Source organism: Hoyosella subflava DQS3-9A1 (genome assembly GCF_000214175.1).
Classification (GTDB): Bacteria; Actinomycetota; Actinomycetes; order Mycobacteriales; family Mycobacteriaceae; genus Hoyosella; species Hoyosella subflava.
This window is the reverse complement of sequence record NC_015564.1, coordinates 576,716-690,155: the sequence shown is the minus strand read 5'-3', so window position 1 is coordinate 690,155 and position 113,440 is coordinate 576,716. Positions and strand designations below refer to the sequence as shown.

Annotated in this window: 111 protein-coding genes, 3 rRNA genes, 2 pseudogenes and 1 riboswitch (2 of these 117 cut by a window edge); of the genes and pseudogenes, 52 read left to right on the top strand and 64 right to left on the bottom strand. The window is 62.1% G+C overall.

Annotated features, from left to right (window positions below; translation table 11 throughout):
- A protein-coding gene (otsB, locus tag AS9A_RS03195) for a trehalose-phosphatase (protein WP_013805459.1) crosses the window boundary here: on the top strand, positions 1-2,515 show its 3' portion. It extends 38 nt beyond the left edge of the window; 2,515 of the gene's 2,553 nt are visible here — the last part of the coding sequence; the start codon falls outside the window, past its left edge; it ends in the stop codon at positions 2,513-2,515.
- Here the strand turns inward: otsB and AS9A_RS03190 are convergent.
- Positions 2,504-3,595, bottom strand: coding sequence for a LacI family DNA-binding transcriptional regulator (locus tag AS9A_RS03190; RefSeq protein WP_041450825.1), 1,092 nt, complete (start codon positions 3,593-3,595; stop codon positions 2,504-2,506). The two genes, otsB and AS9A_RS03190, sit on opposite strands and share 12 nt — an antisense overlap.
- A gap of 127 nt (positions 3,596-3,722) precedes the next feature.
- Between AS9A_RS03190 and AS9A_RS03185 the strand changes: the two genes are divergently transcribed.
- The 6 genes from AS9A_RS03185 to AS9A_RS03160 are packed head-to-tail and all read left to right on the top strand — an operon-like array spanning position 3,723 to position 8,836.
- Complete coding sequence (locus AS9A_RS03185; RefSeq protein ID WP_013805457.1) at positions 3,723-4,829, top strand: metal ABC transporter solute-binding protein, Zn/Mn family; 1,107 nt, start codon at positions 3,723-3,725, stop codon at positions 4,827-4,829.
- Positions 4,826-5,707 carry a metal ABC transporter ATP-binding protein gene (locus AS9A_RS03180; protein WP_049793641.1) on the top strand — a complete coding sequence of 294 codons (882 nt, stop codon included), beginning with the start codon at positions 4,826-4,828 and terminating at the stop codon, positions 5,705-5,707. The genes AS9A_RS03185 and AS9A_RS03180 overlap by 4 nt, the downstream gene beginning before the upstream one ends.
- Positions 5,704-6,555, top strand: coding sequence for a metal ABC transporter permease (locus tag AS9A_RS03175; protein WP_013805455.1), 852 nt, complete (start codon positions 5,704-5,706; stop codon positions 6,553-6,555). The genes AS9A_RS03180 and AS9A_RS03175 overlap by 4 nt, the downstream gene beginning before the upstream one ends.
- Before the next feature lie 27 nt (positions 6,556-6,582).
- Positions 6,583-7,341, top strand: coding sequence for a LamB/YcsF family protein (locus AS9A_RS03170; RefSeq protein WP_013805454.1), 759 nt, complete (start codon positions 6,583-6,585; stop codon positions 7,339-7,341).
- Positions 7,342-7,352: 11 nt separating this feature from the next.
- The gene (gene pxpB / locus AS9A_RS03165) at positions 7,353-7,967 is read left to right on the top strand and encodes a 5-oxoprolinase subunit PxpB (protein WP_013805453.1); all 615 of its coding nucleotides are present in this window, start codon (positions 7,353-7,355) and stop codon (positions 7,965-7,967) included.
- Positions 7,964-8,836, top strand: a complete 873-nt coding sequence (locus AS9A_RS03160; protein ID WP_013805452.1) for a 5-oxoprolinase subunit C family protein — start codon at positions 7,964-7,966, stop codon at positions 8,834-8,836. Before pxpB ends, AS9A_RS03160 begins: the two co-directional genes overlap by 4 nt.
- A 47-nt stretch (positions 8,837-8,883) precedes the next feature.
- Here the strand turns inward: AS9A_RS03160 and AS9A_RS03155 are convergent, their stop codons facing one another.
- From AS9A_RS03155 to AS9A_RS03115, 9 genes are all read right to left on the bottom strand, one after another.
- Positions 8,884-9,126: a hypothetical protein gene (locus AS9A_RS03155; RefSeq protein ID WP_013805451.1), complete on the bottom strand. Its 243-nt coding sequence runs from the start codon at positions 9,124-9,126 to the stop codon at positions 8,884-8,886.
- Positions 9,126-9,587, bottom strand: a complete 462-nt coding sequence (locus AS9A_RS03150; RefSeq protein WP_013805450.1) for a hypothetical protein — start codon at positions 9,585-9,587, stop codon at positions 9,126-9,128. Before AS9A_RS03150 ends, AS9A_RS03155 begins: the two co-directional genes overlap by 1 nt.
- A complete protein-coding gene (locus tag AS9A_RS03145; RefSeq protein ID WP_013805449.1) occupies positions 9,584-9,994 on the bottom strand; it encodes a hypothetical protein in 411 nt (136 codons plus the stop codon). Before AS9A_RS03145 ends, AS9A_RS03150 begins: the two co-directional genes overlap by 4 nt.
- Complete coding sequence (locus AS9A_RS03140) at positions 9,981-10,613, bottom strand: hypothetical protein (RefSeq protein ID WP_013805448.1); 633 nt, start codon at positions 10,611-10,613, stop codon at positions 9,981-9,983. Before AS9A_RS03140 ends, AS9A_RS03145 begins: the two co-directional genes overlap by 14 nt.
- Positions 10,614-10,618: 5 nt before the next feature.
- On the bottom strand, positions 10,619-11,599 hold the full coding sequence (hemB, locus tag AS9A_RS03135; protein ID WP_013805447.1) for a porphobilinogen synthase: 981 nt from the start codon (positions 11,597-11,599) through the stop codon (positions 10,619-10,621).
- Between the two features lie 21 nt (positions 11,600-11,620).
- Entirely contained in the window at positions 11,621-13,180 is a 1,560-nt protein-coding gene (locus tag AS9A_RS03130) for a bifunctional uroporphyrinogen-III C-methyltransferase/uroporphyrinogen-III synthase (protein WP_013805446.1), read from the bottom strand.
- A 51-nt stretch (positions 13,181-13,231) separates the two neighbouring features.
- The gene (gene hemC, locus AS9A_RS03125; protein ID WP_041450824.1) at positions 13,232-14,200 is read right to left on the bottom strand and encodes a hydroxymethylbilane synthase; all 969 of its coding nucleotides are present in this window, start codon (positions 14,198-14,200) and stop codon (positions 13,232-13,234) included.
- The gene (locus tag AS9A_RS03120) at positions 14,193-15,581 is read right to left on the bottom strand and encodes a glutamyl-tRNA reductase (protein WP_049793640.1); all 1,389 of its coding nucleotides are present in this window, start codon (positions 15,579-15,581) and stop codon (positions 14,193-14,195) included. Before AS9A_RS03120 ends, hemC begins: the two co-directional genes overlap by 8 nt.
- 259 nt (positions 15,582-15,840) lie before the next feature.
- On the bottom strand, positions 15,841-16,134 hold the full coding sequence (locus AS9A_RS03115) for a glutaredoxin family protein (protein ID WP_083826438.1): 294 nt from the start codon (positions 16,132-16,134) through the stop codon (positions 15,841-15,843).
- 160 nt (positions 16,135-16,294) lie between these two features.
- On the opposite strand from AS9A_RS03115, the gene AS9A_RS03110 reads away from it, so the two are divergent.
- Entirely contained in the window at positions 16,295-17,218 is a 924-nt protein-coding gene (locus tag AS9A_RS03110; RefSeq protein WP_049793833.1) for an HAD family hydrolase, read from the top strand.
- Between the two features lie 9 nt (positions 17,219-17,227).
- Here AS9A_RS03110 and AS9A_RS03105 read toward each other — a convergent pair whose 3' ends face one another.
- The 7 genes from AS9A_RS03105 to AS9A_RS03080 form a co-directional block, all read right to left on the bottom strand.
- Positions 17,228-18,325 carry a lysophospholipid acyltransferase family protein gene (locus tag AS9A_RS03105; protein ID WP_041451452.1) on the bottom strand — a complete coding sequence of 366 codons (1,098 nt, stop codon included), beginning with the start codon at positions 18,323-18,325 and terminating at the stop codon, positions 17,228-17,230.
- A complete protein-coding gene (locus AS9A_RS03100; RefSeq protein ID WP_013805440.1) occupies positions 18,322-19,593 on the bottom strand; it encodes an NAD-dependent epimerase/dehydratase family protein in 1,272 nt (423 codons plus the stop codon). The genes AS9A_RS03105 and AS9A_RS03100 overlap by 4 nt, the downstream gene beginning before the upstream one ends.
- Positions 19,594-19,760: 167 nt before the next feature.
- Positions 19,761-19,862: a 30S ribosomal protein bS22 gene (locus tag AS9A_RS23100; protein ID WP_003402602.1), complete on the bottom strand. Its 102-nt coding sequence runs from the start codon at positions 19,860-19,862 to the stop codon at positions 19,761-19,763.
- Between the two features lie 234 nt (positions 19,863-20,096).
- A complete protein-coding gene (locus AS9A_RS03095) occupies positions 20,097-20,336 on the bottom strand; it encodes a helix-turn-helix domain-containing protein (RefSeq protein ID WP_013805437.1) in 240 nt (79 codons plus the stop codon).
- A gap of 158 nt (positions 20,337-20,494) precedes the next feature.
- The gene (gene proC / locus AS9A_RS03090; RefSeq protein ID WP_013805436.1) at positions 20,495-21,334 is read right to left on the bottom strand and encodes a pyrroline-5-carboxylate reductase; all 840 of its coding nucleotides are present in this window, start codon (positions 21,332-21,334) and stop codon (positions 20,495-20,497) included.
- A gap of 57 nt (positions 21,335-21,391) precedes the next feature.
- Positions 21,392-22,279, bottom strand: a complete 888-nt coding sequence (locus tag AS9A_RS03085; RefSeq protein WP_013805435.1) for a sugar phosphate isomerase/epimerase family protein — start codon at positions 22,277-22,279, stop codon at positions 21,392-21,394.
- 34 nt (positions 22,280-22,313) lie between these two features.
- Positions 22,314-23,261, bottom strand: coding sequence for a Ppx/GppA phosphatase family protein (locus tag AS9A_RS03080; RefSeq protein WP_013805434.1), 948 nt, complete (start codon positions 23,259-23,261; stop codon positions 22,314-22,316).
- 32 nt (positions 23,262-23,293) lie between these two features.
- On the opposite strand from AS9A_RS03080, the gene AS9A_RS03075 reads away from it, so the two are divergent.
- Positions 23,294-24,070 carry a hypothetical protein gene (locus AS9A_RS03075; protein ID WP_013805433.1) on the top strand — a complete coding sequence of 259 codons (777 nt, stop codon included), beginning with the start codon at positions 23,294-23,296 and terminating at the stop codon, positions 24,068-24,070.
- Between the two features lie 93 nt (positions 24,071-24,163).
- Here the strand turns inward: AS9A_RS03075 and AS9A_RS03070 are convergent, their stop codons facing one another.
- The 5 genes from AS9A_RS03070 to AS9A_RS03050 all read right to left on the bottom strand — a co-directional run bounded on the left by AS9A_RS03070 (position 24,164) and on the right by AS9A_RS03050 (position 29,323).
- On the bottom strand, positions 24,164-24,850 hold the full coding sequence (locus AS9A_RS03070; protein ID WP_013805432.1) for a response regulator transcription factor: 687 nt from the start codon (positions 24,848-24,850) through the stop codon (positions 24,164-24,166).
- A complete protein-coding gene (locus AS9A_RS03065) occupies positions 24,847-26,073 on the bottom strand; it encodes a sensor histidine kinase (protein WP_013805431.1) in 1,227 nt (408 codons plus the stop codon). Before AS9A_RS03065 ends, AS9A_RS03070 begins: the two co-directional genes overlap by 4 nt.
- Before the next feature lie 159 nt (positions 26,074-26,232).
- Entirely contained in the window at positions 26,233-26,979 is a 747-nt protein-coding gene (locus tag AS9A_RS03060; protein ID WP_013805430.1) for a phosphoglyceromutase, read from the bottom strand.
- An 80-nt stretch (positions 26,980-27,059) separates the two neighbouring features.
- Positions 27,060-28,649, bottom strand: a complete 1,590-nt coding sequence (locus AS9A_RS03055) for an AMP-binding protein (protein WP_013805429.1) — start codon at positions 28,647-28,649, stop codon at positions 27,060-27,062.
- Between the two features lie 98 nt (positions 28,650-28,747).
- Positions 28,748-29,323: a type III secretion system chaperone family protein gene (locus AS9A_RS03050; protein WP_013805428.1), complete on the bottom strand. Its 576-nt coding sequence runs from the start codon at positions 29,321-29,323 to the stop codon at positions 28,748-28,750.
- Between the two features lie 143 nt (positions 29,324-29,466).
- On the opposite strand from AS9A_RS03050, the pseudogene AS9A_RS03045 reads away from it, so the two are divergent.
- Positions 29,467-30,120 (top strand): annotated as a pseudogene (locus tag AS9A_RS03045) (Mesocentin); the annotation flags it as partial.
- 32 nt (positions 30,121-30,152) lie between these two features.
- On the opposite strand, the gene mshA reads toward AS9A_RS03045, so the two are convergent.
- Positions 30,153-31,499, bottom strand: a complete 1,347-nt coding sequence (mshA, locus tag AS9A_RS03040) for a D-inositol-3-phosphate glycosyltransferase (RefSeq protein ID WP_049793832.1) — start codon at positions 31,497-31,499, stop codon at positions 30,153-30,155.
- 74 nt (positions 31,500-31,573) lie between these two features.
- Positions 31,574-32,446, bottom strand: coding sequence for an alpha/beta fold hydrolase (locus AS9A_RS03035; protein ID WP_041451448.1), 873 nt, complete (start codon positions 32,444-32,446; stop codon positions 31,574-31,576).
- Between the two features lie 38 nt (positions 32,447-32,484).
- Here AS9A_RS03035 and AS9A_RS03030 point away from each other — a divergent pair, with 38 nt between their 5' ends.
- A complete protein-coding gene (locus AS9A_RS03030; RefSeq protein ID WP_041451447.1) occupies positions 32,485-33,240 on the top strand; it encodes an SDR family NAD(P)-dependent oxidoreductase in 756 nt (251 codons plus the stop codon).
- Here the strand turns inward: AS9A_RS03030 and AS9A_RS03025 are convergent.
- The gene (locus AS9A_RS03025; protein WP_013805423.1) at positions 33,231-34,340 is read right to left on the bottom strand and encodes a UDP-N-acetylmuramate dehydrogenase; all 1,110 of its coding nucleotides are present in this window, start codon (positions 34,338-34,340) and stop codon (positions 33,231-33,233) included. The two genes, AS9A_RS03030 and AS9A_RS03025, sit on opposite strands and share 10 nt — an antisense overlap.
- Before the next feature lie 23 nt (positions 34,341-34,363).
- Here AS9A_RS03025 and AS9A_RS03020 point away from each other — a divergent pair, with 23 nt between their 5' ends.
- The 3 genes from AS9A_RS03020 (at position 34,364) to AS9A_RS03010 (ending at position 36,525) form a co-directional block, all read left to right on the top strand.
- Positions 34,364-34,864, top strand: a complete 501-nt coding sequence (locus AS9A_RS03020) for a DUF2505 domain-containing protein (protein WP_013805422.1) — start codon at positions 34,364-34,366, stop codon at positions 34,862-34,864.
- Between the two features lie 86 nt (positions 34,865-34,950).
- Positions 34,951-35,721, top strand: a complete 771-nt coding sequence (locus AS9A_RS03015; RefSeq protein ID WP_013805421.1) for a hypothetical protein — start codon at positions 34,951-34,953, stop codon at positions 35,719-35,721.
- Positions 35,722-35,757: 36 nt separating this feature from the next.
- The gene (locus tag AS9A_RS03010; protein WP_013805420.1) at positions 35,758-36,525 is read left to right on the top strand and encodes an LmeA family phospholipid-binding protein; all 768 of its coding nucleotides are present in this window, start codon (positions 35,758-35,760) and stop codon (positions 36,523-36,525) included.
- 12 nt (positions 36,526-36,537) lie between these two features.
- Here AS9A_RS03010 and deoC read toward each other — a convergent pair whose 3' ends face one another.
- A complete protein-coding gene (gene deoC, locus AS9A_RS03005) occupies positions 36,538-37,206 on the bottom strand; it encodes a deoxyribose-phosphate aldolase (RefSeq protein ID WP_013805419.1) in 669 nt (222 codons plus the stop codon).
- A 27-nt stretch (positions 37,207-37,233) separates the two neighbouring features.
- Here deoC and purU point away from each other — a divergent pair, with 27 nt between their 5' ends.
- Positions 37,234-38,121 carry a formyltetrahydrofolate deformylase gene (purU, locus tag AS9A_RS03000; RefSeq protein ID WP_041450820.1) on the top strand — a complete coding sequence of 296 codons (888 nt, stop codon included), beginning with the start codon at positions 37,234-37,236 and terminating at the stop codon, positions 38,119-38,121.
- Here purU and AS9A_RS02995 read toward each other — a convergent pair whose 3' ends face one another.
- The 10 genes from AS9A_RS02995 to aceA form a co-directional block, all read right to left on the bottom strand.
- The gene (locus tag AS9A_RS02995; RefSeq protein ID WP_013805417.1) at positions 38,122-39,210 is read right to left on the bottom strand and encodes an alpha/beta fold hydrolase; all 1,089 of its coding nucleotides are present in this window, start codon (positions 39,208-39,210) and stop codon (positions 38,122-38,124) included.
- Between the two features lie 173 nt (positions 39,211-39,383).
- Positions 39,384-40,229: a MerR family transcriptional regulator gene (locus tag AS9A_RS02990; RefSeq protein ID WP_237707870.1), complete on the bottom strand. Its 846-nt coding sequence runs from the start codon at positions 40,227-40,229 to the stop codon at positions 39,384-39,386.
- Positions 40,230-40,277: 48 nt separating this feature from the next.
- On the bottom strand, positions 40,278-41,279 hold the full coding sequence (locus tag AS9A_RS02985) for an AurF N-oxygenase family protein (protein ID WP_013805415.1): 1,002 nt from the start codon (positions 41,277-41,279) through the stop codon (positions 40,278-40,280).
- 124 nt (positions 41,280-41,403) lie between these two features.
- Positions 41,404-41,685, bottom strand: coding sequence for a DUF2516 family protein (locus tag AS9A_RS02980; RefSeq protein ID WP_013805414.1), 282 nt, complete (start codon positions 41,683-41,685; stop codon positions 41,404-41,406).
- Positions 41,686-41,776: 91 nt separating this feature from the next.
- Positions 41,777-42,619, bottom strand: coding sequence for a hypothetical protein (locus AS9A_RS02975; protein ID WP_041450819.1), 843 nt, complete (start codon positions 42,617-42,619; stop codon positions 41,777-41,779).
- 98 nt (positions 42,620-42,717) lie between these two features.
- Complete coding sequence (locus AS9A_RS25040) at positions 42,718-43,233, bottom strand: helix-turn-helix domain-containing protein (RefSeq protein ID WP_148262546.1); 516 nt, start codon at positions 43,231-43,233, stop codon at positions 42,718-42,720.
- Positions 43,234-43,395: 162 nt separating this feature from the next.
- The gene (locus tag AS9A_RS02965) at positions 43,396-44,652 is read right to left on the bottom strand and encodes a DUF445 domain-containing protein (RefSeq protein ID WP_083826642.1); all 1,257 of its coding nucleotides are present in this window, start codon (positions 44,650-44,652) and stop codon (positions 43,396-43,398) included.
- Positions 44,653-44,735: 83 nt separating this feature from the next.
- The gene (gene metE, locus AS9A_RS02960) at positions 44,736-47,021 is read right to left on the bottom strand and encodes a 5-methyltetrahydropteroyltriglutamate--homocysteine S-methyltransferase (protein ID WP_041450818.1); all 2,286 of its coding nucleotides are present in this window, start codon (positions 47,019-47,021) and stop codon (positions 44,736-44,738) included.
- A gap of 180 nt (positions 47,022-47,201) precedes the next feature.
- Positions 47,202-48,128 carry a 3-hydroxybutyryl-CoA dehydrogenase gene (locus tag AS9A_RS02955; protein ID WP_013805409.1) on the bottom strand — a complete coding sequence of 309 codons (927 nt, stop codon included), beginning with the start codon at positions 48,126-48,128 and terminating at the stop codon, positions 47,202-47,204.
- A complete protein-coding gene (aceA, locus tag AS9A_RS02950) occupies positions 48,128-49,414 on the bottom strand; it encodes an isocitrate lyase (RefSeq protein ID WP_013805408.1) in 1,287 nt (428 codons plus the stop codon). Before aceA ends, AS9A_RS02955 begins: the two co-directional genes overlap by 1 nt.
- A 480-nt stretch (positions 49,415-49,894) precedes the next feature.
- Between aceA and ramB the strand changes: the two genes are divergently transcribed.
- The 11 genes from ramB to AS9A_RS02895 all read left to right on the top strand — a co-directional run bounded on the left by ramB (position 49,895) and on the right by AS9A_RS02895 (position 60,821).
- Positions 49,895-51,367 (top strand): acetate metabolism transcriptional regulator RamB, encoded by a 1,473-nt coding sequence (gene ramB / locus AS9A_RS02945; RefSeq protein ID WP_013805407.1) that lies wholly within the window; start codon positions 49,895-49,897, stop codon positions 51,365-51,367.
- 149 nt (positions 51,368-51,516) lie between these two features.
- Positions 51,517-51,663, top strand: a complete 147-nt coding sequence (locus tag AS9A_RS24025) for a hypothetical protein (protein ID WP_013805406.1) — start codon at positions 51,517-51,519, stop codon at positions 51,661-51,663.
- 150 nt (positions 51,664-51,813) lie between these two features.
- Positions 51,814-52,350, top strand: a complete 537-nt coding sequence (locus AS9A_RS02935; protein WP_041450816.1) for a DUF6764 family protein — start codon at positions 51,814-51,816, stop codon at positions 52,348-52,350.
- Between the two features lie 370 nt (positions 52,351-52,720).
- Positions 52,721-53,971, top strand: coding sequence for an urea ABC transporter substrate-binding protein (urtA, locus tag AS9A_RS02930; protein ID WP_083826434.1), 1,251 nt, complete (start codon positions 52,721-52,723; stop codon positions 53,969-53,971).
- A 96-nt stretch (positions 53,972-54,067) separates the two neighbouring features.
- Positions 54,068-54,952: an urea ABC transporter permease subunit UrtB gene (gene urtB, locus AS9A_RS02925; protein ID WP_013805403.1), complete on the top strand. Its 885-nt coding sequence runs from the start codon at positions 54,068-54,070 to the stop codon at positions 54,950-54,952.
- A 113-nt stretch (positions 54,953-55,065) separates the two neighbouring features.
- Positions 55,066-56,073: an urea ABC transporter permease subunit UrtC gene (gene urtC, locus AS9A_RS02920; protein ID WP_237707921.1), complete on the top strand. Its 1,008-nt coding sequence runs from the start codon at positions 55,066-55,068 to the stop codon at positions 56,071-56,073.
- A 41-nt stretch (positions 56,074-56,114) separates the two neighbouring features.
- Positions 56,115-56,885 (top strand): urea ABC transporter ATP-binding protein UrtD, encoded by a 771-nt coding sequence (urtD, locus tag AS9A_RS02915; protein WP_049793830.1) that lies wholly within the window; start codon positions 56,115-56,117, stop codon positions 56,883-56,885.
- The gene (urtE, locus tag AS9A_RS02910; RefSeq protein ID WP_013805400.1) at positions 56,878-57,570 is read left to right on the top strand and encodes an urea ABC transporter ATP-binding subunit UrtE; all 693 of its coding nucleotides are present in this window, start codon (positions 56,878-56,880) and stop codon (positions 57,568-57,570) included. The genes urtD and urtE overlap by 8 nt, the downstream gene beginning before the upstream one ends.
- A 99-nt stretch (positions 57,571-57,669) precedes the next feature.
- Positions 57,670-59,346, top strand: a complete 1,677-nt coding sequence (gene atzF / locus AS9A_RS02905) for an allophanate hydrolase (RefSeq protein ID WP_041450814.1) — start codon at positions 57,670-57,672, stop codon at positions 59,344-59,346.
- Positions 59,347-59,386: 40 nt separating this feature from the next.
- A complete protein-coding gene (locus AS9A_RS02900) occupies positions 59,387-60,238 on the top strand; it encodes an SDR family NAD(P)-dependent oxidoreductase (protein WP_013805398.1) in 852 nt (283 codons plus the stop codon).
- 13 nt (positions 60,239-60,251) lie between these two features.
- A complete protein-coding gene (locus AS9A_RS02895; RefSeq protein WP_013805397.1) occupies positions 60,252-60,821 on the top strand; it encodes a carboxymuconolactone decarboxylase family protein in 570 nt (189 codons plus the stop codon).
- Positions 60,822-60,886: 65 nt separating this feature from the next.
- Here AS9A_RS02895 and lpdA read toward each other — a convergent pair whose 3' ends face one another.
- Complete coding sequence (gene lpdA / locus AS9A_RS02890) at positions 60,887-62,290, bottom strand: dihydrolipoyl dehydrogenase (protein WP_013805396.1); 1,404 nt, start codon at positions 62,288-62,290, stop codon at positions 60,887-60,889.
- A gap of 174 nt (positions 62,291-62,464) precedes the next feature.
- Here lpdA and AS9A_RS02885 point away from each other — a divergent pair, with 174 nt between their 5' ends.
- Positions 62,465-63,934 (top strand): amidase, encoded by a 1,470-nt coding sequence (locus AS9A_RS02885; RefSeq protein ID WP_013805395.1) that lies wholly within the window; start codon positions 62,465-62,467, stop codon positions 63,932-63,934.
- A 107-nt stretch (positions 63,935-64,041) separates the two neighbouring features.
- Here AS9A_RS02885 and AS9A_RS24765 read toward each other — a convergent pair whose 3' ends face one another.
- The 5 genes from AS9A_RS24765 to AS9A_RS02865 all read right to left on the bottom strand — a co-directional run bounded on the left by AS9A_RS24765 (position 64,042) and on the right by AS9A_RS02865 (position 70,754).
- On the bottom strand, positions 64,042-64,164 hold the full coding sequence (locus tag AS9A_RS24765) for a hypothetical protein (RefSeq protein WP_260152438.1): 123 nt from the start codon (positions 64,162-64,164) through the stop codon (positions 64,042-64,044).
- 388 nt (positions 64,165-64,552) lie between these two features.
- The gene (locus AS9A_RS02880; RefSeq protein WP_041451437.1) at positions 64,553-65,365 is read right to left on the bottom strand and encodes an alpha/beta hydrolase family protein; all 813 of its coding nucleotides are present in this window, start codon (positions 65,363-65,365) and stop codon (positions 64,553-64,555) included.
- A gap of 182 nt (positions 65,366-65,547) precedes the next feature.
- Positions 65,548-65,665, bottom strand: a 5S ribosomal RNA gene (gene rrf / locus AS9A_RS02875).
- 91 nt (positions 65,666-65,756) lie between these two features.
- Positions 65,757-68,887 (bottom strand): 23S ribosomal RNA (locus AS9A_RS02870).
- 344 nt (positions 68,888-69,231) lie between these two features.
- Positions 69,232-70,754, bottom strand: a 16S ribosomal RNA gene (locus AS9A_RS02865).
- The 16S, 23S and 5S rRNA genes sit together here, the layout of an rRNA operon.
- 586 nt (positions 70,755-71,340) lie before the next feature.
- Here AS9A_RS02865 and AS9A_RS02860 point away from each other — a divergent pair.
- The 3 genes from AS9A_RS02860 to AS9A_RS02850 all read left to right on the top strand — a co-directional run bounded on the left by AS9A_RS02860 (position 71,341) and on the right by AS9A_RS02850 (position 73,914).
- The gene (locus AS9A_RS02860; RefSeq protein WP_013805392.1) at positions 71,341-72,033 is read left to right on the top strand and encodes a TetR/AcrR family transcriptional regulator; all 693 of its coding nucleotides are present in this window, start codon (positions 71,341-71,343) and stop codon (positions 72,031-72,033) included.
- A 145-nt stretch (positions 72,034-72,178) separates the two neighbouring features.
- Entirely contained in the window at positions 72,179-73,459 is a 1,281-nt protein-coding gene (locus AS9A_RS02855) for an acyl-CoA dehydrogenase family protein (protein ID WP_013805391.1), read from the top strand.
- The gene (locus AS9A_RS02850) at positions 73,456-73,914 is read left to right on the top strand and encodes a PaaI family thioesterase (RefSeq protein WP_013805390.1); all 459 of its coding nucleotides are present in this window, start codon (positions 73,456-73,458) and stop codon (positions 73,912-73,914) included. Before AS9A_RS02855 ends, AS9A_RS02850 begins: the two co-directional genes overlap by 4 nt.
- 7 nt (positions 73,915-73,921) lie before the next feature.
- Here the strand turns inward: AS9A_RS02850 and AS9A_RS02845 are convergent, their stop codons facing one another.
- The 8 genes from AS9A_RS02845 to gvpJ are packed head-to-tail and all read right to left on the bottom strand — an operon-like array spanning position 73,922 to position 77,470.
- Entirely contained in the window at positions 73,922-74,236 is a 315-nt protein-coding gene (locus tag AS9A_RS02845) for a gas vesicle protein K (protein ID WP_013805389.1), read from the bottom strand.
- A complete protein-coding gene (locus AS9A_RS02840) occupies positions 74,223-74,453 on the bottom strand; it encodes a gas vesicle protein (protein ID WP_013805388.1) in 231 nt (76 codons plus the stop codon). Before AS9A_RS02840 ends, AS9A_RS02845 begins: the two co-directional genes overlap by 14 nt.
- Positions 74,450-75,292, bottom strand: coding sequence for a GvpL/GvpF family gas vesicle protein (locus AS9A_RS02835; RefSeq protein WP_041450812.1), 843 nt, complete (start codon positions 75,290-75,292; stop codon positions 74,450-74,452). The genes AS9A_RS02840 and AS9A_RS02835 overlap by 4 nt, the downstream gene beginning before the upstream one ends.
- The gene (locus tag AS9A_RS02830) at positions 75,285-75,656 is read right to left on the bottom strand and encodes a gas vesicle protein (protein ID WP_013805386.1); all 372 of its coding nucleotides are present in this window, start codon (positions 75,654-75,656) and stop codon (positions 75,285-75,287) included. Before AS9A_RS02830 ends, AS9A_RS02835 begins: the two co-directional genes overlap by 8 nt.
- On the bottom strand, positions 75,653-75,949 hold the full coding sequence (gvpO, locus tag AS9A_RS02825; RefSeq protein ID WP_049793636.1) for a gas vesicle protein GvpO: 297 nt from the start codon (positions 75,947-75,949) through the stop codon (positions 75,653-75,655). The genes AS9A_RS02830 and gvpO overlap by 4 nt, the downstream gene beginning before the upstream one ends.
- Positions 75,939-76,214: a gas vesicle protein GvpG gene (locus AS9A_RS02820; RefSeq protein WP_013805384.1), complete on the bottom strand. Its 276-nt coding sequence runs from the start codon at positions 76,212-76,214 to the stop codon at positions 75,939-75,941. Before AS9A_RS02820 ends, gvpO begins: the two co-directional genes overlap by 11 nt.
- 3 nt (positions 76,215-76,217) lie before the next feature.
- The gene (locus tag AS9A_RS02815) at positions 76,218-77,030 is read right to left on the bottom strand and encodes a GvpL/GvpF family gas vesicle protein (RefSeq protein ID WP_237707869.1); all 813 of its coding nucleotides are present in this window, start codon (positions 77,028-77,030) and stop codon (positions 76,218-76,220) included.
- The gene (gene gvpJ, locus AS9A_RS02810) at positions 77,030-77,470 is read right to left on the bottom strand and encodes a gas vesicle protein GvpJ (protein ID WP_013805382.1); all 441 of its coding nucleotides are present in this window, start codon (positions 77,468-77,470) and stop codon (positions 77,030-77,032) included. Before gvpJ ends, AS9A_RS02815 begins: the two co-directional genes overlap by 1 nt.
- 231 nt (positions 77,471-77,701) lie before the next feature.
- Here gvpJ and AS9A_RS02805 point away from each other — a divergent pair, with 231 nt between their 5' ends.
- Genes AS9A_RS02805 through AS9A_RS02795 form a run of 3 tightly spaced genes read left to right on the top strand, consistent with a single transcriptional unit; the run spans position 77,702 to position 80,434 of the window.
- Positions 77,702-79,120 (top strand): Na/Pi symporter, encoded by a 1,419-nt coding sequence (locus tag AS9A_RS02805; RefSeq protein ID WP_237707868.1) that lies wholly within the window; start codon positions 77,702-77,704, stop codon positions 79,118-79,120.
- Positions 79,121-79,131: 11 nt separating this feature from the next.
- A complete protein-coding gene (locus AS9A_RS02800) occupies positions 79,132-79,446 on the top strand; it encodes a hypothetical protein (RefSeq protein ID WP_013805380.1) in 315 nt (104 codons plus the stop codon).
- On the top strand, positions 79,439-80,434 hold the full coding sequence (locus tag AS9A_RS02795; RefSeq protein WP_013805379.1) for a PstS family phosphate ABC transporter substrate-binding protein: 996 nt from the start codon (positions 79,439-79,441) through the stop codon (positions 80,432-80,434). The genes AS9A_RS02800 and AS9A_RS02795 overlap by 8 nt, the downstream gene beginning before the upstream one ends.
- A 69-nt stretch (positions 80,435-80,503) precedes the next feature.
- Here AS9A_RS02795 and groL read toward each other — a convergent pair whose 3' ends face one another.
- Complete coding sequence (gene groL, locus AS9A_RS02790; RefSeq protein ID WP_013805378.1) at positions 80,504-82,129, bottom strand: chaperonin GroEL; 1,626 nt, start codon at positions 82,127-82,129, stop codon at positions 80,504-80,506.
- Between the two features lie 250 nt (positions 82,130-82,379).
- Between groL and AS9A_RS24920 the strand changes: the two are divergent.
- Positions 82,380-83,295 (top strand): annotated as a pseudogene (locus AS9A_RS24920) (pseudouridine synthase).
- Here AS9A_RS24920 and AS9A_RS02780 read toward each other — a convergent pair.
- Both AS9A_RS02780 and AS9A_RS02775 read right to left on the bottom strand, forming a co-directional pair.
- On the bottom strand, positions 83,282-84,064 hold the full coding sequence (locus AS9A_RS02780) for an HAD-IIA family hydrolase (protein ID WP_013805375.1): 783 nt from the start codon (positions 84,062-84,064) through the stop codon (positions 83,282-83,284). The pseudogene AS9A_RS24920 and the gene AS9A_RS02780 overlap by 14 nt on opposite strands.
- A 51-nt stretch (positions 84,065-84,115) precedes the next feature.
- Positions 84,116-84,670, bottom strand: coding sequence for a TetR/AcrR family transcriptional regulator (locus AS9A_RS02775; protein WP_013805374.1), 555 nt, complete (start codon positions 84,668-84,670; stop codon positions 84,116-84,118).
- A gap of 86 nt (positions 84,671-84,756) precedes the next feature.
- On the opposite strand from AS9A_RS02775, the gene AS9A_RS02770 reads away from it, so the two are divergent.
- Complete coding sequence (locus AS9A_RS02770) at positions 84,757-85,701, top strand: NAD-dependent epimerase/dehydratase family protein (protein WP_013805373.1); 945 nt, start codon at positions 84,757-84,759, stop codon at positions 85,699-85,701.
- 30 nt (positions 85,702-85,731) lie between these two features.
- Here the strand turns inward: AS9A_RS02770 and AS9A_RS02765 are convergent, their stop codons facing one another.
- Entirely contained in the window at positions 85,732-86,250 is a 519-nt protein-coding gene (locus AS9A_RS02765) for a PadR family transcriptional regulator (protein WP_013805372.1), read from the bottom strand.
- Positions 86,251-86,340: 90 nt separating this feature from the next.
- Here AS9A_RS02765 and AS9A_RS02760 point away from each other — a divergent pair, with 90 nt between their 5' ends.
- The 12 genes from AS9A_RS02760 (at position 86,341) to mnhG (ending at position 99,982) form a co-directional block, all read left to right on the top strand.
- Entirely contained in the window at positions 86,341-86,868 is a 528-nt protein-coding gene (locus tag AS9A_RS02760; RefSeq protein WP_013805371.1) for a DUF1707 SHOCT-like domain-containing protein, read from the top strand.
- On the top strand, positions 86,810-88,012 hold the full coding sequence (gene moeA, locus AS9A_RS02755) for a molybdopterin molybdotransferase MoeA (RefSeq protein ID WP_041450811.1): 1,203 nt from the start codon (positions 86,810-86,812) through the stop codon (positions 88,010-88,012). The genes AS9A_RS02760 and moeA overlap by 59 nt, the downstream gene beginning before the upstream one ends.
- A gap of 108 nt (positions 88,013-88,120) precedes the next feature.
- Positions 88,121-88,834, top strand: coding sequence for a phosphatidylserine decarboxylase (locus AS9A_RS02750; protein ID WP_041450810.1), 714 nt, complete (start codon positions 88,121-88,123; stop codon positions 88,832-88,834).
- 40 nt (positions 88,835-88,874) lie between these two features.
- A complete protein-coding gene (locus AS9A_RS02745; RefSeq protein ID WP_013805368.1) occupies positions 88,875-89,777 on the top strand; it encodes a CDP-alcohol phosphatidyltransferase family protein in 903 nt (300 codons plus the stop codon).
- A 178-nt stretch (positions 89,778-89,955) separates the two neighbouring features.
- Complete coding sequence (locus tag AS9A_RS02740; protein ID WP_049793828.1) at positions 89,956-92,193, top strand: AAA family ATPase; 2,238 nt, start codon at positions 89,956-89,958, stop codon at positions 92,191-92,193.
- A gap of 26 nt (positions 92,194-92,219) precedes the next feature.
- The gene (locus AS9A_RS02735; RefSeq protein WP_013805366.1) at positions 92,220-93,632 is read left to right on the top strand and encodes a hypothetical protein; all 1,413 of its coding nucleotides are present in this window, start codon (positions 92,220-92,222) and stop codon (positions 93,630-93,632) included.
- Between the two features lie 70 nt (positions 93,633-93,702).
- A complete protein-coding gene (locus AS9A_RS02730) occupies positions 93,703-96,672 on the top strand; it encodes a Na+/H+ antiporter subunit A (RefSeq protein ID WP_013805365.1) in 2,970 nt (989 codons plus the stop codon).
- Complete coding sequence (locus AS9A_RS02725) at positions 96,669-97,181, top strand: Na(+)/H(+) antiporter subunit C (RefSeq protein ID WP_013805364.1); 513 nt, start codon at positions 96,669-96,671, stop codon at positions 97,179-97,181. The genes AS9A_RS02730 and AS9A_RS02725 overlap by 4 nt, the downstream gene beginning before the upstream one ends.
- Positions 97,181-98,830, top strand: a complete 1,650-nt coding sequence (locus AS9A_RS02720; RefSeq protein WP_013805363.1) for a Na+/H+ antiporter subunit D — start codon at positions 97,181-97,183, stop codon at positions 98,828-98,830. Before AS9A_RS02725 ends, AS9A_RS02720 begins: the two co-directional genes overlap by 1 nt.
- Positions 98,827-99,378, top strand: a complete 552-nt coding sequence (locus tag AS9A_RS02715; RefSeq protein ID WP_013805362.1) for a Na+/H+ antiporter subunit E — start codon at positions 98,827-98,829, stop codon at positions 99,376-99,378. The genes AS9A_RS02720 and AS9A_RS02715 overlap by 4 nt, the downstream gene beginning before the upstream one ends.
- Entirely contained in the window at positions 99,375-99,653 is a 279-nt protein-coding gene (locus tag AS9A_RS02710) for a monovalent cation/H+ antiporter complex subunit F (protein WP_041450809.1), read from the top strand. The genes AS9A_RS02715 and AS9A_RS02710 overlap by 4 nt, the downstream gene beginning before the upstream one ends.
- A complete protein-coding gene (mnhG, locus tag AS9A_RS02705; protein ID WP_013805360.1) occupies positions 99,650-99,982 on the top strand; it encodes a monovalent cation/H(+) antiporter subunit G in 333 nt (110 codons plus the stop codon). The genes AS9A_RS02710 and mnhG overlap by 4 nt, the downstream gene beginning before the upstream one ends.
- On the opposite strand, the gene AS9A_RS02700 is transcribed toward mnhG, so the two are convergent.
- The 4 genes from AS9A_RS02700 to AS9A_RS02685 all read right to left on the bottom strand — a co-directional run bounded on the left by AS9A_RS02700 (position 99,945) and on the right by AS9A_RS02685 (position 102,925).
- Positions 99,945-101,123, bottom strand: coding sequence for a glutamate--cysteine ligase (locus AS9A_RS02700; RefSeq protein WP_013805359.1), 1,179 nt, complete (start codon positions 101,121-101,123; stop codon positions 99,945-99,947). The two genes, mnhG and AS9A_RS02700, sit on opposite strands and share 38 nt — an antisense overlap.
- Positions 101,124-101,191: 68 nt before the next feature.
- On the bottom strand, positions 101,192-101,938 hold the full coding sequence (locus AS9A_RS02695) for a superoxide dismutase family protein (RefSeq protein WP_083826432.1): 747 nt from the start codon (positions 101,936-101,938) through the stop codon (positions 101,192-101,194).
- A 106-nt stretch (positions 101,939-102,044) separates the two neighbouring features.
- A complete protein-coding gene (locus AS9A_RS02690) occupies positions 102,045-102,563 on the bottom strand; it encodes a LytR C-terminal domain-containing protein (RefSeq protein WP_013805357.1) in 519 nt (172 codons plus the stop codon).
- Between the two features lie 14 nt (positions 102,564-102,577).
- Complete coding sequence (locus tag AS9A_RS02685; protein ID WP_013805356.1) at positions 102,578-102,925, bottom strand: DUF3263 domain-containing protein; 348 nt, start codon at positions 102,923-102,925, stop codon at positions 102,578-102,580.
- A 158-nt stretch (positions 102,926-103,083) separates the two neighbouring features.
- Between AS9A_RS02685 and AS9A_RS02680 the strand changes: the two genes are divergently transcribed.
- Together AS9A_RS02680 and AS9A_RS02675 are read left to right on the top strand one after the other, a co-directional pair.
- Entirely contained in the window at positions 103,084-103,674 is a 591-nt protein-coding gene (locus AS9A_RS02680) for a peptide deformylase (RefSeq protein ID WP_013805355.1), read from the top strand.
- Positions 103,674-104,456, top strand: coding sequence for an exodeoxyribonuclease III (locus AS9A_RS02675; RefSeq protein WP_013805354.1), 783 nt, complete (start codon positions 103,674-103,676; stop codon positions 104,454-104,456). The genes AS9A_RS02680 and AS9A_RS02675 overlap by 1 nt, the downstream gene beginning before the upstream one ends.
- Before the next feature lie 80 nt (positions 104,457-104,536).
- Here the strand turns inward: AS9A_RS02675 and AS9A_RS02670 are convergent, their stop codons facing one another.
- Positions 104,537-104,929 carry a GNAT family N-acetyltransferase gene (locus AS9A_RS02670; RefSeq protein ID WP_237707867.1) on the bottom strand — a complete coding sequence of 131 codons (393 nt, stop codon included), beginning with the start codon at positions 104,927-104,929 and terminating at the stop codon, positions 104,537-104,539.
- 81 nt (positions 104,930-105,010) lie between these two features.
- A riboswitch (TPP riboswitch) is annotated at positions 105,011-105,121 on the top strand.
- On the opposite strand from AS9A_RS02670, the gene thiC reads away from it, so the two are divergent.
- Together thiC and thiD are read left to right on the top strand one after the other, a co-directional pair.
- A complete protein-coding gene (thiC, locus tag AS9A_RS02665) occupies positions 105,112-106,782 on the top strand; it encodes a phosphomethylpyrimidine synthase ThiC (protein WP_013805352.1) in 1,671 nt (556 codons plus the stop codon). Its footprint overlaps the riboswitch before it by 10 nt.
- 10 nt (positions 106,783-106,792) lie before the next feature.
- Positions 106,793-107,656, top strand: a complete 864-nt coding sequence (thiD, locus tag AS9A_RS02660) for a bifunctional hydroxymethylpyrimidine kinase/phosphomethylpyrimidine kinase (RefSeq protein WP_013805351.1) — start codon at positions 106,793-106,795, stop codon at positions 107,654-107,656.
- Here the strand turns inward: thiD and AS9A_RS02655 are convergent.
- Positions 107,653-108,510 (bottom strand): adenylate/guanylate cyclase domain-containing protein, encoded by an 858-nt coding sequence (locus tag AS9A_RS02655; RefSeq protein WP_041450808.1) that lies wholly within the window; start codon positions 108,508-108,510, stop codon positions 107,653-107,655. The genes thiD and AS9A_RS02655 overlap by 4 nt on opposite strands.
- A gap of 120 nt (positions 108,511-108,630) precedes the next feature.
- Here AS9A_RS02655 and AS9A_RS02650 point away from each other — a divergent pair, with 120 nt between their 5' ends.
- A complete protein-coding gene (locus tag AS9A_RS02650; protein WP_158307339.1) occupies positions 108,631-109,677 on the top strand; it encodes an iron-siderophore ABC transporter substrate-binding protein in 1,047 nt (348 codons plus the stop codon).
- On the opposite strand, the gene AS9A_RS02645 is transcribed toward AS9A_RS02650, so the two are convergent.
- The 4 genes from AS9A_RS02645 to thiG all read right to left on the bottom strand — a co-directional run.
- Positions 109,670-111,190 carry a M28 family peptidase gene (locus AS9A_RS02645; protein ID WP_013805348.1) on the bottom strand — a complete coding sequence of 507 codons (1,521 nt, stop codon included), beginning with the start codon at positions 111,188-111,190 and terminating at the stop codon, positions 109,670-109,672. The genes AS9A_RS02650 and AS9A_RS02645 overlap by 8 nt on opposite strands.
- A gap of 177 nt (positions 111,191-111,367) precedes the next feature.
- The gene (locus tag AS9A_RS02640; protein WP_013805346.1) at positions 111,368-112,159 is read right to left on the bottom strand and encodes an ABC transporter permease; all 792 of its coding nucleotides are present in this window, start codon (positions 112,157-112,159) and stop codon (positions 111,368-111,370) included.
- Positions 112,159-113,103 carry an ABC transporter ATP-binding protein gene (locus tag AS9A_RS02635; RefSeq protein ID WP_013805345.1) on the bottom strand — a complete coding sequence of 315 codons (945 nt, stop codon included), beginning with the start codon at positions 113,101-113,103 and terminating at the stop codon, positions 112,159-112,161. The genes AS9A_RS02640 and AS9A_RS02635 overlap by 1 nt, the downstream gene beginning before the upstream one ends.
- Before the next feature lie 125 nt (positions 113,104-113,228).
- On the bottom strand, positions 113,229-113,440 hold the 3' end of the coding sequence (thiG, locus tag AS9A_RS02630; protein WP_041450807.1) for a thiazole synthase. 553 nt of this gene lie beyond the right edge of the window; only the last 212 of its 765 coding nucleotides appear in the window; its start codon lies off the right edge, out of view; the stop codon is at positions 113,229-113,231.

Below are 113,440 nucleotides of genomic sequence, written 5' to 3'. Positions count from 1 at the left end.
TCTGTCACAGATTGCCCGCACACCACGCCTTCTTGTCGCGTGCGATTACGACGGCACGATGGCCCCCATCGTCTCGGACCCAGACCGGGCCCACCCGAATATGGAAGCCGTACGCGCGCTGCGCACGCTCGCTTCGTTGCCGTCCACTACCGCCGCGGTGATTTCCGGCCGAGCCCTCCGCGACCTCGCAACACTGTCGCGCCTGCCAGCAGAAGTCCACCTCGTGGGCAGCCACGGCTCGGAATTCGAAGTCGGCTTCGTCCACGCGATAAGCGCAGATGCTCGGCGCTTGCTACAGCAAATTGAGAAAAAGCTCGTACAAATCGCCGACGCGCATCCTGGGGTCTCGATCGAGACAAAGCCAGCGAGTGTCGCTTTCCACGTCCGGAACGCGGAAGCATCGGTGGCCGAAGCCGCCCTTGAACAAGTGTGCACCGGGCCAGCCACGTGGGATGGCGTCCAGGTCACGGAAGGCAAGGCGGTCATCGAGCTTGCCGTCATCAGCACTGATAAGGGCCAGGCGCTCGACATCCTGCGGCACCAGGAAGGCGCGACCGCGGCGGTCTTCTTCGGTGACGATGTCACTGACGAGAAAGCATTCCGCCGGCTCCACGGGCCCGATGTGGGCGTAAAGATCGGCCCCGGGGAATCGCTGGCCGGGTACCGCATCGAGCAGCCCGAAGACGTTGCCGTCGCGCTCGCGCTACTTCTCGAAGAGCGCAAGACCTGGCTGCACGGTGACAGCGTGACCCCGATCGAGCGATTGACGATGCTGGCCAGCCCGAACAACGTCGCGCTTATCACTCCTGACGGTGCCCTGAGCTGGCTTTGCCACCCTGAGCCGGACTCCGGGGCAATCTTCGCGCACCTGCTCGGGGGCGAATCTGCGGGCCACTTCACTGTCGGGCCGCTGCGGCAAGGACTGCCGCTGAGCCAGCAGTATGTGGATGGCACGATGACGGTCGAAACGCGCTGGGCGAGCCTGCTCGTCACGGATTACCTCCCGCACGACGTCACGATTGGCCGTACAGACCTGACACGCGTCATCTCTGGCGACGCATCAGCGGTCGTGCGCTTCGCGCCCCGCCCAGAGTTCGGACAGGTCCCAGTCCGGATCATCAAGGTCGATGACGGGCTGCGCGTTGAAGGCACCAACGATCCGATGGTTCTCCGTTCCCCCGGCATCGAATGGGAAGTGACTTCGGATGGAATGCAGGAAACTGCCACCGCGACCGTTCACCCCGCGGACGGAGAGATCGTTCTTGAACTGCGCTGCGGAACGTCCGACATCCTCGAGATGAAGGTGCCGGAACCGGAAAGGCGCCAGCAAGCGGAGGATTACTGGCGGTTATGGGCCGAGAAGCTCGATCTGCCGCCCCTGAAGCCTGCACTGATGAAGCGGTCTGCGTTGACTTTGCGCGGCCTCGTGCACGCCGAGACTGGCGCCATTCTCGCTGCGGCCACCACGTCGCTGCCCGAGGAAATCGGCGGGGTCCGCAACTGGGACTACCGATTCTGCTGGCTCCGCGACGCAGCCATGACTGCGTCGGCGCTGGTGGCGTGTGGTTCACTCAGTGAAGCTGAGGACTACCTCGAATGGGTCCACCGCGTGCTCGACACCGTGCCCGGGCCGGAGCGCCTGCACCCGCTCTACACGCTGCAAGGCACCGCCTTACCACCCGAAGCCGTCATCGATTCGCTGCCCGGATATGCCGGTTCACGCCCGGTGCGAGTGAGCAACGCGGCCAACAATCAGGTGCAACTCGACGTCTTCGGCCCGATCGTCGAGCTCATCCATAATCTCTCCGAGGCCCGGATCGCCGCGGGCTACAGCGAGCCGGTTTCCGCCCGCGACTGGCAGCTAGTGCGCGCGATGGTCTCGGCGGTCGAACGACGATGGTCCGAGCCAGATCATGGGATCTGGGAGATCCGCGGCGCTCCCCGTCACCACGTGTACTCGAAGGTGATGTGCTGGGTCACCGTGGACCGCGCACTCAAGCTCGCCAACAAGTTCGGCTTCACCGTGCCGCTCGGGTGGAAGACGTTGCGTGATGTCATCGCCAAGCAGGTATGCGACAAGGGCTGGAACGAGGAAATCCGGTCTTTCACGGCGGCTTACGACGGCGTCGATCTCGACGCAGCAACGCTCCATATCGGACTTTCGGGGCTTGTCGATCCTTCAGACGAGCGGTTCGCCGCCACTGTCGTCGCCACCGAAGCAGAACTTCGCAGCGGCTCCACGGTGTACCGCTATCACCACGATGACGGGTTGCCCGGCGGCGAGGGCGGGTTCCATTTATGTGCGGCGTGGCTTGTTGAGGCATATCTGCTCACCGGCCAGCAGGCCCAAGCCGATGCGCTATTCGCTCAACTCGTCACCGCCGCGGGTCCGACCGGACTGCTAAGCGAGGAGTACGATCCCGTCGCCGAACGCGCGCTTGGCAATCACCCACAGGCGTACAGCCACATCGGTTTACTCCGCTGCGCGCAACTGTTGTCTGCGTCAGCCCACTGAGGAGGGCCCCACTGCGGGGCCCAGAGTGGCGCCGAGGAGCAACTCCGTAGGCACCATTTCCACGGCCAACCGGTCTGGGCTGTAAGCGAGGAGGAGTTCCCCTGCGCGCCTGCCCTTTAAGGCCGCGGGCTGGGCAACCGTTGTGAGGCCAGCTCGACGCGCTTCACGGATGCCGTCGAATCCAGTCACAGACAGTGTGCGGGGCACGCCGATCCCATCGTCAGCGGCGTACGCCAGCGCCCCCAGGGCGAGCACATCGGTGGTGCACATTACAGCGGTGATCGACGGAACCGCGCGACGGAGCTCATGGGCCGCCTGCTGACCTGCGTCGCGGGAATGCGCGGACCGCTCGGCGATTGTCACCTCAGCGCCAGCCATGTCGGCCGCGTCGAGAATCGCCCGTATGCGCGCGTTCTGAACAGGGAGGGGTGACGTCAGCGCGCGTTCGCGGCCTACAAACTCATCACGGTCGTCTGGCCCGAGCCGCATGCAAATGACTCCGATCCGGCGGTGCCCGGCTGCGAAGACGGCGTCGGCGAGTTCGCGCATCGCGCAGTAGTCGTCAATTCCGACCCGCGACGTTCCGGGAATGCCGACCGGCTGGTCGCACACCACCACTGGCAGCTGACGTTCCAGGGCCGCCGCGAGGTACGGATCGTCTACGGAGACCGAGTACACGACAAACCCGTCCACTCCCGCTCGCTGTACCGCGGCCGCAGCCTGGGAATCGTCGCGATCCGGCCCGGCGGGGACGATGAGCAGCGATTTTCCCGCCGAGTCACACGCGTCCGCGAGGCCAGCGACGAACTCCACGGCAGCCGGATCTCGAAAGGAATAGCTGAGTGGCTGATCGAGAAGCAGACCGACTGTGTCCGCCTTACGTGTGCGCAGCGAGCGTGCCACGGGATCGGGGCCCGGGTAGCCGATCTCTTTCGCCGCCGCGAGCACCCGCTCGCGAAGTTCAGGTGACAGCTGGTCAGGGCGGTTGTAGGCGTTGGACACGGTCGTGCGCGAGACCTTGAGTTCCGCCGCCAGCGACGCCAAAGTGGCGCGCCGACGGGGCCTGCTTGACCGAGGCATAGGTGGACCGTAACCGCACCGGGGCCAGACTTCCAGCACCGTCGCGCCCGACGCCGTTCAGAACTCCTCTGCGGAAACGCTAGACTGCGATGGAAACCGTTACCATTTCAATCTCTAGGGGTTACTTGTGCGTGCAGTAAAGACTGCTGGCGTCCTGGTCTCCGGACTCAGCCTCGCCGCATTCGGCCTGGCTGCGTGTGGCAGTGACGACGACGCTGCCACCGCCACCGGGACCGGCGCCGAGACCACCATCACCGTCGTTGCGAGTACGAACGTGTGGGCAGACATTGCGCGCCAGGTGGGCGGCGACGTGGTGTCTGTTGAGGCGCTCATCAGCGATCCCGCGGTTGACCCGCACCACTACGAGAGCACACCGCGCGATGTCGCCACTGTGCAAGACGCCGATCTGGTGGTCTTCAACGGCGGCGGGTACGACCAATTCGTTCAGGACATCATCGACTCCACCGACCCCGGCCCACGCTCGGTGAGCGCCTACGAGATCCTCGTGCACCACGATGACGTGCATACTGATGACGAGCATCACGACGGGGAGCATCACGACGGGGACGAGCATGGTCATGGCGAAGATGAGCACGGTCATGATTCGGAGCACGAGGGTGGCGGCGAAGCTGGCCATCACGATGATGAGAGTGACCACGACCATGCTGCGGGTGCGAACGACCACGATCACGACCACGGACACGGCTCAGCGAACGAGCACGTCTGGTACGACTTCCACATCGTGAGTGACGTCGCGCGCGCCATCGCGAATGAACTGAGCGAACTCGATCCTGATAACTCCGACACATTCTCCGCCAACGCTGAGGAGACGTCAGAGCGCATCGAAGAACTCGAAGACCGCGCTGACGAGATCCGCGCCACCACCGAGGGCATCGAGGTTGCGCAAACAGAACCACTCGCTGAATATCTGCTCGATGCTCTGGGCGTGGCCGACATCGCCCCGACCGAATTCACCCGTGCTGTCGAGCATGGAAATGATCCTTCAGCAGCCGTAACGGCGCAGTTCAGCGACCTGCTGGCCGACGGCGAAGCACAGGCGCTCGTTTACAACAGCCAGACCGAGTCGCCCACGACGCAGCGGATGCGGGAAATCGCTGAAGACAACGACGTTCCCATCATTGAGGTCTCAGAATCACTTCCGGCCGGAATGGATTACTTTGAGTGGATGCACTCCACTCTCGATGACTTCGAGCGCGCACTGACCGGGGCATGACGCCTAGCCCTTCCTCTTCACCAGGTTCAGCCCTGCAGGGAAACCCTGTGGTTTCTCTGCGGGGCGCTGGCCTGCGCTTCGGTGCACGATCCCTGTGGGATGGACTCGATCTCGACATCTCGCCTGGCGAGTTCGTCGCGGTGCTCGGACCCAACGGCTCCGGAAAGACGAGCCTGCTGAGGGTGCTGCTCGGCCTTCAGCCCCTCACAGCTGGCACGGTACGCACCTACGGCGGGGCCGTTCGCACCGGTGACAATCGGATCGGATACGTCCCTCAGCAAAAGACTCTTGACCGCGGGCTCACGCTGCGTGGCCGCGACCTCGTCGGCCTCGGTCTCAGTGGCCACCATTGGGGCCTCACCCTCTCAGCCGCGAAACGCCGTGAACGCACCGACCGGGTCCGCGAGGCACTCGACGCGGTCGGTGCAGCCGACTACGCGGACGCCCCGGTTGGCCGCCTCTCAGGCGGTGAACAGCAACGGCTGCGGGTGGCCCAGGCCCTCGTGTCCGACCCTGGCCTGCTCCTGTGTGACGAGCCGTTGCTGAGCCTCGACCTCGCAAGTCAGCGCAAGGTAGCTGAACTCATTGACGCGCGGCGCCATCTGGCTGACACCGCTGTCCTGTTCGTCACCCACGAAATCAACCCGATTCTGCCGATGGTCGACACCGTGCTCTACATCGTGGACGGCCGCTTCCGCATTGGCCCACCATCCGAGGTGATGACGTCACGCGTGCTGTCCGAGCTTTACCGGACCGAGGTAGACGTCCTTCGCGTCCGTGACCGCATAGTCGTCGTGGGGACTGGTGACAGCATTGATGTCCTCGGGAGGGCTGGGCAAGAGCACCACCCCCAGGAACAGTTTCCGGAGCCATCATGAATGACTTCTGGGTCCGGTTCCTTGACTTCAGCACTACCGCTGATCTTCTGAGCCGGTCTTTCGTTCAGCATGCGCTCATCGCGAGTGCAATCCTCGGCCTCCTCGCCGGCGTCATCGGCCCGCTGATCGTCAGCCGTCAGATGTCCTTCGCTGTGCACGGCACGAGCGAACTCTCCGTTATGGGTGCCGCTGGTGGTCTGCTCCTCGGCATCTCCGTCGGCGTCGGTGCCATCGCCGGATCCGTCGCCGCAGCGCTGCTCTTCGGCATTCTCGGAGCGAGATCCCGCGAGCGTGACGCGGTCATCGCCGTCATTCTGTCCTTTGGCCTCGGCCTTGCAGTGCTGTTTCTGTGGCTTAATCCCGACCGCACAGTCAACCAGTTTGCCCTGCTCGTCGGTCAGGTCGTGACTGTCAACACCGCAGGATTGCAGCTTTTGATTGTCACCGCGGCGATCGTCCTCGTCGCATTGGTCGTCGTCTACCGGCCGCTCTTGTTCGCGAGTACCGACCCCGAGGTTGCCGCCGCACGGGGTGTTCCCGTCCATTTCCTGACCGTCGTCTTCGCGGTACTGGTCGGCCTTGCCGTCTCCATAGGTGTTCAGATCGTCGGCGCCCTTCTCGTCCTGTCGCTACTGGTCACCCCAGCCGCGGCGGCGTCTCGGGTCACCGCCGATCCGCTCAAGATCACGCTGCTGGCGCTGCTGTTCGCGCAGACCGCAGCAATCGGAGGCATCATTCTGTCGCTCGCCCCGGGCGTACCAGTCTCCGTTTTCGTCACGAGCATTTCCTTCCTCATTTACATGGTGTGCCGACTCCTCGGCCGCCGTGGAACAGCAGTACCCGCGTAACGCCTGCGATGTGACAACGTAGTAGGTATGGCTGCCATCGACCTCAACTGCGATCTCGGGGAGAGCTTCGGTATCTGGGCCCTCGGTGATGACGCCGCGATGCTGCCGCTCGTCACCAGCGCCAACATCGCGTGCGGATTCCACGCCGGTGACGCGCGTACATTGCTGATTACATGCCAGCGCGCCGTCGATCACGGTGTCCGGATCGGCGCCCAGGTCAGCTACCGTGACCTTGCCGGATTCGGACGTCGATTCATTGAGGTCGCGCCCGACGAACTGACTGCGGACGTGCTGTACCAGATCGGCGCTCTTGACGGCCTTGCCCGGGTTGCTGGAGACCGCGTGCGGTATGTGAAGCCACATGGTGCGCTCTACAACGCGGCTGTACACCACGAGGAACAAGCAGCCGCGGTCGTCGACGCGGTCGCCCAATACGATCGTAATCTCCCGATCCTCGGTCTGCCCGGGTCTGCGCTCTTGCGCCTCGCTGCGGATGCCGGTCTGCGAACCGTCACCGAAGCCTTCGCGGATCGCGCCTACACGGCGCACGGTGCGCTGGTGCCGCGGCGCGAACCGGGTGCAGTGCTCAGCGATGCGACGGAGATCGCAGCCCGCGCCTACACCATGGTCACGACTCACCAGGTCGTCGCGGAAGATGAGACCGTGCTTGATCTGCACCCCGAGTCGCTCTGCGTACACGGTGACACTCCCGGCGCGGTGGAGATAGCGGCGATGATCCGGGAAAAGTTCGACGCTGCGGGCGTGGTCATCGCCCCGTTCACGTAAGGAGGGCGCACATGCAGACACACACTGCAGGCCCAGCTGCGGTTCTCGCGGAACTTGAGTCGCTGGAAGACGTCCTCAGCACTTTCGCATGTCTGAAAGAGTCCCCTCCCCCTGGCAGCCTGGATCTCATTCCCGCCGCACGCACGGTCCTCATCCGTTTCGACACTGAACGGACTTCCGCTGACGCTGTCATTGCACATCTCCGCGCGCTGCCTGCCCGCGACGCGACCACTGAAGCCGAGGGGACGATAATCACGATCGATGTCACCTATAACGGTCCGGACCTCGACGACGTCGCGGAACACACCGGTTTGAGCACAGAGGACGTCATCGAAGCTCACACCGGCAAGCCCTGGACTGTGGCCTTCGGCGGTTTCGCGCCGGGTTTCGCGTATCTCGTCGGCGGTGACGAGCGCCTTCACGTCCCCCGGCGGCGGGATCCCCGTAAGAAAGTCGAAGCTGGGAGTGTCGGGCTGGCCGGCGAGTTCAGTGGTGTCTACCCACGAAGCTCCCCCGGAGGCTGGCAGCTGATCGGCACCACCGACGCGACCTTGTGGGAACCGGAAAACGACCCGCCCGCCTTGCTGCGGCCGGGTATCCGCGTCCAATTCCGGGTGGCATCATGACGCAGGGGCTTGAGGTTCTACAGGCCGGCGCGCTGACCACCATTCAGGACCGCGGCCGCCCCGGTTATGGCGATCAAGGAGTCGGCTGGTCTGGTGCCGCGGATGTCCGAGCGCTCGACGCCGCGAACAGGCTCGTCGGGAACCGGCCCTCCGCGGCATGCCTGGAGCTAACGCTCGGAGGGTTCGTTGCTAAGGCGCAGACGGCGATGGTCTGCGCGGTGACGGGTGCACCAGCACCGATCTTCGTCGGAAACAAACAGGTCGCGCATCATGAGCAGATCATTGTTCCTGCTGGAGCGACGCTCAAAATCGGCATGCCGACTGCTGGTCTGCGAACTTACCTCGCCGTTCGGGGCGGCATAGCTGGCCCTGTCATACTCGGCAGCCGCAGCACCGACACCCTGTCTGGGCTCGGCCCACCTCCGATACGCCGGGGCGACGTTGTCGCTGTCGCGACGGACGAAGGAGAGTGGCCAGCCGTGGACGTGATTCCCCAAGGATTCACTGACCCGAGTACTGGACCGGCAACAATCAGGATCCAGATGGGTCCCCGCGCTGAATGGTTCGACGCCTCAGCCCCCCATCTGCTGACATCCCAGACTTATGAAGTCACAGCGGACTCGAATCGCGTCGGCGCACGCCTTGCCGGCCCGGAAAGACTGAAGCGTGCGCGTGATGACGAACTGTCGAGTGAAGGGATGGTGCCCGGCGCGCTGCAGGTTCCGCCGGAGGGTCAGCCTGTTCTGTTCCTCGCTGACCATCCCGTCACCGGCGGATATCCCGTCATCGCCGTCGCCCTCGATCTCAGTGCCGCCGCACAACTGCGGCCAGGAGACAAGGTGCGGTTCACCACCAGCACAATCTGGTAGCAAGAACCGCGCCACGCGCGGCTTTATTTACTGGATCGTTGCGCCGGTCACCGCTGTCGGTGGCGTCGTGACGCGAAACCGCGCACGCACCACACGAGCAGCACACCACCGGCAGCCGCCAGTACGGCAGCGACCGTCAGCCACGGACCGGAATACCACGTCACGGTCTGCGGGCTGAGCCCGAGGTCCGACAGGTCCTCAACACGTGATTCGACGCCCCGGAACCAGCTTGCGACAGACCCCACGATCAACACAAGGCCACAAATCAGCGCAGTCAGCGGCCTGCCCATCAGGACGCCACCAGCAGCCGCTGCAGGGCCGCGCGCAGCGTGTGATGGTCGCGAGCCCACGCCTGCACGATCGAGCCCGATTGCAGACGCAGTCCCACGCCGGTGCGGCGCCGCGGGACACCATGCAATTCACCGAGCGCACGTGCCATCTGCCAGTCGCCTGCGCCCCACCGATCGGTTCCTTCAGGCGGCAGCAGCTCAGCGATTTCCTCGAGTGCGAGTGTTTCTTCACCTTGGCGAAGATAGTGCGGGGTGAGTTCAACGCGAAGGTGCGTTCGTCCCGCATACACTTGCCACCCCACGACCGCAGTCAACAACGCCGCCGCGACCAGCCAGCCCACCCAGTGCACGGGCCCACCGAGGAAGATCTCGGAGACGATGCCCACCGTGCAAAAGACTGGACCGAAAAGGAGCGCCCGCCACTGGGCACCCGGTTCAAAGAACTCGAACTCGTCCGTCATCGCTCAAACCATGGTTGAGCAGTCGGCCGATAAACAAGGACACAGGCCGTGATTGCGGGCACGACAATCGCCACGGCGTAGAAGCCGGATACTGAGATTGTCGCTATCTGGAAGATCGCGAGCATTATGGAAAACGCCACGAGGGAGCGCCTGAATCGGGGATCACCTTTGCGGGCGAACCCACTGAGAACGCCAACGAAGAGCCCCGAAATCAGCGAAATGCCACCGTACATGCGCAGCAGGTTGACCTGGTCGCCGACTGTTCCTGCATCAGCCCCCTCCTCGAGCAAAATCTCCTCGGTGGCAAGCAGATACCCCATGCCCATGAGCACACACACCACCGCGGCCACGAACCACAGCCAGTAAGCCGCGGTCACCACTGTCGGACGGCGCTCAGCGATTTCCATCGTGCTTCTCCCGCGTGAAGTATTTGTTCGACTCGTCTCTATGCATCAGCACGATCGCCCCGGCCGCAAGCACCGCCTGCACAATGCCCAGGCCAGAATCGAAGAACGACAACATCCCGCCGTCGCCGCCACCGAACAGCGACGCCACAGCGAATACACCGAAGACAACCCCGATGGCCGTCAGCGCGACTCTCGCCCAAGGTTTGCCACGTCGCATCGCGAAAGCGACGGCCAGGAGCACGCTCAGCAGAAGAAGCAGCAGCACACCAGCAAAACCGGTGATCACGTACGCCCAGACCCGGGCCTGCTCGTAGGTGAGGTCCAACGCGGACTGCTGCTCAACTTGATCCATGAACAGGTCTGTCGTCTCGTCGATGTTCATCACCATCCCGACGAGACGCAGCGGGACGATCACCACACCGATCACGATGACACCGAGCCACAACTGGAACGCGGTGATCACATCGTGTGGCGGGACTCGCTCGGGGACCCCAGACCGGGACGGTTCGGTGCCTGGATGCTGGGAGCCAGCTTCGTCGCGCGGCTGAAGCTGTGCGCCGCTGTCTGGGGGCCGCGGGTAAAGAGGCGCGTCGCGATCGCCGTCGTGTTCAGAACTCATCACTTTCATCGGTCGAGCAAGCCAATCGCCACGTCCGCAAAGTATGACAGGATAAAATCCGCCCCCGCTCGTTTGATGCTGGTCAGTGATTCTGTGATCGCACGATCCCGGTCTATCCAGCCGCGTTCGGCAGCCGCGCTGATCATCGAGTACTCGCCGGACACTTGGTATGCGGCGACCGGGACATCAGAAAGCTCAGCAGCCTCGCGCACGACGTCGAGGTACAGCATGGCGGGCTTCACCATCACCATATCCGCGCCCTCTTCCAGATCGAGCGAGATCTCGCGGCGCGACTCACGCGCGTTGGAGCAATCCTGCTGATACGACGCCCGCGTACCGTGCAAGCTCGACCCGACGGCTTCGCGGAATGGCCCGTACAGAGCCGATGAATACTTCGCGGAGTACGCGAGAATGGCGGTGCTGTGCTTGCCGTGAGTGTCGAGTGCGGACCGGATCGCGGCAACTTGACCGTCCATCATGCCGCTCGGCGAAACCACGTGAGCTCCTGCCTCCGCCTGCACCACAGCCATCTGCTGGTACAAGTCGAGTGTCGCGTCGTTATCGACAGAGCCATCCTCGGCCACGACGCCACAGTGGCCGTGGTCCGTGAATTCATCGAGACACGTGTCCGCCATGATGATCGTGTCGTCACCCAAATCGCAACGAAGCGCGCGCAATGCCCGGTTGAGGACCCCCTCAGGGTCGATACCGGCCCGGCCCTGTGGATCCTTGTCATCCGGATCTGGCACGCCGAAGATCATGATGCCGCCCACTCCCGAAGCAACCGCGTCGGCGGCAGCGCGTCGCAGCGAATCGAGAGTATGTTGATACACCCCCGGCATCGAACTGATCGGCCGGGGCGAGCTGACTTCGTCTGCGACGAACATCGGCAGCACTAGGTCACGAGCATGCACCTGCACCTCCGCGGTGAGGCGTCGCATCGCCGGTGTTGTCCGCAATCGCCGCGGACGGTGAGCAGGAAACATCAGCCTTCCTCGGCGGGATAATCAGCGGCGGGCGCGTGAACGCTTACGCGGGGGCGGCAACAAGCCCTCTGCCCGCAGATGCGCCGCATGCGCCGCGAGCGCGTCCACGAGAGGCCCCACCTGTGCCACGTCTGGCTGCACATCAACGCGCAAGCCGAACTCGGCCGCAGTTTCCGCTGTTTTCGGTCCAATACAGGCCACGATCGTACGCTGATGCGGCTTGCCCGCGATACCGACAAGGTTCCGGACCGTCGACGACGAGGTGAAAAGCACCGCGTCGAAACCACCGGTCTTGATCATCTCGCGGATTTCCGCTGCTGGCGGGGAGGCACGGACTGTCCGGTACGCAGTGACGTCGTCAATCTCCCAGCCGCGTTCGCGGAGACCTTCGGACAGTGTCTCAGTCGCGATATCGGCCCGGGGCAGCAGGACGCGGTCAACTGGGTCGAGAATGTCGTCGTGCGGTGGGAAGTCAGCGAGCAGACCCTGACTTGACTGTTCTCCAGACGGTACGAGTTCGGGCGTGATGCCAAATGAGCGGACCTTTTCAGCGGTCGCCTCACCCACGCAAGCGATCTTCACGCCTGAGAACGCACGGGCGTCGAGGCCGAACTCTTCGAACTTTTCCCATACCGCCTTCACCGCGTTGGTGGAAGTGAAAACCACCCACTGGTACCGGCCGTCGACGAGGCCCTTGACCGCCCGCTCCATCTGTGCGGGGCTGCGCGGCGGTTCCACGGAAATTGTCGGCACCTCGATCGGGATAGCGCCGTAGCTGACGAGGCGGTCGCTCATTTCGCCTGCCTGCTGCTTGGTACGGGGCACCAGCACCGTCCAGCCGTAGAGGTCGCGGTTCTCCCACCACGACATCTTGCCGCGCGCCTCGACGACCTTACCGACCGTCACGACGAGCGAGCCCGTCAGTTCCGAACCGGAGGCGTTCAGCGTCGCGAGGGTGGCTTCGATGGTGCGCTGCCTACATGTCGTGCCGAACACCGTGATCGCGGCGGGAGTCTGCGGGGCCAGACCGTGCTCGACAAGCGCACTCGCCATCTCAGCAAGGTGACTCGAGGTGGCGTGCAGGACGAGTGGGCCGGGGGCTGCGGCGAGCGCTGCCCAGTCCACGTCACCGCGGACGTCGGCTTCGGTGTGTCCGGCGCCGAGCGGCATTCCCGCATACGCGGGGATCGCCGCCGCTGGGGCGAGGCCCGGCACAACTTCGAACTGAACTTGTGTACGTGCAACGGCAGTGATTTCGGCCAGCACCGAGTCCGTGGTCATCGGGTCACCCGACACGAGCCGAACTACATCGTGCCCCTTACGCGCCTCGGCTATCAGCGTCTTCGCGACCTCCGACGGCTCGCCGAGCGCAGGCCGCACCTCTGACGTCGCGTCACCCTCATCTTCGGAAATGCACGTGCCAACAAGCTTCGCCACCGCGTCACTCACGTCGGCATCTGTGAACGCGATCGACGTCGTCTCCAGCACCTGCTTAGCGCGCAGCGTCAGAAGAGCGGGGTCACCGGGCCCAGATCCGACGAAGAGGATCCGGCCAGGTGTGCTCTTGTGTGCTCGGCTCATCGGCGATTCTCCAGTCAGGTAGCAAAAACTTGTCACGGGGCTAGCTGAGGGTCACCCAGGCGGTCCGGAGTCTGAGGCCAGGTTCGCTGGCATCAGCTCACGTGCGCCTAAGTCAAGCAGTTCACGCGCGAGTTCTTGGCCGATTTCGACGGCTTTGTCCACTCTGCCCGTTCGCGACGCGCGAATAACACGCGACCCATCAAGCGCCGCGGCGCAAGCACGGAGGAACAGTTCCTCATGAATCACGCCGTCATCATCGAGTGATTCGACGACATCTGCAAGTGCACCGACCGGTGCGGTACAGCCAGCTTCAAGTTCCGCAAGCAGCGCCCGTTCCGCGTTCACCATCGCGCGTGCGTCAGGGTCGTCTTGCTTAGCGAGTATCGCGGCGAGCTCGGGCTCTTCCGCACGGCATTCTACGGCGAGCGCGCCTTGCGCAGGGGCGGGAAGCATCTGCACGGGGTCAAGCGACTCCGCGATCTCTTCGACACGGCCCACCCGCGCCAGGCCAGCCCGCGCGAGAACCACGGCATCGAGTTCGCCGGACGTCACTTTCCCGATTCGGGTATCAATGTTTCCACGCAAGGGCACGATTTCGAGCCCAAGGCCGAGCGCTCGGAGCTGCGCCACACGGCGCGGCGCGGACGTGCCTACAACGGACCCCGGTGCGAGTTCCCCCAGTACCTTGCTGTCCCGTGAAATCAGCGCATCTCGCGGATCTTCCCTCGGCGGAACAGCAGCGAGGATGAATCGCTCGTCAGGCGCTGTCGGCAGGTCCTTGTACGAGTGGACCGCGACATCGACTTCTTTCGCAGCGAGAGCGTCGCGTACGGCCGCAGTGAAAACACCGACACCGATTTTCTCGACAGGTTCCGCGCTCGCGTCTCCTGCAGTGCGGATGATCTTGAGTTCTGCGGGATATCCGGCTGCGATGATCGCGTCACGGACGGTGCCGGCCTGGGTCATCGCAAGCACACTCCCCCGCGTACCGATGCGCAGCGGTGATTGGCCTTCATGCATCCGGCTGGCCCTTGCGGGTTGTCACGATGTCGAGGCTGGCAGCGGTGTGATCATCTGCTAGCGCCCCCGGGGACGACTCCATGGCCGCGGAAACCGCTTCGGCTTTCGCCGGGCTGAGTTCGAATAGTTCACGGAGGGCCTCCGCGTAGGAGTCCCCTCCTGGTGCCGACGCGAGCTGTTTGACGCGGACAGTTGGTGCGTGCAGTAGCTTGTCGACAACGCGCCGTACCGTGTTCGCCACCTCGTCGCGATCACCGTTGCTGAGCGCCGGGAGCTTCGAGTCGAGCCGCATCAATTCCGCCTCGACAACTTCAGCTGCGCGGCGGCGCAATGCAGCCACCGTCGGTGTGATCTCGGCAAGCCGCTGCCCGTCCAGGTAAGCGGCCAGTTCCTCAGCAACGATGCTGCGTGCCGCGTCCGCGTCGGACGCCGCCGCACCTGCGCCCGGATCACGCTGCAGCGTCTCCATGTCCAGGACATGCACGCCGGGCAAGCCGGAGACAGCCGCATCAACATCGCGGGGAAGACCGAGGTCGCACACAACGAGCTCACGGCTCACACGACCAGAAATCGCATGGTGCACGTCAGCGAGGTGTACAACCGCACCGACCGAACCGGTACACGTGACCGCGACGTCGGCAGCGCCGAGCGCCTCAACCAGGCGGTCCCAGTGCATCGCGGAGGCGGTCGCACCGTTTTCGGTGGCGTTTCGCGCGAGGTTTTGCGCCTTCTCCAACGTGCGGTTGACGACAATAATCTCGCCCACGCCTGCGCGCGTCAGATGGGCGACCGCGAGGCCCGCCATCGCACCCGCACCGATAACTACTGCCGTGCGACCCCCAAGACCCGCGTGGATCCGGGCAGCACTGTCGAGCGCCACAGAGACCACGGAAGCGCCTGCAGCGTCGATGCCGGTCTCAGTGTGCACCCGTTTGCCGACGCGGAGCGCTTGCTGAGCGAGTTCGTGGAGCGTCCGGCCGACGGTGTTGTGCGCATCGGCCTCCGCGTATGAGCTGCGGATCTGGCCGAGGATCTGTTGTTCACCGACGACGATCGAATCGAGACCGCTGGCGACCGCAAAGAGATGCTCGGCTGCAGCTTCGCTGTAACGGACGTACATGTGGCGGGTCAGATCACCCAGCCCAAGCCCCGAATGGTCCGCCAGGATATTCGTAAGGTCGGCTAGTGCACCGTGGAATGCATCCACGACGGCGTACACCTCGACGCGGTTACATGTGGAGACCACCATCGCCTCTGACACATGCGCCGAGGTAAGAATTCTGTCGAGCATCTTCGGCCGGTCCGGGTCCGCAATCGCCACGCGCTCAAGAACCGGCACGGGCGCGCTCCGGTGGGAAACCCCCAACATCAAGACACTCACAGCAGCTTCACCGATCCGATCTCAGAACGAGGCAGGGGCTCGCGCCAACTCGCCCGCACGAGAGGTGTACGCTCACGCTCATACGGCAACGCCACTCGGGCAGATCGTGTTCCCTCACGTTGAGGCTCCTCGCCAGCCAGTGGATCACTGCTCATCACAGTAAACCCGACGCACTGTTCACTTAACCGTAACGGTTCGCTATGCCGTCTACCAACTTCGCCGATTCGTAAGATGAGCTGGCCGAACGATTAGGCAAACCTCACTTAGCCAGGTCGGCGCGCAACCTCGGTAGATCCACGTCGCCGTAACTGTGTTCTACGCCATGTAGGAGAACCACAGGAAGCCGGTCTCCGTACTCGGCCCGAAGGTCTGGATCCCTCTCCGCTTCCAGGTCGACATCAATGACAGTGAATTCGAACTCCGCACTGCGCCGGAGAACTTCGAGGTCGTTTCGCGCCACTTCACACGCTGCGCACCCGGCTCGGGTCAACAGAACCACGGGCGCCTGTGCGCCTTGATCATCACTCGTGTTCTGATTAGGGGAACTATCCACGTACAGCAGGATAATCGGCGATTGAGAGTGGATCAGACCACAGGCGGCAGCATTGCCGTGTGGCGATAGTGGCCGACGTCTAGTGTGGGGAAGAGTTGCGGCGACGCGGGAGGTGGACGTGCCAGAGCGTTCAGGGTTTCTGAGCACAAGTTCAGAGTGGATGCGCAGCAGGTGGGAATCGCGCAGACCCTTCGGGATGAGCGTTGCAGAGAAACTCGCGAACATCGCGGGCGAGGCAAGCGCTGAGTTCGCGCACGCGCTGCACGAAGCGGAATTCGAGGCGTCGGAAGAGCCCTCGGTCCCGCGGGACCTGACAGCAGCCGCGTTCTTCGACGTCGACAACACGATGGTCTCCGGCGCGTCGTCGATCCACTTCGCTCGTGGGCTCGCCGCACGCAAATACATCGCGGTATCCGACATGGCGAAGTTCGGCTGGCAGCAGCTCAAGTTCCGGATAACCGGCCGTGAGAGCAGCAAAGATGTCGCCAGCGGCAAGGAAAAGGCGCTCGCATTCATCGCGGGCCGGTCTACCGCCGAGTTCATGGAACTCGGGGAAGAGATATTCGACGACCTCATTGCGGACAAGGTCTGGCCGGGAACCCGCGCACTGGCACAAATGCACCTCGATGCCGGGCAGCAAGTCTGGCTTGTCACTGCGACGCCCCTCGAACTCGCCCAGGTGATCGCGAAGCGGCTTGGCCTCACCGGCGCGCTCGGCACCGTCCTTGAAAGCAAGAATGGCTTGTTCACGGGCCGACTGGTCGGTGACCTGCTGCACGGGCGAGGCAAAGCACACGCGGTCCGCGCATTAGCCGCCCGTGAGGGTCTGAACCTGCGCCGCTGCACCGCATATTCTGACAGCTTTAATGACATGCCGATGCTGACCACTGTTGGGACAGCGGTCGCGATCAACCCAGATTCAGATCTGCGCGAGGTCGCGAAGGCGCGTGGGTGGGAAATCAGGGACTTCCGCACCGGCCGTAAGGCTGCCAAGATCGGCATCCCGACTGCGCTCGCACTCGGTGCCCTAGGCGGCACCGCGGCGGCAATCCTGAGCCGCCGCGCGGAGGCGAACAGAGCCTGAGGCGGTCTCTTACCCCAGGAAGATATTCCGGCGATTCGCTAGGACCCTGTAAAGCGTCTGCTGAATAGTTTCACGCACTTGGTCGGTCAGGTCGAAAACGACCATCGGGTCCTCTGCGGAGGCGCTGCCGTATTCACGAGTGTCGATGGGTTCCCCGAACACGATATGCCACTTGGTTGGTAGCGGAATCGCCCCGAGCGGTCCCAGGAGCGGGAAGAGCGGCGTGATCGGGAAGTACGGCAGTCCGAGTAGTCGGGCGAGCAGTTTGAAGTCTGCAACCTTCGGATAGATCTCCTCCGAACCGACAATCGAGCACGGGATAATCGGCGCACCGGTCCGCAACGCCGCCGACACGAAACCGCCCCGGCCGAACCGCTGCAGCTTGTAGCGATCCGCGTACGGCTTACCGATTCCCTTGAAGCCCTCGGGGAAGACCGCGGTGAGTTCTCCGTTGCGCAGCAGGCGCTCCGCATCCGGGTTGCAGGCCAGGGTGTGGCCAGCTTTACGCGCGAGCATTGAGATGACAGGCGTCTCGAAGACCAGGTCTGCGGCAAGCATCCGCATGGGGCGGTGGTTGGGGGTGCGATCATGCACCGCGACCGACGTCATCAAACCGTCAATCGGAATGACGCCCGCATGGTTCGCGACTACAAGCGCTGCACCGCGATCGGGGAGATTCTCAATCCCCGAGACGTCGATGCGGAACCACTTCTCATACAGAGGCCGCAGGATCGGCAGAAGCACCCCATCGTTGAGGTGCTCGTCATACCCGAACTCGTCGACCTCGTAGTCCCCGGTGACGCGGCGTCGCAAGAACGCCGCCGTTTCCGCGACCTGCCCGGCAAGTTTGTGCCGCACACCGCCGAGCGGAATCGGGATGGGGAGCGCGAAATTACCGGATCCCCTGTCCTCCTGCTCTGGCGCGTCCGCTTCCGTCGACTCGTCTGATTCCGCGCCGAGATCGTTGGGTGCGTCCGCATCGACCGACGGATGGTGAGGATCGACGAACTCCTCTTCGCTCTGCTGCGCCCCTCGGCCCCGGCGGCCATATCCATCGCCATGCAGCGGAATAACTTTCGCCACGTCCGTTGTCTCCCTCGGATTCATGCCCACCGCGCTGCCGCGGCGACTACCTTCGATTCAAGCCTGCGTACTGTGTCCGGATCAATAACCGATGTTGATCTGCGACTCCGGAGAAGATCATCGAACGCCTCGAGCGTCGTCCAACGCGGCCGAAAACCTAGCCTGGTCTGCATTCGCGTCGTGTCCATACCGCAACCGAACACGAGGTAATCGAACTGATCGCTGCTGTAGTCATGCATGCCGAGACGTTTCTGCAAGCCTGAAAGCATCGCGAATGCGGCAGGGAACATCGGGGCCTGCACTCCACCGGCCCGCCTGATCGCTTGAGAAAGGGCGACGACTCCATCTGCAGCGATATTGAACGTGCCAGATGCCTGCGAGATTGCGGAACGCTCGAGCGCGGCAAGCGCGTCCTCCTCATGCAGTAGCTGCATGCGAGGATCCCGGCCCATGATCGTTGGCACGAGCGGCTGCAGGAGAAATCGGCTGAGTTCGGTTTCCAGACGGGGACCGATAATTGGCGCGAGCCGCAAGATTGTTGTCGCGATGTCAGGCCTGCGCCGGCCCAGTGCGCGCGTGTACCCCTCGACGTCGAGGCAGTCCCTGGCGTAGCCGCTTTTCGGTGGCCGCCGCGCACTCATCTCCTCGGTGAACATCGCGGGGTCCTTGGAACTCGATCCGTAGATCGTGGACGACGATTTCAGGACTACGCGCTTGACGGAGGAGGATTTCTGGCACGCGGCGAGCAGTTGCATTGCACCGATGACATTCATCTCTTTCGTGGCCGCGCGCCCCCCGGCACGCGACGGATGCGATGACATCGAAAGGTGTACGACAGTGTCGACCTCCGCATTGCGCACCACCTTGGCAATCAGCGGATTGCGAATATCGGCGCGGACGAAGTCGGCTCGCCCCATTCGTCGCCGCATGTCTTTCGACGGCGGAACGGCATCAACCGCGATGACGCGCTCAATATCGGGATTCTGCGCAAGACGAGCTGTCAGGAAGCCGCCGAGAAAGCGGCTTGCACCCGTGACTAGAACGACGCGTGGGCGATTATCCCGAGCAGGACGCGCGGAATCACCCTCATCCTCGCCGCTCACGGCGGCGGTGGACGAGCCAGTCGCTGACGTATCCGTCGCCGCAGCGTCAGATGTATCCGACGACTCATCGCGCATGGACACAACGCCACTGTCGGCACTATCCACCACTGTGCTGGCCCCCGCTGAGTAACTGGCGTCCCCAGGAACCTCCACACCGGAAGTCCCAGGCCCCTCCACCATCGTTTTCACCACCCCTACCCTAATCCGATACGGGGAGGTGAGACAACGGTCAACACGACATCCACCCGCGCCTAGCGCGGTAATAACACACCAGCCCGCCACCTATCGGGTGACGGGCAGGGATGCAATGCATCAACGCGTCGGGCAGACCCTATACGGGCCCTGCCCCGCGCGGATCACTTACCGAGTTTACGACGCTGCACCCGCGTACGACGCAGAAGCTTGCGGTGCTTCTTCTTCGACATACGCTTGCGTCGCTTCTTGATTACTGAACCCATTGTGGGTGCACCTCGTTCTGCTCAACGTCATCTGCTTCACACGCGTTTCCGCGCATAGTGGAACCTGCCGGCCAGCCGAGTTGCGCCAAAGAGATCCCTAAGAAACCTCTGATCAACACTGGCCGGGCCAGCGCCCGGCGTCCCAGGCGTTGACTATAAGCCAGTCGGCTAGCGCGCCGAGGATCGATGTTACCGGCGATCGCGCTCAACCTGTTAACCGAGGGCCCAGAAACGCTATCCCGCGTCGAAATACGACTTCCGCAAATAGTCATCAACGGCTTGTGCCTGAACCCGGAATGACCTGCCGACGCGAACCGCGGGCAGGTCACCGCCGTGTACAAGCCGATACACGGTCATTTTCGAAACCCGCATCATCGAAGCCACTTCAGCAACCGTCAGAAACTTGGTCGCGCCAAAAACCGATTGGGTGACGTTATCCGCCGACCCTGCCGTGGGCGATTCATCCGCCGCCATGTTGTTCTCACCTCCAGCACGACTCGCGCCGTCGGCTTCCCCTCCGACGGTGTCGACACGTGCGTGCTCTATCGAGCTTAGCGGGACAACTGGGCACAATGCGACGGGTGTGCCTAATTGGCACAAGATCGATTGTGTGGTATTAGCTACCGCAACTATCAGTCGAGTTGTTTACCGAGCTCGACCGAGCGATCCCGAGCCGCCTCCAGCGCCTCAAAGATACTCGTGCGCAACCCGTTCCGTTCGAGTTCAGCGAGGCCGGCAGCGGTCGTTCCGCCCGGCGACGTCACCGCGTAGCGCAATTCGTTCGCCGCAGTAAGCACCGCGGGGCCACCCTCATCGAGGGTTCGCTGGAGCATTGCTGCAGAACCAGTCATTGTTTGAACAACTAATTCCATGGCGGCGTCCCGCGTAAGCCCAAGCTTCACCGCGGCGTCCGCCATCGCTTCGACCACCAAGAAGAAGTACGCGGGACCGGAACCGGAAACCGCGGTGATCACGTCCATCATCTGCTCTCGCACCGTCATCACACGCCCGACCGGACGCAGCATCTCTTCGACCAGCGCGACGTGTTCTTCAGCGGCGTAGCGGCCCGGCGCGACAACACACATACCTTGGTTGACCAGCATCGGAGTGTTCGGCATTACCCGCACGACGGGTGTGCCCGCGGGTAACTTGGCCTCGTACCAGCCCGCGGTGAGACCGGCGACGAGAGAAACGACAGTTTTCTCGCGATCCGAATCATCAAGCACCTGGACGAGGTGGTCGACAACGCTGCCCACGTCGCCCGGTTTAGTCGCAATTACCACCACATCAGCGCTTTCGGACGCATCGCGAAGTGACAGCGTCCGGATACCGAACTTCCGGCACAGCTCAGACGCGCGGCTCACCACCCTTTCAGAAACGACAACGTCACGCGGTTCGCGACCTGAAGCGAGCAGTCCGGAAATCAGGGCTTCGCCGATGCGTCCGCCACCAATAACAGCAATTGTGGTCATGGCGAGTACGTTGCCATGACCTGGGCGGCGATCGCTAGCCGCCGCACCGTGCGTGCGTCAGGGCTGCGACGCATCGCCAGCACTGACACCAAGGTGACTCCTGGCGAACTGCAAGGCCTCTCCGAGCATCATGGAACGCTCACCAGTCGTGCGGGCATGCTTCGTGCTGATCTCGAGTACAACCTGGCCCTCGAAGTTCTGCTCGGCCAGTCGCTGACAGATCTCGGCGCACGGCTGCGTTCCGTGCCCCGGGAGCAAATGCTCATCGACCGATGCGCCGCGTCCATCCGCGAGGTGCACGTGAACTAGCCGCTCCCCCATCCGCTCCGCGAGCTCAATCGCGTCCATACCAGCAGTGGCGGTGTGTGAAAGGTCGAGTGTGAAATGCGGGTGATCGACATCTGTCGGGTCATATGACGGCGCGAAGGCGGAGACCGCACGTCCGGGGCCGCCCCGCACACGCATGCGCTCCGCAGACTTCGTTCGCTTCCCGAACAACCGGTCGGCGCGCATGGGAAACATATTCTCGACCGCGATATTCACGCCGGTACTCGCTTCAAGACCCATCACCTGATCCGCGAAGCCATCCACGTACTTGCGCTGCCATCTGAACGGCGGATGCACGACCACCGTATCCGCGCCCAAGTCCGCGGCCATCTGAGCAGACCGGTCCAGCTTCGTCGCGGGGTCGGAACCCCACACACGCTGTGAGATCAGCAAGCACGGCGCATGGATCGACAGGATCGGAACACCGTACCGCTTCGACAGCTCCGCAATCATTCCGGTGTCCTGGCTAATCTGCTCAGCCCAGACCATGACTTCAACACCGTCATAACCGAGTTCCGCGGCGTACTGAAACGCTGCCTCGGTGTTTTGCGGATAGACCGAGGCAGTGGACAGGCCCACCCTGATGTTGCGCGGCGTCCCCCGCGTTCCGTACGTCACTGCACTGCACTCACTGTGTCTCGCTCCCAGCCGATCATTCGCCCGTTTCCCCGTTGCCGAACCCGGTGTCGAGCTTGCGGAGAATTAGACCCTCTCGCAGTGCCCAGGGGCAAATATCCACCGTATCGATCCTCAGCGCACGCATGGCCGCCTCCGCGACAAGAGCGCCCGCGACGATCTGTGGAGCACGATCCGAACTCACCCCTTCGAGTTCCGCGCGATCGGAGGCTGTCATCCGCGAGATGAAGGCGATGATCTGACGCAGCCCTGCCTCTGTCAGGGTCCGTTTCACCCGCGGGCCGGCAGAGGAGGGCGCGGCACCCGTCAACCGCGCCAGAGACCGGAAAGTCTTGGAGGTAGCGACGACTAAATCCGGTCTCCCCGTTTCCGTGATCTGCTTCGCCACGTCGGAGAGTTCAGCATCAAGCCAGTCGCGCAGCACAGCGATACGGCGCCGATCAGGAGGGTCCTCCGGCAGCCAGTCCCGGGTGAGGCGGCCAGCACCCAGCGGAAGGGACATCGCCGCATCAGGATCTTCGTCGATACCCGTGCTGATTTCGAGTGATCCACCGCCAATATCGAGGTTCAGGATTCGCCCAGCGCTCCACCCGTACCAGCGACGCACAGCAAGAAAGGTAAGGCGGGCTTCCTCCACGCCCGGGAGCACCTCGAGAGCCACCCCTGCTTCTTCCTTGACGCGCGCCAGCACAGCCTCAGAATTCTTCGCGTCGCGGACCGCGGACGTTGCGAATGCCATCAGTTCCTCACAGCCGGACGACTGCGCGATACCCGAGAACTCGGCAACCGTTGTGACAAGGCTGTCAGCGCACTTCTTCGTTAGATCACCATTCTTATCCATCTGCTCGGCAAGCCGCAGCGCTGCTTTCGTCGAACTCATCGGGGTGGGATGACCACCACGATGAGCGTCTACCATCAACAGATGGACCGTATTACTGCCCACATCGAGGACCCCAAGGCGCACATGTCCAACTTAGACCGCTACCGTCGGACCCTGTGACCCCGCCTCGCCCAAGTGTCCCCGAAGTCGCGCCTGACTTTCCACGTGAATGGGTCGAGTTCCTTGACCCATCGGATTCAGATCACCTGATCAGCGCCGACCTGACCTGGCTGCTCTCGCGCTGGACATGCGTCTTCGGCACGCCGAAATGCCATGGCATTGTGCCGGGCCGGGCTTCCGACGGCTGCTGTTCCCACGGCGCCTTCCTCGCCGACGACGAAGACCGGGATCGTGTATCGCGGGCAGCGGAGGAACTAACCCAGGACGACTGGCAGTTTTATGGCGAGCCCGAGATCTTCGAGACTGACGAACTGGAGGGCGAAGATGCCCTTCGGACCCGGCAGCACGACGGCGCATGCGTCTTCCTGAATCGGCCTGGATTCGCGGGCGGGCCGGGGTGTTCGCTACACGGCCTCGCGTTGCGAACGGGAAGGCATCCGCTCGAACTCAAGCCGGATGTGTGCTGGCAATTGCCCATTCGCCGCTCACAGGAATGGATAACACGTGCCGACGGCGAGCAGGTCCTGAAGACCACCCTGACCGAGTTCGACCGGCGCGGCTGGGGATCGGGTGGCGCCGATCTCACTTGGTGGTGCACCTCCTCACCCGAAGCGCACATCGGGGCCGAACCTGTCTGGAAGTCCTACGGTCCCGAGTTGCGCGCGCTGATCGGTGAGGACGCGTACAAGAAGCTCGCGAAAATCTGCAAGCGCCGCGGAGATCACGGGAATCACAGGCTCATCGCGATCCACCCGGCGACCAAGCAAGCCTGACCCCACTGGGGCTAAGCGGCCGCGGTAGCAATGAGTCAGCCGCGTTAGTTGCTTCTAGCGCGGCTGTTCAGAACCAGTGCGGATGACCTGAAATCACGGCTCGAGCTTGTATCCGAGCCCTCGCACAGTCACAAGATGCCGGGGCTTGGCCGGGTCCAGCTCGATCTTCGAACGCAGCCGCTTCACATGGACGTCAAGTGTCTTGGTGTCACCGACGTAATCGGCGCCCCAGACCCGATCGATCAGTTGGCCACGAGTAAGCACCCGTCCACTGTTGCGCAGCAAATACTCCAGCAGGTCAAATTCCTTCAATGGCAGCGTGACAGATGCGCCACTGACCTGCACGATGTGCCGGTCGACATCCATACGGACCGGCCCCGCTTCAAGAACCGTGTCACCGGACGGTTCTGCCTCGGGCTCCACACCTCGGCGCAGGACCGCGCGGATACGCGCAATCAACTCTCGCGACGAATAGGGTTTCGTGACATAGTCGTCCGCGCCGATTTCGAGCCCGACCACTTTGTCGATTTCGCTGTCCCGGGCCGTCACCATGATCACGGGCACCGTGGAACGTGCCCGCAGTTGCTTGCACACTTCGGTACCGCTCATACCGGGAAGCATGATGTCGAGCAGAACAATGTCCGCGCCTGCGTTGTCGAATGAATCCAGAGCTGCAGGACCGTCGGCAGCGATGGTGACCTCGAACCCCTCTTTGCGGAGCAGGAATGCTAGCGGGTCGGCCAGGGATTCCTCGTCTTCGACGATCAGCACACTTGTCACCGGCGTACTTCCTCTCTGTTTTTCGCTCTGAGTTCCACTCTGGGTTCCCCTGGACCCCGGCCAAGGGGAGTTTCCTCGGCTGCGTCATCTGCCTCCACGTACACGGGCAGTACCAGGGTGAAGGTCGATCCAGTTCCCGGGCGGCTCCACATGCGAATCGAACCATTGTGGTTTGCCGCAACATGCTTCACAATCGCAAGCCCTAAGCCGGTCCCGCCGGTTGCGCGTGAGCGCGCCTTGTCCACCCGGAAGAATCGTTCAAAAACTCGTTCATGGTATTCCGGGGCAATGCCGATTCCTCGATCTGTCACGCTGATCTCGACATTGGTGTCCCGCAAATTCCGGCTGATTGTGACCGGGGTCTTGGGGGGCGAATACGAGATCGCATTCGACAGCAAGTTGGTGAGGGCGGTGACGAGCAACGTTCGATCCCCGAGTACCTCGAGACCACTGGGGAAATCAGTCGTAATGGTGATTTCCGCGGCTTCAGCGGAGACCGAAGAGCGTTCCATCGCTTCGGATACCACCGAATCGACGTCAACAACATCGAGATCAGGAAGCTTCTCAGCACCCTGAAGCCGTGACAGCGCGATGAGTTCGCTGACCATATTCCCAAGCCGATTGGACTCGTGGAGCATCTTCTCCCCGAAGTGGCGCACCGAATCAGGATCGTCGACTGACTCGAGCAGCGCCTCTGTGAGCAGGCTGACCGCACCCACCGGAGTTTTCAATTCATGGCTGACGTTGGCAACGAAATCGCGTCGTGTCGCCTCCATGCGCACCTGCTCAGAATCATCCTCCGCGTAAATCACGGCAATTCGTGGGTCGGCAGAATGGAGCAGGTGTGCGTGGCCGCGTACCGCGACAGCCCCCCGCACGAAGGGCTGCATTTTTTCCGACACGTCAAAATCAACACTCTCGCCATTGGCGAACACCTTTTGACTGGCAACCCATGCACGGTCATCGAGCAAGTGGTTACGCACCACCCCAAGCTCTTCCACACGAAGATTGGACATCAGCACGTGCTGGTGCTCGTCGACAACTGCGATCCCAATTGGTGAAGACGAGACGACAAGGTCGAGGACCTGCGACACTGTCAGACCCTCACGTGCATCTTCCCGCGCCTTGGCGCGAGCCTGCAGTCGCGAATTGATTGCCGAGCCGGCAATCGCACCTATGGCCGCTGCAAGCACCGCCAGCAGTACAGCCTGAACGATCGTCACAGTGTAAATCGTACGGAAAAAGGAACAGACACCCTAATTTCGGGTGCACTTTTCAATGCACGTCACAGTTTCCACTATCCGCGTTTCCCTATTGTTCACTAAACGGATAGATCCGCGCCGGATTCACTTCATGATCGTTATTTTCGCGGTTCGTGAGCCTTACTTGCCCTGGGCTGCGACCGCTGCGGCACCTGCCGCGGCTGCCGCTGGGTCGAGGTAGGTCCCACCGGGATTCGCTGGCTTGAGATCGTCGCCACTGAATTCGTACACGAGTGGGATACCCGTCGGGATGTTCATCCCAGCGATGTCCTCGTCCGAGATCTCGTCAAGATGCTTGACGAGGGCGCGCAGCGAGTTCCCGTGTGCCGCAACCAGGACGGTCTTCCCGGCACGCAAGTCACGCGCGATGGTCTCTTCCCAGTACGGAATCAGCCTTGTGACGACGTCAGACAGGCACTCGGTCAGCGGTCCGCCGTCGATATCCGCATAGCGCTCGTCCGCGTCTTGGCTGTACTCGCTGCCACGCTCAATCGGGGGTGGCGGCGTGCTGTAACTGCGCCGCCACAGCATGAACTGGTCGTCACCAAATTCGGCGAGCACCTGCGCCTTGTTCTTACCCTGCAGCGCGCCATAGTGGCGCTCGTTCAGGCGCCAATCGCGCACTACCGGAATCCAGAGCCGGTCCGCGGCGTCGAGGGCGACATGCGCGGTGCTGATCGCGCGGCGAAGCAGAGACGTGTAAAGGATGTCGGGAAGGACCTCGTTCTCGACGAGAAGCTCACCGGCTCGTTTTCCTTCGCCGACGCCTTTTTCCGTGAGATGCACGTCCACCCAGCCTGTGAAGAGGTTGAGGGCGTTCCATTCACTTTCACCATGACGAAGCAAAACAAGGGTTCCGATACTCATACCTTCATACTCGCATGAGCACCGGACCCTTGTGTGCTGTCAGTGGGTACGCGCCTCAGCATCTGAGACGCACCTGGCCCTCAGGCTGACGCCGCCTCCCGTGCCCGGAGGTCCTTGCGCAGGATCTTTCCGGCCGCGGACTTAGGCACCGCCTCGAGGAACTCCACCGCACGGACCTTCTTGTGCGGCGAGACCTTCTCCGCGACGAAGTCGATGACCTCCTGCTCAGTCAGCCCGGATTCGGCCTGGCGAACGACAAATGCCTTCGGCACTTCCTCACCCTCGCTGTCAGTTACGCCGATGACGGCCGCATCCGCGATTTGCGGGTGCGTCAGCAACAGCGCCTCTAGTTCCGCGGGCGGGACCTGGTACCCCTTGTACTTGATGAGTTCTTTCAGACGGTCGACGATCGACACGACGCCATCCGACGAGACGGTTGCGATATCACCGGTGCGCAGGTACCCATCTTCCACGAGCGTCTCAGCGGTTGCCTCAGCGTTGCCGAGGTAGCCACGCATGATGTTGGGGCCCTTACACCACAGTTCGCCGGGCTCACTGACACCAGACTCGGGAACCTGGATCTCCTCGCCAGTCCCCGGGTCAACGAGTTTGCACTCCATGTTGGGAACGGTGAAACCAACCGAGTCGAGCGCGACATCATCTCTGTTCACTGGGATCAGGTGGCTTACCGGGCTCATCTCACTCATCCCGTATCCCTGGCGTACCTGGCAGTTGAGGCGCTGAGCGACAGCCTGGCCAAGATTCGCATCAAGCGGCGCCGCCCCCGAGAAAACGAGTTCGACGCTGGACAGATCGAACTGGTCCACAGCGGGATGCTTTGCCAGCGCCACGGCGATCGGCGGCGCGATGAAGACCTGAGTGCACTTGTGTTCAGATGTGATCCGCAGGAACTCCATGAGATCGAACCGCGGCATCGTCACTAGTGTGGACCTGTTGCGAAGCGCGATGTTCAGGAGCACCGTCATGCCGTAGATGTGGAAGAACGGCAGTACGGAAAGAATCCGGTGCTGACCGCCTCCGAGCCCGTCACTGGCCTGACACACGTTCGCAACGAGATTGCGGTGTGTCAGCATCACACCCTTCGGTCGCCCAGTCGTACCCGAGGAGTACGGCAAGACGGCCAGGTGCTCCTCGGGGTCGATGCTCACACGCGGGGTGGGCGCAAGCTCCGTCAGCAGATCACGCAACGAGGCATACCCCTCGGAACCGTCAAGGACAACGATCCTGTCAGCTGCCAAGCCTGCTTGCTCCGCACCGGCCTTCGCCTGCGGAAGCAGCGGCGACACCGTGAAGAGGAACTTGGCGTTGGAATCCTCAAGCTGCTTGGCGATGTCGTCGGCGGTGTACAGCGCATTGATCGTCGTTGCCGTCGCACCCGCGCGGAGGATGCCGTGGAAGACCGAACCGAACGCAGGCACGTTCGGTGAATGCAACGCGACGACGTCGCCTGGCTCGATCCCGCGCGCGGCAAGTGCCCCCGCGACACCATTGATGTGGGCGATCAATTCGCCGTAGGTAGTCACCGCCCCGGATGGCCCGTCAATGAAAGCGGGGAGTTCTAGTTCGGCATCCGTGAGCGAGCCGAATAAGAACTCGTAGATGCTCGTAGCCGGGATCTCGACATCGGGAAAAGGACTGTGGAAGCTCATCTCGCTCCTCGCTGAGGGGAATTCGCGGTGTGATTTTGCCCACCGTAGCACCGCGCCCGAAGCGATTTCTCACAGCCCTTCCGCGCAACCCGGTTCCGTCAGTCCCGCGCGCCCTGCCCGCCGCCCGGCTTTGCGCCCGCACCTTCCTCGGTATCAGAAGCCTTGCTGCCGTTGCCATCTCCAGTTTTTATGAGATGTTCGAAGGCCTTCAGATTGTCGAGCGGCTCACCCCGAGAGGTTCGCCATGCCCACTCCCGGCGAATGGACGAGATGAAACCGATCTCCAGAAGAACGTTGAAATCGCCGTCTGCCGCCTCCAGGACCTGCCCCAAAAGCCGGTCCAGTTCGTCGGCGGTCACCGCGTGATGAGCCATACGCCCCACGAGATAGATGTCACCGCTGCGATCGATCGTGTACGCAACCCCGTACAACTTGCGATTTCGCTGCAGCAAATACTGATGCACTGCCGGTTCGTTCTCGTCCGGATGGCGGCACACGAATGCCTCGATGCGCACACCGTGCACACTCACGGTGAGCAAACAGGTGGTTTTCAGTTTGCGGACGCCGGGCAGTTGCACAATGACGTGTTCGTCACCGCGGCGATCGAACTCAAGTTCCCGTTCTGTCAGCGTTTCCTCGATTGTGCCGAATGATCGTGCGACCTCGTCAGCCATGATTTCCGCGTCTCCTTCCGGGGGCTTACCTCTCCAGAGTGCCACGTCCGGCAGCGTCTATTTCGGCCCCCGTATCGGCCACTTGGGGTTTAATACGCGTACGAACGCATCAAGATCGGCTTCTGCCTGGAAAGGACTGAGAAATGAAGAACGCGTACGCGCGCCTCGCCGCGATCTGCGCACTGCCATTAGTGTTCGCCGCCTGTGGCGACAGCACACCTGCCGAGACGGACTCGGCTTCAGGCCCCACCCCAGCGACAACGCAACACGAAGGACATTGGGACAGCTCCGGCCAGCCCGTTAGCGGCGGCCCCACCGGCGCTGATGGTTCGGCAGGAAACGATCTTTCCCACGACTACTGCGCCCACAACCAGGATCCCGCGTGCCCGGTCGGCAGTTACGTCGGACCACACGTAACGGTCAACGACAACCACGGTCACTGGGACGCCAGCGGACAGCCATCGAACGGCGGGCCGACCGGCGCTGATGGTTCGACGGGGAACGATCTGACACAGGAGTATTGCGCGCAGAATCAGGATCCGGGCTGCCCCATGGGCAGCTACGTCGGGCCTGACGCCATCCCCGACCCTGACGGCAGTCCGCACTACGTTCAGTGCGAGGGCACGGTCTGCACCAACCCAAATCACGGCGCGGACACTGGCGGCTATTGGGACGCGAGCGGTGGAGCAGTCCTCGGCGGCCCCACGGGCGCTGACGGCTCAACCGGCAACGATCTTTCCCAGGACTACTGTGCCGAGAATGAAGATCCTGCCTGCCCCATGGGTAGCTACCAAGGCTAGGCCTGCGCAGATGGTAAGCGCGTTGCGCCTCAACGTTGCGCCGCTGCGCGCTCGACCGTTCTATTATTGCGCTGGCGACGCAGCGCAAGATCTGTCACGCGGCTCCGTAACCGGTCAGCGCCCGCAAGCACAGGGCTCAGTGCGGTTCGGCTGAGCGCGCGGTCGTAACTGCGCAGCAATCCATCAGCCGTATGGGACCAAGAAAAGTTGGAGGCGTGGTCCGGCGCCGCGGCGGCGTAGCGCGCACGACGGTCGTGATCATGGATCAATTCGCTGATCGTTTGTGCCCACAGACCTGGGGCGTGGCCGTTGACGAGGGTCCCCGTAACCCCATCGTTGACTGCCACACCCAGTCCGCCGACATCTGCGGCGATAACAGGTGTTCCGCATGCCTGCGCCTCCACAGCGACCAGCCCGAACGACTCGGAGTAGCTGGGCACCGCCACCAGATCGGAGGCTCGGTACACGTCGGCGAGTTGCGCCGACGGCTGCGGCGGCAGGAACGTCACACGATCGGCAATGCCTGCCTGGTGAGCGAGCCTAACCAGCGAGTAGGACTGCTCTGCGGTGCCCGAGTGCCCGCCGACAATGACGAGGCGCAACGACAGCCCGGGCTCCCTGCGTAGAATCTCCGCTACCGCCCGGACCAGCACATCGGGCGCCTTAAGCGGCTGGATGCGCCCCACAAACGTCACGACTGTCTCGTTCGCGCCAAACCCCAGCGCCGCCCGCGCCGCGTGCTTGCTCGCAGGGTGGTACACCGCCAGGTCAGCGCCGGGAGCAACTACGTCGATCTTCGCGGGATCCGCGCCGTAGTAGTGCTGGAGCGCTGTCCGCTCATCCGCGGTGTTCACCACCAGGCGGTCAGCTTCATCGGCCACTTGCTGCTCCCCCGCCCGACGTGCGAGCGGCTCTGGAGTGTCCCCGTCGGCGAGTGACGCGTTTTTCACCGCCGCGAGGGTGTGCGCCGTATGGACGAGCGGAACTGACCACCGGTCGCGCGCTAGCCAGCCGACCTGGCCGGAAAGCCAATAATGGGAGTGGACGAGATCGTAGTAGCCGGGTGCGTGGTTTGCTTCTTCGCGGAGCACTGCCGCGGTGAACGGGCACATTTGGCTGGGCAAGTCGGTTTTTCCGAGGCCCTCGAAGGGGCCCGCGACGATGTTGCGGACAACCACACCCTCGGCCGCGGTGACGGACGCGGGATCTGCCGATGAGGTAGCCCGTGTGAAGATCTCGACCTCGACGCCCCGCGCGGCGAGTTCCTTCGCCGTTTGCAGCACATACACGTTCATGCCGCCCGCATCCCCTGTTCCCGGTTGGGCCAGCGGCGACGTGTGGACGGTGATGACAGCGATCCGGCGCAGCGACGGCATGCTAAGCGCAGCCCCGCGGGTGGCCCGGCGGTAGGTGTCCGGTGTGGTCACTGGGGATATCCTGCCCTATCTGTTCAGCGCTCCTGCGCGCCGGGTCGGCGACTGAAAGCATCTCTCCTAAGTGAACCCACAAAGTTCGAGATCTCTTCCACGAATCGACCAGGATTTTCAACGAAGGGCGCGTGGCCGGAATCAGCCCAGAAGGAAGTGTGCGCATTGAGCAGCATTCCCGCGCTGTGTTTCGCGGTCTCGATTGTCACGACCTGATCCTCGGTGCCGTGCATAACCAGCGTGGGTAGCTTCAGGCCTCCGAGCATCTCGTCATGGTCCACGCTTCGCCGGAACAGCGCCTCACGCACACGCGGGGGCGTGGCCAGACTTGCACCGAAGAGCGCCTGCTGGACGGCGCCGAGTTCTCCACTCAGACGCTCCGGAACAAGCGCCGTCCCAAAACCACCGAGCGCACGGATCGCGTCTCTCGGCACTTCAGAGAATGCACCCGGAATGGCGCGCTTCATCGCGTCACCGGTGACTGCCCCAGGATGATCGCGACCGAGGCTTGTTATCGCACCGACTAGGACGAGACCCGCCACAGCTTGCACGCCGTGCACGGCGAGGTAATCGCATGCCACAAGTCCGCCGTACGACCAGCCAACGAGCACCGGGTCACGAGCAGCGTCACGCAGGAGCACGGCCGCGACATCGTCCGCCCAGCGCTGGGAGTCGTCATATCCCGCGGCTGGCGCATCCGAGTAGCCGTGGCCGCGTAGATCAAGCGCAAGCACACGGTACGACTCCGCGAGCGAATCGATTACGCCGTCACCCCAGCAGGCCGAGGATTGGGCCCAGCCGTGCAGCAGGACAAGTGCCTGATTCTCACGGTTGCCCGCAGTTCGGTAAACGATGCGAGTTCCGTCTGCGCTGATTGTCTGGTGGATCGCGAACATGACGACCACGCTATATGGCCGCTACTACCATCAGCATCATGGATATCGCTGAAAACACTCGCGTCGCGGTCGTGACCGGAGCTAGTTCTGGAATTGGTGAAGCCACCGCGCGGACACTCGCCGACTCGGGCTTCCACGTCATTGTTGGGGCGCGGCGCGTCGACCGGATTGAGGCGCTGGCGCAGGAAATCAGTGGAACCGCCTTGCCACTCGATGTCACCGACGACGAGTCCGTCCATGCATTCACGACGGCTATTCCCCGCGTCAGCGTGCTGGTGAACAATGCGGGCGGAGCCAAGGGACTGGAAACCGTCATGGAGGCTGACCTGGACAATTGGCGGTGGATGTGGGAAACGAATGTCCTGGGAACCTTGCGGATGACGAAAGCGCTGCTGCCGAAACTGATCGACTCTGGTGACGGCCTGATCGTGACAGTCACGTCGATCGCAGCGCTCGAAATTTACAGCGGGGGGTCCGGCTATACGTCAGCGAAGCATGCTCAGGGCGTTCTGCACCGCACCCTGCGCGACGAGTTGCACGGCAAGCCCGTACGCCTGACGGAAGTTGCTCCCGGTGCGGTCGAGACGGAGTTCTCCAAGGTCCGGTTTGAGGGTGATGACGAGCGCGCAGCGAAAGTCTACGAAGGCTTCACTCCCCTGTCCGCCGATGACATCGCCGAGGTGATTGGTTTCGTCGCGACGCGTCCCTCTCACGTCAACATCGACCAGGTGATGATCAAACCACGAGCGCAGGCGGGACCCGGAAAGTTCCACCGAGAGCCAGCTCAGAGCTGAGCGCCCACAAACACTGGTTCAGGGTGCAGGTTCACGCCGAAAGCGTCACGCACCCCGTCTCGCACCGTTCGGGCTAGGCCGACCAGGTCGGCGGTGGTCGCATCGCCGCGGTTCGTCAGCGCGAGCGTGTGCTTCGTCGACAGCCGTGCGCGAGCGTCTTCGCCGGGAAAGCCACGGCTGAACCCAGCCCTCTCAATGAGCCATCCGGCTGAGAGTTTCACGCCGCCGTCAGCGCTCGCGAACTGTGGCACGGCAGTCTCTTCACCCAGGCGCTCACGGATGGCCGCGAGCACGCGCGGAAGGTCTTCGCGGGACACGATCGGGTTGGTGAAGAACGAGCCCGCACTCCAGGTGTCGTGATCCTGAGAGTTGAGCACCATCCCCTTGCTGCCGCGCAGTTTCAGCACAGCGTCACGCACCTGCGCGGCCGCCACCCGGTCTCCTTCTGCCGCGCCCAGATTGCGCGCCAGCTCGCCGTAGCGGACTGGCGCGCTGAGACCGTCGTCAAGCAAACCCATCTCGACAGACAGCACGACCGCCGTGTCGGTGTTCTTCAGAATGCTATGCCGATACGACAGGTGCAGGTCGGCGGGATCCGCCCAGTGCACGTTGCCGCTCGCACGTTCGAGCAGTTTCACACGGCGGAGAACCGACGAGATCTCCACTCCGTAGGCACCCACGTTCTGGACGGGCGTCGCCCCCGTCGAACCGGGAATTCCGGACAGGCACTCCAGTCCGCCGAGGCCCGCAACAACGCTCGCGGCAACCACGGTGTCCCAGTTCGTCCCTGCTTCCGCATGGACAACAGCGCCGTCTATGGAGTACGACGTTGCCGCCACCCGCACGACCACTGCGTCCACACCCTCGTCAGCGATCACAAGATTCGAACCACCAGCCAGAATCAGGACGGGAACCTGTTCCTGATCGAGCCTGCGGACCACTCCGGCGAGCATGTCCGTCGTCGTGCAGGTCACTATCGCCGCTGCCGGGCCGCCCAGCCGCAGCGTGGTGTGCGCAGCGAGCGGTGTGCCGAAGGAGACCGCAGCGCCGAACTCGTCAGCGAGCCGCGCCACAACGTCAGTTGAGTGGATGGCAGACACAAGAGAACGGTAACCTGCCCGTTATGGCTCGCCGCACTGAGTACCGCAAAGAATTTCCGTTTCCTGCTGAGAAAGTTTTCACAGCGATCGCCACCAAGCAGTACTGGGAGGACCGCCTCGCTGCTGTGGGCGGCACCAATGCCCGCGTCACTTCGTTCAACGCGGACGACTCCGGCATCACAGTCGAACTCGAGCAGTTCATTCCGCGCTCCAAACTCCCGTCAGTCGCTCAGACCGTCATCAAGAACGACATGGTGATCGAACGCAAGGAAAGCTGGACGACCTTCGACGGCACCTCGACAGGTGAACTCTTTGCGACGATGAAGGGCGGGCCGGGTGACGTCAAAGGCACCCGCACACTCAAGTCGGACGGGGACCGATCCGTCGTTGACGCAACGGTTGAAGGTCGCGTGAGTGTTCCCATCGTGGGCGGCAAACTCGAGAAGCTCGTACTGCAGAGTCTCGTCGATCTGTACGAGAAAGAGGACAAGTTCACCGCAGACTGGATCGAAAAGAACCTGTAACCGTGCCGGGGGCTCGTTCCTCACGCGGAGCCCCCACTGGAGCTCGCAGCCGAGCGTTAGGACGGGTTACGCGTGGCACCACCGGCGTGAACCGCCTGCGCCGCGGTGACCGGTGGCTCGTACACCATCCAGATGTGCGGCGCGTCCTCCAAAGTACGCCCGAACCGCTCGTCGCCGACGTGGGTTACGGCTCGACGCCGGTGACAACCTTCGAGCTCGCAGCCCGGCTTCGCGCCGTCGCGCCCCACACCCGGGTTGTCGGGCTCGAGATCGACCCCGCGCGCGTTGTCACGGGCGGAGACGGGGTTGATTTCGCGTACGGAGGATTCGAGCTCGCAGGGCTTCATCCCGTCCTGGTGCGCGCATTCAACGTTCTGCGTCAGTACGACGAGGCTGATGTGCCAGCGGCGTGGGCAGCGATGCAGGCGGGCCTGGCACCGGATGGGCTCATCATGGACGGCACTTGCGACGAGCTCGGACGGCGCTGTGCGTGGATCCTCCTCGACAAGTACCGTCCGCTGAGTCTCACTCTCGCGTGGGATCCGCATTCTGTCACCACCCCGTCGGATGTGGCTGAGCGGCTTCCGAAGGCCCTGATCCACCGAAACGTCCCCGGAGAACGAATCTTTGATCTGCTGAACCTTGCCGACGAATGCTGGGCGCGCGCGGCGGGCTATGCGCCCTACGGCCCGCGGCAGCGCTGGCGCGCGGCACTTCTCGCGATGCGAGATCGGGGCATCCCCGTTCAACTTTCCCGGCGCAGGTTGCGCGACTGCATCCTCACCGTCGACTGGGCCCAGGTGGCCCCCGAACGTCACAGTGTGAAAGACCTTAGGGAAAACACAGTGTTCTCGTAGCGCTGACTGAAGAACCCTCGGGCAGAATGGCAGTCGATGATGACAAGTAACCGTAACTATCCGCCACCGCCCAAGCGGAAGCGCCGTGGCCGCCGCATCGCCCTGATTGTGGTTGCCGTGCTTGTTGTTGGCATTGCCGCCGTCGGTGTCGGCAGCGAACTGTACCTGCGCAACCGAGTGTCGGACTGCATGGCACAGTCGATGAGCGAATCGATCGGGTCTGACGTTGAAGTCACGATGAGCCGCAAGCCGATGCTCATGCAGATGGTCGATGGCAAGACGCCATGGGTCGAGGTTTCCACCACCGGCAACCGTCTCGGTGATGCGGACGGCATGCATATGGATCTGCGGCTCAACGGTGTGCAGACGTTCAACGACGGCGACATCGCGACGACGGTCGAGAGTTCGGCGGCTGACATCAGGTGGTCGTCACAAGGCATCCTCGCCACGCTGCAACAGCAGGGCATCCTCGCGGTTGTCACCTCGGTCGAGCCGAGGCCCGCAGATCAGACGCTGGCGATTCAGATCGTGGGTGCGATTCTTGGTGTTACAGTCGCGCCGACAATCCAGAATGAAGCGATCTCACTCGAGGTCACCGAGGCTAACTTGCTGGGAATCGGCATTCCTCGTGAACTGCCCCAGTCGATAATTCAGACGATCGGCGACGGTCTTGCCGATTTCCCGCTCGGTATGAAGCCCACTGACATGACCGTCACCAGCGAGGGCATCGAAGTCCGGCTCGAAGGCGACCGCGCGGAACTCGAGCGAGCTGAAGGCGAAGAAGTGACGTGCGACCTGTTCTAACGACGCTCTTCGTCAGTCAGCGAAGCCATCAAGCACACCTCGCGAGCTGGACAGACCCAGCCGTGTCGCACCCGCTGCAATCATTGCCTGTGCGGCCTCGGCTGTCCGGATGCCGCCGCTCGCCTTAATACCCAGCTGGCCGCCCACAGTCTGCGCCATCAACTCGATGGCGTGAACCGTGGCCCCGCCAGCCGGGTGAAACCCAGTCGAGGTCTTCACAAAATCCGCACCGGCAGTCCGGGCGACCTCGCATACACGCACAACGGCTTCGTCGGGCAGGGCGGCTGATTCGATGATCACCTTCAGCACCGTCTTCATGCCGACGGCTTCACGCACGATGAGGATGTCCTGGAGTACGGCATCGAAATCACCCGCGAGCGCCCGGCCGACGTCGATCACCATGTCGACCTCAACCGCACCGGCCTCCACAGCCATACGCGCCTCGACGCCTTTAACGAGTGACTGATGCTTCCCGGAAGGGAACCCAGCTACCGTCGCAACGACGAGGCCCTCAGCCTTCACCGGAAGCATCGACGGCGACACACAGATGGCGAGGACGCCGAGTTCCTGGGCCTCCGAGATGAGGGCGTCAACATCATTCGTCGTGGCCTCGGGCTTCAGCAAGGTGTGGTCAATCATGCTGGCGACACGCGAACGGGTGAGACTGCGGAGCGGATCCATTCTGGTGAGCTTGTCATACTTACCGGCATGGTATTGAACCCGGTCTCTGACGAACGCCGTTTCGTGTTGTCCCTTGGCTGTCCCGACGCGCTGGGTATTGTGGCGCGCCTGTCCGGGTTCCTCGCTGGGGCCGGTGCCTGGATTGTGGAAGCGGCGTACCACGCTGACCCTGATACCGGCTGGTTCTTCACGCGGCAGGCTGTCACTGCTTCATCGGTGCGGATGAGTCTTGAAGAGTTCCGGGAACGTTTTGCGGAAATCGCCGCTACGTTCGGCAAGGAAGCCGAGTGGTCCGTGCATGACACCGGAGAGCCGAAGCGGATCGTGCTCCTGGTCAGCAAGGAAGGGCACTGCCTGCACGACCTGCTCGGCCGCGCCGCGACGGGTGAACTTCCCGCAGAGATCTGCGCTGTCATCGGAAACCATACGAGCCTGGAACCGGTCGCGCGGGCACACGGCCTCCCATTCCAGCATGTTCCGTTCCCGGCCGATCCGGAACAGCGCTCCGCAGCGTTTGAACAGGTGCGCACACTCGTTGACGCACATGATCCGCACGCTGTCGTCCTGGCGCGATTCATGCAGGTGCTGCCACCTGAGTTGTGTGCGCACTGGAAGCGCAAGGCGATCAACATCCACCACAGCTTCTTGCCGTCGTTCGTTGGTGCCCGGCCCTACCATCAAGCCCACGAGCGGGGCGTGAAGATCATCGGCGCAACCTGCCACTACGTCACCGCGGAACTCGACGCAGGCCCGATCATCGAACAGGACGTGGTGCGAATCGACCACTCCTACTCGATCGCCGACATGGTGCGCCACGGGCGCGACATCGAGAAGATCGTCCTGTCACGTGGGCTGCGGTGGCACCTGGAGGACAGGGTGCAGGTGCACGGCAGGAAAACGGTGATCTTCAGCTAGTCAGCCAACGCGACGATGCGATGCGGGGATACCGGCGAGGCGACGGATCTCGGAGACCACCATCTCTGGCGCCTCCACGGGGCTCATGTGTCCGATACCCGCGATCTCACTGAATGACTCCAGGTTGCCGGACATCTCCAGCCGATCCTTGATCCGGTAGGAATGCACCGGTGGCGTCAGACGATCCGCGCTTCCGACGAGGACACTCGTCGGAACAACCAGATTGTCCAGAGCGTTCGCGATATCCAGTCGGCCCAAAACCGTGCCCCACATGCCGCGGACCCGGCGTGGACAGGCATTCACGATCGTGCGGCAGAATTCGCGCTGCTCCGGAGTTGAAGCGGTACCCATCGTTGCGTAGCGCAGGATCTCAGACGGCAAGAGCCCCGTGGGCACTGGCGCTGATATGAGGGCGTGAACCAGTACCGGACGGCCCGGCACATTCCGCAGCATGGGAGGGATGACCAGTTCCTCGGCAGTCAGTCGGTCTGAGGCGGTGCTGAGCAGCAGAGCCGACGAGGCGTAGCGCGCCACTTCCGCCCGGTGCTTATCGGCCCACGACATGATGGTCATACCGCCCATGCTGTGGCCGACCAGCACCGCGCGTTCGCCGGGCGCCAGCGTCCCGGAAAGAACACTCGAAAAGTCGTCTGCCAGCAGTTCAGGGCTGAGCCTCGCACGGCCAAGTTCGCTGCGACCATGCCCGCGCTGATCGTATGTGATGACACGGAACTCGTCCGCAAGCGCATTGATCTGTGGACGCCAGAATTCAGTGGAACAGGTCCAGCCGTGCGAAAGCACAAGGGGCTGTGCCCCGGGACGGCCGAACACGCGGACGTGCAGCCTGGTTCCGTCTTTCGAGACGATCGTTTGGTCCGCGACGGGAGCGGTGATCTCGGAGAAAAGTGTGGGGTTCGGCAGTGGGGCCGACGCTGGCAACTGGACGGAGCCAGTGTCGCCGGGCGCCAAGAGCTTGCGGGCCGAAGCCGGGACTGTTCCCAATAACGCCTGACGCGCCAGCCCAATGGACGCGAATGGCAGCGTAACTGGGACCGCACCCACCACTGGGCCAATCACCGGGAATCTCACCAGATTCACCTCATCGTGTTCGTGGCTCCGGCAGCATTGCCGGTAAGCGCGTCGTTGCGCTTAAGACGTAATCTTTTTACAAAGTAGCCCAGTTTGCAAGCCCCCACGTGGAGTTTTGCAAAAGAACCGGTCTGCAGTGCGGTCAATGAATTTGCTTGTCGAGCATCCGCAGGTCAGCGAGTTTCCTGGCCGGGCTGGCCTTCTTCAGGCGATCCGTTGAGTGCCGTGGCAGCACGATTGATTGCCCTGCTGACTTCAATTTCCATTACCTCAGTAAAAAGCACATCCACGACGCGGTTCGCGAGCGGGCGGAGTTTTTTGGACAGCTCTGCAAGCTCCGCAATCCGTTTTTCATCGAGGTGAATTCCTTCCGCTGAGCCAAGCCCTTCGGGCAGGAACGTCTCCGTGATGGTAGAAACGAAGACGCGCGCGACATCCCGCAAATCATCGCGCACGATCTCCCCCTTCTCGAGAACCTTCTCAAGCGGGACTCCGGAATCCACGAGCGTTTGTGCGATCTCGAGCAACTTTGGGTTTACGGCGGACAACTCATCGACCGGTCCGGCCAGAGCACCCTGAACTTTGATTCGCTCTGCAGGCGCTGGCGCGGCTGGGTCGCCAAAGATCTTTCGGAACTCCCCCAGCGTGACCTTCGCTTTTGATCGGAAGAACCCTAGGGGGCCTCGTATATCGTCAGTTTCAAGTATGTCCTCAACACTCATTCCCTGCTGGGAGGCGAGGAGCAATTCGCTGATCGTCGCAAATGTGTAACCGCGTTCAAGCATGCGGATGATCAGACGCAGGCGCGAGAGATGAGACTCGTTGTACCACCCTGTCCGGCCCTCTTTACGAGGCGGCGGCAGTAATCCACGGTCCTGGTAAACACGCACGTTTCGGACACTGATCCCTGCCGCGCGTGCCAGATCGTCGATCCGGTATTCCTTCATCTCCCGCTTTCGCTCACCTCCGCGCTGAACGGAGGGGTTTTGACTATGCCGATCGCTCGGCGCAGTGAGCACCTGCGTGGAGTATACCGCGACCATCTCTTCCTACCGTTTCAACGGACCTCAGATTATGTTGGCCCGGCGCAGCAGGAACTTCGATGGCCCACCGATTAACCCAACGCTGTCAAGAAACTCGATTGATTTGCGTGATCCTTCACGAACCTTGCGCTGGTAGTGCGGATTCTCTCGGGCAGCCTTCTTTGCTTCTTTCGGATTGAGGCCCGCAGCCTTGTACGCCCCCGGATTAATCAGCTCGGTCACAATGAAGTACGCGGTAATACCGAGGATCAAACGCGCGCCTTCGCGCTGGACCCAGTTGACTTCACGCATCCGGCGGATCGTCTCTTCGCGAGCAAATCGAATATGTCGCGCCTCTTCAAGCACGTGGATCTGACTGACAGCCCGAGTGACGGGCTGCACGCGTTCATCACGCATAAAGTCGCGCTGCATCATGTCGAGGATTTCCTCGGCGAATAGTGTGCCACCGTACGCCAATGCGCCGGTAGCAACCGACTTAAACGCGTTGGCAAGGTGCATGACAGCTTTGCCAGGCTTATATGACGGAACACCCATCTTGGTGGCAGCGCGCGCAAACATCGTTGAGTGACGGCACTCGTCCGCAATTTCGGTAAGCCCGAATTGTACATGCGACGTTGCTGCGTCTCGCCAGTAAATGTCACGCAAGAGCATCTGCATGAGAATCATCTCGAACCAGATGCCGGTGCCGCTGATACTCGCAGCCTCGTGATTGGTGAGCGTGATCCGCTGCTCGGGAGTCATTCGCTCCCACAGTTCAGTGCCGTACAAGCTAGACCATTCAGGGGTCATGCCGTAAAGCGAAGGATCGAGAGGGGCTTCCCAATCGATCTCCGTAGCTGGGTCGAGCGACTTCCGAGCTGCAGAGTCAAGCAGGCGACGGCCGGTTTCTTCGGCGCTAGACTCCGTTGTCTGCACCTGAAGAAAGGCAACACTTTCGACATCCGCGGCGTTGCGGATGCGAGTTGAACCTTCAGTACGCGCCCCCTCTGCAGGGGCAGTTCGCCTCATGTCGTGGACGATCGACATTGATCACTCCTCAAGGCACCACCGGCGCAAACCGGCCAAGCCTCCTCGTTGGGGCTCGCTAGTACCGTACCATTGAGACAATGACCGTTGTCAAGGTTTAAGGTAAAACTTTCTTACGTGTCGACTACCAGCGAGGGCCGCGCTGAACCTCATCCACACGAGGGCGAACATCCGCGAGATACACCCCGATAGCAATCACAGCAACGAAACCCAGCAGGCTCGGCAGATTGAAGACAAACAGCACAAATGTCGAGACGCCGAGGATGGCGAGCCACACTGGCTTGGTCAGCTTATCCACTGCCGGAAACGCATCTGGACGCTGCCGCACCGCATGAACGACCGCGAACGCGCCAGCGCCGATCGCGGCAAGGGTCAGGAGCAGCGAAACAAAGGCCTGTATTTGCACACCTACCACTCTAGTGGTGGCTGATTGACCGTTCTACACAGCTTGGGACGCACCACTGCGGCGCGGCCCAAGCTCGTGCAGGATGTGCGACCTACTGCTCGGCGGCGGACTTGGACGGGCTGCTCTTCCGGCGCGGCGACGCGGCGCGCTTCGTCGCAGTGCGACGCGTCGGCGCCTTCTTCACCGTCGCTGCTGTTTCGGCGACTTCTTCCTTCGCCTTCTCGGCGGCATCCGTCGCGGCATCCGTCGCATCCTTCGAAGTGTCGTCCGCCGACTCAGCCGCCCCGGCCAAGGTCTCCCGGGTTTCGTCGGCAAGATCTGCGACGCGCTCCGCAGCGGCGTCGCGAACCTCGGCAGCTTCCGTCACTACTGTGTCCTTGACATCGGCCACAGCCTCGACTGCACGTGAGGCGGCTTCAGATGCGGCGCCCGCAACCTGCGCGGCTTGCTCGCTCGCCGCATCGACTGCCTTCTCGGAACGGGCTGCGATGCGCCCGACAGCGCGGGTTGCGAAATCACGAACGAATCGTGAGCGTCGCGTAAGTTCCTCAATTGCCTCTTCGGTGGCCCCAGCCGCCTCGGTCAGACGGGCCTCCAATACAGGCTGGCGGCGGATCGACTCGATACGGCCCTCCCCGCGCTGCGCCAGTTCCCCGTATGCCCCAGCAGCGTTCTGCAGGTACGACTCCGCCTGCTTTCGGAAGTCTTCCCCATTGATCCGCGCACGCAACTCGCTCAAGTCACTCGGGACCTGCGATGGCAGCGACGAGATGATCTCCCGGGTGCGCTGTGCCCTTGCCTGTGTGTCCGTAGCTGCAGTGGCGGCGCGACCACGGAGATCTTTCACGAACCCCCCGACGGCCTCTACTGCCAAGTCCCCCGCGCCGACAGCCGCGAAAAGCGGTGTCTTCACAGATTCGATTGTCCTAGCCATATGTTGCTCCCCATCAATGTCGACGTATGTGTGCGCCAAGACAGCACCCCCTATGAGCACTTACCCCGGGGCGGAGCAAGCAGCGAAGGACAGGTGGCCTACTCCTGGCTGGCCTCGTTCTCGTGACAGAACGAGTTGTAGATTTCGAGGATGACCTGCTTCTGGCGCTCATTGAGCGTTGCGTCGGCAAGTACCGCGTCACGCACGGGACTTGACTGCCGCTGTTCGAGAATTCCAGCACGCACATAGAGCGCCTCAGCAGATACCCTCAGCCCCTTAGCAATTTGGCCGAGTACCTCAGCGGACGGTTTGCGTAGCCCACGTTCGATCTGACTCAGATAAGGGTTACTGACGCCGGCACGCTCGGCGAGCTGTCGGAGCGACACTTGAGCCAGCTCACGCTGCGCACGTATGAAGCTTCCGATGTCCTGCGCCGCGTTGCTGACAACGCGGACCGCCGCAGGTCCCCCAGCCTGGCGCGAGGCGTCAGAGTCCTTCTCTAGATCGGACGCATCCCCGACCTCATTGTCGGTTTCCGCGGAGCGTTCAGGCGAGTCTTGCTCATCGACGGCGCCAGCGGCGTCGTCCCGTTCACTGCCGCTCGCTCCGGCAATCAACTCGGGATCATCTTTGGCGCCGTCAAACTCGCCGTCAGCCTGGGCCATCAACTCCACCTTCTGCTCCGGCTACGTGCGTGAGGGTACTCACGTGTGCTAACTGCTGCAAGCACTCACGATAGCTGTGTCGAACATGCAGTGTGATGGTTTTCACACTAGCTAGGCAAACAGCAAATGGGTAATGGAGTGGATGGACAAACCAGCCAGGGCTCCGACGACTGTCCCGTTGATGCGGATGAACTGAAGATCCCGTCCTACCTGCAGCTCGATCTTGTCGCTCGCCTCATCGGCGTCCCATTTCGCGACGGTGTCGCTGATGATGCTCGTGATCTCGTGCGCGTAGTTATCGATGACGTATCCCGCGCCGTCGGTCATCCAGCGCTCAACCTTGGTACGCAACGCCGCATCGTCCTTCAGCCGTTCGCCAAAACTGATCACGGAGTCGCGGATCTTGAGCCGCAATGTGCTCTTGGGGTCATCCACCGATTCGAGGATCATCTTTTTCACTAGTGACCATGCCGCGCTTGCGAGACCGGTGACTTCCCTCCGGTTCATCAGTTCTGTTTTGATGCGCTCGGCCTTCGCAATGGTGGTCTCGTCATTCTGGAGATCGTCGGCGAAGTCGAAGAGGAACTGGTTGGCCGCGACGCGAACCTCGTGCTCGGGATCAGATCGGACTTTCCATGCGAACTCCACGAGCTCCCGATGGATCTTCTCGCCGACGAGCAGATCGACCATCTTGGGGGACCAGGTCGGCGAGTCCCTCGTGACTATCCGGTCTATCGTTTCCTGCGACCCGAGCGCCCACTGGTAGGCACGGTCACAGAGCAACTCGATCACCGGCTGCTGCCTGTTCTCCTTCAGCAGTTCGCTGAGGATCTTCCCGAGTGGCGGCCCCCACTTCGGTTCCGCAATGCGCTTGACCAGCGTGTTGTCGATGACCTGCTGCACGTCCTCGTCGCGCAGCACCATCACGAAGGCACGCAGCATCGCAGCTGCCTCGGTCGCGATCCGGTCGGCGTGCGCCGGGTCAGCCAGCCACTCCCCGGCCTTTTTGGGCAGTTCTGCAGACTGCAGGCGCTGCGTCACTACGTCACGCGACAGAAAGTTCGACCCGACGAAAGTGCCAAGGTTTTCGCCAAGCTGGTCCTTCTTCTTCTTGATCAGAGCCGTATGCGGAATTGGAAGTCCCATGGGGCGCTTGAACAGCGCCGTGACGGCGAACCAGTCCGCGAGTCCGCCAACCACACCAGCTTCTGACGCCGCGCGCAGGAAGCTCACCCAGCCGGCGGGGTCTTCTTGCGATTCCAGGTACCGGCAGTACAGGTAAATCGAAGCGGCCACTGCCAGGAAGGCCAGCGAAAACATCTTCATCTTGCGAAGATCGCGGCGCTTGGCTTCGTCATTGAGGTCCATCAGCTGCACAGGACCATTGTGACCCAATATGAGCAGGCAAGCTCAGGCAGGACGCCTAACTGCAGCGCGCCGTCGGGCACAACCTAGCTCGCGCGCCTCCTGATGCGCCGGGCAGCTGCCACAAGATTGCGCAGCGATGGCTCGAGCTGCCACCAGTGCCGGGTTTTGAGCCCACCATCGGGATTGGCCCACAAACGTTCAGGTTCAACTGCCTGGACGGCCTTGGTGAGCAATTCATCAATCTCATCGATGTCGGGAATACGTGCCGAGTGACTCTCGTAGACCCCTGGCCCGACGCCACGGGTGAGCCCGGCGTCCTGCAGCGCGTCGAGCACCCAGTACAAGGTCCGAGTCGCGGTAACAAGATAGGTGACGTCAGCGTCGAGGTCTTCGATCGCTTCCACCACTGCGGCGACACCGGAGAGGCCCATATGCGTGTGGATCTGCGTCTCTGGTTTCACACCCGCGGTCGCGAGCCGGAATGCGTCGACCGCCCACTTCAAGTACTCCTCGCGGCCCTCTAGGCGGCGTGGCAGGAGCGTCCGAATCGCAGGTTCGTCGACCTGAATGACCTTGATGCCCGCGGCTTCGAGGTCCGCTACCTCGTCGCGAACAGCGAGCGCGAGTTGCATGACCGTTTCCTGAAGTGGCTGGTCTTCTCGGACGAACGAGAAAGCGAGCATCGTTACTGGGCCCGTCAAGATCGCCTTGACTGGCTTATCCGTAAGTGATTGCGCGTAGCCGATCCAGTCGACCGTCATTGGCTTCGGACGCGACACGTCTCCGTAGAGGACTGGCGGCCGGACGCAGCGCGAACCGTAGACCTGCACCCAGCCGTTCCGTGTCACCAGATAGCCCTCAAGCAATTCGGCGAAGTACTGGATCATGTCGTTTCGCTCGACTTCACCGTGGACCAGAACGTCGAGCCCGATGTCTTCCTGCAGCCGGACGACTGTCTCGATTTCGCTCTTCACCACCCCCACGTACTCGTCATACGTGAGCCGGTCTTGGCCAAGGTCGTATCGGGCCTGTCTGAGCGCAGCGGACTGGGGATACGAGCCGAGAGTCGTCGTGGGCACGATAGGAAGAGGCAGCGCCTCTTGCTGTGCAACCTTGCGCTGCGCGTACGGGACGCGCTCACGGTCAGCGTCGGTCACCGCGGCGACGCGCCTGCGCACAGCATCGTCTGGCGCAGCGATGGGCTCAACACTCGGTGACTCCCAGCGCGCTGGTGCGCCATCTTTCAGGGCACGGGCCAGCGCAACCACTTCCCCGACTTTTTGCTTGGCGAACGCGAGACGGTCTGCAACGCTCCCGAGCAAATCGAATTCAGAGAGAACGTCCACCGGAACGTGCAACAGTGTGCACGAGGTGGACACGACGATGTCCGGCACAACTTCCTGAAGTTCGCGGAGATAGTCGAGCGCGGCTAGTTTGTCGGTTTTCCACACATTCCGCCCGCTGACGACACCCGCATAGATACGTTTGCGCCGGAGCCCTGGAATCTCGGCTAGCTCGGCAGGAGTCTTTCGCGCAGCCACCAGATCAAGCGCGATGGCCTCGACCTTCGTTGCCGCGAGAATAGGGAGTGCAGGGCCGAGATCACCATACTGACCGGTCACGAGCAGTCGCGGGCGCAGTGGTGAATGGCCGAGTGTGTCGTACGCGCGCTTGAAAGCTTCGAGTTCGGCATCGGTGCGTTCGAGCGTGAAGTACGGTTCATCAAGCTGAACGCAGGTCGTGCCTGCACGCGCCAGTCGCTCGAAAAGATCCTCGTATTTCGTGAGGAGACGATCGAGCAGATCGAGGGTCTGAAAGCCCTCGGGCGCCCGCGCGGACGCCCTGCTCATCAGGAGAAGCGTGACGGGACCCATGATGACCGGGCGGAGCTCGATACCAGCCTCGTTGCCGCGCTGGATCTCATCAATAATGTGATCAGCGTTCAGCCCGAACTCCATGTCCGGATCCAATTCCGGCTGGCGATAGTAATAGTTGCTGCTAATGAATTTCACGAGCTCGAGCGGCGGAAAGTCGGGACGGCCGCGAGCCATCGTGAAGTACAAGTCGAGCGGGTTCAATTCTTCTTGTAGCGCTTTGAATCGTTGCGGAATCGCGCCGAACAGAAACGCTGTGTCAAGGACATGATCGTAGTACGAGAAGGTGTTCCCCGGTACCTGGGAAAGACCGGTGGCAGCGAGTTCGCTCCAGGTCTGCTCCTGCAGTTCCCTTCCTGCAGCAACCAGTTCCTCTTGCGAAATTCCACCGCGCCAATACGACTCGAGAGCACGCTTGAGTTCACGGCGCGGACCGATCCGCGGATAGCCCAGGATGCTCGAGCGGTACTCACTCATGTGGGGGGAACTGGTCATTCCTGCCTTCACCTTTCCTGCGCCGCAGCCCGGCCCCGTGCCGAGTGCTGGCGGCCAGTATTTGTGCTCGATGCAACCCTACTGCGCTAAAGGCCGTAAACGACAAGAAGGGGCGCGGTCGTTCGCTGTGGAATAACCGCACCCCTTGCTGTTTGAGCGTCCGCTCGGCTGGCTAGCCGATCACTTCGCGGACGGACGGCCAGACGCTGGGTACTGGTAGAACCCGTGCCCAGCCTTCTTGCCCAGCCTGCTCGCCTCAACCATGCGCAGCAGCAGCGGCGGCGGCGAGTAGAGAGGCTCCTTGAACTCCTCGTACATCGAGTCCGCGATGGCCTTGATGGTGTCGAGCCCAACCAGGTCGCTCAGCGCGAGCGGTCCCATTGGGTGCGCAAGACCGAGCACGATCGCCTTGTCGATGTCCTCCACCGTCGCGAATCCAGATTCGACCATACGAATCGCGGAAAGCAGGTACGGGACAAGGAGGGCGTTGACCACGAAGCCGGAACGGTCCGCGGACCGCACTACCTGCTTGCCGAGCACATCGCGAGCGAACGCTTCCGCGCGCTCGGACACGTCGGAGCTGGTCATCAATGTGGTCACCAACTCAACCAGAGGAAGGACCGGCACCGGGTTGAAAAAGTGCATGCCCACTACACGGCTGGAATTCTTGGTGGCCATCCCCAGCTTCATGATCGGGATGGACGAGGTGTTGGAGGCCAGTACTGCCTTTGGGTCGGTGACGATCTGGTCAAGTTCGCGGAAGATTTCCGTCTTGACCTTCTCCTCCTCGACAACAGCCTCAACGACAAGCTGACGATCAGCGAAATCACCGAGATCGGAGGTGAAGCGGAGGCGCCATGCGGCCTGCTCCCGCTCACGCTCGGTGATCTTCCCACTGCTCACACCACGGTCAAGCGACCGGAGAATTCGCGCCCGGCCTGCTGCGGCGAGTTCACGGGTCTGCTCGAACACCAGCACGTCGACGTGTGCGCGAGCGCACACCTCCGCGATACCAGCACCCATCTGCCCGGCGCCGATAACACCAACTCGCGAGATCTTTTCTCCGGCGCCCGGCTTGGCGGCGGGAGTGTCAGCTTGCCCGGTCATCAGTGGAACTGGCCTTCTTCAGTCGACCCCTTGAGGGCTGCGGTGGAGGTGTTTGGATCCACCGTGGTAGCGATGCGGTCGAAGTAGCCAGCACCGACCTCGCGCTGGTGCTTGGTGGCGGTGTAGCCGCGAGCCTCTGACGCGAACTCGCGCTCCTGCAGGTCAACGTAGGCGGTCATGCCTTCACGGGCATAGCCGTAAGCCAGGTCGAACATGCTGTAGTTGAGAGCGTGGAAGCCCGCGAGCGTGATGAACTGGAACTTGAAGCCCATCGCGCCGAGTTCCTTCTGGAACTTCGCAATCGTCGAGTCGTCGAGGTGCGCCCGCCAGTTGAAGGACGGTGAGCAGTTGTACGACAGCAGCTGGTCTGGGAAGTCAGCCTTCACAGCCTCGGCGAACTTCTTCGCGACCTCGAGGTCCGGAACACCGGTCTCCATCCAGATCATGTCCGCGTACGGTGCGTAAGCCTTCGCGCGGGCGATGCAGGGCTCGATGCCATTCTTGATGTTGTAGAAGCCCTCAGCGGTGCGCTCGCCGGTGATGAACGGGCGGTCACGCTCGTCGACATCAGACGTGATGAGTGTCGCGGCCTCAGCGTCGGTACGAGCGATGACGACGGTTTCTGTGTTGGAAACGTCCGCTGCGAGGCGGGCCGAGGTAAGCGTGCGGATGTGCTGCTGGGTGGGGATCAGCACCTTGCCACCGAGGTGGCCGCACTTCTTCTCCGACGCGAGCTGGTCTTCCCAGTGGGTACCAGCTGCGCCCGCGGCGATCATGGCCTTCTGCAGCTCGTAGACGTTCAGCGCGCCACCGAAGCCAGCTTCACCGTCAGCGACGATCGGCACCAGCCAGTTGTCAACCGCCGTGTCACCCTCGACGCGCGCGATCTCGTCGGCACGGAGCAGCGCGTTGTTGATGCGGCGAACAACAGCTGGAACTGAGTTTGCCGGGTAGAGGCTCTGGTCAGGGTAGGTGTGACCGGAAAGGTTCGCGTCACCGGCGACCTGCCAGCCGGACAGGTAGATGGCCTTCAGGCCCGCGCGGACCTGCTGAACGGCCATGTTGCCGGTCAGTGCACCAAGAGCGTTGATGTAATCGTCGCTATTGACGCCTTCCCACAGGATTTCCGCACCGCGACGAGCCAGCGTGTGCTCTTCTACGACGCTGCCCTGCAGTTCGGCGACCTGCTCAGCGCTGTAGTCGCGGTTGATTCCCTTCCAGCGAGGGTTGGTGTCCCAGTCCTGCTGAATTTCAGCGGCGGTACGTGGCTTACCGACGTTAGACATCGATTCTCCAGTTTCTGTGAGTCTGACCCTTACGAGGCGTGAAGCGGCCCGTGTAAACGGCTCGTTACCGAGTGCTCACACATGTGACCGGCTTCGCATCTTTGTACCTCGGTGGTTCGGTTACTTAACCGACGATGCCACACCATAAAGACGCTGGTCTACCCCTTGCAAGTGCCAATTGTGGCTAGGTTTACGAGGGGTCTTGCAAATTTTGCGAAGAAGAGTCGTGAAGGCTGCCAGAAAAACAGTACGGGCGTTACGTTAGCGCAGGTGAGCGCACGGGCCCTCCCACACCACCTCCGCGCACCGCCCGCAACCCCTCTACGCCAGCCGATGCCCGGCATTGCAGCAATGTGAGCACATTCACATTCGACTAGACGGCCGGATTGTGCGCTTGTCTCGCGCTCCGCTGTGAATATTGCGAACCTGGTCATGGGAATCGGCTAGCAGTCCCGCCAGGCTGCGCATAGCCTGGAAGTCGTGGCAAAGACGTTTGTCGGTGCACGCTTGCGGCAACTGAGAGCCGAGCGGGGCCTGAGTCAGGTCGAGCTTGCGAAGATGCTCGACATCTCGGCGAGCTACCTGAACCAGATTGAACATGACGTGCGGCCGCTGACCGTCCCCGTTTTGCTGCGGATCACCGAGCTATTCGGAGTCGATGCGACGTTCTTCGCTTCTCAGGACACCACCCGTCTCATCGCCGAAATGAGGGAGGTTCTCCTCGATTCCGAAGTCGGCGTGGATGCCGACGCGCAAGAGGTTGCCAGCCTGGTGCAAACACACCCCGCAATTGCCCGGGCGGTCGTCAACCTGCACCGCCGCTACCGCAACACGACCTCCCAGCTGGCAGCCGCCACGGAAGACCGGTACAACGACGGCAGCGGATCCGGCGCGATCACAATGCCGCACGAGGAAGTCCGTGACTACGTCTACCAGCGTCAGAACTACTTCCACGAACTCGACACCGCCGCCGAGCAGCTGACCGTGCAGATGCGCATGCACCACGCCGACGTGCGGAGAGAAATCGCCCGGCGGCTCGAGCGGGTGCACGGCGTGCAGATCATCAAGCGCATCGACCTTGGGGATTCCGTACTGCACCGCTACCACCCCGAAACTCGGGTGATGGAGATCTCGACACGTCTCTCTCCAGGTCAGCAAGTCTTCAAGTTCGCCACTGAGCTCGCGTATCTCGAGTGCGGCGACCTCCTTGATGAGCTTGTGGACGAAGGCAACTTCAGCTCCGACGCCGCGCGCCGACTCGCCCGGGTCAGCCTCGCCAAGTACTTCGCTGCCGCAACGATGCTGCCCTACCGGCAGTTCCACGAGGTGGCTGAGGACTTTCGGTACGACGTCGAGCGGATGTCCGCCTTCTACGCGGTCAGCTACGAATCAATCTGTCACCGACTGTCGACGCTGCAGCGGCCGAACCTCCGGGGAGTGCCGTTCTCCTTCGTGCGGGTAGACCGCGCAGGCAACATGTCGAAACGACAATCTGCAACGGGGTTTCACTTCTCGTCGACTGGCGGCACATGTCCGCTGTGGAATGTCTACGAGACTTTCGCTTATCCCGGCAAGATCATGCGGCAGATCGCCGAAATGCCCGATGGCCGCCGCTACCTGTGGATCGCCAGAACAGTCGAGCGGCGGGCCTCCCGGTACGGGGAGCCTGGAAAGACTTTCGCGATCGGCCTGGGGTGCGAACTGCGCCACGCGGGACGCACCGTTTACGCCGACGGACTCGATATCTCAGATTCCGGCACAGCAACGCCCATTGGAGTGGGCTGCCGGATCTGCGAACGGGACACCTGTCCGCAGCGGGCCTTTCCTGCTATCGGGAAGGACATCGACCTCAACGAACACCGCAGCACCATTTCCCCGTACCTCGTGCGGGAGGATTCGCGGGATCGCGTGCGAGAGCGGATACCGGACGAGGAGTTCGCTCCGCACCTGTGACGGTTCGGGGGCGCGGCGCGCGGATTGTGAGCGTATCGTCATTCGGCCGAGCCTGATCGGTGACCGGATTCGGGACTGCCCCAACATACCGTTACAGCAGGCGCGGAATGCCTGCGCTGAAAGCAGTTTACTGTGAAGGGGTTACGCACATGTTCGGTTCGATTCTCGATATGATCGCGGCGTTCGCGCTATGGATCAGAGACAACGACGGCACTGGCGACTTCAGCAACTTCGAGATGGTCTTCGACATGTTCGGCGACCTCGCTGGCTCCGTCGATGGTTTCCTCGGCTCCTAAGGGCAGCGTGTGCAAGTTGGCGCGGGTTCCGGCTTCCGGACCCGCGCTAACTCGTTTCTCAAGAATTTTCACTCTGACCCAATCCGCCTGAACTCATGCTCCGAAGACTGTGTGTAGGGCAGTTCACACCTTCACCCCGATGGAGATGGCATGTCTCAGACGGCAGTATCAACACACCATCGCGTTACACGCCGCCTCGCTCTCGCTGCGAGCGGTGCCCTGATAGCTGGCTCGGTGTCACTACTGGGTGCGACGACAGCAGCAGCCGCGCCCGTGGAGTGTCCGGCGGTTCCGGGAACTGGCCCGGCAGCAACCTCGGCCACATCATCATGTTCTGCGACCGCAGACGATTCGAGCGCAGCAGCAGCGTTTGGCTTTGACGGCAACGCCGCAGCGGCCGGAGAAATGTTCGGACTTTCCCTGGCGATTGCGGCGGATGGTGGTACCGCGACGAGCGCGGCGACCAACTTCTCAGGCCCCGCTGCCATTGCCATCGGCGATGGTGCGACCGTCGAAACGTGGGGCCTCAACCCGGGGCTTTCAATCGGAATCGCAGGACCGGGTGCCACTGTCATGGTTTCCGGGACCTCGGCGCCCCAGTGCATGGGCGGGCCTGCGTTCGCGGGTGATTTCCAGACAGGTAAAGGCTGCTTTTCCGACGGGATGAACACCGTCCCTCTGGGCTGACCCAGTCTTCGGGTGCCGCCCCACTGCCCGCCCCACCGGGTGACGGCACTCGATGGTCGTCGTGCGACCCCAGGTCCAGCCCCAGTGAGCCGCCCCCGCACACCGCCATCCATTGCGGGGGTTGCGGGCTGCGGCCCAGTGGGTTCACGACGATAGTGGCGGGCGCTGTGTGCTTCACCCAGCGCCCGCCACACTTCCTTTTCGCCCACTTTGAGACTGTTTACCACCCGGTAACAGTGATTCACCTCACCGTGACAACTGGTCACTTGACCGAAACAGGCACTCAATACCGTTCCCGAGGACTGGCTTCAGCGTGGCGCCCTCACGGCGTCACCGAAAGCTCCCGACGAATGGAACGAAAGGTGTGCCGATGAGGTTGTCCAGGCGCATGGTCGCTGCCCCCACCGCACTGGTAGCGATCGGTCTACTTCTCACGGCGTGCGGCAGCCGTGCTGGCGATGAGGCCGCCGCCAGCGCGGAATCGTGCGTCGATACAAGTGGTGACACGATCAAAGTTGGATCCCTGAACTCGCTGTCAGGCACGATGGCGATCAGCGAGGTCACCGTGCGCGACTCGATCCGCCTCGCGGTGGAAGAAATCAACGCCGACGGTGGCGTCCTCGGCAAGCAGATTCAGGTCGTCGGTGAAGATGGGGCATCCGACCCCGCCACATTCGCCGAGAAGGCGGAAAAACTGATCCGGCAGGACTGTGTGGCAGCAGTCTTCGGCGGCTGGACCTCGGCGAGCCGTAAGGCGATGCTGCCGGTCTTCGAGGACAACAACTCCCTGCTCTACTACCCCGTCCAGTATGAGGGTCTCGAAGCGTCACCGAACATCTTCTACTCCGGTGCGACCACGAACCAGCAGATCGTCCCCGCCCTCGACTACTTGAAAGAGCAGGGCACAGAATCCCTGTACCTCGTGGGCAGCGACTACGTGTTCCCGCGCACGGCGAACTCTGTGATCAAGGCGTATGCGGAAGCGAATGACATCGAGATCCTCGGTGAGGACTACACCCCGCTGGGTTCAACGGACTTCTCGACCATCGTTAACAAAGTCCGTACCGCTGGAGCAGATGCGGTCTTCAATACCCTGAATGGTGACTCCAACGTCGCCTTCTTCCGCGAGTACTCCAACGCGGGCCTGACCGCCGAAGCAATGCCAGTCGTCTCAGTGTCCATTGCGGAGGAAGAAGTTGGCGGCATCGGTGTGCAGAACATCGAGGGCCAGCTGACCGCGTGGAACTACTACCAGACCGTCGACACTCCGGAGAACCAGGCATTCGTCGCGGCCTACAAGGAGCGCTACGGCGACAACAAGCCGACCTCAGATCCGATGGAGGCCGCGTACACCTCGGTCTATCTCTGGAAAGAAACGGTCGAGCAAGCTGAATCATTCGACGTCGCCGACGTACAGGCGGCTGCAGGTGGAGTGTCTTTCGCCGCGCCCGAAGGCACCGTGACGATCAACGGCGACAACAACCACATCACCAAGACGTCCCGCATCGGCGTGATCAACGGTGACGGTCTCATCGACACCGTGTGGGAGTCCGACGGTCCGATCGATCCGGACCCCTACCTCGAGTCGTACGACTGGGCTGACGGCCTGTCCGGCAACTGATGCTCTAACTGATTTAGGGCCCTGGGGCCCGTGCCTGGCAGGTGCGGGCCCCAGCGTGCGGACACAAGTCAGTTCTCACACGAAAGGTTGGTGTCGATGGACGTTTTAGCCAGCCAGCTCTTTACTGGGCTCAGCATCGGTTCGATCTTGCTTCTGATCGCACTGGGCCTCTCCCTCACGTTCGGCCAGATGGGCGTCATCAACATGGCGCACGGGGAGTTCATCATGGCCGGGTCGTACACCGCATTCGTTGTACAGCAGGTTATTTCAAGTGCCGGGGTGTCGCTGTTCGTGTCGCTGATTGTCGGTTTCTGCGTCGGCGGCGTCATGGGCGTAGTCCTCGAAGCGACCCTGCTCAAACGCATGTATCACCGGCCGCTGGACACATTGCTCGTCACGTTCGGCGTCGGTTTGATCCTGCAGCAAGTCGCGCGGGACATCTTCGGCGCTCCCGCCGTCAACGTCGCGACGCCCGAGTTTCTGCGCGGCAACATCGAGGTACTCGGTGTCGTTCTGACGAAATCACGACTGTTCATCCTGATTCTCGCCATTGTGTGCGTCGCCATTCTCGCCGCAGCGCTGAAGTACACCTCGATGGGGCGCCGGATCCGCGCGGTCGTTCAGAACCGTGATCTCGCTGAAGTAAGCGGAATCTCAAGCCGGCGCACCGACATCACGACGTTCTTCATTGGCTCTGGTCTCGCTGGAGTCGCTGGAGTCGCACTGACACTGATCGGGTCAACGAGCCCGACGATCGGCCAGAGCTACATCGTCGACGCGTTCCTGGTCGTCATCGCTGGTGGTCTTGGTCAGATTCGCGGGGCCGTGATCGCTGCCTTCGCGCTGGGAGTGCTGCACGCGGTAATCGAATACTCCACCACAGCGAGCATCGCCAAAGTCTTGGTGTTCGTTGCGATCATCATCTTCCTGCAAGTTCGGCCGCAGGGCCTCGTCAGCGTCAAGACTAGGAGCCTCGCATGATCAGCACCTTGGTCAAGGAATCCCCCGACGCCGCGAAGCGGAAGATTCCGAAAGCTGACCGGTCCTGGTTCGAGCGCTACGGCGTCGTCCTCGGTTTCGCAGTCGGCGCTCTAATGTTGTTCGTCGTCGCACCTGCCGTGCTCAGCGACTTCCGGCTCAATCTGCTTGGAAAGTTCTTGTGCTTCGCCATCGTCGCTGTCGGCATCGGCCTGGCGTGGGGCCGCGGCGGAATGCTCACCCTCGGGCAGGGCGTGTTCTTCGGACTCGGCGCCTACATGATGGCCATGCACATGAAGCTCGCTGACGCGGAAATCCGCAGTGGTGCGGGGGCACTGCCTGATTTCATGCAGCTCGGCGGGCAGCGTGACCTTCCCGGCTTCTGGCTCCCATTCACCAGCCCATTCGCGACGTTGCTGATGATCATGACCATCCCGCCATTGCTGGCCTTGCTGCTCGGTATGGGCATATTCAAGCGACGAGTGAAAGGCGCGTATTTCGCAATACTCAGCCAGGCCCTCGCGGCGGCATTTGCGATATTGCTCATCAGTCAGCAGAACACGCTGGGCGGCTCGAATGGCATCAGTTACTTCCGCACCTGGTTCGGCTTCACGCTGAATGATCCAGTCAACAAGCAGATGCTCTACTTCATCGCCGCGGGCACTCTGCTGGTGGTCATGCTCATCACCCGGCAGCTGATGAACAGCCGGTACGGCGAACTGCTCGTTGCCGTGCGGGACCAGGAGGAGCGAGTCCGCTTCCTCGGCTACGACCCCGCGAACATCAAGCTGGTCGCTTACGTCGTCGCAGCCTTGTGGGCATCGATCGCCGGGGCGCTGTTCGTCCCGATCGTCGGGATCATTACCCCGCAAGACGTCGGAGTACTCGCCTCGATCGCCTTCATCATCGGTGTCGCGATCGGTGGCCGTACCACTCTGCTCGGACCGGTGCTAGGTGCAATCGCCGTCGCCTGGGCCCAGACGACGTTGTCGGAGCAGTTCCCGTCTGCGTGGACGTACGCCCAGGGCGCATTGTTCGTACTTGTCGTCGGGTTCTTGCCTGGCGGGATCGCGTCCTTGTTCCTGCTCCGTCGGCGCAAGAAGCAGAAGGAGGGCATTTCGTGACAACTGCCACACATGAACCCGCCTACGGCGGCAACGTCGGTATGGGGTCCGAGTACCTGGAGATCTCGGATTTGACTGTCGACTTCGACGGTTTCAAAGCGGTATCCGGCGTGAACATGACTCTGCTGCAGGGGGATCTGCGCTTCCTGATAGGCCCCAACGGCGCCGGCAAGACAACGCTGGTAGATGCCATTACTGGACTTGTTTCCGCTACTGGTTCGGTCCAGAAGTCTGGTGTTGAGCTGATCGGCAAGCGGGCGCACAAGATTGCCCGCCTCGGCGTCGGCCGCACGTTCCAGACCGCCAGTGTTTTTGAAAACCTGACGGTCCTGCAGAATCTCGATATCGCTGCGGGAGCCCAGCGTTCAGCGCTCGCGCTGCTCCGTACCCGGAGGGGCGTGGAGGCGAAGATCGACGAGGCACTCGACATCATCGGTCTCGGCGGGTTGCGGGACAAACCCGCGGGGGTTCTCGCTCACGGGCAGAAGCAGTGGCTAGAAATTGGCATGCTGCTCGTCCAGAATTCGACCGTTCTGCTGCTCGACGAACCTGTGGCTGGCATGAGCCATGAGGAGCGAGAGGAAACCGGAAACCTGCTTCGCCGCATCGGGGGCGAGCGGACGGTCGTCGTAGTTGAGCACGACATGGACTTCATGCGGCAGTTCGCCACTTCGGTGACGGTGCTGCACGGCGGAAAAGTGCTGAGTGAAGGCACCGTGGCCGAGGTGCAGGCAGACCCCAAGGTCCAGCAGGTTTACCTCGGAACGGCCGCTGCGGCAGGCACCGAGCTTGAGGAGGGTGACGATGCTTGAACTGAAGGGCGTCCACACCGGCTACGGCAAGACCACCGTCATATACGACGTGTCGATCGAGGTGCCGACGGACGGGGTTGTGGCGATCATGGGCCACAATGGGGCCGGAAAGACGACTCTGCTTCGCACCGCCGTCGGGCTACTGAAAGCCAGCAAGGGCAGTGTCCATTTCGACGGCGAGGACGTCACGCTCATGCGGCCGAGCGCCCGAGTCACGCGCGGACTTGCATATGTTCCGCAAGGCCAGCAGTCGTTCGGCCAGTTGACGACGATGGAGAATCTTCAGGTCGTCGCGGACGGGCGGGCCCGCGGCAAGGAGCTCATCGACGAATCACTGGACATGTTTCCTGCGCTGAAGGAGCTTCTCACGAGGCGGGCTGGACTGCTTTCCGGTGGTCAGCGGCAGCAGCTCGCGATCGCGAGGGCATTGATCACGGAGCCGCGGATGCTGATCCTCGACGAACCCACAGAGGGCATCCAGCCTTCGGTTGTCCAGGAGATCGAAGAAAAGATCCTCGCGCTCACCCAGCGGGGCGGGCTGGGTGTGCTGCTGGTGGAGCAGCACATCGGTTTTGCGTTGCGCGCCGCGAGCAGGTACTACGTCCTCGAAGCCGGCCGCGTCACCGCATCTGGCCCGGGAGGTACGGCAGCGGCTCACGAGGTTCGGGCAGCCATGACGATCTGATTAGCGCCAGTGCTGCGCCCAGGTGCCCTGCCGAGGTGTCATCTGGGCGCACATTTCGGTATGTGATTTCTATCGACCGACAGATAAGGAGTGAGCGCCATGCCATCGACACCCCACGATCGCGTCCTCCGAGCCTACGAACGCATCGCGGAGACGGATCGCCCGGAGGTCTGGATACACTTGCGCCCCATCGGGGACGTGCTTGCGGAGGCCGCGGCAGTGGACCCCGCACTCCCCCTCGCAGGAACGGTGTTCGCCGTCAAAGACAACATCGACGTAGCCGGACTGCCCACTACAGCTGCGTGCCCAGAGTTCGCTTACACTCCGGAGCGCTCTGCGACTGGAGTTCAGCGGCTGGTCGATGCTGGGGCGATCGTGCTCGGCAAAGCGAACCTCGACCAATTCGCTACCGGCCTTGTCGGGACGCGAAGCCCCTACGGTGCGTGCCGGAATGCGCACCATCCTGAGCGAATCGCAGGAGGTTCGAGTTCAGGCTCCGCGGTTGCGGTGGCACTTGGGATTGCGGACTTCGCGCTGGGCACAGACACGGCAGGCTCGGGACGCGTACCAGCAGCTCTGAACGGAATCGTCGGTATCAAGGCCACGCTGGGCCTGATCCCGACAGATGGGGTTGTCCCGGCATGCCCCTCATACGACTGCCTGACCGCGTTCGCGCCGGCTCTCGCAGACGCGGTGCGCGTCATGCGGACCATGGCGGGCCCCTCACCCAGGGACCCGGCATCACGACCATGGCCCACTGATGCCCGTCTCGCCGCACCAGTGACGCCGCACGTTGCAATACCGTCCCAGAAGGATCTGACGCTGCTCTCTCACGAGGCACGTGAATGTTTCGCGGCGGCGGTGATGCAACTCGAAGCTGCCGGCGCGAGAGTGTCGACTATCGAGATTTCCCCGTTCCTTAGTGCCGCAAGACTTCTCTACGATGGCGCGCTCGTCGCTGAACGCTATGCGTCATTCGGTGAGTTCGTGACCGGCGGAGGCGTGACCGCCGACGCGTCAGTCCAGCGGATTGCTGCCGATGCGAAGCACGTCACGGGCGCGCAACTGGCGCGGGACCAACAGCAACTGCGCGCAGTAAAACTCCAGACGCAGGCACTGCTCGACGGATTCGATGCGATGCTCCTGCCCACAGCGCCCACTCACCCCACCCTCGCCGAAGTTGCCGCTGACCCGCTCGGCGTCAACGCCATGATGGGGACCTATACCAACTTCCTGAACTTGCTCGACATGGCTGCGGTCGCCGTGCCGGCAGGTGAGGCGGACGGCGGACTCTTCGGTGTCAGCGTCGTAACGCGAGCTTTCGACGATCAAGCCGCAATCGATATCGCGTCTGCGATCACCGGCACCGTGCCAGGGATCTTTACCGAAACCGGCGCCGAGGTGGCTGTATTTGGCGCACACATGCGCGGCTTCCCATTGAATCGTGAGCTCCTGGACGCTGGGGCACGGTTCGTCAGCGAAGTACGAACCGCCGCCGCTTATCGGATGCTCGCCCTGCCTGGACCTATCGCCAAGCCCGCAGTAATCCGGTCAGCCGGTGGTGTGAGCCTTAGGGGCGAACTATGGCGGCTCCCGCACGCAGGTCTCGGGCAATTCCTTGCGGCTCTCCCCCGCCCAATGACGCTGGGCAAGACTGAACTCGAGGACGGCAGGTGGGTAGTGGGATTCGGGTGCAGCGAACCTGACGGTAATGACATTTCGGGATACGGGGGCTGGGCGGCGTATCAAACCGCATCCGCGCGTGCGCACAGATGAACTGCATCGCGCGCACGCTCCCGGCACGTATGGTGGGGGCGTGACGGGGAAACTCGATAAAAAGCTAAGTGGCCGCCGCATACTCATCACCGGCGCGGCACGGGGGATCGGCGCGGCGCTTGCTCAGCGCCTCACTGATCGGGGCGCGCATGTCGGCCTGATCGGCCTTGAACCCGAGCTGCTTGAAGGCGTCGCCACGCAATGCGGGGGCGCACCGTGGCACGAGTGCGATGTCGCGAAGCTAGAGAGCGTTCACGCCGCTGTCGATTCGGTCCGTGCACGCCTGGACGGCATCGATGTGGTCGTCGCGAACGCCGGCATCGCAGCACAGCTACCGCTGATCGAGGGTGACCCCGAAATCTTCCGCCGCACCATCGAAGTCAACCTCACTGGTGCCTACAACACGATCTACGCCGCAGCGCCTCACATCGCACGCACGCGCGGTTACTTTCTGCTCGTTTCCTCCCTCGCTGCTGTCATCAACCTGCCCCTCGTCGGCGCGTACAGCGCTTCCAAGGCGGGCGTAGAAGCGCTCGGCAACACCCTGCGGACTGAACTCCAGCCGACCGGCGCACGCGTGGGGGTAGCGTATTTCGGCAGGATCGACACCGACATGACAAGCCGCGGATTCGGCACTGACGCGGCGCACGCGCTGACGAAATCGTCACACCTCCCCGGAGTGGCACCCCTCGAATCGGCAATCACAGCGCTGGAGAGAGGAATCGCGAGCCGCGCACGGGTCATCGCAGCGCCGTCCCATGCCAAGCCACTACGCTACGTACGGCCAATCGCCCAGCGCGTGGTCGACCTTACGGTGCGGCGTAACGTTGCCGCCGCCCTCGAAGTAGCCCGGACTGAGCGGGCGCCGCTCACGACCCCGCAACCTGAGTAGGAGAACTGTGACGATGAAGCCCCGGATTTCGCCTGGTTCCCTTGCCGAACTCGGCCCAGCGAACTGGGGGTTCAGCCGTCTTGCGTCACAGGTGATGCGCGTCGATGACGTGCACCTCTTCAGCACGCTTGGCCAGGCGCGCGGACTCTTCCGCGCGTGGCTGATGTTCTCGGCACGGCTAATGCCTTTCGGCTCAATTCCCCGGTACGAGGTGGAAATGGCGATTCTGCGAATCGCCTATTTGCGCGGCTGCGACTACGAATATGACCATCACGAACGACTCGGAAAGCGTGCAGGGCTCAGCCCCGCAATCATCGATCGCATCGAGCGCGGGCCGTCTGCACCCGGCTGGTCAGTTCGTCACGCCGCCCTGCTGACAGCAGTCGACCAGGTCATCCAAACCAAAGACATCGATGATGAGACTTGGGAACGGCTGAGCCGGTTCTACAAGACCCGCGAACTGATCGAAATTGTGATGCTCATCGGTCAATATGACGCCTTAGCAACGACAATCCGCGTGCTGCGGATCGAGCGTGACCACAGGCGCGGCGCGCTAGCACCGAGTAGCCCAACACTGGAGTAGCCCAGACCATGTGGAGGGGTGCGCTACCCCACTCGTGAGCGGCGCACCCCTCCACTGTCGGTTGCCTAAAAGTTGATCATGTGTCCCGCGAGGCCGTGGATCGCCTCCTGGAGCGCTTCGCTGAGAGTCGGGTGCGTGTGCACGTTCCGTGCCAGTTCGTTCACTGTCAGGTCCCACTTCTGCGCGAGCGTCAGCTCGGGAAGAAGTTCGGACACGTCCGGACCGATCAGGTGCCCGCCGAGGAGTTCACCGTACTTCTTGTCAGCGATGAGCTTCACGAAGCCGGTCGTATCCCCCAAGCCATGCGCCTTGCCGTTAGCCATGAACGGGAAAGTCGCGACCTTGATGTCGTAACCCTCATCCTTGGCCTGCTGCTCGGTGAGGCCAAAGCTCGCAACCTGAGGCTGGCAGAAGGTAGCGCGCGGCATCATCCGGTAGTCACCGAGCTCGAGCGTCTCGGCATCACCGATAGTTTCCGCGGCCACGACGCCCTGCGCCTCAGCAACGTGTGCGAGCATCAATTTGGCGGTGACGTCGCCGATCGCATAGATGTGCGGCACGTTCGTACGCATGCGCGCGTCGATTTCGATCGCACCACGATCGGTGAGCTCAACACCCGTGTTTTCGAGCCCGAAACCCTTGACGCGCGGACCGAATCCAACTGCCTGAAGCACCTTGTCGACCGTAACGGTTTCAGTCTTCTCGGTCTTGTTGTCCTTGATCTTCACCGTGACGGACGAACCGTCGTCCTCGATGCTCTGCACCGACGCGCCTGTCTTGACCTTGACGCCGAGCTTCTTGTACGTCTTCTCGATTTCCTTCGAGACATCCGCGTCCTCATTTGGCAGCGCACGGTCGAGGAACTCAACGATGGTGACGTCGACACCATAGTTGGCGAGCACGTAGCCGAACTCCATACCGATCGCGCCAGCACCGACAATGACGATCGATCCCGGCAGGTCCCGAGTCATGATCTGTTCTTCGTAAGTCACAACGTTCTCGCTGAGCTCCGTGCCCGGCAGCAACTTGGTTTCGGTACCAGTCGCGATGATCGCGTTGTCGAACGTGACCTCTTCAGTCCCGCCTTTGGACAACTCGACAGAAATCGTGTGATCATCCGTGAAGGAGCCGCGCCCTTCATATTCGGTGATCTTGTTTTTCTTCATGAGGAAGTGGACACCCTTGACCCGGCCGTCAGCGACCTTACGGCTCCGGTCGTAGGCAGCTCCGAAATCGAGCTTCACCTCTCCCTCGATGCCAAAGACCTTGGCTTCTTTAGTAATGAGGTGGGCGAGTTCGGCGTTGCGCAGCAGCGCCTTCGAGGGGATACAGCCCACGTTGAGGCAGACCCCACCCCAGTACTTCTCTTCCACAATCGCAGTTTTAAGTCCTAGTTGCGCACAGCGGATCGCCGCTACGTACCCACCAGGTCCAGCTCCGAGAACAACAACGTCATAATGTGCAGCCACGCTACAAAAGGGTAGTCGTGTGCCCAGTCGCTGTCCTGAGTTGGGTCGGATTTACTGGTGTGGGATCGCGCATACGGTCACAATCGAGACAATCGTCAGCGACCCAATTCTCAGTGGTCCATACTGACCTCAGTCTCAACACACGCACCAGTACTCAACGGTGAGGGGCTGGTTATGACGGAACTAGCGGAGCCACAACACATCGGCGCTGGGCGGAAGGAACGCCTGACCGAGTGGTCGGCGCGCGAACTCGCCCACGCGATCGCTTCGCGGCAACTCACATCACGCGAAGTCGTGCAAGAGCACATTTCGATGCTCGAGCGGAACAAGAATCTCGGCGCGATCGCGCGCGGCCGCTTCGCTGAAGCGCTTGCCGACGCCGACCGTGCGGACGACTTTCTCGCAAGCGCGCATCGAGACACACCCCTACCACCGCTCTGCGGGGTCCCATTTACGGTCAAGGAGTTCATCGCTGTCCGGGGACTGCCCAATTCCGCGGGCTTCCCGCACCGGCGCAACGTCATCCCCGAGGAAGACGCCCCTGCTATTGCCCGCTTGCGCGCGGCCGGCGGAATTGTCCTCGGTGTAACCAATTCAGCTGGCCCCGTCTTCTGGATGGAGACGTATAACCCGCTCTACGGTCGGGTCAACAACCCATACGATCTGTCACGCACCGCTGGCGGCTCCTCGGGAGGCGATGGGGCCGCAGTTGCCTGCGGCGGTTCCCCCGTCTCGATTGGGTCGGACCTCGGCGGGTCATTGCGCATCCCTGCGTTCTTCAACGGCGTTTTCGCGCATCTGCCCTCGGTTGGCCTCGTCCCCACTACTGGTCATTTCCCGATGGCGAACGGTGACGCCCGCAAGACGCTCTTTCTGGGCCCAGTAACCAGACGTGCGGAGGACCTCCACCTCGTGTTGCAGGTCATCGGCGGGCCTCATGGTAGTGATCCCGTCTCCGCCCTGATGCCTCTCGGTGACCCAGAAAACGTGAGGCTATCCGGGCTCCGTGTTGTGCTGGCCACAGGCGCGACGCTCACCAAGCCACGAGCGGACCTCGAAACGGCGCGGTTCTTGGCAGGGCGGATGCTCGAGGCTCAAGGGGCTCAGGTCACTGAGGTTTCGCTTCCTGCGCTGCGCTGGACAATCGCCCAGGCACTCGCGGCACTTTCCTCGAGTCTTGACTTCGCGAGCATCGTGGCCGAAATCGTCGGCGCCTCGAACACCGCGAACATGTCGGCTCTTCGGAGCCTCGCCACTGCGCCTGTCGCGCTGCTACGTCTCGCTGAAGCTGCACCCGCGCGGCGCTTACGCACCCGTGCAGCACGCCGTCTCGTCGACGGTGCCCAAAAGGCCGCCGACCACCTCACTGAACTACTCGGAGACGGCGCGCTCCTGTTTCCGCCGTTTCCGCGGCTGGCGCCCCGCCACTTCACCACCTACGGGCAACCATGGCTCGCCAGCAACACGATCGTGTTCAATATCCTGGGCTTACCAGTCACTCAAGTACCAACGGGGCTCAATAGTTCCGGATTGCCCCTTGGCCTCCAAGTCGCGGCAGCACCCGGCAACGATCACGTCGCACTTCGGGTGGCGATGGCACTCGAGGCTGGCTTCGGAGGCTGGAGCCCTCCCAGGCGGGGGTGACGAGCGCGGCGCTCGCAAACCGCACAACGCACACGGCGCCCGGACTTCCAGTCCGCGCGCCGTGTGGGCTTCAATTAGTGGAGACCGATGGAGATCGGTCTACCGCATCAGCTGAGGAAGGTGAAGCCCCCGTCGCCGCCTGCTTCGCCTCCGCCGCCGAAGAAGTCGAAGAAGTTAAAAAACGCATCAAACATCGCGCCGAAGTCAGCGAATGCTTCCAGGCTTCCCATGTTCACTCCTGTGTGATCGAATCGAATTTCCTTCAGGATCCAAAGCGGCATCCTGAATCATTGGAACATCTAATGGCACATTTGGGAAGTATATCCGCCATTTTTACGCGTACCTTTTCATCACGCCCAGATCACAACAGGTATTAATTAAACATAACAGTCCGTCATTTAGCCGGTCGTCAAACACCCTTAGTTCGGCTAATCAAGAAACGTACGTGTTATCACTCTTCTCCGCTCCTGCAGCCCACAGCCCGCTACACACTGACAGGAAAGCTCTATTGTTGAGGACCACCAGACAGGGTCAACCAGAACAGCAAGATCGATAACGCGCATGAAAGTACCGCCTACGAATAACGGACGAATAACGAACGAATGGGTTGGTATGTGACTAAGCCAAATCGTCCAGCCAGCTCTTTATACGCGTGACGGTTGACTTGGGTTCACGGATCCAGCCGACATGACCAAGCGGCTGCGAATTACGCCACGAGGTGACCTTGGCGCTCGCCAGCTTGCTAACAAGGTTCTTGACGGATTGCCCAGGCGCAAGATCATCTCGTGCAACGGAGATCGCCAGCACAGGCAGGTCGATTTCAGCGATTCGTGCTTCGTAGTCGATATCTGCTCCAGTAGGCGCCATGCGGCCCGTACGGGCAAACCTCGACCAGTCGGTGATTAGTGTTTTGGATTGGGGACCGAACCCCGCGAAGTTCACTTTATCCCCCGGCCAGTAACCAGCGATGTTAGCGGTGAGCGACATCGCTTGCGCACCGACGAGCGGACCGAACACCCGCGCTCCCGGGAAGCCCTTGAAATACGGGGACCCTGCCGCCACGAGAATCAGCCCACCCAGGTTGTGCCCGACCCGCGCCGCGAACATGACAGCCAACTGGCCACCAACGGAGTGACCGAGCAGGTAAGGCGTACTTGCAGGGAACTGTTCGCGCGCTACTTCGAGTACTGCAGGGAAGTCGACGGTCAGCATTTCCTGGTATCCGAAGGAACTTTCCCGGCTAGGACTGGGTTCGCTGGCCCCTTGGCCGCGCAATTCTGCAACGACGACGTTGACGCCGTGCTCAGTGAGCGCTGAGGCGAACGGATCGTAGTAGCTCGCGGAAAGTCCGAATCCTGGCCACACCACTATTGCCGGCGCACCGTCGGCTCCTTCAAAAACCCGGACGGGCGTGACAGTCGAGTCAGGCATCTGTACCGGGATCGTGATCACCGTGCACCCCTACCGATCATGCTTTCCACAGTAGGCGATTGGATCTTGAGATGCTTCTGGTGCGCGTAACGAGGTGTATCCAGCGGCGGGTCCAGGACCCGATAATTGGTCCAGAAATGGGTCAGAGGGGGACCCTGGTGGGTCCCCCTCTGGTTGTTGATGTCCGGCGGTGTCCTACTCTCCCGCACTCTCGCGTGTGCAGTACCATCGGCGCTGGAGGGCTTAGCTTCCGGGTTCGGGATGGGTCCGGGCGTTTCCCGCTCCGCTATGGCCGCCGTGACAAGTTTTTTGTTGTGTTGTTTGTTTTGGGGTGGTGTGTTGTTTCAGATGCTGGGTAGTGGTGTGCGCGTGTTTTGTGTTGTGTTGGGTTGTGTGTAAGTCCTCGGCCGGTTAGTACCAGTCACCTGCACACGTTGCCGTGCTTCCAGTTCTGGCCTATCAACCCCATGGTCTGTGGGGGGCCTTACCCAATCGTGTTGGTGAGAAACCTCATCTTGGAACGGGCTTCCCGCTTAGATGCTTTCAGCGGTTATCCCTTCCGGACGTGGCTAACCAGCCGTGCCCCTGGTGGGACAACTGGCATACCAGAGGTCCGTCCGTCCCGGTCCTCTCGTACTAGGGACAGGTTTCCTCAAGTTTCTTAACGCGCGCGGCGGATAGAGACCGAACTGTCTCACGACGTTCTAAACCCAGCTCGCGTGCCGCTTTAATGGGCGAACAGCCCAACCCTTGGGACCTACTCCAGCCCCAGGATGCGACGAGCCGACATCGAGGTGCCAAACCATCCCGTCGATATGGACTCTTGGGGAAGATCAGCCTGTTATCCCCGGGGTACCTTTTATCCGTTGAGCGACACCCCTTCCACTCGGGGGTGCCGGATCACTAGTCCCGACTTTCGTCCCTGCTCGACATGTACGTCTCACAGTCAAGCTCCCTTGTGCACTTGCACTCAGCACCTGATTGCCAACCAGGCTGAGGGAACCTTTGGGCGCCTCCGTTACTTTTTAGGAGGCAACCGCCCCAGTTAAACTACCCACCAGGCACTGTCCCTGAACCCGTTCAGGGTCCGAGGTTAGATGCCCAATCCGGTCAGAGTGGTATTTCAACAATGACTCCGCCCCCACTGGCGTGAGGGTTTCACAGTCTCCCACCTATCCTACACAAACCGAACCAGACACCAATACCAAGCTGCAGTAAAGGTCCCGGGGTCTTTTCGTCCTGCCGCGCGTAACGAGCATCTTTACTCGTAATGCAATTTCACCGAGCCTGTGGTTGAGACAGCAGAGAAGTCGTTACGCCATTCGTGCAGGTCGGAACTTACCCGACAAGGAATTTCGCTACCTTAGGATGGTTATAGTTACCACCGCCGTTTACTGGGGCTTAAATTCTCAGCTTCGCCCTTACGGGCTAACCGGTCCTCTTAACCTTCCAGCACCGGGCAGGCGTCAGTCCGTATACCTCGCCTTGCGGCTTCGCACGGACCTGTGTTTTTAGTAAACAGTCGCTTCTCTCTGGTCTCTGCGACCACCCCCAGCTCCCCACGCAATGGTGGCTCACCGGGCGTGGTCCCCCTTCTCCCGAAGTTACGGGGGCATTTTGCCGAGTTCCTTAACCACAGTTAACTCGAGCGCCTTAGTATTCTCTACCTGACCACCTGTGTCGGTTTGGGGTACGGGCCATGCGGGAACTCGCTAGAGGCTTTTCTCGGCAGCATAGGATCATGGAATCCCCCTCAACGGGGTCGCATCACCTCTCACCCTTCAATGGCAGACGGATTTACCTATCCACCGGGCTACAGGCTTACACCAGTATTACCACTGACTGGCCCCACTACCTTCCTGCGTCACCCCATCGCTTGGCTACTACCGGATCAGGTCCCACGCATCCACCCTCACACCCGCCGAAGCGGGACAGAGGGCTTCTGGGTGGTTAGTCTCACCGATTCACCACGGACGCGCCCACACGGGTACGGGAATATCAACCCGTTATCCATCGACTACGCCTGTCGGCCTCGCCTTAGGTCCCGACTCACCCTGGGCGGATTAACCTGCCCCAGGAACCCTTGGTCATCCGGCGGCAGAGTTTCTCACTCTGCTTTCGCTACTCATGCCTGCATTCTCACTCCCACACCCTCCACAACTCGTTCACACGGCTGCTTCCCTGGATGCAGGACGCTCCCCTACCCACCCCAGCCACTGCACACACCCCCAAGGGGGTGTGCGGATGTCATGCTGGAGTGCCGCGGCTTCGGCGGTGTGCTTGAGCCCCGCTACATTATCGGCGCAGGACCACTAGACCAGTGAGCTATTACGCACTCTTTCAAGGGTGGCTGCTTCTAAGCCAACCTCCTGGCTGTCTGAGCGGTCCCACATCCTTTTCCACTTAGCACACGCTTAGGGGCCTTAGCCGGCGATCTGGGCTGTTTCCCTCTCGACCAGCGAACCTTATCGCCCGCAGTCTCACTGCCACGCTCTCACTTACCGGCATTCGGAGTTTGGCTGACGTCAGTAACCTGGTGAGGCCCATCGGCCATCCAGTAGCTCTACCTCCGGCAAGAAACACGTGACGCTGCACCTAAATGCATTTCGGGGAGAACCAGCTATCACGGAGTTTGATTGGCCTTTCACCCCTACCCACAACTCATCCCCTCAGTTTTCAACCTAAGTGGGTTCGGGCCTCCACGACGTCTTACCGACGCTTCACCCTGGCCATGGGTAGATCACTCCGCTTCGGGCCTAGAACATGCCACTGCGACGCCCTATTCAGACTCGCTTTCGCTACGGCTGCCCCTCACGGGTTAACCTCGCGACATGCCACTAACTCGCAGGCTCATTCTTCAAAAGGCACGCCATCACCCCACCCCGAAGGGAAGGCTCTGACGGATTGTAAGCGCATGGTTTCAGGTACTATTTCACTCCCCTCCCGGGGTACTTTTCACCATTCCCTCACGGTACTTATCCACTATCGGTCATCAGGGAGTATTCAGGCTTACCGGGTGGTCCCGGCAGATTCACAGCAGATTTCACGGGCCCGCTGCTACTCGGGTACAACGTCACAGACCAGGCATACATTTTCGCGTACGGGACTCTCACCCTCTCCGGCACACCATCCCAAGCGGCTTCCGCTAACACACACACTGGATCTGACTGTCACGGCGGTAACAGAACAACACTGCCCCACAACCCCTCATACGCAACCCCCGCCGGGTATCACACGCACAAGGTTTAGCCACCATCCGCTTTCGCTCGCCACTACTCACGGAATCACTCAATTGTTTTCTCTTCCTGCAGGTACTGAGATGTTTCACTTCCCCGCGTTCCCTCCACACCGTCTATACATTCAACGGCGGGTAACACGACATCACTCGTGCTGGGTTTCCCCATTCGGACACCCTCGGATCACAGCTCGGCTGACAGCTCCCCGAGGCCTATCGCGGCCTCCCACGTCCTTCATCGGCTCCTGATGCCAAGGCATCCACCATGCGCCCTTAAACACTTACAACACAAAAAATCAATCACAAGCAATAAACACTCGTCACACCACTATCCAGCTCTCAAACAACACACACCACCAGCACCCACCAGCCACAGACCCCACACACAGTGTGAACATCCACTCCAGCCAGCGATCCCAGCGACGCCCCTGAACACACCACACCCACACAAACCCCTCCCACAACAGGAGAGACCAGGCGTGCTGCCTCAGAACCCCAACAGTGTTCCAGCACCCCGCACACAGCGGAGAAATTGTTTGATGATGTCCACCCGGCACGGCCCACAGCCCGTGACACGAACGGTCACGCAAGCCAGGCCGCAATAATAATCTCTAAGAGCAAAGCTCCTTAGAAAGGAGGTGATCCAGCCGCACCTTCCGGTACGGCTACCTTGTTACGACTTCGTCCCAATCGCCGATCCCACCTTCGACCACTCCCTCCCACAAAGGGGTTGGGCCATGGGCTTCGGGTGTTACCGACTTTCATGACGTGACGGGCGGTGTGTACAAGGCCCGGGAACGTATTCACCGCAGCGTTGCTGATCTGCGATTACTAGCGACTCCGACTTCACGGGGCCGAGTTGCAGACCCCGATCCGAACTGAGACCGGCTTTAAGGGATTCGCTCCACCTCACGGCATCGCAGCCCTCTGTACCAGCCATTGTAGCATGTGTGAAGCCCTGGACATAAGGGGCATGATGACTTGACGTCATCCCCACCTTCCTCCGAGTTGACCCCGGCAGTCTCTCACGAGTCCCCACCATTACGTGCTGGCAACATGAGACAAGGGTTGCGCTCGTTGCGGGACTTAACCCAACATCTCACGACACGAGCTGACGACAGCCATGCACCACCTGCACACCAGCCACAAGGGAACGCCCATCTCTGGACGCGTCTAGTGCATGTCAAACCCAGGTAAGGTTCTTCGCGTTGCATCGAATTAATCCACATGCTCCGCCGCTTGTGCGGGCCCCCGTCAATTCCTTTGAGTTTTAGCCTTGCGGCCGTACTCCCCAGGCGGGGTACTTAATGCGTTAGCTACGGCACGGATCCCGTGGAAGGAACCCACACCTAGTACCCACCGTTTACGGCGTGGACTACCAGGGTATCTAATCCTGTTCGCTCCCCACGCTTTCGCTCCTCAGCGTCAGTTACTGCCCAGAGACCCGCCTTCGCCACCGGTGTTCCTCCTGATATCTGCGCATTTCACCGCTACACCAGGAATTCCAGTCTCCCCTGCAGTACTCCAGCCTGCCCGTATCGCCTGCACGCCCACTGTTAAGCAGTAGGTTTTCACAGACAACGCGACAAACCACCTACGAGCTCTTTACGCCCAGTAATTCCGGACAACGCTCGCACCCTACGTATTACCGCGGCTGCTGGCACGTAGTTGGCCGGTGCTTCTTCTGCGCCTACCGTCACTCTCGCTTCGTCGGCGCTGAAAGAGGTTTACAACCCGAAGGCCGTCATCCCCCACGCGGCGTCGCTGCATCAGGCTTGCGCCCATTGTGCAATATTCCCCACTGCTGCCTCCCGTAGGAGTCTGGGCCGTGTCTCAGTCCCAGTGTGGCCGGTCGCCCTCTCAGGCCGGCTACCCGTCACCGCCTTGGTAGGCCATTACCCCACCAACAAGCTGATAGGCCGCGGGCCCACCTCACACCGCTACATAACGCTTTCCACCCACCCCCATGCAGGAGCAGGTCCTATCCGGTATTAGACCCAGTTTCCCAGGCTTATCCCAGAGTGCAAGACAGATCACCCACGTGTTACTCACCCGTTCGCCACTCGTGTACCCCGAAAGGCCTTACCGTTCGACTTGCATGTGTTAAGCACGCCGCCAGCGTTCGTCCTGAGCCAGGATCAAACTCTCCGTTAAAAACCAAACACACCCCAACACCCCAAAAAAAGGCACCAGGACACGATCAGAAAAACAGAGCCAAAAACTGGCAAAAAAAAACAAAAACAGACACCCAACCCCGACTAGGGATCTGAATCAGGCATCCAAACAACAGCACCAAAGGACTGTCATCAATCCCGGCACCATCAAACAAAAACCAAAACACTGTTGAGTTCTCAAACAACACACCCCAAGACCCAAACCAAACAGTCCAGACCCCCTCAGGGCACGATCGTCCATCTTAGCAGCGCTGATTCGCTCCCGCAAGCTCCGTGAAGGACCTTGTTTGAGTGAGTCGGTTTGCTTTGAGGGACTGCCCTCGGCTGGGAAAGTTTCTCTCCGCATCCGCTGGCTCCAAGAAAGTTACACACATGCAAACGGAAAAACAAATGCGCTGGTAGGGGGCTTGCCTGCCTCACGTTCGGGTACCACCTTCACGGCGCGGCTGGCGCGCGCTGCGCGCGCACCCCTTGCAGTTTCGTTCCCGTGAGCAAAGCCGAGGGCAGGTGTGGAAACCCGCTCTCGCCCTAGAATGTCTTCACGCAGGCACATCGGAGAGGTGTAAATGGCTGCCCCGGACGATTCACCCAAAGGACCAGAGCGAAGGGTTTGGGCTGGCACCACACTGGAGGAACGACGGGCCGAGCGCAGGCGGAATCTGGTGGACACCGCGCTCTCTCTGATTGGAGGCGAGGGCTGCACAGCGGTCACGGTCCGGTCTGTCTGCCGCAAAGCCGGCCTGACGGACCGATACTTCTACGAGAACTTCGATGGTCGCGACGATCTTGTCGTTACAACCTTCAACGAAGTGGTCGGAGAAGCTCTCGCTCTTCTTCGCGACTCCATCTCCCGCCTGCCCGATGATTCGCTGGAAACGCGTGCGCGCACGATCGTCAATGCTTTCCTTTCATTCGCCATCGATGATCCCCGCAAGGGCAGGCTTCTACTCGTAGAGCCACTCGCTGAGAAAGCACTGACCGGCGTCGGTGTCACGTTCGGTCCCATAATCACTAAGTTGATGCGCGCGCAGTTTCCCGCCGGACCCGATCGACCGAGCCGCACCTCCCGCGCGATGACCGCCCTTGGACTCACCGGATCTCTCGGTGCCCTCTTCTCTGCGTGGCTCGGCGGCACATTGCACGTCACCCGCGACGAACTCACCGATCACTGCGTCATCCTCATCCTCAATTCCTACGCACCGCGACGCCCGGCTTCTCCACTCCTGATTGACGGTCCTATACGATCACCAATAGATTGATGACAGCCGTCCTCACTTCAATGGGGGGCTCGATGGTGCCTCGGACCCTGCACTTCTTATTAGGACTTTTGACGGACAGGGACCTGGGCTTATCGGTGACGTCGCGCATTCACCCAGTGAACGCGCCGATTCAACGGAGAATCACATGATTGAGTGGTCCGAAACCGATCTCATGATGCGCGATGCGATCCGCGAGTTCATCAACAAAGAGGTCCGCCCGCACATCGACGAACTCGAGCACGGCGACATGCCGCCGTACGACCTGCTGCGAAAGCTCTTCACGTCGTTCGGCATCGACGTGATGGCTCGTGAAACCGTGACAAAGATGCTCGACAAACAGCGGGCACGAGAGGCGGCTGTCGCAGCGGGCGAAGCCCCACCCGCCAAGGACGCCACCAAGAAGTCCGGCGAACGGCGAACTTCGGGCGGCTTTGGCGGAGGACAAGAATCGCTCGGCGCGATTCTGTGCAGCGAGCTTTGCGGCGTAAGCATGGGGATGTTCGCCGCCATGGGCGTCAGCCTTGGTTTGGGAGCCGCAACTATCCAGGCACGGGGCACACTCGCGCAGAAGGAACGCTGGCTCCCCCCACTCGTCACCATGGAGAAGGTAGCCGCCTGGGCTCTCACCGAGCCCGATTCTGGTTCCGATGCGTTCGGTGGCATGAAAACCAGCGTCAAACGCGACGGCGACGACTACCTGCTCAACGGCCAGAAAACCTTCATCACGAACGGACCCTATGCAGACACCGTGATCGTCTACGCGAAGCTAGACGAGAAAGACGGCACACCGCCGCGCGACCGCAAGGTACTGACATTCGTGCTCGACAAAGGTATGGAGGGTTTCACCCAATCCCGGCCAATGCGCAAAATGGGTCTCCACTCCTCCCCCACCGGTGAACTGTTCTTCGACAACGTCCGCCTCGGCCGCGACCGCCTTCTCGGCGAAACCGAGGACCACGAAGGCGGAGACGGCCGCCAAAGCGCCAAAGAAGGCTTCGTCGTAGAGCGGATGGGCGTAGCTGCAATGGCCCTCGGCGTCATCAATGAGTGTCGGCGCCTGTGCATCGAGTATGCGAAGGACAGAAAACTTTGGGGCACACCTATAGCCGATCTGCAGCTGATTCAGCTCAAACTCGCGAAGATGGAGGTGGCGCGCGTCAACGTCCAGAACATGGTGTTCCAGGGCATCGAAATGGGACGCGCAGGCAAGATGCCCTCCTTGGCGGAAGCATCGGCGATGAAGTGGTACGCCTCTGAAGCTGCCACTGAGGTGGCTATGGACGCCGTACAACTCTTCGGTGGCAACGGATACATGTCGGAGTACCGAGTCGAACAGCTTGCGCGCGACGCTAAGTCGCTGATGATCTACGCGGGCAGCAACGAAGTCCAGATCACCCACGTCGCGAAGGGATTGCTAGGAAAATGAGTGACGAACCTCCCTACCTCATGATGGCCAACGCCGGGATCGAGCACATGCTGCCGCCAGCGCACCGCATGGGCGTCAAGATTGTCGAGCTCGAGAAAGGCCGTGTCGTCGGTGAGGTACCCGTGGACGGCAACACGAACCATATCGGGACCGTTTACGCGGGAGTGCTGTTCACCGTCGCTGAGGTGCTCGGCGGTGCAATCTGTTTGCCGACATTCGACAGCGCGAAGTTCTACCCCATCGTGAAGGATGTGCAAATCCGTTTTCGTCGTCCGGCCACCACGACGATTCGTGCGACAGCCGTGCTCCCATCTGACATCGTGGAGGCAGTTGCTGAAGCGGCGGAAGCGAATGGCAAAGCAGACTTCGAACTAGAGGCCGAACTCGCCGACACTAGTGGGCAGGTAGTCGCTTCCACCCACGGGATCTATCAGTTGCGCAAGCACGGAACGTAAGCGGACCTCAGTCTGGCCCCAGCAGTGGCCCCAGCGGCCCGAGGTCGATGTTGAGGTCTGCGGGGGTCAGATCGAAGTGCTCTAGCAGTTCTTGCATTTTCTCGTCGAGCAGCATAAGTGTCTGGCCGATGTTTTCGATCTGGTCCTCGCTGAGATCACCCACTTCGACTCTTCGCAATGCTTGTCTCTCCATAAGCTGACGCAACAACTCCACGATAGTGAGCACAAGACTAGCGAGGCCCCGTTCAACGGATTCAGGGCTCGCGTCGATCCGGCGAGTCAGTTCGTGCTCGTTTCCCCCCGGCCCCTCATCCACTGGCACCGTCGTCCTCCCACCTGAGGGCTGGTTCAAGCGCGCTGACGGACGAGATCAGCGTGCGCAGGGAAATCCGGACAAGGTCTACGTCTGCGATCGATAGCGTGATATCTCCTGTGATCACGACACCACCCGCTAATACGCGGTCGAGAAGGTCGACCAACGCGATCCGGCGTTCCGGCTCGTCAGCGGAGGGCGACAAGTGCGCAGGGGTCGCCGTCATCGACTCTGCTCCCCACCGCCACGTGTCGTCGGAACAGTCGCCTGCGCAGCCGCTGTAAACGAATAAGGAGGCCACGGCCCGGTGAGCACGAGCCGCAGCGCTGGACTCGTGGCTTGCATTTCCTCCACCGCGGCGAGGAAATCGCCTGTCCGGGCTTGGTCAACGAGGTACGTACCGTTCAACAGCACGGGTTCAGCTGTTCCCGTGAGTTGCTGGCTCGGAGGGGGTTGCCGCCGTGCGCCCACCGCATACTTACAGAGTTCTTGATGTACGGCGTTCACGGCCTCGGCTGCGGCGCGTTCCGCTTCTTGCCGGGCAGTGAGCTGGGTGCGGCGCCGCTGGAGGTACGCCGCGCCTGCACCGCGCTGGACGGTGCCAGAAGACCGCTTCGCTTGTCCCGTCGAACCTGCCGTGGTTCCCGATGTATCGTCCGCTCGGCGCAAATGCGCGCGGAGGCCCCACTCTGAGCGGCCTTCGATGAGCCGGAGTGCTTTGGAAAACTCCGCTGACCGCTCCTTTAGTATCGCGCGTACACGATCGTCATCAAGGCACACCGTCGCTAGCCGCAAGGGAACAGCGGATACGTCCTTCGTCACTGCTGCTATGACGGCGTCGTGGGCCCTCGCGACCTTCTCCAGCCAGCTCAGGTTCTCCAGGTTGTGATGCAACGCTTCCTCACCGAACTCTGTGAGCGGCACTGCCTCGACCACTGCTACGAGGCCCGCCGCTTCGACGGCGCGCGGCTCCCCTCCACCCACGCCTTCGAGACCATTCAGATGCTCCAACTCGAGGCCTCCAGGAGTGACGGCGTACATCCAGAGTCCCGTGGGCTCACCCATCACGCTTCTTTTTCTTTTCGCGCACCGGGCGCGTGCTCGATGTCTTCTGCTCCAGCTCGGCAAGCCTCGTACGGAGTTCTTCGTTTTGCTCCTCAAGCTCAGCCATTCTGCTGCGCCCTGTGAGCCATGGGTCGTGCTCCCACCAGTCGATGCCGACTTCTTTGGCAGTTTCGAGTGAGGCCACAACTAGCCGTAGCTTGATCGTAAGCAGCTCGATGTCCAGCAAGTTGACCTGAATATCACCGGCAATGACCAGTCCTTTATCCAGGACGCGTTCGAGGATGTCCGCGAGGTTCGCGGAGGAGCCCCCGCCTGAGCGATAGCTTGTGGGGAGCTGATTTCCCCCACCTTGCGCGATTGTCATTGCGCCTCATCTCCCCGGCCACGCGGGTAACGCCTGGTCCGCCGCCACGAGAGGAGATTCCCCTCCTGGTCGATCTGAATCTCGTAGAGAGACAAGATGTCGGCTGAGGATGGAACCCTATGATCTTCGACGACTTCCACCTCCACTTCCCAGCCCTCGTCGGCTGGTGCCAGCGAGGTAACTCCCTGCGGTTCCTTACCGGTCAGTTCCGCTAGGAGCCGGGCGGCCACCTGCGCAGCCTCCATCGGTGCTAGCGTGCCCTCTTTGCTGGTGTCGCTACTCTCACTCGCCATTTTCCTGTGCACCGCCTTCTGCCTTGCCAGGTGGTTCCCCTCGCGGCTTACTCATCCGGTCGAGGATTTGTTGCTGGCCCTCGGTCTCCTCCGCTGCAGAGATTTCTCCTGCTTCGCGTTGTCCCGCGAGAGTTTCGAGATCACGGCGCACAGCACCTGGCGAATGCATCTCCTGATCGACTTGATCACGGATGACCTCGGCTACCGCCACTACCCCTCGCACGGGCAGCAGCGGAAGGCCGAGGATTCCGGTGATAAGTCCCATCCGTCAGGCCTCCGATGCTTGCGTGACGACGAAGTCGTACGCGGCGATCGGCCCGAACAGGGTGATGTCGACACGGCCGTCCCAGTTCTTGGCGAGCTCACCGACCGCTTGCTCGATGTCTTTCTGCTGGCTGCGGGGCGCGAGCACTGCGATCGCGGCAGCGTCAAGTTCGTTGGTCGCTTCGCGCACGTTCGTCACCGATGCGAAAGGTTCGAGCATCTGTGCCACTAACTGTGTGTCTGCTTGGCGTTTCGCTTCAATCGCCTGGTTTACTACCTCGCCGAGCGCTATGCGCGCGTCTCGGGTGACATCTTCCAGTTGCCCGGCGATCTGATCTCGCAACTTCCCGGCGTCGGGGTTTTCCGCCAGCACTTCACGCAGCACGGCCTCTTCGATGTAGCGGCCCTTCACGAGAAACTCAGCCTGCCCGTCCAACGCCTTCAGGGCAGACAAGAATTGATCCTCGTTGGGGCCAATCAACTCGTCTTTCACCGCCTGCTCGTCTGTGACGACAGCGCCGAACTTGAAAGGCAACACCGACGCCTTTGCCGCTACCTGATCCACGATACGCGCGTGGGCCATCAAGTCTTCAGGCTTCCCGAGGGGATGATCAGGGGAGAGTTCGCTCACGAGGGCGGCTAGCTTCCCGCGCCGGACCTGTCTGACAGCCTGCTCACCGCCGCCAACCACTGGCCCCGCCTCTGGCAGTGATTCGGCTCCCTCATTCCCGTCGCTCGCCAGGACAATTCCGTAAACGTAAATGGCGGTACCTTCCGGCCCTGATGATTCAACGGCGGTACTGGTTTGTTCAGTCATCACGCCTTCGCCTTCCTCGATCGCCCTTTCGTCTCTACCTTTTCCTTCTCGTCCTCTTTCTCGGCTTCTTTCTCATCGCCGTTGCCGAGAAGATCTCCAACCTTTTCACCAGCCGCTTCCAGCATTCCCTTGGTCTTGGACTTCGCACCGCCTGAAGTGATGCTCTCAGTCAGATCGCTCAGATCCTTCGGTTCCTCGGTCCCTAGTTCGAGACGATTGACTGCCTCGGCGAATCGCAAGTAAGTGTCAACACTCGCGACCACGATCCGCGCGTCGATGGTCAACAGCTCGATCCCTACAAGGGAGACGCGCACGAACGCGTCGATGACGAGTCCTTTGTCAAGAATGGTGTCAACGACATCAGCGAGGCTCGAGGAATTCGGTCTGGCGACGGTCCCGGCGCCAGAGTTCTGCTGCGCTGGCTGAATTGCAGTTGTCATAGTCAAAATCCTTTGCTCTAGTAGTCGGGCCCAGTGCCCGCAAAGCTTGGACCACAGGTCCACGGGACGCACCGTCTGGCGCGTATATGCCGCTACCCACCTGGAGTACTGGTGAAATCCGGCCCACCGTCTTGTGCGGCGATTGATAGGGAGTACCCCGCGTTGGCATAGCAAACCGCGAATTGCAGAAAGAAAAGAAGAAATTTCGACACTCTGTTCTGATTGTCTGAAATGCGTACATCACCAGCCGATAGGCACACCCTGGATGCCAGGTGGCTACGCCGACCTACGGGCAATCTCGTGCTGTACGTCAACCGTTCACCTCTGCGTTACCTTCCCGTGGGATTCCGCACGGCTTCCGATGGTCCGCTTGTGGCGTTGTCCGACCATAAGCACATCCGGATTGGAGCACAGATGTCCAACCTGCCAGCGGGGGGCGCGTCTGCGACCGTTGACATTGAGGCTCCCCGCCCGCCGTCACTCCTACGCGGTCCACTGGATTTTCTGCCGCTCAGCGGCCAGGCGCAGAAGTACGCCAACTGGCTCGGCGTCGTCGCTGGCGTCTACGTACTGATCACCGCAGTGAGTCTGATCGGGGCAGGCTTCAAGGCAGCCACGGGCGATCAGGCTGGCCAGCTGTTCCAGTTCGCGTCCAATCCCTTTATCGCCCTGATGATCGGCGTACTGGCAACCGCAGCCACCCAATCCTCCTCGACCACCACCTCGATAACTGTCGGTCTGGTCGCCGGCGGCCTGCCCCTGGAAATCGCGATTCCGGTACTGATGGGCGCCAATATCGGTACAACACTGACGAACACACTGGTCAGCCTGGGCATGGTGCGCGACAAAGAAGGCTTCAAACGCGCTTTCGCCGCGGCCACCATCCACGACTTCTTCAACCTGATTGCGGTGGCGATCTTTCTGCCGCTCGAGTTGATGTTCGGTATCCTTGCACGGTCTTCCGCCTGGCTGGCAGGCCAGACCTCCGGGACCGACGGTGGTATTTTCGCGACAGTCTTCGGCGGTCTCGGCGAGTTCGTCAAAGCGGTAACCACACCCGGCGCAGATGCCGTGAAGTGGGCTGCTGGCCCGCTCCCCGACCCGTGGTACGGCATTTCGCTGATCTTCATCGGCATCGCCCTGATCCTGTTTGTCATCAGCTTCATCGGAAAGCTGCTGAAGGTCCTGATGGTGGGCAAAGCCGCTGATGTACTGCATACCGCCATCGGCCGCGGTCCTCTCACCGGCATCACGTCTGGGGCGGTGGTAACGGTGATGGTGCAGTCCTCCTCAACGACCACCAGCCTGGCAGTACCCTTGGCCGGCTCTGGACAGTTCTCACTACGCCAGATCTATCCCTTCACAATCGGCGCGAACATCGGCACAACGGTGACCGCACTCATTGCTGCTTTCGGGTTCACCGGGATCGAGGCCTCCCTCGCACTACAAGCCGCGTACGTGCACCTGCTGTTCAACCTTTTCGCGACAGTGCTGATCTTCGGACTTCCATTCCTGCGCGTCCTTCCGCTGCGGGGCGCAAGCTGGCTCGCTGGAATGGCCACAGAGAACAAGCTCTACGCGGCCGCCTGGGTGCTCGGCGTATTTGTCGCGATACCACTCGCCCTCATCGCCCTCACCGTCCTCTTCTGACCGGAGAAACAATGACTGACAACCAGGAATTCACCAGCGGGCGCAGCGGGGCAGATCTTGACCGTGAGCTCGAGCAACTACTCGAAGAGGCGGAAGCGACCGTCGTCCGGCTGCGCCGTGAACTCCACAGCCGTCGTGAGTTCGCGGCTCAGCATGCAGAGATCGACAAGCTCGACGAGCACATGGCGCACGCACGGGTCCAATGGAGCGAGGTGCGCGCATTCTTCGAAGACGTCCTGAGCCAGTTGCTCTCCCGAGAGTCCGCCAGCCAGGCACGCTCGACCGGGATCACGGCACCGCACGAAGGAGGAAGCGACCGTGCGTAACCTTCTCGCTCGGCGGGCGCTTCCTGCGGCTTCCGTGGCAGCGCTCACAATACTTGTCACACCGGGATGTAGCAGCTCAGAGGCAGCGGCACCGATTGAGGTGTCCGGATCGTCGACGGTCGCTCCGATTACTGAAGCGATTGCGCGAGACGGCCGCTTCGACGTCGAGGTCACCGCGGAAGGCACAACCGACGGGTTTGACCGTTTCTGCAGCGGCGAAACTCCGATCAACAACGCTTCCGAAGCGATCCCCGGCCCTGGGCAGCGGACGGACTATGTTGCGATGTGCGCCGAGAACGGTGTCGAGTACATCGAGCTTCCGATCGGTCTCGATGCGCTCAGCTTAGTGCGCAACGAGGCGAACGACTTCGCTGACGACCTGACGATGGACGAGTTGAAGCGCATTTGGTCACCAGATTCCGAAATCACGAGCTGGAGGGATATTCGCCCTGACTGGCCCGCACAGCCGATCAGCCTGTACGGGCGCCCTGACGGTTCGGGAACGTTCGACTATTTCACGCACTTCGCTGTGGGTGAAGCTGGCTCAATTAGAAGTGACTACCGTGCTACGGACGACATGACGGAACTCGCGCGCTGGATCGCCGAAGATGAAAACAGTCTCGGATTCATGGGCGCCGGGAACTACCTGGCCGCGGACGAGGAGTACCGCGACCGCATCGCGAACGTGGCAGTTGATGGCGTCTCACCGAGCCGCACCAATGCCCAGGACGGGACGTATCAGCCACTTACTCGCCCGCTCTTCATCTACGTATCGGCAGCAGCCTTCGAGGATGCCGCCGTCACCGAATTCGTGGACCATTACCTAAGAACGGTACGTGGGATGCTGCCGCGAGTGTTCTTCTACGCACTCCCGACGGACGCATACCCCCTGGTCCAGCAGCGGTTCGAAGACCGGATCACGGGAACGATGTTCGGTGGGGACCCATTCGCGGAGCGCCCAATCCTGCAAGCGCTGCAGGGCAGCTGAATGTAGGCGTACAACACAAAAGGCCCGGTGCATCCCAAAGATGCACCGGGCCTTTCTAGTCCGGCTGGATCAGAAGTCCATGCCGCCCATGCCGCCAGTCGGATCGCCAGCCGGAGCCGCGTTCTTCTCTGGCTTGTCAGCGACAACAGCCTCGGTGGTGAGGAACAGCGCCGCGATCGATGCTGCGTTCTGCAGCGCCGAGCGGGTGACCTTCACCGGGTCATTGATGCCGGCAGCGAGGAGGTCCTCGTACTCGCCCGAGTCAGCGTTCAGACCGTGACCGGTGGGGAGGTTGCGAACCTTCTCCGCGACAACGCCAGGCTCCAGGCCCGCGTTGAAGGCGATCTGCTTCAGCGGAGCTTCGAGCGCCACGCGAACGATGTTCGCGCCAGTTGCCTGGTCGCCCTCGAGCTGCAGGTCGTCGAGAGCAGGCGATGCCTGCAGAAGTGCGACGCCACCACCGGCGACGATGCCTTCCTCGACAGCTGCCTTCGCGTTGCGGACTGCGTCCTCAATGCGGTGCTTGCGCTCCTTGAGCTCAACCTCGGTAGCTGCGCCAGCCTTGATGACTGCGACGCCACCGGCGAGCTTCGCGAGGCGCTCCTGCAGCTTCTCGCGGTCGTAGTCGGAGTCCGACTTCTCGATCTCGGCACGGATCTGGTTGACGCGGCCCTCGATCTGAGCAGCATCGCCAGCGCCCTCGACGATGGTCGTCTCATCCTTGGTGATGACAACCTTGCGGGCGCGGCCGAGCATCTCGAGACCAGCGGTCTCGAGGGAGAGTCCGACCTCTTCGCTGATGACCTGGCCGCCGGTGAGGATGGCCATGTCCTGCAGCATTGCCTTGCGGCGGTCACCGAAGCCAGGTGCCTTGATGGCCACCGACTTGAAGGTGCCGCGGATCTTGTTCACGACGAGGGTCGACAGCGCTTCGCCCTCGACGTCCTCAGCGATGATCGCGAGCGGCTTGCCCGACTGAATGACCTTCTCGAGCAGCGGAAGGAGATCCTTGACCGTCGAGATCTTGGACGAGACCAGGAGGACGTAGGCGTCCTCGAGGACCGCTTCCTGACGCTCAGGGTCGGTCACGAAGTAACCCGAGACGAAGCCCTTGTCGAAGCGCATACCCTCGGTGAGCTCAAGCTGCAGCCCAAAGGTCTGAGCCTCTTCGACAGTGATGACGCCTTCCTTGCCGACCTTGTCCATCGCCTCTGCGATGAGCTGGCCGATCTGCGGGTCACCTGCGGAGATACCGGCGGTAGCAGCGATCTGCTCCTTGGTCTCGATCTCCTTGGCAGTCTCGAGGAGACGTGCAACGATCGTCTCGACTGCCTTCTCGATGCCGCGCTTCAGCGCCATTGGGTTAGCGCCAGCAGCGACGTTGCGCAGGCCCTCGCGGACCAGTGCCTGTGCCAGAACCGTGGCTGTCGTCGTGCCGTCACCGGCGACGTCATCAGTCTTCTTGGCAACTTCCTTGACGAGCTCAGCGCCGATCTTCTCGTACGGATCGTCGAGCTCGATTTCCTTAGCGATTGAGACGCCATCGTTGGTGATGGTAGGGGCGCCCCACTTCTTTTCCAGAACGACGTTGCGACCCTTGGGTCCCAGCGTCACCTTTACTGCGTCGGCGAGAGCGTTGAGCCCCCGCTCGAGGCCACGGCGTGCCTCTTCGTCGAACGCGATGATCTTGGCCATTGCGTAGTGATCCTCCAGGTATGAGGCTGACACACAGAGCGATTGTTTGACAGATCGCTCCAGCTGCGCGGTTGGCCAGGCGCGGTGCCCGCGACGGACGGCTGGGGGTGTCAGCCCCGGCCTCACCGTCCCGACCTAGCACTCTCATGTCTTGAGTGCCAGATCCATGTTTAGCACTCGAAGAATGCGAGTGCAAGATGGTGTGGCGACTCGTCGTCTCCGCGCTGAGCGAACACAAAGAGGAGGCACCATGCCCCATCGATCCCCCACACGGCAGTCACCCCTGCCGCCGCGCGACGGGATCGACGCCGCGTGGATCCGTTTTCCTGATTTCGCGCCATGGAAGACTGTGGGAGAGGCGATCAACGCCAGATACCCAGCGCATCGGGAGCGGTTCGCGGAACGGCTCGCGCAGGGTGACGTCGTGGACCAGAGCGGGGCCCCCGTACATGAGGGCTCATTCCTGCGCCGCGGAATGACCCTGTTCTACTACCGGGACCTTCCCGTTGAGGATCCAGTCCCGTTTGATATCACTGTCCTCTACCAGGACAACAACATCGTGGTCGCCGACAAGCCTCACTTTCTCGCAACCATGCCGCGAGGCCGGCACGTCACGGAAACTGCGACCGTGCGGCTCCGCCGACTGCTCAGGCTGCCGGAGCTGACTCCAGCCCATCGACTGGACCGGCTGACAGCGGGGCTCCTTACTCTTCACCGTTCACGCAGAGGTCCGCAGCGCGTATCAGCAGTTGTTCGCACGGCGCGACGTCACCAAGGGATACCTCGCTATCGCCTCCTACAACGCGGATCTGGAATTGCCACTGACGCGCTCCAGCCGAATCGTCAAACCGCAAGGCGCACAGCAGGCGCGCGAAGTGCCAGGGCCCGTGAATGCGATTAGCCGGGTGGAACTCGATGAGCACGACCGCGTATGGGCGCGTTATCGGCTTCGTCCGGTTACCGGCCGCACGCACCAGCTTCGCGTCCACATGAGCGCGTTAGGGGTTCCGATATACGGCGACAGTCTGTACCCGCAGATCACACCGATCTCGCCGACCGACTACACAGAGCCATTGCGATTGCTGGCACACACAATGTCGTTTACCGACCCCCTTACCCGGCGCAAGCACACGTTCATGAGTGAGCGCACCCTCACCGGCCCGTGAGCGAGGAGAGAAGTTCGGGCAGATCGGCCACCGAGTCGATAATGTGGTCCGGTTCCTCGTCGAGCCCCTCCATGGTCTCGGGCCGGAACTTCCCGGTCCGCACCAGGACGCCAGTCATTCCCGCTGCTTGCCCCGCGAGCACATCGGCGTTGACGTCATCGCCCACCATGACTACCTCTCTGGGCCCGACGCCCATCATCGCTGCGGCTGTCGAGAAGGCGCGCTCCGACGGCTTTCCGATCACGGTGATATCGCGGTGACCGACCGCTTCGAGCCCCGGCAAATACGCGCCCACGTCGATCTTGAGTCCCGCTGACGTTGTCCAGGAGAGAGCGCGGTGCATCGCGATGACGGGCACGCCTTCTACCATCAGTTCAGCAACGCGACTGAGAGCTTCGTGCGTGAACACCGGACCTGCACCACCGAGAATGATCAAGTCGGGAGACTCCTCAGCGAATTCGATGTCCGACATGTCTGCCTGCACCTCCCCACTATTGAGGAGCCAGCAGCGTGCACCTTCATGATGGCGTTTTACGAACTCCGCGGTGAGCTTTGCGGCGGTGACGATCTCTTCAGGCTCCACTGGTATCCCGCACTGCCACAGCCGCATCGCGATATCCGCTTGGGTCAGCGACGTCGTACTCGTGAGAAAACCACTGGCATAACCAGCTTCGACAACCGTGCGCACCGCATCTGCGGCTCGCGCTATTGGTTCCCAAGAGGTCACGAGCACACCGTCAATATCGAACAGCACGCCCTTGATCGCCATGACACGACACTACTGATCTGACCCTCTCATTTCGCCCCCGTCACAAGAAATTCATGCAGGCGCGAACGCGCTGTCCACTACCCGGGTAATTGCGTCTGCCGCGTCCCGCTCCTCAAGGCGCCCTGCCGCGACTTCCTCGACAGCCCCGTGCACAACGTTGTAGTAGACGGCGATCAGCCAGTCTTCGGACAAGTCCGTGCGGAAGACGCCTTCAGAGCGGCCACGGTGCAGCAGCGAACGAACACGTTCAAGTGGCAGTCGGTGAAGTTCGCGCACACGCTCGGCGGGGAGGTGATCCCTGGCCGCAAGCAGCAGGCCGCGCGTCCGCCCAACGATGCGCCAGGTAGCAGCAATCAGTTCAGCCAGCGCTGTACGCGGGTCAACAGCACAACCAAGCTCACTCAGCGTGCGTTCGGAGGCCGCGAGTGCCGACTCGAAGACGGCGTCGATCAGTTCGGCCCGCGTGCAGAAGTGTCCGTAGACAGTGACCCGACCGACTCCGGCGCGGGAAGCGATCGCGCCGATGCTCGCTTCGGGATCCGAAGCGAGCAGTTCGAGAGCTGCGGACACGATCGCCTCGCGGTTACGCCGAGCATCTGCACGCATGATGCTATTCACCTCTAACTCATACAGTGCTGTTTAGGTTACTATGGGCCGAAACTCGTACAACCTTGTTTATCTTAGGAGTCACGGTGGCGGCACGCTCTCCGGCGAAGAATGTCCTAGTATTCGGCGGCTATGGCGCGGTGGGCACTTCGGTAACCCGCCTGCTGCGCGAGCGCGGTCATTCCGTCCGCACCGCGGGGCGTGACGCTAACCGCGCGGACATGGCCCTGGATATCACCGATCCCAGTTCCGCAGCTGCGGCAGCGAAGGGCGCCGATCTCGTCATCAATGCGACGGGTTCGGAGGATCCGGAATTGGCGTCCGCCGTTACCGAACCTGGCGCCGCGTTCGCCGACATCACAGCCACCAGTAGTTACGTCGATGCCCTGTCTGCGAGGCGATTCCAGGCGCCCGTTCTCGTCAGCGTCGGTATCGCTCCTGGCCTCACCAGCCTGCTCGCTGCGCAAATGCATCGGAAATACCCCGGGGCGATCGACATCATCGTCGCGCTTGGCGCCGGCGAGCACCACGGAGCCGCTGCGACGGAGTGGACCGCCCGGCTGGTGGGTTCCAGATTCCCTGACCACGGCGCGCTTGTGCGCAACTTCAGCGCGCCGGTCACCGTCGAGGTGCCCGGATACGGGAAGCGCCGCGTCTATCGCGCGGACTTCTCGGACCAGCACATCCTCAGCCGTGAGTTCAAGACCCCGGTGCGCAGCTACTTCATGCTCGACTCACGACTCGCCACCTTTGCCCTAGCGATGCTCACCCGGCTCCCCTGGGCCCCGAAACTTCCCTCCGCGAAGCCACTGCCCGGAACAACCGACCGCTGGCTGGTGCTTGCGCGCAGCCACCTCGGGGCGATCAGCTACATGTCTGGCCGCGGACAGTCACACGCCACCGCGACAGTGACCGCGAGCGTCGCCGACTTCACCGAGCGCCTCCAGCCAGGGCTTCAGCACTTGCATCACGTGGTAAGCCTCAATGAAATGGCACAGGCGACCGGCTACAAGGTAGCGGAGCGCCCGTGAAAGCGTGTCCCGATTCTTGGGAAGCTGATGTCAGCGGGCGTCCAGGATGCCTGGCACCCGTTCGAACCATTCAAGCACTGCCTTCTCGTAGAGAATTCCGAACTCCAGCGTCGCGCGTCCGTAGGGGGAGCCGACACCCGCGTCCGCTTGCTTCATGTACCCCGCTAAACGTACTTCGTGCTGCTTGCGGTGACGTTCGAGAATTGCCTCGATGTCAGCGCGCTGCAGATGCTCACCGAAGGTCAGGGTCAATAGCATCGGGACACGAATCGTGTCGCTGCCGGGCTCGCGTGTGATCCATTCCCGGAAGGTCGCCTTTCCCTCGTCCGTTATCGAATAGGGCACACGTTCCCTAGCCCCCGCCTCTCCGCGCGAAACGAGGCCGGCTTCGGCCATCGACGAAAGCTCCCGGTACACCTGGCTGCGCGTGACCGTCCAGAAATCGCCGATGCGCTCGTTGGCGATGGCAGCGAGGTCCCACCCTGACAAGGGGCCTTGATGAAGAAAGCCAAGCAGGGCCGCAGCTGTCGAGTTGATATGGCGCGCCACGTTGCTGCCTCCGCTCTTGACATTCCATTGTGCTAGGTCGATTATTACATTAGACCTTCCACAGTGGAATGTTGAGGGCGGGAGGAACCCATGGACATTGCCAACGGCGTGCGCGCTTCGAGCAACGACCGCGAACGTGCCGTCGCAGCACTAAGCAAACATGCGAGCGACGGGCGTTTGACGTTCGAGGAATTCGAGCATCGCGTCGATCACGTCTACCGCGCCGTCACAACTGCCGACATCGAAGCCGTGCTGCAAGACCTGCCGGCGCCGGCGCCTGCCGCAACCCCCGGCGCGCAACCGCGCAGCCGTGCGCCGATCTGGCTCCGCGCCGAATGGGCGACTTGGGCCGGAGTGGGTCTCCTCTGCCTCGGAATTTGGTTGCTGACCTCACTGTTTGCGGGCTCGGTGCTATACCCCTGGCCAATGTGGGTGATCGGACCTTGGGGTGCAGTCCTGATCACCAGGTCCTTCGGCCCTGAACGGCGCGCGTGCGGAAGATCAGCGCATTCGCGCCCTGCTGTGCACCTCGCATACGACTACCGGGAACAATGGCTGCATGCGCTCGGTCACCGATCATCAAGCCGCCATCGCCGCACTCGTCAAGAGCAGGCCTGACACTGAGCTTCAACTTTCCGCCGCCGCAGGGAGGGTGCTAGCGCGCGACGTAGTAGCCACGCGCGCTCTCCCCGGCTTCGACAACTCCGCGATGGACGGCTACGCCGTGCGCGCCGCGGACACCGAGACCGCGAACACCGAGACACCTGTCGTACTCCCGGTGGCTGAAGATATCCCCGCCGGGCGTACTGACGGACCGCCGCTCGAGGCGGGCACAGCCCACCGGATCATGACCGGCGCGGCACTGCCGAACGGAGCCGACGCGGTAGTACCCGTCGAACTCACCGACGGTGGCACCACATCAGTCGCCATTCACCAGGCGCCGCGCTTAGGTCAGCACGTTCGCCGGGCTGGCGAAGACATCTCCGCCGGGGCGGTCGCGCTGCGTCGCGGACAGGTCCTCGGCGCCCCTCACCTGGCATTACTGTCCGCGCTCGGTTACGCCACCGCGCCGGTCATTCCACCAATCAGGACCATCGTCCTCTCGACGGGCAGCGAACTCGTCGCTCCCGGGCAGCCGTTGCGCAGGGGCGAAATCTACGAATCAAACGGCATCATGCTCGCCACCGCGGTACGCGAGGCCGGTGGCGAGGCAGCGCAATTGCGTTTCGTCAGCGACGATCCAGGTGAGTTCTTGCACACTCTTCGCAACCGCGCGCCCGAGGCTGACCTCATCATCACTTCAGGCGGGGTGAGTGCTGGAGCGTACGAGGTCGTCAAGGATTCGCTCGCCCAGCATGGCGTCGAATTCCTCAAAGTAGCGATGCAGCCCGGCATGCCGCAGGGCTGCGGGGTCTTCGAGAACACGCCTATCGTCACATTGCCCGGGAACCCGGTAAGCGCTCTCGTTTCGTTCGAGGTATTCATCCGCCCCGCGCTGCGAAGGGCCATGGGTCTGCCCTCCGTCTCACGTCCGGTCATCAAAGCGGAACTCACTGAACCCGTCCGCTCACCGGCCGGAAAACGTCAGTTCCGCCGAGGCGTCCTGGACCGGGGACGCGGTACCGTCAAGCCGATCGGACCGCCGGCGTCTCACCACCTGCGCTGGCTTGCGTCAGCGAACTGCCTCGTGGACGTCCCCGAAGGGTCCACCGATCTGAACGCTGGAGATGCTGTGACCGTGTGGGACCTTGAATCCGACTGAGTAAGGCATACTCGACGCAACCTATGGGACTGCAGCCGTGCCGTACTCTTTACACGAGAACTCGACGTCTGAACCCCGATACCCCAATTGGAGAGGTGCCGACAGAAAGTGGCCCGAAGACCGACGCCGCCCGGCCAGCAGCCCAGCAATGCCGTGGGGCACGCGCTGTCCCTGGTGCGCTCGCACATTCCTCCCGTCCACCCGGCGGGACTTCCCTTCATCGCCGTACCGCTCGCTGTCGCCGCCCTCGGCCGGAACAGGCGCTGGATCCGCCGGAGCGGCCTCACTGTGGCCGCGGCCAACGCCGCCTTCTTCCGCAACCCCCATCGGGTCCCGCCGAACAGGGCCGATGTCGTCGTGGCGGCAGCTGATGGTGAAGTCACACTCGTTGACAGCGCCACCCCACCGGCCGAGCTGGGACTGGGTACTGCTCCGCTTCCGCGAGTCAGCATCTTCCTTTCGGTGCTGGACGTCCATGTCCAGCGCTGCCCTGTTGCGGGGCACGTGGTCAACGTGGTCCATCAGCCGGGCAGATTCATGTCGGCTGACCTAGACGAAGCGAGCGACGCGAACGAACGAAACAGCATGATCATCCGCACTCCTGACGACCGTCAGATCGTCGTTGTGCAGATCGCGGGTCTTGTTGCCCGGCGGATCATCTGCGACGCGCGGCCCGGTGACGTCCTCACCCTCGGTGAAACGTATGGACTGATCCGGTTCGGTTCGCGTGTCGACACCTTCCTTCCCGCTGGATCACGTGTACTCGTTGAGCGAGGACAGCGGACCATCGGTGCGGAAACGGTGATCGCTGAACTCCCGTGACACACAGGGTGAGTGAGGTCCAGGATGAACTTGGCGTCTGATGAATGAGCACGACCTGCCGGGCGAGCAGGGCCGGCCGATCCGGTCGGCTGGTGTCCGGCTCGTCCCGAGTGCCATCACAGTGCTGGCGATGTGTGCTGGCTTGTCGGCAATCAAGATGGCGCTCGACGGCAGCGTAGGACTCGCGATTGCGCTCATTGGTGCGGCGGCACTACTTGACGGCGTGGACGGACGCATCGCGCGTCTCCTCGACGCGACCACGCGTATCGGCGCCGAACTTGATTCTCTGGCCGACGCAATTTCGTTCGGTGTCGCGCCAGCCATCGTGCTCTACGTAACTTTGCTGACCGGAAACAACTTCGGCTGGGTGGTGGCGCTGATCTTCGCGGTGTCAATCGTTCTCCGGCTCGCGCGGTTCAACACACTTATCGACGACACTGAAGCGCCCGCGTATCACAAGGACTACTTCGTGGGGGTCCCGGCTCCAGCAGGTGGCCTGATCGCACTTGCACCGCTCGCCGCATACGCGCAGTGGGGTGCGGGTTGGTGGTCTTCATTCCCTCTCGTCGTGATCTGGATGGTCATCGCGTCGGCGCTGATTGTCAGCCGCATCCCGACACTCGCGATGAAGCAGGTTTCAGTACCGCCACGCATGGCGGTCGGGCTACTGATTTCCGTCGCGCTGGTGGCGGCCGGACTAGTGACCTACCCTTACATTCTTCTGATCGCGGTGGTCTTCCTGTATCTCGCGCACATCCCGTACGCGGTTCATACGAAACGCTGGGTAGCGGCACGGCCCGAAACCTGGCACATCCCACCCGCGGAACGGCGGGCGCTGCGCCGTTCCAACGCTCAGCGCCGCTCGCTAGCCAGACTCGGTCTCCGCCGATCGAAACCGCGGGGCCGCTCCTCCCGAGTGGCGGGCCGGGGACGGGCACGCTAGGTCTCTCGCAAATCCTCAAAAGAGCGGCACATCCTCACACCTAGTTTCCTTTGAGGATGTATCAAGTACTTTGAAGATCCGATCAGCGTAGACACCGGGGGTCTCGTCTAGGCTCGTGATCGTGAACCACGCCGAGGATGCACAAGTAACCCTGGTCGCGCGGCTCAACACGTCGCACATGGATTCCCGCCGGGGGGTTGTTCGCGTCCATGCTGAGGTCCTGTCCGCGCTGGGCCTGCGCGAATGGGACGCGATTGGGCTCTACGGTACGCGCAGTACCGCCGCAGTCGTCGCGCGCTCGCCCGAAGGAACCGCGCCGCGGGTCGCCTTGCTCGACGACGTGACGCTGTCCAACGCCGGGATCCGCGAAGACGCCACGGTAATCGTCCGCCCGGTAGCTGTGCAGGGCGCACGCCGAATCGTGCTGAGTGGTTCCGCTTTGACCACCACCTCGCTGGAACCAGGCACACTGCGCCAGGCGCTCCTCGGCAAGGTTCTGGCTGTGGGTGACACAGTGTCACTGCTCCCCCGCGACCTCGGACCCGGTACCAGCACTTCCACGGCGACACAGGCCCTGCGCCTCTCGGTCGGCATCACGTGGACCTCGGAACTTCTGACTGTCGTCAGCACAGACCCCGGCGGCGCAGTTAGTGTCCAGCCGAACTCAGCCCTGTCCTGGGACAAGACCACTCCGGGCCAGCATCCAGGTGCGAGGTTTTCCAGCACGTTCGAATCCTCGAACGCAGCCGCGCGGCAGTCATCTACTGCCGAACCGGGCACGATCACGATCTACCATCCTGAGCAGCGCGACACAGGAACGCGCACAAAGTTGCAGCCGGAGCCGCCCAAAAGCGATGAGGGAATCTCCGTTGGTGACTTAGTTGGCATGACCGAACAGGTCACCATGCTCACAGACTGGCTGAGTCTCGCGCTCGACGAGCCCGAACTGCTGGCTTCGCTTGGAGCGTCACCGCGGCTCGGAGTTCTCGTCACCGGCCCCGCGGGAGTCGGCAAAGCGACTTTCGCCAGAGCAGTATGTGCGAAGCGCGCGTTGGTCGAACTCGATGGGCCCGGCACCGGCGCGCTCGAAGCCGGCAGCCGTGCGGAAACCGTGTCGCAGGCTATTGAGTCAGCGCGGGGCGGTGGCGTGCTCCTGATCACGGAAATTGACGCGCTGCTGCCCTCAGACCCGGAACCTGTGTCGAGCCTGATTCTCAGTCGGCTCCGCCGCGCCATTAGCGACGAAGGCGTCGTCCTGATCGCGACAACCGCGCATCCCGATGGTGTTGACAGGAGGATTCGGGGCCAAGACCTCTGCGACCGGGAAATCACCGTTGCCCTGCCCGGCAGTTCGACGCGAAGAGCGCTCCTCGATCACCTGCTGCGCGACGTGCCCACTGCTGAACTCGACCTGGAGGCCGTGTCGCTGCGCACGCCCGGTTTCGTCGCGGCAGACTTGATGGCTTTGCGCCGGGAAGCTGCACTTCGAGCGGCCTCCCGCGCCAGTAAAGATGGCACCGAAGGGGTGATCGAACAGCGCGATCTTCTCGGTGCGCTCGAGGTGATCCGTCCGCTGTCCCGCTCTGGCACTGAAGAACTGTCGATCGGAAGCCTGACACTTGACGACGTCGGGGACATGGTCGAAACCAAACAAGCCCTGACCGAAACCGTGCTGTGGCCACTACGGCACCCAGACACGTTTAAGCGACTCGGTGTGGACCCACCGCGCGGTGTCCTTCTTTACGGACCGCCAGGGTGCGGCAAGACGTTTGTCGTCCGCGCGCTCGCCAGCTCCGGTCAGCTCAGTGTGCACTCGGTCAAGGGCTCCGAGCTCATGGACAAGTGGGTCGGAGCGTCCGAGAAAGCGGTGCGTGATCTCTTCCAGCGAGCCCGCAATACCGCACCCTCACTCATCTTCCTCGACGAGATCGACGCATTGGTCCCGCGGCGGGGTCAAAGCACCGATTCGGGCGTCGGGGACAAGGTAGTGGCCGCGCTGCTGACCGAACTCGATGGAGCGGAGCCGTTGCGCGACGTCGTCGTACTGGGAGCGACCAACCGGCCCGAACTCATCGATCCGGCGGTGCTTCGGCCAGGCCGGCTCGAGCGGCTCGTCTTCGTCCCGCCGCCGGACAGCGATGCCCGGGCGGCGATACTGCGCGCGGCCGGTGGTTCCATTCCACTTGCCGACGATGTAGACCTCGATGAGCTGGCCGAGAAACTTGACGGCTACTCGGCGGCCGATTGTGCTGCACTTTTGCGCGAAGCCGCGCTCGCGGCAATGCGACGGTCAATGGATGCGACCGACGTCACCGCGGACGACGTCGCCACCGCGAGCAAGGCAGTGCGGCCCTCGCTTGATCCTGATCAGGTCGCGAGCATCAAAGCGTTCGCAGATCGCCGGTCCGCTGAGTGAGATGGCAGCAGGTACGTTAGGCGCTGATGACCGCCACTGACTTCCGCTCGGACCACACTCTGCTCCCCATCGCAGCGCTCGCGACTTTCCTGATCCCCGCTGCCGCGGTACTGCTTCTCGCGGGCGCAATTCCAGTGACGGTGACGACTCCCGCGTACAGCGAAGGAATCACGGCACTGGCGTATGGAGAGCCCCTGACAGCAGGCGCTGGCATCATGGCCGCCGTGATCGCAGCGGCACTGGCTGGACGCAGCCATCGCACCTGGCTGATCTCACTTTTCGGACTGCTCGTGCCAATGGTGCTGCTGGCCTTCTTCGGCAGCTCTGGCTACTTCGGTGCAGTTACGGTGAGCTCATACCTGCTTCTCCGGTGCGTCTTAGTGATCGGCGCGGGTGTGGCGCTGGGCGCGGCATTCTCTCGCGCGTGGACGCACGCGTCAGCGATACCCGCCGTCGCCGCTGTGAGCGGACTCGGGGTCTCGATGCTGCTCGTTGAGGTGATTGCCCGCCCCGGCTCGGGCATCATCCCTGGCGCCTATCTCCTTGGATCGACTGGTGGTGCCACCTTCTTCACATGGGTGATACTCACCGGAGCGATAGCGGTCGCTACTGTCGCCATGATCGTGGATGCGCCGCCGCCAGCGAGTCTCTCCCGCGCGCGAATGCCGCGCTCCGTGCCGGGGCTCGTGTTCATCGCTGCAGCGCTCACATCACTGCAGGTGCTTGGCGTCGACGTGCTCGCACGTACCGCTCTTTTCTGGCCGCCGCTTGGACGCTTCACCGCCGCGGCAGCGGTGATCGGTCTACTGTTCGTTGCGACATGGATCGCCGCGATGTGGCTTGGACTGCAGGACAGCCCGTGGTCTGGCGCGCTTATCCTCGTCACGTCCGCGTTCGCTGCAGCTGCCCTGCCGGTCGTGTCTGAGGCCCCTCGCATAGGTGCCCAATGGATGCTGTTGATACCCGCCGCCCTGTTCACCGCCGCGGTCGCTGCTGGTGTCACCCAACGCCACCGCGGCTATCACGCCGTCAACGGACTCCTGTTTCTCGCGGCGGTCCCCGTAATCGGGCTCATCGCCGGCGGAACCGCGTTCGCTGTACTGCTCCAACTCGCCCTGCTTGCGGTGGGCGGCGGCTTCGCGATCGGTGTGTGTCTGCCAGGTGCGGGGCCCGCTGCCACCGTCCTGACACTCGGCGTTCCCCTCACCGCGCAAACCTACGGCGCTTTGTTCGGTGCCAGCCCCTCCAGCGGAGCGGTCCCCGCCACGCCCCTCTCTGCGAGCGCGGTCGAGGTGCCGCACTCCTGGTGGGCCGTGATACCCGAAGGCTCAGGCTCCATCCTTGCAGTGAGTCTCATCGGGCTGTGCGGTGTGGGTGTTCTCGCTGTGGGTTACAGTGCGTACCGTCTGGCTCGTCGCCGATGGTTAACTTCTCGTTGATCACTAGGCCCTAAGATAAGAACGCATCCCGCCCAGGGCGCTCGTGCCCACGACCCGGACGGAGTGGCCTTTGATCGCGGTCCTCGTGGCACATGCGCTCGCCGCCCTCATTGCGCCCTTGCTCGTCCGGATCCTCGGGAGAAACGCGTTCCTCGTACTGGCGGTCGTCCCGTTCGGCGGTTTCCTCTGGACGCTCGCGCACTTCAGCGACCCGCACCGGATCAGCATCCCCTGGGCGCCGGAACTCGGAATGGACATCGAGCTCTGGTTCGATGGCCTCACAGCCATCATGTCGTGCATCATCCTCGGGGTCGGTGCGCTCGTTCTTGTCTACTGCGCACGCTACTTTCCGCCGAACGCGATCCGCTTAGGCTCCTTCGCCGCGTACCTTGTCGCCTTCGCGGGGGCGATGTTCGGCATCGTCACCTCCGACAACATGCTGGTGCTGTTCATTTTCTGGGAAGCGACGACCGTCCTGTCGTTTCTGCTCATCGGCTACAAGGCTGAGAAACAGGTCAGTCGCCGCGCCGCAACAAAGGCACTGCTTGTCACGACCTTCGGCGGTCTGGCGATGCTCGTCGGGATTATCATCTTCGGTCAGATGACGGGCAGTTACCTGATGTCAGACCTGCTTGCTTCGCCACCGCAGGGCATGCTCGCTGACGTCGCCCTGGTCTTGATTCTCGTCGGAGCGCTCTCAAAGTCCGCGATCGTGCCCCTGCACTTCTGGCTGCCTGCTGCGATGGCTGCGCCCACGCCGGTGAGCGCCTATCTCCACGCCGCCGCGATGGTCAAGGCCGGCGTCTTCCTTGTGGCGCGGTTGTCGCCCGCCTTCGCCGACGCGTCGCCGTGGCGGCTGGTCATCATCACCCTCGGGGCGCTCTCGATGGTCCTCGCAGGCTGGCGTGCGCTGCGGGAGTTCGACCTCAAACTCATCCTTGCCTTCGGGACCGTCAGTCAGCTCGGCTTCCTGATGGTCCTCGTCGGTATTGGCACCCGCCATGCGGCGCTTGCCGGAATCGGGCTCGTCATCGCGCATGCGCTGTTCAAGGGCACACTGTTTCTTGTCGTCGGCATCATCGACCGGGCTACCGGCACCCGCGACGTGCGCAAGCTCTGGGGGCTGGGACGACGGGCTCCGGTACTCGCCGCGATCAGCATCGCTGCTGCCGCGAGCATGGCGGGTCTCCCGCCGTTTCTCGGGTTCTACGGTAAGGAGACCGCGTTCACAGCGCTCTCCGAGTCGGATGGACCATTCCAGGGCTGGCAAATCGCCACATTGATCGCGATCGTGCTCGGATCTGTTTTCACGGTCGCTTACACGTTGCGGTTCGTGTCTGGCGCATTCGCGGGGAAGGGCAAGCCTGAACCGAGCCAAGCGGTATCAGAGATGACACCACCCGGCGGGCTTTTCCTGACGTCCCCCGCGATCCTCTCCGTAAGTGGACTCGCGGCCGGGTTCCTGACAGTTCCGCTGGTGGACTGGATGCTCCCGTATGTCGATCTGTTCCCCGTTGGCCTTGAGGGTGAGCACCCGCATCTAGGGGGGTCGAAGCTGGCTTTGGCGCTCAGTGCGTTCGCCATCATCGCCGGTATCGTCGTCTTCCTCGCGCACCGCACCGTCTCCAAGCTGCGGTTCAGCACACCACCGCTGGGTAATGCGGACCGCGTGTACGACGCCACGCTCCGCATCGCTGACCTGCTGTCACAGCGGGTGACGAGTGTGACCCAGCGCGGGTCATTGCAGTTCACACAGGCCATCATCCTTGCGACGCTGATCGCGCTGCCCTCGCTGGCCCTCCTATTGTGGCCGGAGTGGCCATCTCTGCCCAGCGGACCGCCAGGGTCAGTCCTGCAGCTCGCGGTCGGAGGCATCATGGTCGCGGCTGCGATTGGTGTGACTGTTCTGCGCAACCGCCTCGCAGCTGTGCTGCTCATTGGCGTCACCGGCTACGGGACAGCGGTGATCTTTGCGTTGCATGGCGCCCCAGACCTCGCGCTCACGCAAGTGGTGGTGGAGACGCTGACGCTGGTGATCTTCATCTTGCTGCTGCGCAAATTGCCCGCGGAACCCCACCCCTACCGCCCCATGGGGCATCGCGCGATCCGCGCCGCACTCGGCTTCGGATCGGGTGTCATGGTCGTGATAGTGGGTCTCTTCGCCGTGAGCGCACGCTCGGCGCAGCCCGTTTCGGCATTCCTGCCAGATTTGGCGTATTCGGAGGGAAGCGGCGCGAACGTTGTCAATGTGGTGCTTGTGGACATCCGCGCGTGGGACACGCTCGGTGAGATCAGCGTGCTCCTTGTCGCGGCTACCGGCGTGGCCAGTCTGATCTTCCGGCACCGCCGCTACGGCAGCGCCCCCCGCGTCGCCGATGCGCCCGTTCCGTCTCAGCAGCCTCTCGAGGCCTCAGTCACGGCTGCCGTCGAGAGAAGGCAGGAAGTCGTTGCACCCGACCAGCGGCCAGATGACGACACTCCAGATGACAGCACTCCAGAAATGGCTTCCCCAGAAATGGCCGCCATGCCAACGCGCAGGCACCTCGAATACACCGAGATCGTCTGGTTGCGCGGCAGCGAACTCCGCAACCCGCGCAACCGATCATTCATTCTGGAGGTCACCACCCGGCTGCTATTCCCTGCGATGATGGTGCTTTCGCTGTACTTCCTGTTCGCCGGCCACAATGCACCAGGTGGCGGGTTTGCGGGAGGCCTCGTAGCTGGACTCGCACTGGTACTTCGCTACCTTGCCGGTGGACGATACGAACTCGGCGAGTCGGTTCGCGTCGATGCTGGAAAGATCCTTGGGTTCGGTCTCGCGCTCGCGGCGGGCACCGCTATGGCGTCGATACTTTTCGGCGCGCCCGCGCTCTCATCGGCGACGATGTACTTCGATGTACCACTGTTCGGTGAGGTCAAACTGGTGACAGCGCTGTTCTTCGACATTGGCGTCTACTTCCTCGTCATCGGACTGGTGGTGGATGTGCTGCGCAGCCTCGGCGCGCGGCTCGATTCCCGGATCGAGGTGGCACGGCAATGAGCTTGACCACTAGCTTTGGAATGCTCCTCATCGTCGGCATCCTGTTTGGCTGCGGCGTCTACCTGGTTCTCGAACGCACTATCCTGAAGATGCTGCTCGGGCTGCTTCTTCTGACCAACGCCGTCAACCTGCTGATCATCAACATGGGCGGCCTGTCTGGTGCACCGCCCATCATTGGCAGAGAGTCGGCCGAACATGGCGAGATGGCGGATCCCCTGGTGCAGGCCCTTATTCTGACAGCCATCGTCATCGGAATGGGACTTGCCGCGTTTGTGATCGCGCTGATCTACCGGTCGTTCACCCTCCAGACCGTGGACGATGTCGACGACGACACCGAAGACGTCCGCGTCGCGCACCGGACCCGCATTGAAGCGCCCGACTACGAACCGGAACCCGAAACACCACCATCGCCCGAAGGCCCCTACGGCCCTCCCGTGGACGGTTCCGACTCTGATTTCGACGAATCGGAGCGCCGCGCCAACGGCAAGACACAGCGCGGTGACAGCTGATGCTGAACGAATCGATCGCTCCGGCCCTCATCCCGCTGCCCGTACTGCTGCCGCTTCTTGGCGCGGCCGCCGCCCTGTTCTTCAGCCGCCACTATCGGGTGCAGCGATACATCACGCTCGCCGTGCTGAGTTCAGTTTTCGTGGTGGCAGCGATGCTGATGTACCTCACAGACCAGTACGGCACCCATGTCGTTCAGGTCGGCGAGTGGGGCGCGCCGGTAGGCATATCGCTCGTCGCGGACCGGCTTTCGGCGCTGATGCTGCTGATCTCTTCAGCGGTGCTGCTTGCGGTCCTCATCTATTCCGTCGGGCAAGGTATTCGCGACGGCCACCATCAACAGCCCGTATCGATTTTCGCTCCGACGTATCTGGCGCTGACCGCAGGTATTTGCAACGCATTCCTCGCGGGCGACTTGTTCAACCTCTACGTAGGGTTTGAAATCTTGCTCGCCGCGAGCTTCGTGCTGCTTACGATCGGTGTCAGCAAGGAACGTGTCCGCGCAGGTATCACCTACGTGCTTGTTTCGATGGTGTCCTCGATCATTTTCCTCATCGGGATCGCGTTCGCGTACGCGGCCACAGGCACCCTGAACCTCGCGCACATGGCTGTACGGATGCAGGACGTGCCGGAAGGCACCAGCACCGCAATCTTCGCGGTCCTGCTCGTCGCTTTCGGTGTCAAAGCAGCCGTCTTTCCGCTGTACGGCTGGCTCCCGGACTCCTACCCCACCGCGCCAGCCCCGGTGACCGCGGTGTTCGCGGGTTTGCTGACCAAAGTGGGTATTTACGCGATCATCCGCACCCACACTCTCGTGTTCCCCGGCGGGCTGCTCGATGATGTACTGCTCGTGGCGGCGCTTCTTACCATGCTTATCGGCATCCTCGGAGCAATCGCGCAGTCCGATATCAAACGCCTTCTGTCGTTTACTCTCGTCAGCCACATCGGGTACATGCTGTTCGGAATCGCATTGTCCTCGAGTCTGGGGCTAGCAGGCGCGATCTTCTACGCAGCGCACCACATCATCGTCCAGACCACCCTGTTCCTGGTGGTCGGACTGATAGAACGGCAGGCTGGTTCCGCGTCGCTGCGCCGACTGGGTGGCCTCGCCAAAGCGAGCCCACTGCTCGCGCTGATCTTCTTCGTGCCCGCACTGAACCTGGGCGGTATCCCACCGTTCAGTGGTTTCATTGGGAAGGTGGCACTCGTCCAGGCAGGTGCTGACGATGCGAGCTTGTTGGCCTGGATACTTGTCGCCGGCGGTATCGTCACCAGCCTGCTGACTCTTTACGTGGTTGCACGCATCTGGACGAAAGCGTTCTGGCGGGACCGCGCGGACGCACCGGAAGGCCACCTCGTCGCTTCCCGGCCTACCGCCCTCGTTGACGATGCGTTCGACGTCCCTTACGGCGAGCGCGCTGATGTGGGACGCATGCCCGCGCTCATGGTCGCGCCGACTGCAGGACTAGCCGTTCTCGGGCTGACGCTCACGCTGCTCGCCGGACCGTTCTTCGCATACTCCAATCGTGCCGCCGAGAACCTGCGTGAACGCACGGATTACATCAGCACCGTTCTTGACGTCGACCCCGAGGTACTCCAAGGCCTTGACACACCGATAAGCGGGACTGACGCCCTCGGAGGTGACCGTTGATACGCACTGCGCTGCTGCGAATATCCGGCGTTCTCTGGCTAGCTGGCATCTGGGTGTTGCTGTGGGGAACAGTGTCGCTCGGCAATGTTCTCTCGGGGATTCTCATCGGCCTGGCTGTCGTGTACCTGCTGCCGCTGCCGCGGATTCCGATTGGCGGGCGCTTGCACCCTATTTCCTTCCTCATCCTCAACGCCGTTGTCGCGTTCATGCTGGTGCGCGCGACGTTGCAGGTCACCTGGATCACGATTCGGCCCGGCCCGCCACCGAACAGCGCCATTTTGAAGCGGCGGGTGGATGTGCGATCCGACCTTGTTCTCACGCTCATCGTCGATGCACTGAGTCTTATCCCTGGCAGTCTCGTCCTACAGGTCGACAAGGTGCAGCGAGTGGTCTTTGTACACGTCATCGATATTTCCGACAAACGCGCGATTGCCAAGTTCCACAAAGACACTGATCGGCTGGTCCGCTGGTTCGTGCGAGCCTTCGAGCGCCGTGACGAGTGGCGGGACATCACCTCGAATGCGTCAATGGGGCGGGAGGAACTATGAACATCGTGTTCCTGGTCTGCGGGGCCATGCTCGTAGCGGCGAGCATGATCACAACGTACCGTCTGGTCGCGGGACCGAACTCACTTGACCGGCTGGTGGCCGTGGACATGCTAGTCGCACTCTGCTTGTGTGGACTTGCTGCCTGGGCGGCATATTCCCGCGACACCACAGTCGTGTCTGCTGTGGTCGCGCTCGCTCTGCTCGGGTTCATCGGTTCGATTTCGATCACCCGGTACCGCGTGTCTGATACCGAGACGGGAACGAGCGGCCCATGATCATCGACATCATCGTCGCGACACTGCTCCTCGCGGGCTGTGGCCTTGCCCTGATCGCCGCCATCGGTGTTGTGCGTTTTCCGGACACTCTGACGCGTATGCACGCCGCGACGAAGCCTCAAATCCTCAGCGTCATCCTCGTCCTGAGCGCAGCCGGAATCAGGCTGTGGGGTTCGGTTGACGTCGGGATGCTTTTCCTTGCGATACTCTTCGCCGGCCTCACGGTGCCGGTAGTCGCACACCGCGTCGGACGGCTCGCGTATCGCGAGCAGCTCTATCGCAAAGATCTCATCACAATTGATCAGATGGAACCGAATCGCGACGACTGATCGCCACCCCGCCGCGTAACTCGCTGACGAGAGAGTCCACGATCGAGGCCCAGCTCCCACCCTGGCTGGCGATCCGGCGCTGCCGTTGATATGAAGCACCGATCCGCGGGATATCTGCCACATCGGCCAACTCGTCCGCGCACTCCAGATGCCGGGCGATTGGCTCGAGTCGCTCCAGCATCACTGTGAGATCGTCAGTGACGAGTTGCTCCCTGCATTCGCGATCCAGAATGACCTCAGCTTCCAGGCCATATCGCGCAGCCCGCCACTTGTTTTCCTGTACGAGCCACGGTGGCATCGAGGGCAGATCCTCTCCCGCCTCCAGTCGACGGTCAAGGTCGACGACAAGACAGTGGATAAGCGAGGTGAGTGCTGCGAGTTCACGGAGCGTCGGGATCCCGTCGCAGACTCGCACCTCGATGGTCCCCAACGATGGTGCTGGCCTGATATCCCAGTGAAGTCCACCGAGCGACTCGATGATCCCTGTTTTCATCTGGTCGCCAGCGAAGCGCTCGAACTCACGCCACGTCTCGAACTGGAACGGCAGCCCCGCTGTGGGAAGCTGCTGAAAGAGCAAGGCGCGGGTGCTCGCGTAACCGGTGTCCTTCGAGTCCCAGATGGGTGAGGAACCCGAAAGGGCGAGCAAGTGCGGGTACTTCATCAGCAGCGCGTTGAGGATCGGGAATACCTTGTCTGCGTGTGAGACCCCCACATGCACATGAACACCCCAGATGAGCAGTTGCCGGCCCCAATACTGGTTCCTATTGATGATCTCGACGTAGTTCGGCTTGTCCGTCAGCATGTCGTCGGTCCAGTGCGCGAACGGGTGACTGCCCGCGCAGAAGAAGTCCACACCGAGCCGGTCGCCCGCGGCGATCACTGCCTTCAAGGACCGCGAAATGTCTGCCATCGCTTCGTCAACGGTGTTGCAGATACCGGTGACCAATTCGACTGTGTTGCGGAGAAACTCTTTGTGCACCGGTGACGACGCCTGAGTGCTGTCGATACCGTGCCGTTCAGCCAGGTCCTCGAGCACCGCTTCAGCGGCATTCACAAGATCGCGGTCGTCTCGGTTGACGATCGCAAGCTCCCACTCGACTCCGAGCGTGGGACGGGGTGAACCGCTGAACGGAATCTCCACACCCTGATAGAACCATACGAGGCGCTGCTCAGCCGAGCAGCGCCTCGTATGGGTTTCTTCCGGTGCGTTTAGCTACTTACCTCGATCACACCACAGGCAGCGCGCGCGCCAGCATCTCCAGTGGCGAGTGTCTGCTCGTCGGGTACGTCGTCACCCTCAGCGTGCTCGTAGCGGTCTGGGATGTTGGCAAAGTTGTCAGGTCCCTCGTGCACGATGACCGACGTCCCATCACCGATGAGGAGATCATCGACAGTGACGCGGTCCGTGAGCGTGACAAGCTCAGCGCGACCATTCTCGAGGATCTGGATGGAGACGAGGTCGCCGCTAGCCCCGGTACCTTCGTGGGTCGCACCCTCGAGGTCGAGATGGCCGCCAGCGGACGTGAAGGCATCTTCCCCGTCTTCCGCCTCGCACGCCCCGACTTCGTGAATGTGGAAGCCCTTGAATCCGGGACTCAGGTCATCTGGATCAGCCTGAATCACAGCGCGGATCCGGAGGAAATCCTCTGTCTCCGAAAACGTGACCAGGCCGATCTCGGTACCGTCTGCCAGCGCAAGCTGTGCTTCCAGAGTCCTGCCCGGCGAGGAGGATTCATCGCCGTGCTCATCTTCATCCTCATGGAAGTCAACCGGCTCGGGCTCTCCGGTCCAGACCGGCGGTGGCGGCACTTCTTCAGTCATGGTGCTCGGCGCCTCGTACGGAGCCGCGCACCCACTGATAATGAGCGCGCCCGCCGCGACTGCCGCCGCAGCCACTCCCGGGTTCCGCCACGATACTCCCCGACCGTGGAGTGTCCGCCGTACCTGTGAGGCCATTACAAAAGCTCCTTCACCAGAAAGGTCTTTGCCCGGGCTGGGGCCGAACCGCATTGTCGCAGCCACAGCATATCTGTGGAGGCAACACAACCGACGAGCAGCCCCACTATCCCGTGAGGATCACAACGACGCCGGGAGGCTGATCTGATATGCCGGCGAACCGCGGAGCTGTCGACGCCCCAAGCGTCGCCGCGACCCGCTCGGCGACCTGCTGTTCGCCGGGCGCATCGCCGTAGTAGACGGTCGTTCCACCGACAACACTCGCACTGTAATTGCCGGTGTTGCCGACCTGCCAGCCCGAACCGCGCAGCGTATCTGCAGTCTGGCCGGCGAGACCCTGGACTGTGCTGTTGTTCAGCACGTGGACCTGCACAGCAGGCACCGGCGGCGGCGCGAGAGTCGTGGTTTCCTCCGGAGTGGGTTCGGGCGTCGGCTCTGCTGTCGTGGTGGGCGCTGCAGTTGTCGTCGTCGCCGCCAGCGGCGCACTAGCCTGCGGCTCCGAATCGGCGCTGGCATCGCGCAGAACAAATACACCGATGGCAATGAACACGACTGCCGCGGACAGCAACATGAATGCGAATGACCGCAACGGCAGTCGATTCACATCAGGGCGTGGGGTACTCACCGGTCATCTCCCGACTACGTGGTCCTGAAGCCCAAGCGGCGCGCCGCGCGGGCCTTCTGGCGACCCGCACGTAATCTCCGGAGCCGCTTCACGAGCATCGGGTCCGCGCTCAGCGCCTCGGGCCGGTCGATCAGCGCATTCAGCACCTGGTAGTAGCGCGTCGCCGACAATCCGAAGAGGTTCTTGATCGCTTCTTCCTTGGCGCCCGCATACTTCCACCACTGCCGCTCGAACGCAAGGATGTCCCGCTCTCGCCGGGACAGGCCCGAATCGTCGTCAATCGCGAGATCTGGTGCAGGCGCCTCAAGTGATCCGTGCGGTTCCTGCGCTGGCTGCCCGGCTCGCGCTGCTGCGCTTTCCATCTCGCTCCTCAGGGAATTACGTGCATGTCTTTCGCCCTTCATTGAACCACCGTTGAGCATTGAACTCCGGTCGCTCGCTGCGGCGAGTCCCCGCGCGGCGGCACCCTGCAAGGCCCGCATTTCTCGATTGGCACGCGGAATCAGTAATCTGTCGGATCATGGCAATCCACCCGATCCGCGTCGTCGGCGATCCGGTCCTCCACGCACCGACCAGAATTGTCGAACAGCCACCGCAAGAGCTGGCCGATCTCGTACAGGATATGTACGACACGATGGCCGCGGCGCATGGTGTCGGCCTGGCAGCTAACCAGATCGGCGTCGACCTTCGTGTCTTCGTCTATGACTGCCCCGACCGCGACGAAGACGGGACCGTAGTGCGCCGCACCGGTGAGGTCATCAATCCCGTGCTCGAGACATCAGAAATACCCGAAACAATGCCTGATCCTGAGGATGACCTCGAGGGATGCCTCTCGGTTCCCGGCGAGCAGTTCCCCACGGGACGCGCAGCCTGGGCGCGAGTCACTGGCGTCGATGTTCAGGGCAATCCCGTCGATGTCGAGGGGACCGGGCTGTTCGCTCGCTGCCTGCAGCACGAGGTCGGACACCTTGACGGCTTCCTCTACGTGGACCGGCTCATCGGGCGCAACGCACGCGCCGCGAAAAAGACCATCAAAAAGAACGGCTGGGGCGTGCCAGGGCTGTCCTGGACGCCAGGCACCGTTCCCGACCCGTTTGGACACGACGACTGATGCGAATCGCCACCTGGAACGTCAACTCTGCGCGAGCACGTATCGACCGAATCACCTCATGGCTCTCCCGAAGCGACGTCGATGTGCTCGCCATCCAGGAAACAAAGTGCCGTGATGACCAATTCCCCGCCCTGGCATTCGAAGAAATCGGCTACGAGGTAGCCCACCACGGCACGAATCAGTGGAATGGCGTCGCCATCGCCTCTCGCGTCGGACTCTCCAGGCTGCAGATCGGCTTCCCCGGCCAGCCCGCCTTTCGCGACCAGCTTGAGCCACGTGCGATCGGCGCCGACTGTGGCGGCGTCACGGTGTGGAGCTTGTATGTGCCGAACGGCCGGACACTCGATGACCCGCACTACGAGTACAAACTGCGCTGGCTCGATGCGCTGTGGGATGCGAGCGCGAGCTGGCTCGATGCCAGCGCTGATAGGCCGCTGGCACTCGTCGGTGACTGGAACATCGCTCCCCTGGATGAGGACGTGTGGGACATGGCCGTTTTCGGCAACTCGACGCACGTCTCGGACCCTGAGCGGAAGGCTTACCAGCGCTTCGCCGACCTGGGGTTCAGCGATGCGGTCCGTCCGTTCACGCCGGGACCTGGTGTCTACACCTATTGGGACTACACCCAGCTGCGGTTCCCCCGCCGGGAGGGCATGCGTATCGATCACATGCTGGTGTCGTCAGCAACGCATGTCACGGGCGGCCGGATCGACCGCGACGAGCGTAAGGGCAAAGGCGCGAGTGATCATGCCCCCGTCATCATGGACGTTGCGGTGCAGTAAGGCCTCCCAGCACCGCACACCGTGACTGCCGACCAGGACCCCTCTGCACTGGGTGTGCCATCGGGAGTGGCGGTGTGCCGTCACGGAACGCGGTGTGCGGCCCCCTCGGGCAGTGGCGCGGTCAGATCCTGATACTCCGGGAACCGGGTAAGGAAGCGCTGCACATAGGTGCACAGCGGGCGGAGTTGCTGCTGGCGGGCACGCATGCCATCGAGGATGCCGCGCACCATCGCGCGCGCGTAACCCTGGCGGCTGAAGTCCTCGTCGATGATGGTGTGGAGCAGGGTGATCACGCCGTCATCTGCGATTTCGTACCCTTCGATTCCCGCGAGCACGCCGTCCACCCAGATCTCATACCGTGACCGGGACTGGTTATCGAGCACCTCAATGGAGTGTTCGCTAGCTGCCATCGCGCCTCCCGTACGTTGAGTGTTGTAGTGACAGCTTCCCACCGGATCGCGATTCGCGCTCATCGTTGAGCTCCGCGTCGTCACTGTGTCTGTCGTCCGGGTCACACGATCTCGTGCCGTCCGCTATGGTGGTGAACGCAACTGCACATCTCCAACGGGGGCTCGCACCAGCGGGCTGAGAGGACGGCTATCGGGCCGTCGACCGTATGAACCTGACCGGGTAATGCCGGCGTAGGGAGGGAATTTTGTCGAAGAATTCTGCCACCACCATTGTTGTCGACACTGTCACCACTGGCCCGATCGAGGGCAGCAGCAAGGTCTACAAGCCAGTACCGGAAACGAAGAGCCTCACGTTTCCCATGCGCCGAGTACACCTGACCAACGGTGACCATCTTGACCTGTACGACACGTCGGGGCCGTACACGGATACCACCGCACTGATCGATCTTGAAAACGGTCTGCCAAAGCAGCGGGACAACTGGGCCAAGCCTGCCCCTGTTGATGGCGCGTCCACGCAACTCGCGTGGGCCCGCGCCGGGATCATCACCGACGAGATGCGCTACATCGCGGCCCGCGAAAGCGTTGCACCAGAGATGGTCCGCGATGAGGTCGCTGCAGGCCGCGCGGTAATCTGCGCCAACCACAAACACCCGGAAATCGAGCCGATGATCATCGGCAAGGCCTTCGGCGTGAAGATCAATGCGAATATCGGCAACTCCGCCGTGAGTTCCGGCATCGCCGAAGAGGTCGAGAAAATGGTGTGGGCGACCCGCTGGGGCGCTGACACCATCATGGATCTCTCCACCGGCAAGGACATTCACGAGACTCGCGAGTGGATCCTGCGCAATTCACCCGTGCCGGTTGGGACAGTACCGATCTATCAGGCCCTCGAGAAAGTCAAGGGCGATCCTACGAAGCTCACCTGGGAGATGTACCGGGACACTGTGATCGAACAGTGCGAGCAGGGCGTCGACTACATGACCGTGCACGCGGGTGTGCTGCTTCGCTACATTCCACTGACGGCAAAGCGAGTCACCGGCATCGTCTCACGCGGCGGTTCGATTATGGCCGCGTGGTGCCTCGCTCATCACAGGGAGTCGTTCCTCTACACGCACTTTCGCGAGCTGTGCGAAATCCTCCGCACGTACGACGTGACGTTCTCGCTTGGCGATGGCCTTCGGCCTGGTTCGATCGCCGATGCCAACGACGAAGCTCAGTTCGCTGAACTGCGCACGCTGGGCGAGTTGACGAAGATTGCGAAGTCGTACGGTGTTCAGGTCATGATCGAGGGGCCCGGACACGTGCCGATGCACAAGATCGCGGAGAATGTCCGGCTCGAAGAGGAACTTTGCGAGGAGGCGCCCTTTTATACGCTGGGACCGCTCGCAACCGATATCGCACCCGCCTACGACCACATCACGTCGGCCATTGGTGCTGCGATGATTGCTCAGGCCGGTACCGCCATGCTGTGCTACGTCACACCGAAGGAGCATCTCGGGCTGCCTAATCGTGATGACGTGAAACAGGGCGTCATTGCGTACAAGATCGCGGCACATTCAGCGGATCTGGCGAAAGGCCATCCCCGCGCGCAAGAACGGGATGACGCGCTATCCAAGGCGCGGTTCGAGTTTCGCTGGGTTGATCAGTTCAACCTGTCGCTGGACCCGGACACCGCTCGCGAGTACCACGATGAGACGCTCCCCGCGGAGCCCGCGAAAACTGCACATTTCTGTTCGATGTGCGGGCCGAAGTTCTGCTCCATGCGCATCAGTCAGGATGTTCGCGATTACGCCGAACAGAATGGCCTCGCCACGCAAGAAGACATCGACCGTGTGATCGCGGAAGGCATGGCTGAGAAATCCGCCGAGTTCGCGGAACATGGCAATCAGGTGTACTTGCCGCTCACGTCTCGCTAGCGGAATCCTCATGGACTGGCTGCTCCCTGTAAGTAAGCCTGGCGAAACGCCCGTGCGCGCCCTCACCATCGCCGGATCTGACTCCGGCGGTGGTGCGGGCATTCAGGCTGACATGCGCACAATGGCGTTGTGCGGGGTGCACGGATGTGTTGCCGTAGCGGCGATAACCGTGCAGAACTCTGTCGGTGTCACAGGTGTCCACGAAATCCCGCCGGAGACTGTTGCCGCCCAGATCCGATCTGTGGTGACGGATATCAGTGTCGGTGCCGCCAAAACAGGAATGCTGTCATCCGCGCCGATCATCGAAGCGGTAGTCGCCGAGTGCGCGGACCTCGGCATCGGAAATACAAGCAAAGGGCAGGAGATACCCCTCGTCGTCGATCCGGTTGCTGCCTCTATGCACGGCGACCCATTGCTCCGTTCGGATGCTCTCGAAGCGCTGCGCGACTTGCTGATTCCCCAGGCCACCATCGTCACGCCCAACCTCGACGAGGTTCGGCTCCTCACCGGGATCAACGTAGTTGATAGTGAAACGCAAGCGCACGCCGCGGAGAAACTCCTCGAACTGGGTGCCGAATGGGCGCTCATCAAGGGTGGTCACCTTCGTTCGTCGGCGGAGAGCCGTGACCTGCTGACGAACGGCACCGAACGGCACGAACTGACCAGCTACCGTGTGCAAACCGGACACGACCATGGGGGCGGCGACACTCTCGCCGCCGCGACTGCGTGCGCGCTTGCCCACGGCTACTCGGTCCCCGGAGCGGTGACATTCGCGAAGCGGTGGGTCACGAAGTGCCTCGAATCCGCCTACCCCCTCGGGGCAGGCCATGGGCCAGTTTCACCGCTATGGCGCCTGCTCCCACTCGACAGCTAACTGGCCTCCGCTTTGCGGCGTTTGACGGTGTAGAGCCGCACACCCTCAGGGACGCCTGCCAATTTGACCTTCAGGAACCGGCGGTGCGGCTTCGCAACTAGCCCCAACGCTTCTAGCTCTTCGTCACCGAGGGCATCGAGAGTCTGTCCCGAAATCACCAATCCGCCGTTTCCGCCGGACTCCATGATTCGCGCAGCCACATTAACGTCGACGCCGAGCCAGTCATCCCCGATCGCGCGCGGAGAACCGGTGTGAATACCGACCCGCATCTTGGGCTTGTAGCCACTCTCCTCCACCGCTTTCAGGGCGCGCCGAGCCTTGACGATGGCCTCAATGGCGAGGCTCGGCGCGGGGAATATCGCCATCAAGCCGTCGCCCATACGTTTGACGACCTGTCCGCGATGGTCATTGATTTCGGTTTCTACGCATCGCGCGACCTTGCGGAGCAACCGCAGCGCTGCGTCGTCACCTGCCTCGAGTGCCCACGTGGAAAACCCGACCAGATCAGTGAAAACAATCGTCACTTCGCTTGTCCCGCGACCCCGACCGCAGCGTTCGAGAACGGCCTGCCACACCTGAAGCGCTCCCAGGCTCACCTCGCGGGCAGTGCCAGGCGCGGGATCGAGGACGCGTTCCATCACACGGGCGATGCGTCCCGGGCTACCCTTACCCGCCGTTGAGAGCGGGTCCCCGAAACCCGGGTCGCCGGGCAGGGCGCGCCGCATCCTTCTGGCCAAGCCAACTAACTGGGGGCTCTGGTCGGTGCGCTGGAGCCACTCGGTGAGACCCTGACCGGCATCCGACTGGGAGTCCTCCGCTGGAGGTGCCGCGGGCTCCGGCGCGTTGTCCGTCACCGTTCCAACAATACGTGAATCGCTATGAGTGAGCGGCCGTGTTCGAGTGTGCGTTCAGGCAAGATGAGAGACCGGTAAGGTAAGCCTGTCCAAATGCATTCACACGGAATGGGGTACTTCGTGACACACAAAGCTTGGCGACGTAATGCGGCGCGTGCTGGCTTCAAGAGCAAGATCGTGCTCTCCGTCATTCTCGCCGCCGGCGTCCTCACAGCGGCGTGCGGGTCGACCGACGACGCGGACGCATCCGGCCAAAATTCGCTACCGGCAGCACCCACCGAAGAGGGTGCTTTCCCTGTGACTATCGAGCACCAATTCGGCGAGACAACGATTACCGATGCTCCGCAGCGCGTCGCGGCTGTCGGGCTCGCGGACACTGACGCGCTGCTCGCCCTGGACGTCATCCCAGTCCTGGTCACGCCGTGGGGCGGTGCTACCGAGGCAAGTGTCGGCGAGTGGGCAATAGATGCGCTGGGCGGTACTGAACCCGTTGTTCATGAATACTCGGACGGCATCAACGTGGAGCTGATCGCCAGTACCGATCCAGACCTGATCGTCGCCATCAACCAATCGATTGACCAGTCAACTTACGAGCAACTCAGCGCGATCGCGCCCACTATCGTTCGTCCCGCCGAGTTCATCGACTGGGGCGTGCCCTGGCAAGATGCCACCCGAATGATCGGCGCCGCTGTCGGCCAGCCTGCCCGCGCTGAAGAAGTCGTCGCCGAAACCGAAGACCTGTTCACCCAGGTCCGCTCCGGCCATCCCGAGATCGCGGGCAAAACCGGTGTAGTCATGCTCCTCAATGAGGCCGGTGGGTACTACACGTACACCGAGGAGGACGGCCGCGGCCAGTTCATGAAGGCGCTGGGCTTCACGCTTCCCCCGCAGCTTCGAGAGCTGGAGCAAGAGGGCCAGTTCTATGTCGACGTTTCCGCCGAGAACGCGCCGTTGCTCGAATCCGACATCCTTGTGGTGCTCGCCAACCACAATGCTGCAGAAGTTCTTCGAGACGACGCCGCATTCCAGTCGACGGGCGTGGGCAGGGAGAACCGTTATGTCGTTGTCGATTCCTCAACCGGTGTCGCCATGTCGATGGCGACGGTGCTGAGTATTCCTTACGCCTTGGACCAGCTGGTTCCAGAGATCATCGAACGCGTCAACTGACTGGTTGCCGCAGCAGCTCCCTGTCGTCCCGGGCCGGCACTCCGTACGCCCCGTCGATTTCCTGCGAATAGAACGCCACCGCGTAAGCGACGGCGGGAGCTGTGAGCGTCAGCGCCTCGCGATTGCTGTTTTCCAGGGTGTCGGCATCGGTGTGGTAGTTGCGGTCAAAGCGCCTGCCCGCAACACCACCCCATGCCTCGGCCTGCGCCTCAGTCATGACCTCGTCAGCCCCGGTAAAGATGCCTCCGACGGGGATCCCGGTGGCCATGAACGGCGCGTAGTCCGAGCGGCCATCGAGCACCGAGCCCTCTGCCTCGACGCCAGCGCTATCGAAATAGGCGCGGAAAAGTTGTTCGATCCCCGCTGAACCTTCAGGACCCGGCTCAGCGTCCTCGTCCGCATTCCCTTCGCCGTCGAGCACGAAGTAGCCAGCGTTTTCTGACGCGATCATGTCGAAATTCAGGTAAAGGGCAATATCGAGGCGTTCAGATTCAGACAGCCCATCAACGTAGTCTGTTGACCCCACGAGTCCGTTCTCTTCCGCGCCCCAGAACGCGAAACGTACCGCGTGGGTGCTGTCTGGGTCAGGCCCGAGCAACAGCGCTGTTTCGAGCAGCGCCGCCACCCCGGAGGCATTGTCGTTGATTCCAGGCCCCTCGTCGACACTGTCAAGATGTGCACCCGCGACAATGACGTCCGTCGCGGACCCAGTGCGTGTTTGCGCCACCACACTGCGGGAATGCTGAATCGACGTTTGTGCGTCAACGAGCAGCGTCACGTCCTCGTCCTTCGCGTCGCGCAGTCGCTCGCCCTCGCCCCGGGTCGTCAGCACGGTAGGAACCCGCGCCTCAGGTCCGCTGCCAAGCGAACCATCAATAAGGGTGTCCTCGGTATTAACGATGATGACCGCGATAGCTCCGCGGTCCGACGCGGCCTGCTGTTTTTCCGTGAAGCTGCACTCGCCCCTGTCGACCAGCACGATCCCCCCGGCCGCATCGAGATCGTCGTAGTCACCATCCGTGCACCCCGTGGCTCCTGTCGGGAGAACGACGAGTTCGGCAGCGACTCCCCCATCTGGAGTCGAAGGCGAGTACCGCATCGCACGGCTGAGGACATCCCGGCCCCCAAGCGTGAGGCGCTGAGCGGCGATCTGGAAACGCTCGAACTCGAACTCCGGCGTCTCGACCTCGAAACCAGCTTCTCGCAGCTGGTCGGAGACCATGTCTAGCGACGCCTCGTAGCCCGGTGTGAACGCGGCGCGGGTGCCCCCATTCTCATCAGCTATTCGCTGCAGCGATTCCATGTGGGACCACACTGCATCGACCGATAGCTTGTCTCGGACATACTCCGCGTACTCGAGCGGCGACAGATCATGAGCGACTTCGGGCTCCAAGACGCCGACAGCGTCCGATTCGTCTTGCCCACACCCCGCGAGAAACAAGAGTGCGGCGGCGCTGACAGTGAGGGTCGCTGCAGTGGAACGCGCCATGATCAATCGCGCAAAGAAACGCATCGGTCAATTCCACCATAATGGCGACCACTTGCGCCTAGATAGCGAAGAACCCGGCGCTACTGGGAGCACCGGGTTCCTCGGCCCGGTCTCAACGAGGCGCACCACCGCCCCGGAGTCCGGTTCCCTGTGATTACTCCCGACTAGCAATCACCAGGCATTATCTATTGTCTCAGATTCTCAGGCGTCCCGGGAGTTCACGAGGGCAATACTTGCGGCGAAAACAATCGCGACGAACCCTGCGAAGTAGGCAATTCCGCCCCATGGTCCCCAATGGAAGTTATCCATGCCTGGCATCGTGTCGCCGGTCAGGAAGAGATTGGCGTTCGCGAATGGCAGGAACGGGCCCACATGTTCGCCCACTCGGGGCAGCACCGTGACAATTGATTCGATCACCAGCGGCCACAGGAGAAGGATGGCTACCGCACCCGCGGTCTGCCGCACGATTGCCCCTACCCCCACTGCAAGGAACATCGCGAGCGCCGCGTAAATCGGTATGGCGTAAAGCAACCGGCCCGACTCGGTACCACTGAGGCTGAGTTGCGCGCCTGCTTCTGCTCCAGCAGCTGCCCGCGCGAGGAGAAGTGCACCGACCGTAACGAGCGCGGTCAGGACGGCTGCGAGGACTGCGGTTATTCCGGCTTTTGCCAAGAGCACCTTGCCGCGGTGGTTTGTGGCGAGGAAGGTATTACGCACAACACCAAACCGATATTCACTAGTGACAACTAGTGCCGCAAGAATCATCAGCACTGTGACACCGAACAGATGAATACCCAGGGTGGCTTCAAACGGGTTCAGAAACCATTGTTCGAAACCCGGTTGATCGATCTCCCTATAGTTTTCCCAGGCCATTTTGGCGGAGAAGCCCATGAGCCACGCGAAACCGATTCCAATGGCGATGACTATGCCGCTGCACCACCACGGCGACTTGACTGAGGTGAGCTTAATGCGCTCTGCTGCGATGACGCCCATTAGCGGGCACCTCCCTGGCTTTCGATACCGGCGGCGTGGTACTCGACGCTGTCACCAGTCAGTTTCATGAACGCATCTTCCAGCGATCCGCGCTGTGCTGCGAGCTCGTGCAACGTGATCCGGTGTTCAGCTGCGAGCTCACCGATCGCTTCGGTCGTCGTTCCGGGAATGAGGAACGACGGCGTGCCGTCAGGCCCATTGCCTTCTTCTCGCACAGTCAGCCCCTGTGAGGTGAGTGCAGTCCGGAGGGTATCGCCATGCGGTGAACGAACACGCACCGTTGCTGCGCTTGCGCGCTCGACGAAATCGTCGACCGTGGTGTCTGCGATCAGCTGTCCTTTGCCGATCACGACTAGGTGCTCAGCAGTCTGCGCCATCTCGGACAGCAGGTGGCTCGACACCAGAACCGTGCGGCCTTCCCTGGCTAGCTGCTGCATGAACAACCGGATCCAGCGGATCCCTTCAGGGTCCAGACCGTTGACGGGCTCATCAAAGAGCAGAACCTCGGGATCACCGAGCAAGGTAGCGGCGAGACCCAGGCGCTGCGACATACCCAGGGAAAACCCGCCAGCCTTCTTACCCGCGACCGCGGTGAGCCCCACCATTTCGAGCACCTCGTCCACCCGTTTGGTGGGGATGTCGTTGGTGGCCGCCATCCACCGCAGGTGGCTGCGCGCCGACCTGTTGGGATGCACCCACTTGGCGTCCAGCAAGGCCCCGACATGCCTCAATGGATCCTTTAGTTCGTGGTAGTGCTTCCCGTTGATGGTCGCAGTCCCCGCGGTGGGTCGGTCGAGCCCCAGAATCATGCGCATCGTTGTGGACTTCCCCGCACCGTTCGGGCCGAGAAAGCCGGTCAAAATGCCAGGGCGGACGTCGAAGGTCAGGTTGTCTACCGCCTTCGTCTGCCCGAACACCTTGGTCAGGCCCCGTACTTCGATCATGACCAGAAGTGTGCCCTACACCGGGAAGTGCGCACATCGTCCGGAAGTCTTGATCTCCGTCATACCTGAGTATGATTCGCCCCTGAGACGATCCCCCTGAGCCAGTCCCGAAGGGTGCCGCCGCCTCAGACTCCGTCCCGCTCGGGAGACGAGGCTTCAGCCCAGAGCCGCTTGGGGATGCGGCCCGCTTCTCTCGCCAGACGCCCGGCAGTGACGGCGGCCGACATTGCTGCGGCCATACGAGCGGGGTCATCAGCACGAGTGACTGCTGTGGCAAGGAGCACCGCGTCGCAGCCGAGTTCCATCGCGAGGGCCGCGTCACTCGCGGTGCCGATCC

What these genes read in the sequence shown, in the direction of transcription:
- AS9A_RS02780 (WP_013805375.1), bottom strand. Translation starts at nt 84,064, where the DNA reads ATGGCGATCAAGGGCGTGCTGTTCGATATTGACGGTGTGCTCGTGACC.
- urtE (WP_013805400.1), top strand. Translation starts at nt 56,878, where the DNA reads ATGCTTGAACTGAAGGGCGTCCACACCGGCTACGGCAAGACCACCGTC.
- AS9A_RS02775 (WP_013805374.1), bottom strand. Translation starts at nt 84,670, where the DNA reads ATGCGTGCAGATGCTCGGCGTAACCGCGAGGCGATCGTGTCCGCAGCT.
- AS9A_RS02685 (WP_013805356.1), bottom strand. Translation starts at nt 102,925, where the DNA reads ATGGAAAGCGCAGCAGCGCGAGCCGGGCAGCCAGCGCAGGAACCGCAC.
- AS9A_RS03010 (WP_013805420.1), top strand. Translation starts at nt 35,758, where the DNA reads ATGATGACAAGTAACCGTAACTATCCGCCACCGCCCAAGCGGAAGCGC.
- atzF (WP_041450814.1), top strand. Translation starts at nt 57,670, where the DNA reads ATGCCATCGACACCCCACGATCGCGTCCTCCGAGCCTACGAACGCATC.
- purU (WP_041450820.1), top strand. Translation starts at nt 37,234, where the DNA reads ATGGTATTGAACCCGGTCTCTGACGAACGCCGTTTCGTGTTGTCCCTT.
- urtC (WP_237707921.1), top strand. Translation starts at nt 55,066, where the DNA reads ATGTTGTTCGTCGTCGCACCTGCCGTGCTCAGCGACTTCCGGCTCAAT.
- gvpO (WP_049793636.1), bottom strand. Translation starts at nt 75,949, where the DNA reads ATGGCGAGTGAGAGTAGCGACACCAGCAAAGAGGGCACGCTAGCACCG.
- aceA (WP_013805408.1), bottom strand. Translation starts at nt 49,414, where the DNA reads ATGTCTAACGTCGGTAAGCCACGTACCGCCGCTGAAATTCAGCAGGAC.
- urtA (WP_083826434.1), top strand. Translation starts at nt 52,721, where the DNA reads ATGAGGTTGTCCAGGCGCATGGTCGCTGCCCCCACCGCACTGGTAGCG.
- metE (WP_041450818.1), bottom strand. Translation starts at nt 47,021, where the DNA reads ATGACCAGTTCCCCCCACATGAGTGAGTACCGCTCGAGCATCCTGGGC.
- proC (WP_013805436.1), bottom strand. Translation starts at nt 21,334, where the DNA reads ATGACCACAATTGCTGTTATTGGTGGCGGACGCATCGGCGAAGCCCTG.
- AS9A_RS02815 (WP_237707869.1), bottom strand. Translation starts at nt 77,030, where the DNA reads ATGACTGAACAAACCAGTACCGCCGTTGAATCATCAGGGCCGGAAGGT.
- AS9A_RS02805 (WP_237707868.1), top strand. Translation starts at nt 77,702, where the DNA reads ATGCGTACATCACCAGCCGATAGGCACACCCTGGATGCCAGGTGGCTA.
- urtB (WP_013805403.1), top strand. Translation starts at nt 54,068, where the DNA reads ATGGACGTTTTAGCCAGCCAGCTCTTTACTGGGCTCAGCATCGGTTCG.
- moeA (WP_041450811.1), top strand. Translation starts at nt 86,810, where the DNA reads ATGCGCTCGGTCACCGATCATCAAGCCGCCATCGCCGCACTCGTCAAG.
- AS9A_RS02975 (WP_041450819.1), bottom strand. Translation starts at nt 42,619, where the DNA reads ATGGCTAGGACAATCGAATCTGTGAAGACACCGCTTTTCGCGGCTGTC.
- AS9A_RS02695 (WP_083826432.1), bottom strand. Translation starts at nt 101,938, where the DNA reads ATGGCCTCACAGGTACGGCGGACACTCCACGGTCGGGGAGTATCGTGG.
- AS9A_RS23100 (WP_003402602.1), bottom strand. Translation starts at nt 19,862, where the DNA reads ATGGGTTCAGTAATCAAGAAGCGACGCAAGCGTATGTCGAAGAAGAAG.
- AS9A_RS03140 (WP_013805448.1), bottom strand. Translation starts at nt 10,613, where the DNA reads ATGAGTTCTGAACACGACGGCGATCGCGACGCGCCTCTTTACCCGCGG.
- AS9A_RS02840 (WP_013805388.1), bottom strand. Translation starts at nt 74,453, where the DNA reads ATGACGGCGACCCCTGCGCACTTGTCGCCCTCCGCTGACGAGCCGGAA.
- AS9A_RS03060 (WP_013805430.1), bottom strand. Translation starts at nt 26,979, where the DNA reads ATGAGTATCGGAACCCTTGTTTTGCTTCGTCATGGTGAAAGTGAATGG.
- AS9A_RS02725 (WP_013805364.1), top strand. Translation starts at nt 96,669, where the DNA reads ATGAGCTTGACCACTAGCTTTGGAATGCTCCTCATCGTCGGCATCCTG.
- AS9A_RS03110 (WP_049793833.1), top strand. Translation starts at nt 16,295, where the DNA reads ATGCGCAGCAGGTGGGAATCGCGCAGACCCTTCGGGATGAGCGTTGCA.
- AS9A_RS03020 (WP_013805422.1), top strand. Translation starts at nt 34,364, where the DNA reads ATGGCTCGCCGCACTGAGTACCGCAAAGAATTTCCGTTTCCTGCTGAG.
- AS9A_RS03175 (WP_013805455.1), top strand. Translation starts at nt 5,704, where the DNA reads ATGAATGACTTCTGGGTCCGGTTCCTTGACTTCAGCACTACCGCTGAT.
- deoC (WP_013805419.1), bottom strand. Translation starts at nt 37,206, where the DNA reads ATGGATCCGCTCCGCAGTCTCACCCGTTCGCGTGTCGCCAGCATGATT.
- AS9A_RS24765 (WP_260152438.1), bottom strand. Translation starts at nt 64,164, where the DNA reads ATGGGAAGCCTGGAAGCATTCGCTGACTTCGGCGCGATGTTTGATGCG.
- AS9A_RS02820 (WP_013805384.1), bottom strand. Translation starts at nt 76,214, where the DNA reads ATGGGACTTATCACCGGAATCCTCGGCCTTCCGCTGCTGCCCGTGCGA.
- AS9A_RS02745 (WP_013805368.1), top strand. Translation starts at nt 88,875, where the DNA reads ATGAATGAGCACGACCTGCCGGGCGAGCAGGGCCGGCCGATCCGGTCG.
- AS9A_RS02680 (WP_013805355.1), top strand. Translation starts at nt 103,084, where the DNA reads ATGGCAATCCACCCGATCCGCGTCGTCGGCGATCCGGTCCTCCACGCA.
- AS9A_RS02835 (WP_041450812.1), bottom strand. Translation starts at nt 75,292, where the DNA reads ATGGGTGAGCCCACGGGACTCTGGATGTACGCCGTCACTCCTGGAGGC.
- AS9A_RS02880 (WP_041451437.1), bottom strand. Translation starts at nt 65,365, where the DNA reads ATGCCTGACTCGACTGTCACGCCCGTCCGGGTTTTTGAAGGAGCCGAC.
- AS9A_RS02670 (WP_237707867.1), bottom strand. Translation starts at nt 104,929, where the DNA reads ATGAGCGCGAATCGCGATCCGGTGGGAAGCTGTCACTACAACACTCAA.
- hemC (WP_041450824.1), bottom strand. Translation starts at nt 14,200, where the DNA reads ATGCATGAAGGCCAATCACCGCTGCGCATCGGTACGCGGGGGAGTGTG.
- AS9A_RS02675 (WP_013805354.1), top strand. Translation starts at nt 103,674, where the DNA reads ATGCGAATCGCCACCTGGAACGTCAACTCTGCGCGAGCACGTATCGAC.
- AS9A_RS24025 (WP_013805406.1), top strand. Translation starts at nt 51,517, where the DNA reads ATGTTCGGTTCGATTCTCGATATGATCGCGGCGTTCGCGCTATGGATC.
- AS9A_RS02985 (WP_013805415.1), bottom strand. Translation starts at nt 41,279, where the DNA reads ATGTCGATCGTCCACGACATGAGGCGAACTGCCCCTGCAGAGGGGGCG.
- AS9A_RS02855 (WP_013805391.1), top strand. Translation starts at nt 72,179, where the DNA reads ATGATTGAGTGGTCCGAAACCGATCTCATGATGCGCGATGCGATCCGC.
- AS9A_RS02645 (WP_013805348.1), bottom strand. Translation starts at nt 111,190, where the DNA reads ATGCGTTTCTTTGCGCGATTGATCATGGCGCGTTCCACTGCAGCGACC.
- AS9A_RS03055 (WP_013805429.1), bottom strand. Translation starts at nt 28,649, where the DNA reads ATGAGCTTCCACAGTCCTTTTCCCGATGTCGAGATCCCGGCTACGAGC.
- groL (WP_013805378.1), bottom strand. Translation starts at nt 82,129, where the DNA reads ATGGCCAAGATCATCGCGTTCGACGAAGAGGCACGCCGTGGCCTCGAG.
- AS9A_RS03145 (WP_013805449.1), bottom strand. Translation starts at nt 9,994, where the DNA reads ATGGAAATCGCTGAGCGCCGTCCGACAGTGGTGACCGCGGCTTACTGG.
- AS9A_RS02830 (WP_013805386.1), bottom strand. Translation starts at nt 75,656, where the DNA reads ATGACAATCGCGCAAGGTGGGGGAAATCAGCTCCCCACAAGCTATCGC.
- AS9A_RS02720 (WP_013805363.1), top strand. Translation starts at nt 97,181, where the DNA reads ATGCTGAACGAATCGATCGCTCCGGCCCTCATCCCGCTGCCCGTACTG.
- AS9A_RS02850 (WP_013805390.1), top strand. Translation starts at nt 73,456, where the DNA reads ATGAGTGACGAACCTCCCTACCTCATGATGGCCAACGCCGGGATCGAG.
- AS9A_RS03160 (WP_013805452.1), top strand. Translation starts at nt 7,964, where the DNA reads ATGACGCAGGGGCTTGAGGTTCTACAGGCCGGCGCGCTGACCACCATT.
- AS9A_RS02885 (WP_013805395.1), top strand. Translation starts at nt 62,465, where the DNA reads ATGACGGAACTAGCGGAGCCACAACACATCGGCGCTGGGCGGAAGGAA.
- hemB (WP_013805447.1), bottom strand. Translation starts at nt 11,599, where the DNA reads ATGTTTCCTGCTCACCGTCCGCGGCGATTGCGGACAACACCGGCGATG.
- urtD (WP_049793830.1), top strand. Translation starts at nt 56,115, where the DNA reads ATGGGGTCCGAGTACCTGGAGATCTCGGATTTGACTGTCGACTTCGAC.
- AS9A_RS03035 (WP_041451448.1), bottom strand. Translation starts at nt 32,446, where the DNA reads ATGTTCGCGATCCACCAGACAATCAGCGCAGACGGAACTCGCATCGTT.
- AS9A_RS03155 (WP_013805451.1), bottom strand. Translation starts at nt 9,126, where the DNA reads ATGGGCAGGCCGCTGACTGCGCTGATTTGTGGCCTTGTGTTGATCGTG.
- mshA (WP_049793832.1), bottom strand. Translation starts at nt 31,499, where the DNA reads ATGCCGTCGCTGCGCCGGATCGCTGTCATCACCGTCCACACGTCGCCG.
- AS9A_RS02740 (WP_049793828.1), top strand. Translation starts at nt 89,956, where the DNA reads ATGGATTCCCGCCGGGGGGTTGTTCGCGTCCATGCTGAGGTCCTGTCC.
- AS9A_RS03190 (WP_041450825.1), bottom strand. Translation starts at nt 3,595, where the DNA reads ATGCCTCGGTCAAGCAGGCCCCGTCGGCGCGCCACTTTGGCGTCGCTG.
- AS9A_RS02640 (WP_013805346.1), bottom strand. Translation starts at nt 112,159, where the DNA reads ATGGGCGTCATCGCAGCAGAGCGCATTAAGCTCACCTCAGTCAAGTCG.
- thiD (WP_013805351.1), top strand. Translation starts at nt 106,793, where the DNA reads ATGGACTGGCTGCTCCCTGTAAGTAAGCCTGGCGAAACGCCCGTGCGC.
- AS9A_RS02860 (WP_013805392.1), top strand. Translation starts at nt 71,341, where the DNA reads ATGGCTGCCCCGGACGATTCACCCAAAGGACCAGAGCGAAGGGTTTGG.
- AS9A_RS02635 (WP_013805345.1), bottom strand. Translation starts at nt 113,103, where the DNA reads ATGATCGAAGTACGGGGCCTGACCAAGGTGTTCGGGCAGACGAAGGCG.
- AS9A_RS03050 (WP_013805428.1), bottom strand. Translation starts at nt 29,323, where the DNA reads ATGGCTGACGAGGTCGCACGATCATTCGGCACAATCGAGGAAACGCTG.
- AS9A_RS02760 (WP_013805371.1), top strand. Translation starts at nt 86,341, where the DNA reads ATGGACATTGCCAACGGCGTGCGCGCTTCGAGCAACGACCGCGAACGT.
- pxpB (WP_013805453.1), top strand. Translation starts at nt 7,353, where the DNA reads ATGCAGACACACACTGCAGGCCCAGCTGCGGTTCTCGCGGAACTTGAG.
- AS9A_RS02710 (WP_041450809.1), top strand. Translation starts at nt 99,375, where the DNA reads ATGAACATCGTGTTCCTGGTCTGCGGGGCCATGCTCGTAGCGGCGAGC.
- AS9A_RS03150 (WP_013805450.1), bottom strand. Translation starts at nt 9,587, where the DNA reads ATGACGGACGAGTTCGAGTTCTTTGAACCGGGTGCCCAGTGGCGGGCG.
- AS9A_RS02895 (WP_013805397.1), top strand. Translation starts at nt 60,252, where the DNA reads ATGAAGCCCCGGATTTCGCCTGGTTCCCTTGCCGAACTCGGCCCAGCG.
- AS9A_RS03170 (WP_013805454.1), top strand. Translation starts at nt 6,583, where the DNA reads ATGGCTGCCATCGACCTCAACTGCGATCTCGGGGAGAGCTTCGGTATC.
- AS9A_RS02735 (WP_013805366.1), top strand. Translation starts at nt 92,220, where the DNA reads ATGACCGCCACTGACTTCCGCTCGGACCACACTCTGCTCCCCATCGCA.
- mnhG (WP_013805360.1), top strand. Translation starts at nt 99,650, where the DNA reads ATGATCATCGACATCATCGTCGCGACACTGCTCCTCGCGGGCTGTGGC.
- AS9A_RS03130 (WP_013805446.1), bottom strand. Translation starts at nt 13,180, where the DNA reads ATGAGCCGAGCACACAAGAGCACACCTGGCCGGATCCTCTTCGTCGGA.
- AS9A_RS03095 (WP_013805437.1), bottom strand. Translation starts at nt 20,336, where the DNA reads ATGGCGGCGGATGAATCGCCCACGGCAGGGTCGGCGGATAACGTCACC.
- AS9A_RS02955 (WP_013805409.1), bottom strand. Translation starts at nt 48,128, where the DNA reads ATGACCGGGCAAGCTGACACTCCCGCCGCCAAGCCGGGCGCCGGAGAA.
- AS9A_RS02935 (WP_041450816.1), top strand. Translation starts at nt 51,814, where the DNA reads ATGTCTCAGACGGCAGTATCAACACACCATCGCGTTACACGCCGCCTC.
- AS9A_RS03180 (WP_049793641.1), top strand. Translation starts at nt 4,826, where the DNA reads ATGACGCCTAGCCCTTCCTCTTCACCAGGTTCAGCCCTGCAGGGAAAC.
- gvpJ (WP_013805382.1), bottom strand. Translation starts at nt 77,470, where the DNA reads ATGACAACTGCAATTCAGCCAGCGCAGCAGAACTCTGGCGCCGGGACC.
- AS9A_RS03030 (WP_041451447.1), top strand. Translation starts at nt 32,485, where the DNA reads ATGGATATCGCTGAAAACACTCGCGTCGCGGTCGTGACCGGAGCTAGT.
- AS9A_RS02800 (WP_013805380.1), top strand. Translation starts at nt 79,132, where the DNA reads ATGACTGACAACCAGGAATTCACCAGCGGGCGCAGCGGGGCAGATCTT.
- AS9A_RS03105 (WP_041451452.1), bottom strand. Translation starts at nt 18,325, where the DNA reads ATGAATCCGAGGGAGACAACGGACGTGGCGAAAGTTATTCCGCTGCAT.
- AS9A_RS02965 (WP_083826642.1), bottom strand. Translation starts at nt 44,652, where the DNA reads ATGGACCTCAATGACGAAGCCAAGCGCCGCGATCTTCGCAAGATGAAG.